The following is a 115,089-nucleotide window of genomic DNA, read 5'->3' as shown; positions in this document are numbered from 1 at the left end:
CGACCCGGCTCATGTCGCCCAGATTGGTGGTGCCCTGGTCGCCGGTCCTCGTGTAGATGCGCGTCAGATTGACCATGCCGCCAATCTAGACCGTCCCCGGGCATCCGCTCCGTTCCCTTCGTCACGGTCCGCGGACGGCCGGGCCGGCGGCCCCCGGCAGGGGACCGACGCCTGCTCAGGACGGGGCCAATCGGCGTGAATCGGACAGGATTTGACGACGTGACCGGCGTCTCACGCCGTGAGACGTGAGACGCGTTACTAACCGGTCACGCAGTGCCTCACGAGCGCTAATCTCCGGCCGAGAGGCAGATGGACGGGCGACCGGGGCGGCTGCGCCGGATGGTTGACGCCGGTGACATCGGGCGCGTGAGCGGGCAGGGCTCTACAGGCACCAGAACCGCACAGGTCCCAGAAGCCTCACCCTTGCGGGTGAATTGGGTATCGGTTCGCTCACAGACGGCAACCTCTGACCGCTTCTCGCAGTCAGAGCATGCAACACCGGACACCACACCGCGGAGCACGAGACGCACGCTTAGGGGAGCGCTATGCACATCAAGGGCGACCACGTCGAGCTGGTCGTCGGGGGCCGCCTCGACGTCCGCAGCGCGGCGGACGCCCGTACGGCCCTGCACACGGCAGTCGACGACGGAGTCGGCGACCTGGTGCTCGACCTGTCCGGACTCGACTCGTGGGACGCCACCGGACTCGGCGTCATCATGGGCGTGCACCGACGGGCCGGCCGCTGCGGCCGGCGGCTGGTGCTGCGCGGCGTGCCGCCGCAGATGCAACGCCTGCTGGTGGCCACCCGGCTGCACCGGATCCTCGCGATCGAGGGCGGCATCGGAGTGGAGTCCCTGCCCCGCGTGTGACGCGCAAGGGGGTGTGGCCTGCGGCGGGAAGCGTGGGACGGGCGCGACGGGTGCTTGCGGCCGGGTGCAATCCTCACGAGACCGTGACGCTTCGGGCGGCCCGGCACCCCGGGCTGTCGTAGATACTGTGCGAAGGTTTACGGTTCGACTGCCCGCCGCCCGCAGCCCTCGAGCGGGCACCGGACCATAAGCGACAGCCCAGTGTGCGGCAAGGCCGGGAGGGGCTACCGCCACACGACGCTTTTGGGGGGCTTGACCCATGGACCCGAACACCCCGGGACCCGAGGAGCACGGCCACGACGAGGGAGACGCCTCCCGGTCGAGCGCCTTCGACTCCGGGCCCGGCCAGACCTCGCGCCCGCGCCCGTCCCGGGACCCCCTCACGCCCGACTTCGGTCAGCCCGCCCCGGCCCTGGCCCGCACGGTGCGGCTGGTCGCCGGCGACCATCTGCTCACCGTCAACCCCGTCGACGGCAGCGAGATCGAGCTGTGCCCGCCCGGGGGAGAGCGGGCCGAGCGGCCCGCCAGGCGCACGCCCGAGCGGCGCGCCGAGGCCGAGCGCGCCGCCCGCCCGGCCGCGCCCGCCGGCAACGCCCCGCCCGTACGGCCGCTCCTGGGCCGCCAGGACGAACGCGAACAGCTGGTCCGGCTCCTCGCCCGCGGTCGCTCCGTCCGTCTCACCGGCGCCCCCGGCTCCGGCCGCACCAGCCTCCTCGACCTGGTCGCCGAGGACTGCGAGGACCTCGCCCCCGACGGCGTCGTCCGCCTCAGCGGCCGGCTGCGCACCGCTGCCGACCTGCTGCACGATCTCTTCCACGCCGTCTTCGACGCCCCGCAGCACCGCCCCGACGAGGACGAGCTGCGCGACCTGGTCCGCGAGGTCGGCGCCGTCGTGGTGGTCGACGACCTCGAGCTCGGCGGCGCCGCCCTCGACGACCTGCTGGACGCGACGCCCGAGTGCGCCTTCCTGCTCGGCGCGACGCCGGACACCCCGCTGCCCACCGCGGACTCCGCCGTCGAGGAGGTCGTCCTCACCGGTCTCGACCGCGCGGGCGGCGTCGAGGTCATCGAGCGCGCCGTCGGCCGCGTCCTCACCGAGGAGGAGGGCAACTGGGCCGGCGACCTCTGGTTCGAGTCCGAGGGCCTGCCGCTGCGGTTCGTGCAGGCCGGCGCCCTGCTCGCGCAACGCGACCGGCTGCGGGCCAGCGCCGACGCGGTCGACGCGTTCGGCGTCTTCGAGGACGCCCGGCCGCTCCCCGGCCCCGTCGACGCCGTCGCCGGCGCCGGGGAGGCCGAGGAGATATCCCTGCCCTCCCTCGGCGAGGCCGCCGCCCCAGCCCCGCTGCTCGCCGCCCGCCTCAGCGCCTCCGCCCGCGCGGCCCTGCGGTTCGCCGTCGCCCTCGGCGGCGAGGTCCCGCACCAGGCCCATCTGCCCGCCCTGGTGGGCGACACCCACGCCGACGCGGCCCTCGGCGAGCTGATGGGCTGCGGGCTCGTCTCCCCGGTCGGCAACCGCTACCGCCTCGCAGCCGGAGTCCAGGCCCAGCTCGAGGCCGCCGGATACGCCGACGACGTCGAGACCCGCGCCCACGCCGCCGCCCAGCACTACGCCTGGTGGACCGGGCACCCCTCGGTCACCCCGGACCGGGTCTGCGCGGAGGCCGACGCCGTCCTCGCCGCCCTCGCAGCCGTCGTCCCGGACACGACCCGGCCCGAGGAGGGCGAGGAGGCCACCGCCGTCCGGCTCGCCCGCACGGCGGCGCCCGCGTTCGCCGCAGGGCTGCAGTGGAGCGTCTGGTCGAGTGCTCTGCACGAAGGCGCGGAGGCCGCCCGGCTCGCGGCGCAGTCCGCGGACCGCGCCTACTTCCACCACGAGCTCGGCGTCCTCGCGCTGTGCACCGGGGACCTGGACCGGGCCCGTTCCGAGCTGGAGGCGTCGCTCGCCCTGCGCGGCACGATCGCCGACAAGCGCGGCACCGTCGCCGGCCGCCGTGCGCTGGCGCTGGTCGCCGACCGCTCCGGCGACGTGCCCGGCCTGCCCGCCGCGACGTTCGGCGACGAGGCGCCCGGCACCGTCCGCCACGAGGAGCAGCCGTCGCCGCCGCGCGGCATCCAGGCGGCGCTCCCGACCTTCCCGCCGGAGGCCGAGACCCTCGTCGCCCGCCGCGAACCGCCCGCCAAGCCGATCCGTCACAGCCGCGGCGGCCTGCGGAGCCTGGCCAGGCGCAACCTGGTCGGGGTCGGCGCCGGCGCGCTGCTCGTCGCCGTCCTCGGCACGGTGGTCACGCTCGGGGCGACCTCCCACAAGGACGCCGACAACCCCTCCGACCGGGTCGGCGTCAACCCGTCCGCCTCCGTCGGCGTCGACGACGGCGAGGTCGGCGCGGACACCCCGGGCGGCGACGGCTCCACCGACACGGGCGAGGCGACCAGCAAGCCGACCGACCCGGGCCCGGACGGGACCATGGGCACCTCGGACGACCCGACGCCCACGGGGACGGCACAACCGTCGGCGTCGGCGAGCGGTTCGCGGGATCCGGGGGACGGGAAGCCCTCCGGTACGCCGAGGCCGAGCGGTCGGCCGTCGTCCAGCCCGAGCCGGTCCGGGTCGCCTTCGCCCTCGGCCTCCGCGTCCTCCACCGGCGGGAGCGGCTCGCAGTCGCCGTCGCCGTCCGCTTCGGACACGACCGGCCCGTCCCCCAGCGGCGACACGTCGGCGTCGGGCGGCAACTCCATGTCCTCCGCGCCCGTCGGCGGCACGATGAGCTCCTCCGGGCTCTCCGGTCCCTCCGGCTCGGCGGCGACCTCGCCGGACGAGGTGATCTGAGCCGAAGGGGCACGGCCCCGGGCACACGACAGGGCCGGATTCCCCTTCGGGAACCCGGCCCTGTCGTCGTGCGGACGCCGTACAAAGACGCCGCGCGGACGGCGTGGTGGACGTCGTGGTGGACGTCAGAACAGCCGCAGCTTGTCGTCCTCGATGCCGCGCATGGCGTTGTAGTCGAGGACCGTGCAGCCGATGCCGCGGTCCGTGGCGAGGACGCGGGCCTGCGGCTTGATCTCCTGGGCGGCGAAGACGCCGCGGACCGGGGCGAGATGCGGGTCGCGGTTCAACAGCTCGAGGTAGCGGGTGAGTTGCTCGACCCCGTCGATCTCGCCGCGCCGCTTGATCTCCACCGCGACGGTCTGCCCTTCGGCGTCCCGGCACAGGATGTCGACCGGGCCGATGGCCGTCATGTACTCGCGGCGGATGAGGGTGTAGCCCTCGCCGAGGATCTCGATGCGGTCCGCGAGCAGTTCCTGCAGGTGTGCTTCCACGCCGTCCTTGATCAGGCCGGGATCGACGCCCAGTTCGTGCGACGAGTCGTGGAGGACCTCCTCCATCGTGATGATGAGCTTCTCACCGCCCTTGTTGACGACGGTCCAGACGCCCGGCACGCCGTCGGAGTCCCCCGCCTCCTCCTTCAGCGTGCAGGGCGGCGACATCCAGTTGAGGGGCTTGTAGGCCCGGTCGTCCGCGTGGATGGAGACGCTGCCGTCCGCCTTCACCAGGATCAGACGGGGGGCGGAGGGGAGGTGGGCGGTGAGCCGGCCGGCGTAGTCGACGGAGCACCGGGCGATGACGAGACGCATGGTCGGCAACGCTATCCGACGCCCCGTGGTGCCCGCGATCCGCCCGCCCCGTATCCCGGCCCCTCACGCAACGGGCGACCCTTGGGCCTCGCCCCTTTTGATCAGGAAAACCTCTGTTCGACGGTGGCCGATTGTGTGCCCAACAGGGGTTCCCTATGTGCTCATTCTCCTGGTGCGGTCACCGTCCGTTGCCTACCGTAGTGAACGGGAGGTCGCGATGCGTGTACTCAGCGTGTGCGGTATTTCGGCATGGCGGACTCCCTTTCCCTGTCCGTCAACCCTCGTCGTTCTCGGGGGTGCGAGAGGAGTACCCATGTCGCTCGACGTCTCACCGGCCCTACTCGATCAGGCCGAGCGAGGCGAGGTCGACGAAGCAGAATTCGTCGACTGCGTCCGGACCTCCCTGCCCTACGCATGGGAGATGGTCAGCTCCCTGGTGGCCCAGCTGAAGGTGGACGGCGGAGACTTCGCCGACAACCAGACGCCCCCGCCGGACGAGCAGGCACGCGGGCAGCTGCTGCGCGCGCTCGCGAGTGACGCCATACGCGGCGCGCTGCAGCGGCACTTCGGTGTGCGGCTCGCCTTCCAGAACTGCCACCGGGTGGCGGTGTTCCCGTTGGACTCGGCTGTCGACGAGAAGCTGAACCGCTTCACCTCGGTCCGCAGCCAGGTGCTCAACCAGTCCCCGGAATTCCGGGACTGCTGACGGCATGACGATGTCGCTTGCCGCTCCTGACGCGGGAGGCTTCCGTCTCCACGGGAGCATCACGGGAGCGGCAGGCTCAGCGGCCGGCTGGGCCGCTCACCGGAGGTGGGGGAGCACCTCCGAGCCCAGCCGCCGTACGTTCTCCTCGGTGGCCGCCAGGTCGCCCGAGCCCTCCACGAGCAGGGCGAAGCGCGAGATGCCCGTCCGCTCGCTGGTGGCCGCGAGGCGGTCGGCGCAGAGCCGCGGGGTGCCCACCGGGTGCAGTCCGCAGAGCAGTTCGGTGTATGCCACCGGGTCCCGCATGGAGCGGGGCCGGCCGTCCACCGTGACATGGGCGTCGAGTCCCTGCTTCAGCCAGCCCGGCATGGTTTTGACCAGGGTCTCCACGGCGTCCGTGCGCCGGTCCGCGATCTGGCAGACGCCCGCCGAGACATGTGCCGCGCCGCGGATCTCGCCCTCGGTCCGCCCCGCCGCGCGGGCGAACCGCCGCCACTGGGCGACCATCTCGGCCTTCTCCTCGTCCCCGACGTGCATGCCGAGCAGCATCGGCAGGCCGCGTTCGGCGGCCAGCCGCACGCTCGCCGGAGAGGTGCAGGCGACGACGACCTCCGGACCCGCAGCCTCCGTCAGGGCCTCCGACGGCCTGGGCACGACGGGGACTTCGCGGAAGCGGAAGCGCTCGCCGTCGGCTCCCACCGAGGGTTCACGCAGCCAGCGCACCAGCAGATCGAGTGATTCCGGGAACCCCTTCTCGTACGCCTCCAGGCCGGAGCCGAACACCTCGAGGTCGACCCACGGCCCGCCGCGGCCCACACCCAGCGAGAAGCGGCCGCCGCTGGTCAGATGCAGCAGCGCGGCCTGTTCGCCGAGCGCCACGGGATGGACGGTGGGCAGTACGCTGACCGCCGTGCCCACCCTGATGCGGCGAGTGCGGCCCAGCAGCAGAGCGGCGAGCGTGATCGCCGACGGGCAGGTGCCGTACGGCACGAAGTGGTGCTCGGCCAGCCAGACCGAGTCGAGCCCCGCCTCCTCGGCGACCTCGGCCGAGCGGACCGCGCGGTGCAGCGCCTCGCCCTGCCCCTGGCCCGGGAACTGGGCCCCCAGTACAAAACTTCCAACGCGCATGGACTTTCCTGCTTCCTTGGCTCCGACACGGAGCTCCCCCACCCGGCATAACCGTCCGACACGTGCCGAGGACACGGCCTGGCGGAGAGATTTGCGGATTGTCTGCCGAATGCGACGTCCGGGAAGGGGACCTGCGGGGTCCGCCGCCCCACGGGTGCCCGGGCTCGCGCCGCGTACGCTGGAGAACGGCCCTGCCCCCTGTATAGCCCCGTGAGGTGTCCTGTGTCGCCGCGTCGCAACCGACCCAAGGATGAGGGCTCGTCGGGCCGGAGCGCCGAGGACGACCGCACGAGCCGCTACGGCGGCTGGGAGTCGGCGCAGGACTGGCACGGCGAACAGTGGAGCGTACGGCACGTGGCCGGGGCGAGCGCCCAGGGCAAGACGTACCGGTGCCCCGGCTGCGACCAGTTGATCCCCGGCGGCGTCCCGCACGTGGTGGCCTGGCCGGAGCACGCGGGCGTCGACGACCGGCGGCACTGGCACAAGGCGTGCTGGAACGCACGGGACCGCCGCACCCCGGGGATGCAGCGGTCCCGTAACGCACCCAGGTTCTGAACCCGGTCCCTTCTCGGTTCTCGGCGCGGCGGGGCGTCGACCTACACGTCCCGCTGCTCCAGCAGCGCGAAGGCGGCGCCGAGCACGACGGTGGTCATGCCCAGCGCGATCCACAGCGGGTCCCAGCCGGTCGGGCCGCTCTCGCTGAGCGAGGTCGCGTAGAAGACGCCGAGCTGGCTGGGGATCGAGTACTCGAAGAGGGCCTGGCGCAGGCTCTCCAGCGAGGCCGAGAACATGAAGATCGCGATGACCAGCGGGGCCAGCAGCAGACCGATCATGATGGTGATGGCTCCCGCCGAGTGCCGGATGATCGAGCCGACGGCCAGCGAGACGAGCCCGAGCAGGGCCATGTAGAGGGACACGCCCACGGTGGCCTTGAGCCACTCCTCGCCGCTCGGCGAGCGGGCGTCGGAGAGCATCGCCACGTGCGCCATCGCCACGAGGCCCGTGGACACGAGCGTCACCGTGAAGGCGACGACGAAGAACACGATCGCCTTCGCCGCGAGGACCCGGCCGCGTGAGGGGCAGGCCACCATGGTCGTGCGGATCATGCCGGTGCCGTACTCGGAGGCGGTGGTCAGCACGCCGAGCGTGATGACGCACATGCTGCCCAGGAGCAGTCCGAAGAAGCCGAACGACAGCGCGGTGCTGCCCGAGAGGTCCTGCTCGGTGGCGTTCGCGGCGACGATCGCGCCGGCCAGCAGCCCGATGCCGACGATCAGCAGCACGTACACGCCGAGCGTCCACATCGTGGAACGCACGGACCGGATCTTGGTCCACTCCGAGGCGATGGCGTTCCCGAGGTGCGTGCGCACGACCGGGATCGGCGAGGTGTAGACGGGGCCGGCCGCGGTGTACGAGGCGCCGGGCGCCGTCTGCCAGGCGGGTGCGGCCTGCGGAGACGGGTGCTGCGGGGTGCTCATCGGGCGTCCTCGGACTCGGTCGGGGCGTCGGGGGCGGAGACGGGCGCGGGCGCCGGCGCGGCTTCGGGCGCCGGTGCCGCGGCCGGGGCGGCGGGCGCCTTGTCCAGCGAGGGAGCCGGCGCGGACGGCGCCGCGGGCGCGGGCTGCGCGCCCGGGGCCTGCGTGGGCGGCTGCGCATACGGGTTGGCGATGTTCGGGCCCGGAGCCGTGCCGGGCGTTCCCGGGGCGCCGTACGCCCCGTAGGGGGCCGCCGGGGGCGCCTGAGCCGGCTGTGCGGGCGCGTAGCCCTGCTGCGGGGGCGGCGGGGCGTACCAGCCCGGCTGGCCCTGGCCCGGGACCGGCATCGGCGGCTGCGCGCCGGGCGGCAGCTGCTGCTGGAGGCCGGCCTTCTGGTCGATGGTCGACCGGTAGTCCACGGCGCCCTGCGTCATCCGCATGTACGCCTCCTCCAGGGAGGCCTGGTGCGGCGACAGCTCCCACAGACGGACGTCGCTGTCGTGGGCGATGTCGCTGATCCTGGGCAACGGCAGTCCCGTCACCCGCAGTGCGCCGTCCTGCTCGGGCAGGACGTGGCCGCCCGCCTCGGTGAGCGCCGAGGCCAGCTTCTCGCGCAGCTGCGGGTCGGTGTGCGGGGTGCGCACGCGCGCGAAGTCGGCCGAGTTGGCCGAGATGAAGTCCTTCACGCTCATGTCGGCGAGCAGCTGGCCGCGCCCGATGACGATCAGGTGGTCGGCCGTCAGCGCCATCTCGCTCATCAGATGGGACGAGACGAACACCGTGCGGCCCTCGGCGGCCAGGGCCTTCATCAGGTTGCGCACCCAGAGGATGCCCTCGGGGTCGAGGCCGTTGACCGGCTCGTCGAAGAGCAGCACCTGGGGGTCGCCCAGCAGGGCGGCCGCGATGCCGAGCCGCTGGCCCATGCCCAGGGAGAAGCCCTTTGAGCGCTTGCGGGCCACGTCCTGGAGGCCGACCACGCCGAGCACCTCGTCGACCCGCCGGGCCGGGATGCCGGACAGCTGGGCCAGGCTCAGCAGGTGGTTGCGGGCGTGCCGGCCGCCGTGCACCGCCTTGGCGTCCAGCAGGGCGCCCACCTGGCGGGCGGCGTTGGGCAGCCGGCGGTACGGGTAGCCGCCGATGGTCACGGACCCGGCGGTCGGGTTGTCCAGGCCCAGGATCATCCGCATGGTCGTGGACTTGCCGGAGCCGTTGGGCCCGAGGAAGCCCGTGACGGCCCCGGGGCGCACCTGGAAGGAAAGGTTGTACACAGCGGTCTTGTCGCCGTAGCGCTTGGTCAGGCCGACTGCTTCGATCATGCTCCGCACCCATCGAAAGGTTCAGGACAGCAGGGCACACGCCCCCGTAAGGGTTAGGAGACTATCGGGGCGCTGACGGTTCCGCTCAAGTGAAAGCAAAGCCCAAAGCGTTACGCGTCGCGTTGCTTCAGCAGGAGGTAGCCGCCGGCGAGGGCCGCCGCCGTCCACAGCGCCATGATCGCGAACCCGCCCCAGGGCCCGTACGGGGTGTCGTCGTCGATCCGCGTGACCACCTGCATCACCCTGCTGCCCGCCTGGTCGGGCAGATACCGGCCGATCTTCTTCGTGGCGGAGACGTTGCCGAGGATGTTGGAGATCAGGAAGAAGAACGGCATCAGGATGCCGAGCGACAGCATCGGCGAGCGCAGCATCGTGGCCATGCCCATCGAGAAGACGGCGATGAGCGTCATGTACAGACCGCCGCCGATCACCGCCCGCAGGACGCCGCTGTCCTCGATCGACGCCCGGTGCGAGCCGAGCATGGCCTGTCCCAGGAAGAACGTGACGAAGCTGGTCACGAGCCCCACGGCCAGCGAGAGCCCGGTGGCCACCGCGATCTTGCTGAACAGGAAGGTGCCGCGCTGCGGCACGGCGGCCAGCGAGGTGCGGATCATGCCGGTGCTGTACTCGTTCGACACCACCAGCACCCCGAACACGATCATCGCGAGCTGACCCAGGGTCATCCCGGCGAAGCTGACGAAGGTGGGGTCGAAGGAGAGCCGGTCGCCTCGGCCCATGTTGTCGAACTCGTGGTTCGACAGCGCCGAGATCAGCACGCCGAGGGCGACGGTGACCACCACCGCGAGGGAGAGTGTCCACACCGTGGACGCAACCGACCGGATCTTGGTCCATTCGGACCGGATGACCTGGGTCGCCGCCATCGTCAGCTCCTCGTCCAGTCGTCGCCCCACTGCTGCCGGGGCTGTACGTCGGGCATGCCCGCCGGCACGTCCAGGGGCATGTCCATCGTGTCCATCGGCACGTCCGGGTGCGCGTGGTACTGCACCGACTCCGCGGTGAGCTGCATGAACGCCTCCTCCAGGGAGGCCCGCTGGGGGCTCAGCTCGTGCAGCACGATCTGGTGCTGCGCGGCCAGCTCGCCGATGTGCTCGGGCTTGCCGTCGTCGACCTCCAGCACCCCGCTGCCGGTCTCGACGACCACCGTCCCGGCGCCGTGCAGCACATCGAGCAGCCGCTCCCGCTGCGGGGTGCGGATACGGACGTAACTGCGCGAGTTCTGCGCGATGAAGTCGGCCATGGAGGTGTCGGCGAGCAGCCGGCCCTGCCCGATGACGACGAGATGATCCGCGGTGAGCGCCATCTCGCTCATCAGATGGGAGGAGACGAACACCGTCCGCCCCTGCGAGGCCAGCGATTTCATCAGGGTGCGGATCCAGTGGATGCCCTCGGGGTCGAGGCCGTTGACCGGCTCGTCGAACATCAGGATCCGGGGATCCCCGAGGAGCGCGCCGGCGATGCCCAGCCGCTGCCCCATGCCCAGCGAGAACCCCTTGGCCTTCTTCCGCGCCACGGAGGTGAGCCCGACGGTGTCCAGCACCTCGTGCACCCGGCTCCGCGGGATGCCGTTGCTCTGCGCGAGACACAGCAGATGGTTGAAGGCGCTGCGCCCGCCGTGCATGGCCTTGGCGTCGAGCAGGGCGCCGATGTAGGTGAGGGGATCCCTGAGCCGGTCGTAGTGCTGCCCGTCGATGAGGACGTCCCCCGCGGTCGGCCGGTCGAGACCGAGCATCATCCGCATGGTGGTGGACTTCCCGGCGCCGTTCGGACCGAGGAAGCCCGTGACGATGCCCGGTCTGACGGTGAAGCTGAGGTTGTTCACCGCCACCGTGTCGCCGTACCGCTTGGTCAGTCCCGACAGCTCGATCATGCGGCCACGCTAAAGCGCGGCAAAGCCCCCTGCCACCGGAGTGGCAGAGGGCTCGACAGCTCTCCGTTCCCCGTACCCCCGGACGTTACCGGGACTGCTGCGCCGGGACCCCGCGCGAGATCGGCTCGTCGTCCGTGGACGGCGCACCGGCCGCGGCCACCGCGGCGCCGGTCAGCGTGGCGAGCATCTCGCGGACGTTCGTCAGCTGGGCGTTGATGCTGTCGCGGCGGTTGGTGAGCGCCGCCAGCTCGCGCTCGGACTCGGAACGGATCCGGTCCGCCTTGGCGTTCGCGTCGGCCACGATGTCCTCGGCCTGGCGCTGCGCCGTCTCGACGGTCTGACGGGCACGACGCTCGGCGTCGGTGCGCAGCTTCTCCGCCTCCAGACGCAGCTGCTCCGCGCGGTGCTCGATCTCCGCGAGACGCTTCTCCGCCTTCTGCTGACGGGACGCCAGGTCGCGCTCCGACTGCTCGCGGCGCTTGGCGAGGTTGGTCTCGAAGTCGGCGGCGGCCTGCGCGGCCTTCGCACGGGTCTCCTCGAAGAGGGCGTCCGCCTCCTCACGCTTCGACTGCGCGTCCTTCTGCGCCTCGGAACGCAGCTGCGACGCGTCGCTCTTGGCCTTCTCGACGATCCGGACGCCCTCGTCCTCCGCCTTGGCCTTGCGCTCCGCAGCGAACGATTCTGCGTCGTTGCGCACCTGCTGGGCGGCCGACTCGGCGAGCTCCCGGTGCTGCTCGGCCGCGCGACGGGCCTCCTCGCGCAGGTCCTTGGCCTCTTCCTCGGCGAGGCGGAGGATCTTCTCGACACGCGCGCCGAGACCGGCGTACGACGGCTCCGCGTCGCTTACCTGGGCCTGGGCGTTCTGCGTCTCGAGGTGGAGCTCCTCGATGCGCTTTTCCAGAGCAGTGATACGAGCCAGAGCGCTGTCACGGTCGGAGACGAGCTTCGAGATGCGTTCGTCCACCTGAGCGCGGTCGTACCCACGCCGCACAAGCTCGAAGCCGTAGGGGGAAGTGTCGCTCATGGGGTTCCTGTCGAATGAGACCGGTGAGGTGATAGGTGGAATCCTAGGGGCCGGAGCGGTGTGTCATCGAGCGTATGCGTGTTTGATCTGGAGAATGACACCCCTTTTGGGTGGCTGAGCGGCACAGCCCTTGCCAAAGGTCCGGTCAAAGGCCTCAGACTTTAACCCAATCCACACATTCCGCTAGCCGTCCGAGGGCTTCCCACCCGATCGGGGCGCTCCGATGGCGGCGCCCGCCTTGACGCCCCCGTCCTTGCTCCCGGCCGGCGCCTCGAAGGACTCCAGCGCCTCCAGCACGTCCTGGACCCGGGAGATCTCCGCGTTGATGTCCTCGCGCCGGCGCACCAGGACCTCCAGCTCCCGCTTGCCCTCCTCGACCGTGCGCCGCGCCTCGCGGATCGCCTCGGCCTTGAGCTCCTCGGCCTCCCGCACCAGCGCCGACTTCTTCTGCTCGGCCTCCTTGAGGAGCCCCTCCGCCTTCTTCACGGCGGCGATACGCACCTTGCCGGCCTCGGAGTTGGCGTCCGACACCAGCTCCCGCGCCTTGGCCTGCGCCTTCGCGAGCTGCTCCTCGGACGCCTTGATGAGCGCGTCGCAGCGGTCGCCGGTCGACTTCATCGTCTCGGCGGCCTCACGGCGGGCCCGCTCGTGCAGCGACTCGATCTCGCTCGTGATGCGGTCGCGCAGCTCCTCGGCCCGCTCCCTTATGGCCGTCGCGTCACGCCGGGCGCCGATGAGCAGCTCGTCCGCGTCCGTACGGGCCCTCTCCACCCGGGAGTTGCCCTCCACCGTCGCCTCGGAGACCAGCCGGTCGGCCTCGCTGCGGGCCGCGCCGACCATCGAGTCGGCCTGCGCCTCCGCGTCCGCGGTGGTCTTCTGCGCCTGGGTCTGCGCCTCGGAGAGCAGCTTGTCCGCCTCGGCCGCGGTCTCCGTGATGAGGGTGTCGACCTGCTCGGCCGCCTCGGAGCGCCGCTTGTTGGCCTCCTTGCGGGCCTCGTCCAGCGTCGAGTCGGCCTCCTCGCGGGCCACGCTCATCAGACGGTCGGCCTCCGCGGCCGCCTCCGTCCGGACGCGCTCCGCCTCGGCCCGGACCCGCTCGGCGTGCTGCTGCGCGGACCCCACGGTCTCGGCGGCCTCGGCGCGCAGCCGCTCCGCGTCCCCCGACGCGTCCGAGATCAGCTTCTCCGCCTTGGCGACCGACTCGGCACGCAGCCGCTCGGCCTCCGCGATCGTCTCCGACTGCAGCCGCTCGGCCTCGGCGATGGTCTCCGTCTGGAGCCGCTCCGCCTCGCTTCGTGCCTCGGTGATGAGGGTGTCGGCCTGCGTCGCCGCGTCCGAGCGGATGCGGTTGGCGTCCTCGCGGGCGTCGGCGCGGGTGCGCGACGCGTCCTGCTCGGCCTGGGCGATGGTGTCCGACGACTCGGTGCGCACCCGCTGGGCGTGCGCGGACGCCTCCGAGCGCAGCCGCTCCGCCTCCGCGATCGCCTCGCCGACGGTCTGCTCGGCCAGCGCCTGCGCCGCCTGCGCCGCCTCGCTCGCCTCCCGCCGGACCCGGCCCGCGTCCTCCGCGGCCCGCTCCCGCTCGGCGTAGGCGTCGCCGCGGACCCGGTCCGCCTCCTCCTCGGCCTCGCGCCGGACGCGGTCCGCCGCGTGCTCGGCGGCCGAGCGCAGCCCGGTGATCTCGTCCTGCGCCTGCTCGTGCAGTCCGGCCACGGAATCCCGCACCTGCTGCGCGTGCTGCTCGGCCGCCGACACCATCTCGGTGGCCCGCCGGTCCGCCTCCTCGACCAGCCGGACGGCCTCGGTCTGCGCCTCCTCCACGCGCTTGCGCGCCGAGGCCAGCAGTTCCTCGCTCTGCTCGCGGGCCCGCTCACGCTCCTGGCCGGCCTCCTGGCGGGCGGAACCGAGCAGCTCCTCGGCCTCGCGCCGACGCCGGACGGCCTCCTCCTGGGCGGCGGCCAGCGTCTCGGACGCCTCGTCGGCCAGCCGCTCGGCCGCGGCCTGCGCCTCCGCGCGCACCCGGTCGGCGGTGTCCTGCGCCTCGGTCTTGAGGCGCTCCGCCTCCGCGGCGGCGTCGGACCGCAGCCGCACCGCGACGGCCTCGCCCTCGGCGCGCGAGGCGGACGCGTCGGCGGCGGCCTCGTTGCGCAGCCGGTCCGCCTCCGCGTCGGCCTGCTGCTGGAGGCTGCGGATCCGCTCGGCGGCCTCGGAGCGCAGCCGCTCGGTCTCCTCGACGGCCTCGCGGCGGATCCGCGCGGCCTCCTCGCGGGCGTCGGTGAGCGCCTGCTCGGCGGAGGCCAGCCGGCTCTCCGTCTCCGTCTGCAGCCGGGTCAGCTCCTCGGCTGCCTCCGCCTGCCGGACCTCTATGCCTCGCTCGGTCTCCTCACGCAGCTCGCGCGCGGCCTGCTCGGCGTTCGAGGTGATGGTCTCGGCGAGCTCCACCGCCTCCTCGCGGGAGCGCTCGGCCTCCGCTCGGGTGCGCTCCAGGGTCTCGGCGGCCTGCCGGCGCAGCGCGGTGGCGCGCTCGATGGCCTCGGTGCGCACCTTCTCGCTGTCCGCGGTGGCCTTCTGCCGCAGCTCGTCCGCGTCGGCCTTCGCCTTGGACAGCAGCTCCTCGGCGGTCCTGGCCGCCTCCTCGATCTGCTGGACGGCCTCCTTGCGGGCCTCCGCGCGGATCTTCTCGCCCTCGGCGACCGCGTCGGCGCGCAGCTGCTCGGCCTCGCCGCGCAGCCGGCGGGCCTCCTCCTGGAGCTCGACCGTCTTGGCGCGGTACTCCTTGGTGTCGTCCTTCGCCGAGCCCTTGAGCTGCTCGGCGATGTCGTGCGCCTCGGCGCGCAGCCGGTCCGCCTCGGTCTCCGCCTCGCGGCGGATCCGCTCGGCCTCCTCGCCGGCGGCCCTGGTGGTGCGCTGGGCGTCCTCCTGGGCCTTGATGAGGACGTCCTCGGCGGTCTTCGCCGCCTTCGACAGCTGGGTGGCGCTCTCCTCGGCGGTGAGCGTGCGGGCCTTCTCGGAGGCCTCCGCGACGATCTTCTCGGCCTCGGCGCGGGCGTCGGCGACGAGCTGCTCGGCGTCCGCCTTGGTGGTCTCGGCCTCCTTGGTGGCCTCGCTGACCAGCCGGGCGACCTGTTCCTTCGCGGTGCGGGTGCGCTGCTCGTTCGCCGACTCGGCGCCCGAGAGCGTCTTCGACGCGGTCTCCTTGGCCTCGGCGAGCACCTTGTCGGCCTCGGCCTGCGCCTTGCGCAGCGCCTCCTCGGCCTCGGACATGCGCTGCTCGGCGGCGCGGCTGAGCTCGCCGGCCTGCCGGCGGGCGGCGTCGGACTCGGTGACGGTGGAGGTGCGCAGCTGTTCCGCGTGGTCGCTGGCCTCCTGCGCCTGCGTGGACGCGGCGTTCAGCAGCCGCTCGGCGTCGGTGCGGGCCCGCAGCAGCAGTTGCTCGGCCTCGGCGCGGGCCGACTCGGCGTCGGCCTGGAGCCGCTGGCGGGCCTCCGTCGCCACCCGCTCGGCCTCGGCGCGGGCGGCGGTCAGGGCCTGCTCGGCCTCGGCCCGCGACTCGTCGAGCAGCCGGCGGGCCTGCGCCTCGGTGCGGGCGCGCAGCTGCTCGGCCCACGCCACGTTCTCGTTGACGTGCGACTCGACGTTCTGCCGGCGCTCGGCCAGCTCCTGATCGAGCTGCTGGCGACGGCTGACGGCCTCCTGGTGCAGCTCCGCCTGGAGGCGGGCCGCCTGCTCGGCGTGCTCCTGGAGGATCCGCTGCGTCTGCGCCCGGGCCTGGCTCAGCTCCCGTTCGGCGTCCTGCCGCAGCTGGTCGGCCTGCATCTGCGCGTTGCGCAGCAACTGCTCGGCCTGGTACCCGAGGTCGCCGCCGTCGAAGGCGGGCCGGGACATGATGGTGCGCCGCGCCTCGTGCAACTTGGCGCGCAGCACCTCGACCTGGTAGCCGAGGTCCTCGGCATGCTGGATCGCCTTTTCCCGCTCGGTCTTCAGCCGCTTCATCTCGGCTTCGAACCGAGTCAGGTGGTCGACGTCAGCCGCCGGCTCCCGCTCCTGGCTCTCATAGCCCCGCACTGCGCGGTCCCATCCGTCCCTGGTCGCAAGCTTCCCCAACGAGCTCCGTCCATCCGCCGGACGGGGCCCCCGGGGAATGGTGTCAGATCAACGACGGAGCATGGGCTGCTGCCCCGACGCTCGTCCCCCGAAACCCGGACCCCGGCTGCGTCCCGCCGCTGACGGCAGGACCGGGTCGCCCCGGTGTGAGCGGCGACCGAGCCCAACCCTACCGGCCCATATGTACGGGGGTCAGTGCTCAGGTGACTCAACAGGGGCCGATGTGACCAGTTCTGTCAGCACTCCGTGGCAATCCTTCGGGTGCAGGAAGGTGATTCGTGACCCCATGGAGCCGCGTCGGGGCTCCTCGTACAGAACGCGTACGCCCTTGGAGCGGATGTCGGCGGCCTCGCCGTCCACGTCCGACGTACCGAAAGCGATGTGGTGAACGCCCTCGCCGTTCTTGTCCAGCCACTTGGCGACGGTCGAGTCGGGGCGGGTCGGCTCCAGAAGCTGCAGGTAGGAGGCGCCGCCGTCGGAAGTGTCATTGATCTTGAGCATGGCCTCGCGCACGCCCTGCTCCTCGTTGACCTCGGAGTGGAACACCTCGAAGCCGTATGTGGAACGGTAGAACTCGACGGTCGCGTCGAGGTCGTGGCAGGCGATCCCGATGTGGTCGATTCGCGTCAGCATGGTGCTAGTGCAGCGCGGCTGAGGTGGTTACGCAACGTGCGCGCGATCACACTGACGGCCCGATGACGGCACGGAGTGCCACTCAGTACATTCGAAGTAAACCCTCGTTCACTCCTCGGCCTGTGCAGGCCGGTAAGGGGAATCGCAGCTCATGACTGACTCGACTGGCTCCAACGGCACGACCTCGGTGATCGTCGCGGGCGCGCGTACGCCCATGGGACGGCTGCTGGGCTCCCTCAAGTCCTTCTCCGGAGCCGATCTCGGCGGCTTCGCGATCAAGGCCGCCCTCGACCGCGCGGGCATCGGCGGCGACCAGGTGCAGTACGTGATCATGGGCCAGGTGCTGCAGGCCGGGGCGGGGCAGATCCCGGCCCGCCAGGCCGCGGTCAAGGCCGGCATCCCGATGAACGTGCCGGCGCTCACGATCAACAAGGTGTGTCTCTCGGGCCTGGACGCGATCGCGCTCGCGGACCAGCTGATCCGCGCGGGTGAGTTCGACGTCGTGGTGGCCGGCGGCCAGGAGTCCATGACCAACGCCCCGCACCTGCTGCCGAAGTCCCGCGAGGGCTTCAAGTACGGCGCGATCGAGATGCTCGACGCGATGGCGCACGACGGTCTGACCGACGCCTTCGAGAACGTCGCCATGGGCGAGTCCACCGAGAAGCACAACACCCGTCTCGGCATCGCCCGTCCGGAGCAGGACGAGATCGCCGCCCTGTCCCACCAGCGGGCGGCCGCCGCCCAGAAGAACGGCGTCTTCGAGGCCGAGATCACCCCGGTCGAGATCCCGCAGCGCAAGGGCGAGCCGGTCGTCTTCAGCAAGGACGAGGGCATCCGCGCCGACACGACCGCGGAGTCCCTCGGCAAGCTCCGCCCGGCGTTCGCCAAGGACGGCACGATCACCGCGGGCTCGTCCTCGCAGATCTCCGACGGCGCGGCGGCCGTGGTCGTGATGAGCAAGGCCAAGGCGCAGGAGCTCGGCCTGGAGTGGATCGCGGAGATCGGCGCCCACGGCAACGTGGCCGGGCCGGACAACTCGCTGCAGTCCCAGCCCTCCAACGCCATCGCGCACGCCCTGAAGAAGGAGGGCCTGCAGGTCTCCGACCTCGACCTGGTCGAGATCAACGAGGCCTTCGCCGCCGTCGCGGTCCAGTCAATGAAGGACCTCGGCGTGTCCACGGAAAAGGTGAACGTCAACGGTGGTGCCATCGCCCTCGGCCACCCGATCGGCATGTCCGGCGCCCGGCTGGTGCTGCACCTGGCCCTGGAGCTCAAGCGGCGCGGCGGCGGCGTCGGCGCGGCGGCGCTGTGCGGCGGCGGCGGGCAGGGCGACGCGCTGATCGTGCGGGTGCCCAAGGCCTGAGTAGCGTCGCGCGACGTCACTCGCTGAACGCAACTGAACGGATCTGAACGGAGCTGTGATGCAGGACGTCTCCTCGCTGGTCGCCCAGGCCAGGGAAGGCCGCCCCCGGGCCGTGGCCCGGCTGATCTCCCTCGTGGAGGGGGCGTCCCCGCAGCTCAGGGAGGTCATGGCGGCCCTGGCGCCGCTCACCGGCAACGCGTACGTGGTCGGGCTGACGGGGTCGCCGGGCGTGGGCAAGTCCACCTCGACGTCCGCGCTGGTCACCGCCTACCGCAGGCAGGGCAGGCGGGTCGGCGTGCTCGCCGTCGACCCGTCGTCCCCGTTCTCCGGGGGCGCGCTGCTCGGCGACCGGGTCCGGATGTCCGACCACGCCTCCGACCCCGGCGTCTACATCCGCTCCATGGCCACCCGCGGCCACCTCGGCGGCCTCGCCTGGTCGGCGCCGCAGGCGATCCGCGTGCTGGACGCGGCGGGCTGCGACGTGATCCTGGTCGAGACGGTCGGCGTGGGCCAGTCGGAGGTCGAGATCGCCTCCCAGGCGGACACCAGCGTCGTCCTGCTGGCCCCGGGAATGGGCGACGGCATCCAGGCGGCCAAGGCGGGCATCCTGGAGATCGGCGACGTCTACGTCGTCAACAAGGCCGACCGGGACGGCGCCGACGCCACCGCCCGCGAACTGAACCACATGCTCGGCCTCGGCGAGGCCCGCGGCGCCGGGGACTGGCGGCCGCCGATCGTGAAGACCGTGGCCGCGCGCTCCGAAGGCGTCGACGAGGTCGTCGAGGCGCTGGAGAAGCACCGGGCGTGGATGGAGGAGCACGGCGTCCTCGCCGAGCGCCGCCGCGCCCGCGCCGCCCGCGAGGTCGAGACGATCGCCGTCACGGCCCTGCGCGAACGCATCGGCGACCTCCACGGCGACCGCCGCCTGAGCAGCCTGGCGGACCGCATCGTCACCGGCGAACTCGACCCCTACCGGGCGGCCGACGAACTGGTGGCGGGGCTCACGGAGGGCTGAGCCGGGCCGGCGGCACGGCGGGAAAACGGCGTGCGGGACACGCAAGGGCGCTGGTACGTTCGTTCGCGTGTTTCTCCTCTTGGCATAGGGACCGCCCAGGTCCGTGATCGGTGAACGGCACCAGGCCGGACCGGTCGCGGCGATCAGGCGTCCCCTTTCCCGCCCTGCCTCGAGTCGAGGAACCGCCTCATGTCCGCTTCGTCCTCCGTGCGGCCTTCCTATGCCGCCGTCCTGCGGGTCCCGCACGCCCGCCGCACCTTCGCCGCCGCCCTGACCGGCCGGTCGTCCTACGCGATCGTCCCGCTGTCCGTGATGCTCGCCGTGACCCGGTCCTCGGGCTCGTACGCGGTCGCCGGCGCCGTGATGGCGCTGTTCGGGGCCACCGCCGTCTTCCTGTCGCCCGCGCGGGCGACCCTCGTCGACCGCCACGGGCCGCGCCGGGCGCTCGCGCCGATGACGGCCGGGCACATCATGCTGCTCGGTCTGCTGGCCACTGCGGTCTCCGGGCCGGACGCCGTCCCCGCACCGGCGCTCGGCGCCCTCGCCGCGGCCGCCGGGGCCTGTGTGCCACCGCTGGGGCCGACCATGCGGGCCGTCTGGACCCGGCTCGCCCCCGACCCGGCCCTGCTCCAGCGCGCCTACAGCCTCGACGGCGTCGCCGAGGAACTGCTGTTCGTGACCGGGCCGCTGCTGGTCGGCGTCCTCGTCGGCTTCGCACCGCCGGCCGCCGGGATCGTGGTCGGCGCGGCCCTGATGGCCGTGGGCACGGCCGGGTTCCTGTCGTCCCCGGCGCTGCGTGCGGCGCCCGCGGGCGCTGACGCCGTGCGGCGGGGCGGCGGCGGGCTGCGCGGGCTCGGGCGGCCCGTGGCCGCGATCGCCGGCGTCGGGCTGGCGCTGGGCGTGGTCGACCTGCTGGTCGTGGCGTTCGCGGAACGGCACGGACACGGCACCGGCGGGGCGGGCGTGGCCTGGGTGCTGGCGGCGCTGTCGGCCGGCAGCGCCGTCGGCGGCCTGCTCAACGGCGCCGTGCCCTGGCGGACGCCGCCCGCGGCCCGGCTGCCGCTGCTCACGGCGGGCCTCGGGCTGACACTGTGCGGCGCCGCCCTGGCGCCGGGGCTCGGCACCCTGGCGGCGGCCGTCGCGGTCGCCGGGTTCTTCGTGTCGCCGGCGCTCACCACGGCCTACCTCGTCGCCGACGAGGTCGCCGCGCCGCAGGCCCGGGTGCGGGCGGGGGCGTGGATCAACACGGCCGTCAACGCGGGCTGCACGGCGGGCACGGCGGTCGCCGGGGCGCTGGCCGGGCGGCTGCCGGTGGGGGCGTGCTTCGCGCTGACCGGGGCGGCGGTGCTCGCGACGGCGGCGCTCGTCGCGGGCGCGTCGGGGCGGGGCACGCCGGGGAAGGGAACGCCCGGGGAGGGCACGCCGAGGGACACGGGCGAACTCGTGCCCCTCGCCTGAGACGCCGACGCCCTGTCGTCGTCCGGGTCGCCCGGGTCGACCGGCTCACGGTCGGTGGGACGCCGGCAGGCGGAGCCCTGTTCGAGCTCCGCCTGCCGGCCGTCACCGCGTAAGGGGCGCTACGGCCTTCCCCGCCGCCCGCGGAGGTTCTCCGCGACGGGCTTCAGGGCCTTGGAGAGTTCCGTCAGGGCCTCGGGGGACAGGAGATCGATGAAGTGTCGTCGCACCGAGTCCACGTGGTGCGGCGCGACCTTCTGCATGGTCTCCAGGCCGTGGTCGGTCAGGACCGCGTACAGACCGCGGCGGTCGGACTCGCAGTTCTCCCGGCGCACCAGATCGGCGTTCTCCATGCGGGTGATCTGGTGCGAGAGCCGGCTCTTGGACTGGAGGGTGGCGGAGGCGAGGTCGCTCATGCGCATCCGGACGCCCTCCGACTCGGAGAGGTTCACCAGGATCTCGTAGTCGTTCATGGTCAGTCCGAACGGCTGAAGATCCTTCTCGAGCTGGTACGTCAACAGCCTGTTGACCTCCAGATGGGTGCGCCAGGCGCACTGCTCCGCTTGGGTCAGCCAGCGCGTGGCCGTTTCGGTCTCCATAAATGCAGTCTACCTAAAATGTTGAAAGGCGAACTAGTACGGGCGGTGTGACGGTGCGCACGCGTTCGATGTCACACTCCGCAGACTACCGCTCACAGCCCGAAGCGACGCTGGAGGTCCCCCAGCTGTCCGGGAAGGCGCGGTGCGCCGGACGGCGTACCGTGACCCCCTTGCCCACCTGGGACGCCGCCCGCGCCGGGCACTCCGGGCTCGTGCGGAACCGCCCCCGTGGCCTGCTCGGCCATCAGGGTCTCGGTCGACTGCAGCAGCACCGTCCCGGCGCCGACGAACTCGAACTGGTGCTCCTCCCCGGAGGCGCCGCCGAGGCCCGTCAGTGCACGTAGACCGCCCATCACGCCGGTCATGTAGCCGTGGTCGTAGTGATGGCACGGGGAGGGGCAGTCGGCCCAGCCGACGAGCGCCTGAGGGTCCACCCGGAGCGGGGGTTCCATGAACACCACCGGCCCGTTGGACGCGGCCACGAACTTTCCGGTTCCGATGAGGGTGAGGAATCCCGGCACGATCGACTGCTTGAGCGACAGACTTGGCTGAAAAGCGAGCAGATTGCCCGAGCGAATGGTCAGGTTGCCGTCTTCGAGGTCGTAGGAGTTCACGTCGAAGGCCCGGTCGGCGAGGAGCATCTTGCCCGAGCCCTCCGCCACGACCCAGTCGCTCGCGTGCAGAGGCGAATGGAAGGAAGTGCGCACCAGACGGTCCAGCCGGCCGTGTCCGACGCCGTTGAAGTCGATCGACCCGTAGTAGGCGATCATCTTCCCCTTCTGCAGGAACCACTGGCTCCCCTTGAGCTCCACGCAGAAGGTGTAGCTGTTCACGTTGTCGTCGACCGGCAGGGTCATGGGGTCGTGCACCGTCGGGCCGCCGCCCGGAGCCCCGTACATGCTCACAGCTTCTCCTCCGACGCCTGGACGAACACCGCACCGCTGCCGCTCAGCTCGAGCTGGAAGCCCTCGCCGGAGCCGCGGCCCACCATGTCCCGCCAGCCGAGCGCCGTCGACAGCTTGTTGCGGACGTCGCCGTGGTGGGCGACGTAGGCCTGGGGGTCGACGTGGACCGGGCGCTGCGGGGTGATCGGGACCTCGAAGACCCCGCCGTGGGCCATCACGGCGACGGCCCCGTGGCCCTTGAGGGTGGTGGTGAACAGCCCCTGTCCGCTGATCTGGCCGCGGACCATGCCCATGACGCCGCCCTGCGAGCCCAGGAACATCGTGCCCTGCTGGAGGGTGCCCTCGAACGCGAGCAGGCGGTCCGCCTCGACGCACAGCGTGTCGCCGCCGAGCCGGATGACCTGGACGTGGTGCCCGCCGTGCCCGAAGAGGACCGTGCCGTTGCCCTCGACGGTCATCAGCGGCGTGTCCTCATTGGCGAGCCGCCGCCCGATCATGGACATCACCCCGCCCTGCCCGCCCTGGACGTTGGGGGTGAAGGACACCTCGCCGCGGTAGGCCAGCATGGCCCCGCGCTGGCTGAAGAGCCGGGCGCCGGGGACGACGGTCGCCTCGATCATCTTGGAGTTGATCTCACGGAAGGTCATCTCACACGTCCCCCGCGATCGTGTTGCGCTCGCTCGGCTGGACGTACACCAGGCCGTCCCCCTCGAAGCGGATCTGGAAGGCCTCGCCGCCGCCCTCGCCCAGGAATGTGCGGAACGTCACCCCCGACTGGAAGGACTGCCGGACGTTGCCCTGGTGTGCGACATAGGCGCCGGGGTCGACGGTGAGCGGGTACTGCGGGCTGACGCGCAGCACCACGGCCGGCCCGTCCGACGTGATCGCCGCCTGGCCGGTGCCCTCGACGGTCGTCGTGAACAGCCCGTTGCCCTGGGTCGCGCCGCGCACCCCGGTGAAGCTGGTGCCCGTCCGCAGGCCGGCGTCCGTCGCGAGCAGGTTGCTCGACTCGACGAACAGCTTGTCGCCCCGGAGCTGCACCAGATTGATCTCGGAGGCGCGGTCGGCGAACCAGCAGGTGCCCTGCCCCCTCACCTCCATCACGGTCATCTGCTCGCCGGTGAGCCGCCGGGTCACCATGCCCCGGATGCCCTCACCGCCGCCGCTGAGCTTCTTGAAGGCCATCTGCCCGTCGTACGCGACCATCGAGCCGTTCTTCGCCTTCACGGCGTCGCCGGTCATGTCGACGGCGAGCACCTTGCTGCCTTGGAGTCGAAACATCGCCACGGGGCGAAGGTATCGGCCGGACGGGTGCGCCGAACAGCACCCGGAGGTGGAGCAAGACCCTGAACGCACCCTTAGGGGGACCGTTTGTCACAATGGACGAACGCTTGTGCGTCCATTCACAAACCGCCCTGCCCATCGCCGTACCCACCCGAAGGTGACCCGTGGACCTGAAGACCGCCTCCGCCCTCCGCCGCCTGCGCCTGGTCTCCGCCCCGGAGGCCGTGTCGTTCCTCCTGCTGCTGGTCTGCTCGGTGCTGAAGCGGACCACGGACTTCGACGCCGTGCCCGTGATGGGCTGGGTCCACGCCGTGCTGTTCCTGCTGTACCTGCTGTTCTGGGCCGACGCCTGGTACCGCACCAAGTGGTCCCGGAACACCGCGGCCCTGTACTTCGTCCTCGCGGTCCTGCCGACCGGCGGTTTCTTCGCCGAGCGCAGGCTGCGCCGCGAGTCGGTGGACGCCGTCATCGCCTCCCGCGCCCGCAAGGAAGGCGTCGTGAACGCATGATCGTCGCTTTCTCCATCACCCCGTTGGGTGTCGGCGAGGACGTCGGCGAGTACGTCGCCGACGCCGTTCGGGTGGTCCGCGAGTCCGGCCTGCCGAACCGCACCGACGCCATGTTCACCTCCGTCGAGGGCGAGTGGGACGAGGTGATGGACGTCGTCCGGCGGGCCGTCGCCGCCGTCGAGGCACGCGCCCCGCGCGTTTCCCTCGTCCTGAAGGCGGACATCCGCCCCGGCGTGACGGACGGCCTCACCTCGAAGGTGGCGACCGTGGAGCGGCATCTCGCGCCGTGACCGCCCCGGACGCCCGTCCGGTCAGTCCCCCGAAAGGGTGCGGATCGGCGGGGGTCCGGCCTGCGCCGCATGACTAGTGTCTCCCCGGTCGATCATGTTCCGCGCGTCGTCGCGGTGTCGAAGGGGAGTGTGCGGTGGCAGGGCGGCGCGGGCCGGACCAACCCGGCAGGGCGATCACGGCGTTCCTCCTGGCGGTGACACTGGCGGTGCTCTGCGTGGGCCAGGCGCCCCGGACGCCCGCCTGCTCGCTCGCTCGTGGCGAGCTCACCGTCGAGGACCTGCCCGCCGGCTCCTCGGTGCTCGACTGTCCCGCGGTCGGACGCGTGGTCACCCACGACGGCGCGGGCCTGGCGGTGCCCGGACCCGGCACGACGGTCAGCGTCGACGCCCTCACCGCGGACGGGTCGGCGCACGGCTTCACCCTGACGGTCGCCGCCGACGGCACCGTCTCCTACTCCTACGAGGCGGCCCGCACCGAGGCCGTCCGGGGCGGCCGCGCCGACGCCCCCGCCCCCTGCGCCGACACCGCCTACGCCACCGCGGGCCGCAAGGAGTACGGCACGTACGAGTGGTTCCTCGGCGACGGTCACCTGCCCGGCGGAATCTCCCGGGCCGAGGCCAGGCAGGCCTTCGAGGAGGCCGTCGCCACCATCACCGCCAGCCGCAACGACTGCGGTCTCGACGACCGGGTCGCAGCGAGGGCCCGCTATCTGTCGACCACCTCCAGCAAGGCCGACATCGACCGGGAGTCCCGCTGTATGCGCCCCGACGGCCTGAGCGTCTGGGACACGGGCGATCTCGGCGGCGACGCCGTCGCCACCACCTGTTCCTGGAGCCGCCCGGCGCCCGGCGGGGGGCCGGAGGAACTGCTCGAGGCCGACGTCCGCTTCAACACCCACGACTACGCGTTCACCGACGACCCGTCCGGCGCCTGCACGCGCGCGTACGACCTCCGCAGCGTCGCCACGCACGAGGCCGGGCACGTCTTCGGCCTCGCCCACTCCGGCCCGGGACACGAGAACCTCACCATGTTCGCGAGCTCGTTCGCCTGCTCCACGAGCGCCCGCACCCTCGGCAAGGGCGACGTCCTCGGCCTGCGCAGCCTCTACCGTTGATCTCGGCCAGTGCTCCCCCGTCTACGGGGGAGGTGAAGGCCATCTCAGAGGCCGCCGGAAGGCGCGGTCGCAGGGCGGGCAACACCGTCAAACCCGCCGCAGCGATGTAGGCAGGAATCCCCTTCCTGAGCTTGCGAAGGGAGGGGAGAACTTCAATGAGCGTCGCCCGACACCAGCGCGATGCCCAGCGGCGTCCGCTCGTACAGCACCTGGTGGCCGTAGCGGCGGGACACCAGCAGCCCCGCCTCGCGCAGCACGCCCAGGTGCGCGGAGACCGACGACGGGGCGAGCCCGAGGCGGTGCGCCAGGGCCGACGTGCTCGCCGGATCGTCGAGCGCGCCGAGCACGGCGGCCCGCCCCCGGCCGAGCAGCCGCACGAGCGCGTCGGGAAGACGCTGCGCACGGTCGGCGGGGTCGCTCCACAGACCCGCGATGCCCCGCGCCGGGTAGACCAGCGTGGGCTGCCAGGGCGGGTCGAAGCCGCTCACCACGTCCGGCCACGAGAACACGCTCGGCATCAGCACCAGCCCCTGGCCGCCGAGATGCCGCTCGTGCTCGCCGTTCGAGGCGACGGTCAGCGTGCCGGCCCGCCAGCCGCACCGGCGGTTGATCTCCGGCAGCAGCCCGCCCAGGCCCACCTCGGCGAGGCGGCGGGAGTGGAAGACGACGTCCGCCTCCAGCAGGGCGCGCAGCCGGGGCCAGTCCGGCGCGAGCAGGGTGCGCCAGATCTCCTCCAGCACGTCGGCGAGCTCCCGGATCATCCGTTCCGGATCCGCCAGCCAGGCCCGCCCCTGCGGCGAGGCCAGTGCGCCGGGGGTGTCCGCCAGCGAGCGGGCGGTGTCCTCCCGGGCGGCTCGCGGGTCCGCGGCCCGCACGGCGGCGATCTCCTCCTCGAACCCGGCCGCGGGTCCGAGCGGCGGCGGACACAGCCAGTCGGGGGAGTGACCCCGGCGCGGCATGACGAGCCACAGCCCCGTCAGGTCGAGCGCCGAGGCCGCCGTGCGGATCCGGCGCAGCCAGGGCGTGTGGTAGCCGTGCCGGTCGGGCCGCTTGAGCGTGCGCGCGACCTCCTGCGTCTCCCACAGCGGGGACACCGCGAAGCGGCAGCGCAGGAAGTCCTCCTCCCCGAAGTGCAGACGCGAGGACACGCACCCCTCCCCTCACCCGTCCGGCGGACATTCGGCCCTGGCCGAAACTCTAGGCCGTCCGCCCGCGCCCCAGCACGCTGCCCTGCATGTCAGACGTCACGACGGCCGCCGCCGAGGCCCCGCCCACCGGATATCTCCGGGTCTTCGCCGTCCGCGAGTTCCGGGCCGTCTTCGCCGCCCACCTGCTGTCCATGCTCGGCGTCATCGTCGCCGAGATCGCGCTCACCGTCCTCGTCTACGACCTGACGGGCTCACCCCTGCTGAGCGCCCTGGCCTGGGCCCTCGGTTTCCTGCCCTACGTCGTCGGCGGCACCCTGCTGGCCGGCGTCGCCGACCGGTTCCCGGCCCGGCGCGTCCTGGTCGGCTGCGACCTGGTGTGCGCGGCGTGCGTGCTCCCCATGACGGCCCCGGGCGCGCACCTCGCGGTCCTGCTCGCCCTGCGCTGTTGCCTCGCCGTGGTCTCGCCGGTCTTCGCGGGCACCCGCATGGCGACCCTCGCGGACATCCTGGGCGACGGCGACCTGTTCGTCCTCGGCCGCTCCCTGCTGCGCATCACCGCGCAGAGCGCCCTGCTCGTCGGCTTCGGGCTCGGCGGCGTGCTGCTCACGGTGGCCTCCCCGCGCCAGGCCCTCCTCCTGACCGTCGCCACCTTCCTCGCCTCCGCCGCGCTGCTGCGCCTCGGCACCCGCAGCCGCCCGGCCCGCGCGCGGACCGGCGGGGCGCTGGTCGCCGACTCCCTCGAAGGCGCCCGGCGGGTCCTCGCCGACCGGCGCACCCGGGCGCTGCTGCTGCTCTTCTGGGTGCCGCCGACGTTCGCCGTCGCCCCCGAGGCGCTGTCCGCGCCGTACGCCGACGACCTCGGCGTCGGCTCCGTCGGTCTGGGGCTGCTGATGTGCGCGCTGCCGGTCGGCACGGTCGCCGGCGAGCTGTACGCCGGAGCCCGGCTGCGGCCCGCCGCCCGCGAACGGATCGCCCTCCCGCTGGCCTGCGTCACCGTGCTGCCCTACCTCGGCTACGCCTTCCACCCCGGCCTCGCCGTCTCGCTGCTCCTGCTGGTAGCCGCCGGGGCCGGGTCGGCGTACACCCTCGGCCTCGACCAGTGGATCGTCCGGGACGTCCCCGAGGAGCTGCGCGGACGGGCCATGACGCTGCTCACCGCCGGACTGATGACCTTCCAGGGCGTCGGCATGGCGCTGGCGGGGGTCGCCGCCGAGGTGGCGGGGGTGGCATGGACCGTCGCGGGGGCGGGCGTGCTGGGGGTGCTGTGCTGCGTCCTGACGGCCCGGGAGGTCCGGAGGACCGAAACGCGAGACGGGGCTGACCACGATGTGACCGGCCGGTAAGGTCTGGAGGCGTGCCGAAACCGCTCAGCCTCGCCTTCGATCCCATCGCCCGCGCCGACGAGCTCTGGAAGCAGCGCTGGGGGAACGTGCCGTCCATGGCGGCGATCACCTCGATCATGCGCGCGCACCAGATCCTGCTCGCCGAGGTGGACGCGGTGGTCAAGCCCTACGGGCTGACGTTCGCACGCTACGAGGCGCTGGTGCTGCTCACCTTCTCCAAGGAGGGCGAGCTGACCATGTCCAAGATCGGCGAGCGGCTCCAGGTGCACCCCACCTCGGTGACGAACACCGTGGACCGGCTGGTGAGGTCGGGTCTGGTGGACAAGCGCCCCAACCCCAACGACGGCCGCGGCACGCTCGCCGTGATCACCGGCAAGGGCCGCGAGGTCGTCGAGGCGGCCACCCGCGACCTGATGGCGATGGACTTCGGGCTCGGGGTGTACGACGCGGAGGAGTGCGGGGAGATCTTCGCGATGCTGCGGCCCCTGCGGGTCGCCGCGCACGACTTCGACGAGGACTGAACCGCCGCCCCGGCGACGCCTTCGACCGGCACCGCACCGGACGCGCCGGGAGCGCCGACCCGGGGCAAGATCTCCCGGAACGGGTCGTTACGCTCGTCGGCATGAAGAAGAGCGTGCTGACCCGCTACCGCGTCCTGGCCTATGTCACCGGTGTGCTGCTGGTCCTGCTGTGTCTGGGCGTGATCGCCAAGTACATCCTGGACGTCGACGGGGCCGCGGACTTCACCCGCGTCGTCGGATTCGCGCACGGCTGGCTCTACGTCCTCTACCTCGTCTTCGCCTTCGACCTGGGCTCCAAGGCGAAGTGGCCGGTCGGCAAGCTGCTGTGGGTGCTGCTGGCCGGGACCGTCCCGACGGCCGCCTTCTTCGTGGAGCGCAGGATCAGCCGCGAGCTGGCCCCCGCGGCCGCGTTCGAGGACGCCGCGGTCATCAAGGCGTAGCCCCCGGCGCACGGCTCTCCGGCCGCACAGGTCTCTCTCCGCTCTCTCTCCGCGCGCGGGCGGGGCGAGGCCTGTGCGGCGGGCCGGGCCGCCCCGGGATCACCCGTCATCGGACGTCCCTGCCTGCAGCTGTCGACATTTACTTGGACGTCCTAGTAAATTCGAAGCATGGACGCTGACGTCATCGAGGAGGGCCGCCGTCGCTGGCAGGCCCGGTACGACGCTTCGCGCAAGCGTGAGGCCGACTTCACCACGCTCTCGGGAGACCCGGTGGAGCCGGTGTACGGGCCGCGGGCCGGTGACGCCTACGACGGCTTCGAGCGGATCGGCTGGCCGGGGGAGTACCCCTTCACGCGCGGCCTGTACCCCACCGGCTACCGCGGGCGCACCTGGACCATCCGGCAGTTCGCCGGGTTCGGCAACGCCGAGCAGACCAACGAGCGCTACAAGATGATCCTGGCCAACGGCGGGGGCGGTCTCTCCGTCGCCTTCGACATGCCGACCCTGATGGGCCGCGACTCCGACGACCGCCGCTCGCTGGGCGAGGTCGGCCACTGCGGCGTCGCCATCGACTCCGCCGCCGACATGGAGGTCCTGTTCAAGGACATCCCGCTCGGCGAGGTCACCACGTCGATGACGATCAGCGGGCCCGCCGTGCCCGTCTTCTGCATGTACCTGGTCGCCGCCGAACGCCAGGGCGTCGACCCCGGCGTCCTCAACGGCACGCTCCAGACGGACATCTTCAAGGAGTACATCGCCCAGAAGGAGTGGCTCTTCCCGCCCGAGCCGCACCTGCGCCTCATCGGCGACCTGATGGAGTACTGCGCGGCCGGCATCCCCGCCTACAAGCCGCTGTCCGTCTCCGGGTACCACATCCGTGAGGCCGGCGCGACGGCCGCGCAGGAGCTCGCCTACACGCTGGCGGACGGCTTCGGGTACGTGGAACTGGGGCTCAGCCGCGGGCTGGACGTCGACGTGTTCGCGCCCGGGCTGTCCTTCTTCTTCGACGCGCACGTCGACTTCTTCGAGGAGATCGCCAAGTTCCGCGCGGCGCGCAGGATCTGGGCGCGCTGGATGCGGGACGTCTACGGGGCCAGGAGCGAGAAGGCCCAGTGGCTGCGCTTCCACACCCAGACCGCCGGCGTCTCGCTGACCGCCCAGCAGCCGTACAACAACGTGGTGCGCACGGCCGTCGAGGCGCTAGCGGCGGTGCTCGGCGGCACCAACTCGCTGCACACCAACGCCCTCGACGAGACCCTCGCGCTGCCGAGCGAGCAGGCGGCCGAGATCGCGCTGCGCACCCAGCAGGTGCTCATGGAGGAGACCGGCGTCGCCAACGTGGCGGACCCGCTGGGCGGCTCGTGGTTCGTCGAGCAGCTGACGGACCGGATCGAGGCCGACGCGGAGAAGATCTTCGAGCAGATCAGAGAGCGCGGGCTGCGGGCGCACCCCGACGGACGGCACCCGATCGGTCCGATCACCTCCGGCATCCTGCGGGGCATCGAGGACGGCTGGTTCACCGGGGAGATCGCGGAGTCGGCCTTCCAGTACCAGCAGGCCCTGGAGAAGGGGGACAAGCGGGTCGTCGGCGTCAACGCGCACACCGGGTCGGTGACCGGGGACCTGGAGATCCTGCGGGTCAGCCACGAGGTGGAGCGGGAGCAGGTGCGGGCCCTCGGGGCACGCAGGGCCGCCCGGGACGAGCCGGCCGTGCGGAGCGCCCTCGCGGCGATGCTGACGGCCGCCCGTGACGGGGCCAACATGATCGGTCCCATGCTGGACGCGGTGCGCGCCGAGGCCACCCTGGGCGAGATCTGCGACGTGCTGCGGGACGAGTGGGGCGTGTACACGGAGCCGCCCGGCTTCTGAGCACCGAAGGCGCCGAAGGCACCGAAGACATCAAGGGCACCGAAGGCGCGCCGAAGGCACGAGCGGCAGCGGTGGCGGCGGGGCGGCGCGGGACCGGCTGACGGTCCGGCGCCGCCCCTCCTTCATGCCCGGGTCGGCAGACGCCGGCCGTGCTGCGGCGCGGGGGCCGGCTGCCGTCAGGTCCCGGCCTGCCCGGAGGCCGACGCCAGGCCCAGCAGCAGGACCCGGGTGAAGCCGTGCACCCATTCCTCGTCCGCGGGTTCCGCGCTGACCAGGGTGCGGTGCACCACCGCGCCGGCCACCACGTCGAAGATGAGGTCGACGGTGCGCGCGGCCTCGGCCGGGTCGGACTCCGGGGGGAGCTCACCGCGGACCTGGGCCCGGGAGCGGCCCTCCAGGACCAGATCCTTCTGCGGGTCGACGATGGAGGCGCGGATGCGCTCGCGCAGCGCGTCGTCGCGGGTGGACTCGGCGACGACCGCCATCAGGCCGCTCTTGGCCTCCGGCCGGGCCAGGATCGCCGCGAACTGCAGGACCACGCCCTCGATGTCGGCGGCGAGGCTGCCGCGGTCGGGGAGTTCGAGCTCGTCGAACAGTTCCGCGACCGCGTCGACGACCAGTTCGTTCTTGCCGGCCCAGCGGCGGTAGAGCGTCGTCTTGGCGACGCCGGCGCGTGTCGCCACGTCGCCCAGGGTCAGTTTCGACCAGCCCAGTTCGACCAGTGCCGCACGCGTCGCGGCCAGGATCGCGGCGTCCGCGGCGGCGCTGCGCGGACGGCCCGTGCGGGCGGCGGGCGGGCGGCTCTGCATTCTCCGACCATAACCGCAGGTTTTTCCGCTGCGTCCGTGAGGCAGATCACTGGGGGGCACTTGGTGCGAGGGCACTCGGTGCCATTACGCTACGACTCGTAGCGAAAGCTCGCGACGGACGTACGCGAGCCGGACCCGGCACGGCGCGGGGTGGGGACCCGAGCGCCCGTGCCCGGGATGTTCGGCAGTATTCGGATCGCTTTTCACGCAGGCGCGCGGACGGGGGAGGATAGACGCATGCAGCCACGGAACATGTCCATGAGCGGAGTCGTCGACCTCGCCGCGGTGAAGGCGGCCCAGGAGGCCAAGGCCAAGGCGGAGCAGACGCGCGCCGAAGCGGCACGGCAGGGCGGCGTCGGAGCCGTCTCCCCGGCCGACCTCGTGATCGACGTCGACGAGGCGGGTTTCGAGCAGGAGGTCCTGCAGCGGTCCGCCGAGGTGCCCGTCGTCATCGACTTCTGGGCCGAGTGGTGTCAGCCGTGCAAACAGCTGAGCCCGGTCCTGGAGCGGCTCGCCGTCGAGTACGCCGGCCGCTTCCTGCTCGCCAAGATCGACGTCGACGCCAACCAGATGCTGATGCAGCAGTTCGGGGTACAGGGCATTCCGGCCGTGTTCGCCGTCGTCGCCGGGCAGGCGCTGCCGCTCTTCCAGGGCGCCGCCGGCGAGGCGCAGATCCGCCAGACCCTCGACCAGCTGGTGCAGGTGGCAGAGGAGCGGTTCGGGCTGACCGGCCTGACCGTCGACCCCGACGCCGAGCCGGGCGACGTCCGAGCGGCCCCGGCCGAGGCCGTCGGACCGTACGACGCCCTCCTCGAAGCCGCCGTACAGGCCCTGGACGCGGGCGACTTCGGCGGCGCGGTACAGGCCTACAAGAACGTGCTGGCCGACGACCCCGGTAATCCCGAAGCCCAACTCGGTCTGGCTCAGGCCGAGTTGCTCCAGCGTGTCGGCGGCATGGATCCGCAGCAGGTGCGCAAGGACGCGGCCGAACGTCCCACGGACGTGACGGCCCAGATCGCCGCGGCCGACCTGGACCTGGTGGGCGGTCATGTCGAGGACGCCTTCGGCAGGCTCATCGACACCGTGCGTCGCACGGCCGGCGACGACCGGGACGCCGCGCGGGTGCGGTTGCTCGAACTGTTCGACGTGGTCGGCTCCGAGGACCCGCGGGTGGCGGCGGCGCGGCGGGCGCTGGCGCGCGCGCTGTTCTGACCCGCCCGGCCCCGGTTCTGACCAGTCGCTAAACGTCAGGGCCGGTGGTGTCGGAGTGAAAATTCCGTCGAAGTGGTTCCCCAGCGGCCGCGCTTTACCAAATCTTGGTAATCGCGGCCGCTGTTACTAGGAGTAAGACCAGGCCGCCGGTCTGTCTGTTTCTGTCCATCGGTCAATAGTTTTGTCCTGGGCATGAAGGACACCCTGCGTTGCCGGTCGAGACCTATGGGTCGTTGTTCGGTTATCCGGCCGTTACTAGCCAGTAACGAACCCCCTTGTGCGGGCGGCGAGAATGCAACAGGATCGGCCACGCTCGGTCCAATCCCGTACCCCGACAGCCGGTTGGGCGAACGGGTTCTCCTGGGTCCCCACCGAGCAGGTCCGGCGACAGTGACGTCGGCCCTCGGACAGGGGGGTCTTCGCCGAGGCGGAGCCTGTCCGGCAAGGTTGTGCGTGATGCGTGTCAGGCGCGACCAGTGGTTGTCGCTCGGGGGTGATCGCCGGTGATCGGTGCGCGGTTCGCGCCTCCGACAACAGGCGCTCCCCTTCCCGAGGACGTAGCACTTCTCCCATCCCTGGCCGGCTGACTCGCCCTCATCGGAGGCGAGCCGGAGCCAGGAGATGTACGTCCGAGAAGGAGGAAATATGGAGTCCCAGGTGCGTGGCGGGACCAGATGGAAGCGCTTCGCTGTGGTCATGGTGCCCAGCGTCGCCGCTACGGCGTGTATAGGTGTCGCCCTCGCGCAGGGTGCACTGGCCGCGTCGTTCAGTGTTTCGGGGCAGTCGTTCAAGGTCACCGCCGACAAGCTCGTCGGTACCGGCTTCGCGCAGTACGGAGCCATCGACTCGGGGTACAACCTCGACGGCAGCAAGACTGCTCACGCGGTCGCGGTCTCGTCCTTCACCAAGGCCGAGATCACGAACATGTGCCAGTCCGTGGTCACGCCGAACATCCCGCTGCTCGGCTCGGTGAGCCTGACGCTGAAGGCGGGCGGCGGCGGCAAGCCGGTCGAGGCCGACAACCTCTACATCGACGTCGAGGACCTCAGCGCCGACGCGACGTTCGAGAACATCCGGATCGGCGTCGCCGGCAAGGACCTCAAGGGTCCCGGCATCAAGAGCGGTGACGCCGCCAACCCGTTCGGCTTCGGTCAGGACGCCGACAAGGCCACCCTGACCGACGTGAAGCAGACGGCGTGGGCCACCACCGCCGGAACCTTCAAGCTCAGCGGCCTGAAGATGTCGCTGTCGTCGGGCGTCAAGGAGTGCTACTAAGCACTCTCTGACGGGCGGGGGAGCCGGTGGCGCCCCCGCCCGTCCAGTCTGAAGCCCGGGGCTTCACCAGTCGTACGACTCACCACCACAGCAAAGCCGCACCAGGGAGCTGTTTTCCATGAGCGCCGAGACCCCTGACGCCCCCGGCCAGTTCACCCGCCGGAGGCAGCAGTTCCGCGCCTGGCGGGGGACCAGGCCGTTCTGGGCGGGCCTGTTCGTCCTTCTCGCCGGCTTCCCCATCGCCTACTTCCCCTACGCCCACCTCCAGGTGGGCCACCTGACTCTGGCGATGGCGACCACGGCGGGCGCGGGGTCGCTGATCATCGGCGTTCTGCTGGGCGTGCTGGGCATCAGTCTGTGGTTCCAGAAGCACGTTCAGGTCTTCGCGGGCGTCGCGGCGATCCTGCTCGGCCTGGTGTCCATCCCGGTGTCCAACCTCGGCGGCTTCCTCATCGGCTTCTTCTTCGCGCTGATCGGCGGGGCGATGGCCGTGTCGTGGGCGCCCGGCACGCCGCCCGCGCCCGCCGCGGGCCCGGGGGCGTCCGCGGACGCCGGAGGAGCTCCCGAAGGCGCGTTCCCCGAGGGCCCCGCGAAGACGGGCGACCTCACCGCGAACCCGTACAGCACGGGCCCGGACCGGACCGGCGGGCCGTCCTTCACGAAGGACGCCGACGGACCGGGCGAGCCGCACGATCTGCACGACCTGCACGATCTGTCAGGAACGAGCCCGGCGAACGGGGCGAACGGGAGGCACAGTGCCGGCTGACGAGGTTTCCACCGGGAGCGATGTGGACGCTGCCCGCGTGAGAAGCACCGGGCCGCGGCACGCGGCACCCAAGAAGCCGCTGATCACCAGGTTCCACATGCCGGCCGGCAAGGCGATAGCCCTGGCGGCCATGCCGACGGCGGTTCTGATGGGGATGGGCTTCACGCCCACCCTCGCCAACGCCGAGGGCCAGCCGGCGTCCAAGAGCCTCACGATCGACGAGTACAAGGACTGCGTGGCGGCCCTGGAGGAGACGGACGCCTCCGCGTCGGCCTCGCCCTCGCCGTCCGCCTCCGCGAGCGAGTCCGCCGACGACGCCGAGGGCGACGCGAAGGACGACTCCAAGGACGATTCCAAGGACGACTCCTCGGGCGGCTCCAAGGACGACTCGAAGGGCACGGCGGGCGACTCCGGCAAGGGCGGCTCCACTTCGTCGGGTTCAGGTTCCGACGACGCGGCGACCCCCTCCCCGTCGGCGTCCTCTTCCCCCGAGAAGTCCGCGACGTCCGCCGACACCACGACGACGACCCCGACGGACACCGAGACGGGCAAGAACGTCCTGGAGACCATCGGCGACGCCATCACGGGCCTGTTCGACGGCAAGGACTCCGACGCGACGACCGAGGCGGACCCCTCGCCGTCGGCGTCCGCCGCGGCCGGCGACTCGACGTCGGGCTCCGGCTCCAAGGACGCCTCCGGCTCGGGCTCGTCCGGCACGGACGCGTCGTCCGGCAAGACCTCCTCCGGGAAGACGTCCTCGGGCACGGCGAAGGACACCGCCGACACCGTCACCGACAAGGCGAAGGACACCGCCGGGGACACCGCCGACAAGGCGGCGAAGACGGCGAAGGACGCCAAGGACACCGCCGCCGACGCCACGGCCTCGCCGAGCGCCTCCAAGGACGCGACCGCGAAGGCCGACGACTGCCCCGTCGCCACCGACGACGAGGGCGGGGTCGACAACGGCAAGGTCGCGCTGCCCGACGACCCCTGGTACCTGAACGCGAGTTCGCTGCTGCTCAAGGGCGCCGACTACCAGGGCGTCGTGAAGGTGAGGACGGCCAACGGCACGGTCAAGGAAGTGCTGAAGTACGTCATCTCCGGCGGCACCGACATCGGCGACCTGCACCAGACGGTGAAGGACAAGCAGTCCGGCAAGACGTACCACGTGCAGGCCGGCAAGGGCACGACGTCCACCATCCGCGACGGCGACACGATCATGTACACGGAGAGCATCTCCGGGAACCTGTTCGGCCTGATACCGGTGACGTTCAGCCCGAAGAGCCCGCCGCCGCTGAACATCCCGCTGATCTACTTCACCAACGCGAAGGTCCAGCAGGCCGGCCAGTTCGGCGGCACGCTGACCGTGCCCGGACTGCACCAGTTCACGACCGCCGGCTGAGCCGAGCGCCGCGCGAGCCCACGAGCCCGTCCGGGAGCCGCACAACGCCTGAGGGCGCCCCCTGTGTGTCACAGGAGGCGCCCTCAGGCGCGTACAGGGCCCTTCACGGGCCGCCGCTCACTCAGTCGCGGGAGCCGCCGCCGAGGTGGTGCACCCGGAGCATGTTGGTGGTGCCGGGGACACCGGGGGGCGAGCCGGCGGTGATGATGACGACGTCGCCCGGGTTGAAGCGGTTGATCTTGGCGATCTGCTGGTCGACCATGTCCACCATCTCGTCCGTGGTGTTCACGAACGGCACGATGTGCGACTCGACGCCCCAGCTGAGCGTCAGCTGGTTGCGGGTGTCCTCGTCGGTGGTGAAGGCGATGATCGGCTGGGTCGCGCGGTAGCGCGAGAGCCGGCGGGCGGTGTCGCCGGACTGGGTGAACGCCACCAGGCCCCGGCCGCCGAGGAAGTCGGAGATCTCGCACGCGGCGCGCGCGATCGAACCGCCCTGCGTGCGCGGCTTCTTGCCCGGCACGAGAGGCTGCAGCCCCTTGCTGAGCAGCTCCTGCTCGGCCGCGGTGACGATCTTGGACATCGTCTTCACGGTCTCGATCGGATACGCGCCCACGCTCGACTCCGCCGACAGCATGACCGCGTCCGCGCCGTCCAGGATCGCGTTGGCCACGTCGGAGGCCTCGGCGCGGGTCGGACGGGAGTTGGTGATCATCGACTCCATCATCTGGGTCGCCACGATCACCGGCTTGGCGTTGCGCCGGCACAGCTCGATCAGGCGCTTCTGCACCATGGGGACCCGCTCCAGCGGGTACTCGACGGCGAGGTCGCCACGGGCGACCATCACACCGTCGAACGCCATCACGACGTCCTCCATGTTCTCCACCGCCTGCGGCTTCTCCACCTTGGCGATGACGGGGACCCGGCGGCCCTCCTCGTCCATGACCCGGTGGACGTCGGCGACGTCCTTGGCGTCCCGGACGAAGGACAGTGCGACCAGGTCCGCGCCCATGCGCAGCGCGAACCGCAGGTCCTCGATGTCCTTCTCGCTCAGCGCGGGCACGTTGACGGCCGTGCCGGGCAGGTTGATGCCCTTGTGGTCGGAGATGACCCCGCCCTCGATGACGATCGTCCGCACCCGCGGGCCCTCGACGTCGAGGACCTTGAGTTCGACGTTGCCGTCGTTGATGAGGACCTGGTCGCCGCGCGAGACGTCGCCGGGCAGGCCCTTGTAGGTCGTGCCGCAGATCGTCTTGTCGCCGGGGACGTCGTCGGTGGTGATGGTGAACTCGTCACCCCGCACCAGCTCGACGGGGCCCTCGGCGAAGGTCTCGAGGCGGATCTTGGGGCCCTGGAGGTCGGCGAGGACGCCGATGGCCCGGCCGGTCTCCTTGGCGGCGGCACGGACACGGTCGTACCGGCCCTGGTGCTCGGCGTGGGAGCCGTGGCTGAAGTTGAAACGGGCCACGTTCATGCCGGCCTCGATCAGCGACACGAGCATTTCGTGGGAGTCGACCGCGGGGCCGAGAGTACAGACGATTTTCGAACGGCGCATGGGGCGATCCTATCGGTTTGTTTCGCATCGGAATATTCCGTCTGGCGGAAGATACAAATGAGAAGGAGTGTGCTCAGTTGCTTTCCTGCTCAGTTGCCCCCGGCAGAGCCACAAATGATTACCGCTTCACCAGTGCGTAGGTCTGTGCCGCGATCTCCAGTTCCTCGTCCGTCGGCACCACGGCGACCGCCACCCGCGCGCCGGCGGGCGAGATCAGCCGCGGCTCGTCACCGCGTACCGCGTTCAGCTCGTCGTCCACCGCCAGGCCCAGGGAACCCAGGCCCGCGAGCGCCGCCTCCCGTACCGGCGCGGCGTTCTCCCCGACCCCGGCGGTGAACGCCACCGCGTCCACGTGCCCGAGCACGGCGTAATAGGCGCCGACGTACTTCTTCAGCCGGTGAATGTAGATGTCGAACGCGAGCTTCGCCCGCTCGTCGCCCTCGTCGACCCGCCGGCGGATCTCCCGCATGTCGTTGTCCCCGCACAGCCCGACGAGGCCGCTCTTCTTGTTGAGAAGAGCATCGATTTCGTCGATGGACATTCCACCGACACGAGCCAAATGGAAGATGACGGCCGGGTCGACGTCTCCCGAGCGGGTGCCCATGACGAGACCTTCCAGGGGAGTCAGCCCCATCGAGGTGTCCACGCAGCGGCCCCTCTCGACGGCCGACGCCGACGCCCCGTTGCCGAGGTGCAGCACGATGACGTTCACCTCCTCGGGGGACCTGCCCAGCAGCTTCGCCGTCGCCCGGGAGACGTACGCGTGCGACGTCCCGTGGAAGCCGTAACGCCGCACCCGGTGCGCGTCGGCGGTCTCGACGTCGATCGCGTAGCGGGCCGCCGATTCCGGCATCGTCGTGTGGAAGGCCGTGTCGAACACGGCGACCTGCGGCAGGTCCGGCCGCAGGGCCGTCGCCGTGAGGATGCCGGTCAGGTTCGCCGGGTTGTGCAGCGGAGCGACCGGGATCAGCCGTTCGATCTCGGCGAGCACGGCGTCGTCGACCACGGTCGGCCGGGTGAAGTGCCTTCCGCCGTGCACGACCCGGTGCCCGATCGCGGCGAGCTCGGGGGAGTCCAGCCCGAGGCCGTCCCTGGCCAGCTCCTCCGCGACGGCCTTCAGCGCCGCGTCGTGGTCGGCGAACGGCCCGCTCTGCTCACGGGGCCCGCCGCCGGCGGCGAGCGGGGAGTGCTTCAGCCGGGAGGTCCGCTCGCCGATGCGCTCGACGAGCCCGCTCGCCAAGCGGCTGCTGTCCCGCATGTCGAGCAGCTGGTACTTCACCGACGAGGAGCCGGAGTTGAGGACGAGGACGCGGGTCGCGCTCACAGGTCGGTCGCCTTCTCGCTGGAGGGCCGGGCGGACGTCCGGCCGGTCTGGGACGGGATCTGGGCCTGGATGGCCGTGATGGCGACGGTGTTGACGATGTCCTGGACGAGAGCGCCCCGGGACAGGTCGTTCACCGGCTTGCGCAGCCCCTGCAGCACCGGCCCCACCGCGATCGCGCCGGCCGAACGCTGGACCGCCTTGTAGGTGTTGTTGCCGGTGTTGAGGTCCGGGAAGATCAACACGCTGGCCTGGCCCGCGACTTCGGACCCCGGCAGCTTGGTGGCGGCGACCGTCGGCTCGACGGCGGCGTCGTACTGGATGGGGCCCTCGATCTTCAGGTCGGGACGCCGCTCGCGCACCAGCTCCGTCGCCTCCCGCACCTTGTCGACGTCCGCGCCCGAGCCGGAGGCGCCGGTGGAGTACGACAGCATCGCGATCCGCGGCTCCACCCCGAACTGCGCGGCGGTGGCGGCCGCCTGGACGGCGATGTCGGCGAGCTGCTCGGCGTCCGGGTCGGGGTTCACCGCGCAGTCGCCGTAGACCAGGACCTTGTCGGCGAGGCACATGAAGAACACCGACGACACGATGTCGGCGTCCGGCTTGGTCTTGATGATCTCGAACGCCGGCCGGATGGTGGCCGCCGTCGAGTGCACGGACCCGGAGACCATGCCGTCGGCGAGGCCCTCCTGCACCATGAGCGTGCCGAAGTAGTTCACGTCGGAGACGACGTCGTAGGCCAGCTCGACGGTGACGCCCCGATGGGCGCGCAGCGCCGCGTACTTCTCGGCGAAGGCGTCACGCAGTTCGCTGGTCGCCGGGTCGACGATCCGGCATTCGCCGAGGTCGATGCCCAGGTCGGCGGCCTTCTTGCGGATCTGGTCCACCGGCCCGAGCAGGGTGAGGTCGCACACGCCGCGGCGCAGCAGCACCTCGGCCGCGTGCAGCACCCGCTCCTCGGTCCCCTCCGGCAGCACGACCCGGCGCTTGTCGGAGCGGGCCTGTTCGAGGAGCTTGTGCTCGAACATCATCGGCGTGACGCGGTCGGTGCTGGGCGCGGAGACCCGCCGGAGCAGGTCACCCGTGTCCACGTGCCGCTCGAACAGTCCGAGCGCGGTCTCCGCCTTGCGCGGCGTGGCCGCGTTCAGCTTGCCCTCCAGGGAGAACAGCTGCTCGGCGGTGAGGAAGCTGTTGCCCGGCACCGAGACGACCGGAGTGCCGGGGGCGAGGCGGGCGGCGAGCGTCAGGATCTGCCCCGTCGGGACCTCGCCCAGGGTGAGCAGCAGACCGGCGATCGGAGGGGTGCCGGCGCTGTGCGCGGCCAGCGAGCCGATCACCAGGTCCGCCCGGTCGCCCGGGGTGACGACCAGACAGCCCGGGGTCAGCGCCTCGAGGAAGTTCGGCAGCATCGCCCCGCCGAAGACGAAGTCGAGAGCGTCGCGGGCCAGCCCGGAGTCGTCGCCGAGGAGCACCGTCGCGCCGAGGGCGTGACTGATCTGCGAGACGGTCGGCGCGGAGAGCGCGGGCTCGTCGGGCAGCACGTAACACGGCACGGGCACCCGGGTGGCGAGCAGGGAGGCGATCTCGTCCCGGTCCTCCCGGTCGACCCGGTTGGTCACCATGGCGAGGACGTCGCAACCGAGGCCCTGGTACGCCCGGTAGGCGTTGCGGGTCTCGGCGAGCACGGACTCCACCGTCTGTCTGCGGCCGCCGACGACCGGGATCACGGACGCGCCGAACTCGTTGGCCAGGCGCGCGTTGAGGGCGAGTTCGTCCGGGAACTGGGTGTCGGCGTAGTCGGTGCCCAGCACGAGGACGACGTCGTAGGCGCGCGCGACGCGGTGGAAGCGCTCCACGAGGGTGGAGACCAGTTCGTCGGCGCCCTGGTCCGCCTGGAGGGCGGACGCCTCGTGGTAGTCCATGCCGTAGACCGTGGCCGGATCCTGCGCCAGCCGGTAGCGCGCACGCAGCAGTTCGAAGAGCCGGTCGGGCCCGTCGTGGACGAGGGGACGGAACACGCCCACCCGGTCGACCTGCCGGGTCAGGAGCTCCATGACCCCCAGTTCGACGACCTGGCGGCCGTCTCCGCGGTCGATACCGGTCACGTACACGCTGCGGGTCACGCCAGCTCTCCGTTTCGTTCCGGGACACAAAAATCGCCCACCTAGGTGAGCAGATCCCTCTTGACAATACCCCCGCCCGTGGTTAAGGCGCCCGTCAAGAGACAGTGTGCTCGGCGGCGTGAAACAATCGGATCCGGCTCACCGGCAACGACAGCGAGCAGGAGACACAGCACGATGCGCATCGGAGTCCTCACGGCAGGCGGCGACTGCCCCGGCCTGAACGCAGTGATCCGGTCGGTCGTGCACCGCGCCGTCGACCATTACGGCGACGAGGTCATCGGCTTCGAGGACGGCTACGCCGGGCTCCTCGACGGCCGTTACCGGGCGCTCGACCTCAACGCGGTGAGCGGCATCCTGGCCCGCGGCGGCACCATCCTCGGCTCCTCCCGACTGGAGCGCGACCGGCTGCGCGAGGCCTGCGAGAGCGCCTCCGACATGATCCACGACTTCGGCATCGACGCGCTCATCCCGATCGGCGGCGAGGGCACGCTGACGGCGGCGCGGATGCTGTCGGACGCCGGCCTGCCGGTGGTGGGCGTGCCCAAGACGATCGACAACGACATCTCCTCCACCGACCGCACCTTCGGCTTCGACACGGCCGTCGGCGTCGCCACCGAGGCGATGGACCGTCTGAAGACGACCGCCGAGTCCCACCAGCGGGTCATGGTCGTCGAGGTCATGGGCCGCCACGCGGGCTGGATCGCGCTGGAGAGCGGCATGGCGGCGGGCGCGCACGGCATCTGTCTGCCCGAGCGCCCCTTCGATCCCGCCGACCTGGTGAAGATGGTCGAGGAGCGGTTCGCCCGCGGCAAGAAGTTCGCGGTGATCTGCGTCGCCGAGGGCGCGCACCCGGCCGACGGCACCATGGACTACAGCAAGGGCGCGATCGACCAGTTCGGCCACGAGCGCTTCCAGGGCATCGGCACCGCCCTGGCCTACGAGCTGGAACGACGGCTCGGCAAGGAGGCCCGCCCGGTCATCCTCGGCCACGTCCAGCGCGGCGGCGTGCCGACGGCGTACGACCGTGTCCTCGCGACCCGCTTCGGCTGGCACGCGGTGGAGGCCGCGCACCGCGGCCAGTTCGGGCGGATGACGGCGCTGCGCGGCACGGACGTGGTGATGGTGCCGCTGGCCGAGGCGGTCACCGAGCTGAAGACGGTCCCGAAGGACCGGATCACCGAGGCCGAGTCGGTCTTCTAGGACAGGCCCGCCCCGCCGGGCCCGCCGGGCCTGACAGCCCGATGGGCCGGACAGCCTCCGGGTTCGACAGCCTCCGGGCCGCCCGCTTCCTCAGGCGGTCCGGGGGGTTTCCCGTCGTCCGCGCCTCCTCAGGCGGTCCGGTTCGCGACGCACGTCCAGAAGCGGTCGACGATCCGGTCGAGGAAGTCCCGGCCGGCGTCGCTCGCCTCGCCGGCCGCGCCGCCTTCGCCCCAGCTGAGGGTCGCGACCATCTGGCCCTGGTAGTGCCCGTGCAGCTCCCGCAGCGCGGCCTCGAGGAGCCGCCGGTCCAGGGGCACGATCCGCTCCACCGGCTTCACATAGGCCTGCCAGCGTGTGCGGGCGGCGGAGCGCAGCAGGTCGGCGAGCGCGGCCTCGCGGCCGGTGACGGTCACGAAGTCGGGCAGTGAGAGGCCGAGCAGCTCGGCGAGCGCGGCGGACTGCCGGTCCGTGCCGTGCCACTGCCCGCTCTCCTCCATGCGCGTGTACGCCGGGAGTTCGTGCCCCACCGCCCGTGCGACGTCGTCGGCGGCCAGACGCCGCGCGACGCGGTGCTCGCGCAGGGTGCGCGGCGGGCCGATCAGCTCGGCCGGCGAGCACCACAGCACCCCGGACAGCGCGGTGAGCTCGGCGTACGCGGGGGTGAGCGTCCCGCGTTCCCAGGCGCTGACCAGCGCCCCGGTGGCGTGCGGGAGGTCGTAGGAGGCGCGCAGGCTGTGCGCGACGTGCTCGGGCGTCATGCCGAGCGCGGCGCGCAGCCTGCGGGCGGCGGGCGCGTCGAAGGGAGGACCTGGCTGACTGCGGTGGGCACGGGCCGGGGGTCTGGGCACGGGGACAAGCTAGGGCGTGGGACGGACGCTGACTACCGGGGGTTCGGACACAGTCACCGGTTGGCAGAAGCCACGACCGGCGCGCCCACCGGCCGTCGGACGACCCTCCCGTCGACCTCTCCCGCTCTCCCGAGGCCTTCCGACAACCTTCCCCCGCTCTCCCGCGGGCCCCTCGACGGCCTCGACGGCCTCGACGGCAGGCGTGCGGCAGGCCCGCGGGCCTCACCGGTCAGCGGCCCTTCGCGGCCCCCCTGACCCACCGGTAGACCAGCTCGGGGCGTCCCACCTGCCCGTACAGCGGCTTGCGCTCGGCCCGGCCCGACTCCACCAGATGCTCCAGATAGCGCCGGGCCGTGATCCGGGAGATGCCCACCGCCTCGGCCACCCCGGCCGCCGTCAGCCCCTGCTGCGTCTCCCGCATCGTCACCGTGACGCGCTCCAGGGTCGGGGCGCTCAGGCCCTTGGGGAGGGCGGCCGGGCCGGGGGCGCGCAGGGCGGCCAGCGCCCGGTCGACCTCGTCCTGACCGCTGGCCTCGCCCGCCGCGCCGCGGAACTCGGCGTACCGGACGAGCCGGTCCCGCAGGGTCGCGAAGGTGAACGGCTTCAGCACGTACTGGACGACGCCCAGTGAGACGCCCTCCCGGACCACGGTGAGGTCCCGCGCCGACGTCACCGCGATCACGTCCGCGTGGTACCCCGCCGCCCGCAGCGAGCGGGCCAGCTGCAGCCCGTGCGCGTCGGGGAGGTGCAGGTCCAGCAGGAGCAGGTCCACCGGCGTGCGGTCCAGCAGCCGCCGGGCCTCCGCCCCGGTGTGCGCCTTGCCCACGGCGACGAACCCCGGCACCCGTCCGACGTACATCACATGGGCGTCCGCGGCGACCGGGTCGTCCTCCACGACCAGCACTCTGATCGGTTCCTCGCTCATCCTCCGCCTCCCGGTCCAGGCACGGATCCGGCGGCACCGGATGCGGCCTTCCTACGCAACGGCAGGCGCACCGCGAACTCGGCCCCGCCGCCCGCCGCCTCCGCCACCGACAGCGTTCCCTCGTGCCGCTGCACGGCCTGCCGGGCCAGGGCCAGCCCGAGGCCCCGCCCGCCCGGCCCGGCCGGTTTCGTGGAGAAGCCGCGCTCGAAGACCTGGGAGGCGTGCGCCGGATCTACGCCCGCACCCGTGTCGGCGACCCGGAGCAGCAGCTCGGAGCCCTCCGTGGACGCCGTCACCGTCACCTTCGCCCGGACGCTGCCCTGGGCGGCGTCCACCGCGTTGTCGATGAGGTTGCCCAGGATCGTCACCAGATCCCGGGCGGGCAGGGTCTCCGGCAGCAGACCGTCGTCCAGGGTGCTCTCCTGCGAGACCACCAGCTCCACGCCCCGCTCGTTCGCCTGCGCCGTCTTGCCCAGCAGCAGGGCCGCCAGGACCGGCTCGCTGACGGCCGCGACCACCTGGTCCGTCAGGGCCTGCGCCAGTTCCAGTTCCGCCGTCGCGAAGTCCACGGCTTCCTCGGCGCGCCCCAGCTCGATCAGCGAGACGACCGTGTGGAGACGGTTGGCCGCCTCGTGGGCCTGCGAGCGCAGAGCCTGGGTGAAGCCGCGTTCGGAGTCCAACTCACCCATCAGGGACTGGAGTTCCGTGACGTCTCGCAGGGTTGCCACCGTCCCGCGCCGTTCGCCGCCGGACACCGGGGAGGTGTTCACCACCAGTACCCGGTCCGCCGTCAGGTGCACCTCGTCCACCCGGGGCTCCGAGGCGAGCAGCGCACCCGTCAGCGGGGCCGGCAGGCCGAGCTCCGCCACGGACGTGCCGACCACGTCTCCCGAGACGCCCAGCAGCTCGCGGCCCCCGTCGTTGATCAGGGCCACCTTGTACTGTCCGTCCAGCATCAGCAGCCCCTCACGGACGGCGTGCAGCGCGGCCTGGTGGTAGTCGTGCATCCGGCTCAGCTCGGTCGCGTTCATCCCGTGGGTGTGGCGGCGCAGGGACGCGTTGATGACGTACGTGCCGATCGCGCCGAGCGTGAGCGCGCCGACCGCCCACGCGAACAGGGCCGTCACCTGGTCCTGGACCCGCTCGCTGATCGCCTCGACCCGGATGCCGGCGCTGACCATGCCGATGATCCGCTGGTCGTCGTCCCTGATGGGGGTGACCGCGCGGACCGACGCGCCGAGGGTGCCGGTGTAGGTCTCGGTGAACGTGTGGCCCGCCAGCGCCTTCGCCGTGTTGCCGCGGAAGCGCTGGCCGATCTGCTCCTCGTCCGGGTGGGTCCAGCGGATGCCCGCGGTGTTCATGATCGTCACGAAGTCGACGTCCGTGTCGAGCATGACGCGGTGGGCGTACGGCTGGAGCTCGGCCGTGGGGTTCGCGGTGTGGATCGCCGCCCGGACCGAGGGGGAGTCGGCCACCGAGCGGGCCACCGCCGTGGCCTGGCGGCCCGCGGCCTCCTCGGCCTGCCGGCCGTCGCTGACGTACGTGAACAGCGCGTATCCCGCCACGACGACCGCTATCAGCACCGCCTGCATGGCGAACAGCTGGCCCGCCAGGCTGCGGGGGCGGGGGAGGACGGGGATGCGCATGCCGTCAGTGTGCCCCCGAGGTCGAGCGTGAACTAAATGAACGGAAGGGTGACCGCGCTCACAGCAGCACGGGATAGTCACGGCATCCCCCACAACTCCCCGGACGTGAGCCGCACGCCGGTGATGCCGACGAAGACGTCAAGGAGGGCAGCCGTGGCCGCCAGCAGCACCCCCGATACGGCACCTGCCGCACCCGCCGTGAAGCGGGACCGCACCCACTACCTGTACATCGCGGTGATCGTCGCGGTCGCCATCGGCATCGCCGTGGGTCTCGCCGCCCCCGACTTCGCCGTCGAGCTGAAGCCCATCGGCACCGGCTTCGTGAACCTGATCAAGATGATGATCTCGCCGATCATCTTCTGCACGATCGTTCTCGGCATCGGATCCGTACGGCAGGCCGCCAAGGTCGGCAAGGTCGGCGGTATCGCGCTCGGCTACTTCGTGGTCATGTCGCTCGTGGCGCTCACCATCGGCCTGGTCGTCGGCAACATCCTGGAGCCCGGCAGCGGCCTCCACATCACCGACGCCGTGAAGGAGACCGGCCAGGCGCAGGTCTCGGCCGAGGCCAAGGACACCACCGAGTTCCTGCTCGGCATCATCCCCACCACGATCCTCTCCGCGTTCACCCAGCCGGACGTCCTGCAGACCCTGCTCGTCGCGCTGCTCTGCGGCTTCGCCCTGCAGGGCATGGGCAAGGCCGGACGGCCGATCCTGCGCGGCGTCGAGCACATCCAGCGGCTCGTCTTCCGCATCCTCGCGATGGTCATGTGGGTCGCCCCGATCGGCGCGTTCGGCGCGATGGCCGCGGTCGTCGGCTCGGCGGGCGTGGACGCGCTCAAGAGCCTCGCGGTCCTGATGCTCGGCTTCTACACCACGTGCTTCCTGTTCGTCTTCATCGTGCTCGGCGCGCTGCTGAGGATCTTCACGGGCCTGAACATCCTGACGTTCTTCAAGTACCTCGCCCGTGAGTTCCTGCTGATCCTGTCCACCTCCTCCTCCGAGTCCGCGCTCCCGCGCCTCATCGCGAAGATGGAGCACCTGGGCGTCAGCAAGCCCGTCGTCGGCATCACCGTCCCGACCGGCTACTCCTTCAACCTCGACGGCACCATGATCTACATGACCATGGCGTCCCTGTTCATCGCCGACGCCATGGGCACCCCGATGTCGATCGGCGAGCAGATCCCGCTGCTGCTCTTCCTGTTCGTCGCCTCCAAGGGAGCGGCCGGCGTCACCGGCGCCGGCATGGCGACCCTGGCCGGCGGTCTGCAGTCGCACAAGCCCGCCCTGGTGGACGGCATGGGCCTCATCGTCGGCATCGACCGCTTCATGAGCGAGGCCCGCGCCCTCACCAACTTCGCCGGCAACGCCGTCGCCACGGTCCTCATCGGCACCTGGACCAAGGAGATCGACAAGGAGCGCGTCCAGCTGGTGCTGGCCGGCGGGCTGCCGTTCGACGAGAAGACCCTCCTCGACCACGACGACCAGGACGACGTCGTCGCGGCGGACCTGCCCGAGCAGCGCGAAGAGGGCGAGAAGGAACTCGCCAAGGCCTGACGGCCCCACGGACTCCGGATGTCCGGCCCCGCCTGAACCGGGGCCGGACATCCGGCCGACCCCCTCCCCGCCGTCACCGGGCCCCACCGTCTCCGGGCGGGGCCCCACCGTCTCCGGGCGGCCGAGCACTCCCCCGTGGCTCGGTCGCCCGGTCCTTTTTGTTCTCCCCGCCCCCGCCTCCGCCGCCCCCGGGCGGACCTCTTGCCCTGACGTCGGCGTCAAGGCTTACGGTCGTGGACATGCGCATCGGAGAGCTGGCCGCGCGGGCCGGGACGACGACCCGGACGCTGCGGTACTACGAGTCGCGCGGGCTGCTGCCCGCGCGGCGCGGCGACAACGGGTACCGGACGTACGACGAGGGCGATCTGCGGCTGCTGCGGCAGATCAGGACGCTCCAGGACTTCGGGTTCGACCTGGAGGAGACCCGGCCCTTCGTGGAGTGTCTGCGGGCCGGGCACCCGCAGGGCGACTCGTGTCCGGCGTCGCTCGTGGTCTACCGCCGCAAGCTCGACGAGCTGGACGCGCTCATCGGCGAGCTGGGGGCGGTCCGCGAGACGGTCGCCGGACAGCTCGCACGGGCCGAACGGGCGCGGGACGAGCTGGCGGCCGAGGCGCTGGTTCCGGGGGGTCCGGAGCCGGGGTGCGAACTGGGAGGGCGGGAACTGTGATCAAGGCGGACGGCGTGACCGAGGTGACGGACGACGATTTCGGGGCGGAGGTGCTGGCGGCGGAACTGCCGGTGCTCGTGCAGTTCACGGCCGAGTGGTGCGGACCCTGCCGGCAGCTGGGCCCGGTGCTGGGCAGCATCGCCGAGGAGGAGGGCGAGCGGCTGAAGGTCGTCCAGCTGGACGTGGACCGCAATCCGCGGACCGCGATCGCGTACCACGTGCTGTCGACGCCCACCCTCATGGTGTTCCGGGGCGGTGAGCCCGTGCGGTCGATGGTGGGGGCCCGGCCCAGGCGCCGGCTGATGGAGGAAATCGCCGACGTGCTCTGACCCGACCGGACAGGCGTCGCATACGAAGAAATCCCCCGGGCAATTGTGCCCGGGGGATTTCTCGGCGTATATTGAGTGATTCGCGACTTCATTTGAGTGAAGTCGTAATGCGGTTCACTGAAGGCATCATATCCGGGCGGGAGCTGAATTGTCAAACGCCGATTTTGAATTGCAGCGCGAGCAGGAATTCATCGACGATCTGTACGCGCGCGTGGACGCCTTGCGCGGCGACACCGAGGCCTCCGTCACGGACGCGCTCGCCCAGGGCGACACCCCCATGCAGGCCCGGCTCGAACGGGACATCCTCGTCGCCGAGCGCTCGGGTCTGCTCGCCGCGCTGAACGCGGTCGACGGCTCCCTGTGCTTCGGCCGCATCGACCTCGCCTCCGGAGTCCACCACCACATCGGCCGCATCGGCCTGCGCGCCGGCGACGCCGACCGCACCCCGGTCCTGATCGACTGGCGGGCCGAGGTCGCCCGCCCGTTCTACCTCGCCACCGGCCACACTCCGATGGGGCTGCGCAGGAGACGGCACCTGACCAGCGAGGGCCGCCGGGTCACCGCCCTGCACGACGAGATCCTCGACATCGGCGACACCACCCGCACCGGCCACGAGGACCCGACCGGTGACGCCGTCCTCCTCGCGGCACTCGACTCGGCGCGCACCGGCCGTATGCACGACATCGTGCAGACCATCCAGGCCGAGCAGGACGAGATCATCCGCGCCCCCCACCGAGGGGTGCTGGTGGTCGAGGGCGGTCCCGGCACCGGCAAGACGGCCGCCGCCCTGCACCGCGCCGCCTACCTCCTCTACGAGCACCGGCAGCTGCTCGCCAAACGGGCCGTCCTGATCGTCGGCCCCAACCCCGCCTTCCTCGGCTACATCGGCGAGGTGCTGCCCGCGCTCGGCGAGACGGGCGTGCTCCTCGCGACGGTCGGCGAGCTGTTCCCCGGCGTGCGGGCGGCGGCCGCCGACACCCGCGAGGCCGCCGCGGTCAAGGGCCGCGCCGACATGGCGGACGTCCTCGCCGACGTCGTACGCGACTGGCAGGCGCTGCCCGACCCGGTGATCGCGATCGAGCACGACCGCGAGATCCTCATGCTCGACGACGGTCTCGTGCAGGTGGCCCGCGAACGCACCCGGGCCGCCGGGCTGCCGCACAACGCGGCCCGCGAGCACTTCGAGGGCCACATCCTCAACACGCTCACCGACATGGTCGCCGAGCGCCTCGGCACCGACCCCTTCGACGGCGGCAACCTCCTCGACCCGAGCGACGTCACCCAGATCCGCGACGAACTCGCCGAGAACCCCGAGGTGTGGGCAGCCGTCGACCAGCTGTGGCCGCGACTGACCCCGCAGCGCCTGGTCGCGGACTTCCTCGCCGACCCGGTGGGCTACGTCTCCGACGACGACGCGGCCGTCATCCGCCGCCCGGTGACCCGCGCCTGGACGGTGGCCGACGTGCCGCTCCTCGACGAGGCCGCCGAACTCCTCGGCGAGGACGACCGGGTGACACGGGCCCGGGCGGAACGGGAACGCGAGACGCAGATCGCCTACGCGCAGGGCGTCCTGGACGTCTCGTACGCCTCCCGCACCTACGAGTTCGACGACAAGGAGGAGGACTCCGAGGTCCTGTCCGCGCACGACATCATCGACGCCGAGCGGTTCGCCGAGCGGCACGAGGAGGACGACCACCGCAGCGCCGCCGAACGCGCGGCGGCCGACCGCACCTGGGCGTTCGGCCACATCATCGTCGACGAGGCGCAGGAGCTGTCGCCGATGGCGTGGCGGCTGCTCATGCGGCGCTGCCCGACCCGCTCGATGACGCTGGTCGGCGACCCCGCGCAGACCGCCGAGGCGGCCGGCGTCGGATCGTGGGCGGACATCCTCGAGCCCTATGTGCAAGGCCGCTGGGAGCACACCCGCCTCGGCGTCAACTACCGCACCCCGGCCGAGATCATGGAGGTGGCGGCGTCGGTGGTGCGCGCCGAGCGCCCGGACTTCGCACCGCCGAGCTCGGTCCGGTCCACCGGCGTGCGGCCGTGGGCGCGCGCGACCGACGACCTGCCGGGCGCGGTGGCCGAGGCGGCCCGGGAGCTGACGCCGGCCGAGGGCCGGCTCGCGGTCATCGCCCCGCGCGGCCTGCACCGGCGGCTCGCGGCCCGGCTGGACGGCGTGACGGCGGGCGCGGAGCCCGACCTCACGCGGACCGTCGTCCTGCTGGACCCCCGCCAGTCCAAGGGGCTCGAGTTCGACTCCGTCCTCGTGGTGGAGCCGTCCCGGTACGGCACCAGCGACCTGTACGTGGCGCTGACCCGCGCGACGCAACGGCTCGGCGTAGTGCACAGCCGTCCCCTGCCGAAGGCGCTGGCCGAGGCGTTGGCAGCGCCCGGGACCGGCTCGGCGTGACACCCGGGCCCGGGTCGCTCCCGGGCCCCGGGCCGTCGCGGCCGGTGCGGTGGGCGTGCGGCGGGACGGCCGTCCGCACCCCGCCGCACCGGCCCGCGGGACGGAACGCGCGCGTGCCGGTTCAAGCGGGCCGCAGCCACACGGTCGCCAGCGGGGGAAGCGTCAGCCGGATGCTCGCCGGCCGGCCGTGCGAGCCCTGCGGCTCCGGCTTGACCGGGTCGGGGTGGCCGACGCCGCTGCCGCCGTACCGTTCGGCGTCGGTGTTGAGGGCCTCGTGCCAGGCCGGGACGTCGTCCGGGACGCCCAGCCGGTAGTCCTGGCGGACGACGGGGGACAGGTTGGACACGGACAGCAGCAAGGAGCCCTCGGCGTCGCGCCGCAGGAAGGCGAAGACGTTGTCCTCGGCCGCGTCCCCGGCCACCCACTCGAAGCCCGCCGGATCGGTGTCCCGCTGCCAGAGGGCGGGGACCGCCCGGTAGACGGCGTTGAGGTCGCGGACCAGGTCCCGCACACCCCGGTGGTCGGCCTCCGCCCCGTACGCCGGGTCCAGCAGCCACCAGTCCGGGCCGTGCGCCTCGGACCACTCCGCGCCCTGCGCGAACTCCTGCCCCATGAAGAGGAGTTGCTTGCCGGGATGGGCCCACATGTACGCCAGGTACGCCCGCAGGTCGGCGCGCTGCCGCCACCAGTCGCCCGGCATCTTCGACACCAGCGACCGCTTGCCGTGCACGACCTCGTCGTGGGAGATCGGCAGCACGTAGTTCTCGCTGTACGCGTACACCATCGAGAACGTCATCTCGTGGTGGTGATACCTGCGGTGCACCGGCTCATGGCTCATGTACGCGAGCGAGTCGTGCATCCAGCCCATGTTCCACTTCAGCCCGAAACCGAGCCCGCCGAAGCCGCTGGGGCCCGAGTGGTGCGTGGCGCGGGTCACGCCGTCCCAGGCGGTGGACTCCTCGGCGATGGTCACGACGCCCGGGTTGCGGCGGTACACCGTGGCGTTCATCTCCTGCAAAAAGGCCACCGCGTCCAGGTTCTCCCGGCCGCCGTGCTCGTTCGGCGTCCACTGGCCGGACTCGCGCGAGTAGTCCAGGTAGAGCATGGAGGCGACGGCGTCCACCCGCAGGCCGTCGATGTGGAACTCCTCGCACCAGTAACTGGCGTTCGCCACGAGGAAGTTGCGCACCTCACGCCGGCCGAAGTCGAACTCCAGCGTCCCCCAGTCGGGGTGGGCGGCGCGCAACGGGTCCGCGTGCTCGTACAGCGGCCGCCCGTCGAACTCGGCGAGGGCCCACTCGTCGCGCGGGAAGTGCGCCGGCACCCAGTCCATCAGGACCCCGATGCCGGCCCGGTGCAGGGCGTCCACCAGGTACCTGAAGTCGTCCGGGGTGCCGAGGCGGGCGGTCGGCGCGTAGAAGCCGGTGACCTGATAGCCCCAGGACCCGCCGAACGGGTGCTCCGCGACCGGCATCAGCTCGACGTGCGTGAAGCCGAGGTCCTTCACATAGGCGGGCAGCTGCTCAGCAAGCTGACGGTACGTCAAGCCTGGCCGCCAGGAAGCCAGATGAAGCTCGTACACGGAGAACGGAGCCTCGTGGACGGGTATCTCGGCGCGCCGGGCCAACCACTCGGCGTCGCCCCACTCGTACCGGGAGGCGTCCACGACCGACGAGGTGGCCGGCGGGACCTCCGTGCGCCGCGCCATCGGGTCGGCGCGCAGTGTGTGCGAGCCGTCGGGGCGGGTGATGTCGAACTTGTACAGCGCGCCCTCGCCGACCCCCGGCACGAACAGCTCCCACACCCCGGACGAGCCGAGGGACCGCATCGGACACCCGGTGCCGTCCCAGTAGTTGAACGTGCCCGCCAGCCGGACGCCGCGCGCGTTCGGGGCCCATACGGCGAAGCCCGTGCCGCTCACGCCCTGGTGGGTCCTCGGGTGAGCGCCGAGCACCGTCCACAGCTGCTCGTGCCGGCCCTCGCCGATCAGATGCAGGTCCAGCTCGCCCAGGGTGGGCCCGAAGCTGTAGGAGTCCTCCGTCTCCACGGTCGCGTCCTCGTACGTCACGAGGAGCCGGTAGTCCGGGGGCCGGGTGAGCGGCAGCAGACCGGAGAAGAAGCCGTCGCCGTCGTCGTGGAGCACGGCGCGCAGTTCGCCGGCGACCACCTCCACCGACCGCGCGTACGGGCGCAGCACCCGGAAAACCACCCCGCCCGGCGCGGGGTGCGCGCCCAGCACCGAGTGCGGGTCGTGATGCGTGCCCTCCAGCAGACGCGCACGGTCGGCGGCGTCCGGAGCACTCCGGAACTCCTCGACCGCCTCCGGCGAGGGGGCGGCGTCGGGGGCACTCCAGGACTCCGGGACCGCCCCGGACGAAGGGTCCGCCTCCGCCTGCAGATGCGCCTCCGGCAGGGGGACCACCTTCACTGCGGGGGCTGCCTCCGGCGGGGGGCCCGCCTGCCCTGACGAGGCTGCCTCTGGCAAGGGGTCTGCCTGCGTGGAGGGGAGTGCCTCCGGCAGGGGGTGCGCCTGCGGCAGTCGCTCTGCTGAGGGGGCTGCCTCCGGCAGGGGGTCTGCCGGTGCTGAGGGGGCTGCCTGCGGCAGGGGATCCGTCTGTGGTGAGGCGGTTGTCTCCGGTGGGCGGGCAGCCGGAGGGGAGCGGTGCGCCTCCGGGGCGGAGGGGGGCGTCGGTGGCGGGACGGGGGACCTGCTGTTCTGTGTGGCGGCCTTCTCGACCTTCTTCGGGGTCACGTGCGGAGCCTCCTCAAGGCAGGTCGGGGGGTTCGGCGAGGCGTCGTATCGCGGACAGGGGGACGGGAAGCCAGTCCGGCCGGTGCCGGGCCTCGTAGACGACCTCGTAGATCGCCTTGTCCGTCTCGTAGGCCCGCAGCAGCACGGGGTCGGTCCGCGGGTCGACGCCCGCCGCCTCGGCGTACCCCGAGCAGTAGGCCGCCCGGCAGGCGTGCGCCCAGCCCGGGGCCGGCGGGTCGGCGGAGTGGGCGGCGTAGTCGAAGGAGCGCAGCATGCCCGCCACGTCCCGCACCGCCGGCTGTGGCATCCGGCGCTCGCCCAGCGGTCTGGCCGGCTCGCCCTCGAAGTCGATCAGCGACCACTCGCCCGAGGCGGCGCGCAGACACTGTCCGAGGTGCAGGTCGCCGTGGACGCGCTGGGCGGTCCAGGTGCGGCCCTCCGCCGCGAGGTCCGCGAGCGCGGTGAAGGCGGTGCGCAGCGCAGGCGCGTACGGACGCAGCGCGGGCACCGCCTGCGCGGCCGCGTCGAGCCGCTCGGTCATGCCGTGCACTGTAGGCCCCATCTGCGCCTGCCCCAGTGTCGCCGTGGGCAGCGCCCGGGCCAGCGCCCCGTGCACCTCGGCCGTGGCCCGGCCCAGCGCCCGCGCCTCGGCGGCGAAGTCCTCGCCCTTGGCCAGTTCCCGCAGCGCCAGCTCCCAGCCGTCCGCCGCGCCCTGCACATACGGCTGGAGCACGGCCAGGACGTACGACTCGTCCCCGCTGCCGTCGCCGCCGAGGTCCGCGTGCATCCACGCGGTCGGCGCGGGCACCCGGGGGCAGCCCTCGCGGGCCAGCGCCAGCGGCAGCTCGAGGTCCGGGTTGACGCCGGGCACGACCCGGCGCAACAGCTTCAGGATGAACGTATCTCCATAGATCACGGACGAGTTCGACTGCTCGCCCGTCAGCCGGCGCGGGACCAGTCCCGACCGGATCTCCTGCTCCGGGTCGCGTTCGCAGCGCAGCGCGCCGATCCGCGTCCCGGTGCGCAGCGCCTCCAGCAGCAGCTCGGCCGGCCGGGTGTCGTACAGCGCGTCGAAGACGGTCCGCCCGGTCAGCGGCCCCTCGGTCACGTGCCCGATCAGCGCGGGGGCCAGCCGGGGCGGCAGGGTCGCGCGGACGCCGATCAGCAGTTGGTAGCAGTCGCCCGGCGCCGCGCCCTGCCGGGCGCGCACCAGCAGGTGGTACAGGCCGAGCCTGGCTCCGGCCGGCAGCAGTTCGGTGGCCGCCACCAGCGAGAACCCGGTGACCGGACGCCCCTTGCCGGCGAACCAGCGCTGCCGGGGCAGCCACTCGCGCAGCAGGGGGTCCAGGGACGCGAGGAGGCCGGCGCTCGTCTTGCCGGAGAGTGTGACAGTTTCCGCCATTGCGTCACATTCCTTTCCCCGGGGGGTCGGGGTGTTACTGATGCGTGCCCCGGGCGGGGCAGAGGAAACCGCCCCGCTGCGGGGTTCTAGACCGCTTCCGTCCGGAGCCGGAACCAGTAGAAGCCGTGGCCGGCGAGGGTGAGGAGGTAGGGGAGTTCGCCGACGGGTGGGAAGCGGACGCCGCCGAAGAGTTCGACGGGGTAGCGGCCGTGGAAGCGGCTGAGGTCGAGTTCGGTGGGTTGGGCGAAGCGGGAGAAGTTGTGGACGCACAGGACGAGGTCGTCCTCGTGTTCGCGCAGGAAGGCGAGGACGGCGGGGTTGGAGGAGGGGAGTTCGGTGTAGGTGCCGAGGCCGAAGGCGGGGTTCTGTTTGCGGATCTCGATCATGCGGCGGGTCCAGTGCAGGAGCGAGGAGGGCGACGACATGGACGCCTCGACGTTGGTGACCTGGTAGCCGTAGACGGGGTCCATGATGGTGGGCAGGGAGAGGCGGCCGGGGTCGCAGGAGGAGAATCCGGCGTTGCGGTCGGGGGTCCACTGCATGGGGGTGCGGACGGCGTCGCGGTCGCCGAGCCAGATGTTGTCGCCCATGCCGATCTCGTCGCCGTAGTAGAGGATCGGGGAGCCGGGGAGGGAGAGCAGGAGGGCGGTGAAGAGCTCGATCTGGTTGCGGTCGTTGTCGAGGAGGGGTGCGAGGCGGCGGCGGATGCCGATGTTGGCGCGCATACGCGGGTCTTTCGCGTATTCGGCGTACATGTAGTCGCGTTCTTCGTCGGTGACCATTTCGAGGGTGAGCTCGTCGTGGTTGCGCAGGAAGATGCCCCATTGGCAGCTGGCGGGGATGGCGGGGGTCTTGGCGAGGATCTCGGAGACGGGGTAGCGGGATTCCCGGCGGACGGCCATGAAGATGCGGGGCATGACGGGGAAGTGGAACGCCATGTGGCATTCGTCGCCGCCTGAGGCGTAGTCGCCGAAGTAGTCGACGACGTCCTCGGGCCATTGGTTGGCCTCGGCCAGGATCACCGTGTCCGGATAGTGCGCGTCGACCTCTTTGCGGACCCTCTTCAGGAACTCGTGCGTGGCCGGGAGGTTCTCGCAGTTCGTGCCCTCCTCGGCGTAGAGATAGGGCACGGCGTCGAGGCGGAACCCGTCGATGCCCAGGTCCAGCCAGAACCGCAGCGCGGAGATCATCTCCTCCTGGACGGCGGGGTTCTCGTAGTTGAGGTCGGGCTGGTGGGCGAAGAAGCGGTGGAAGAAATACTGCTTGCGGACGGGGTCGAAGGTCCAGTTGGAGACTTCGGTGTCGACGAAGATGATGCGGGCGTCGGCGTACTGTTTGTCGTCGTCGGCCCACATGTAGTAGTCGCCGTAGGGTCCGTCGGGGTTGTTCCTGGACTCCTGGAACCACGGGTGCTGGTCGCTGGTGTGGTTCATGACGAAGTCGATGATGACGCGCATGCCGCGTTGGTGGGCGGCGTCGACGAATTCGACGAAGTCGGCGAGGTCGCCGAATTCGGGGAGGACGGCGGTGTAGTCGGAGACGTCGTATCCGCCGTCGCGCAGGGGGGATTTGAAGAAGGGCGGGAGCCAGAGGCAGTCGACGCCGAGCCATTGCAGGTAGTCGAGTTTGGCGGTGATGCCTTTGAGGTCGCCGATGCCGTCGCCGTTGCTGTCCTGGAAGGAGCGGACGAGGACCTCGTAGAACACGGCGCGTTTGAACCACTCGGGATCGCGGTCCTTGGCGGGCGTGTCCTCGAAGGTGTCCGGAACGGGCTCGTTGACGATCATGATGTGGGTGACCCTCCGCTCTGCGGGTAGGACGGTCGCAGGACGGTGCATACGTGCGCGGGCCGGATGCCCGGTTCGAGGCGCACGTAGGTGGCCCTGCCCCAGTGGTAGGTCTCGCCGGTGAGCTCGTCGCGCACCGGCGCCGACTCGTGCCAGTCCAGGCCGAGTTGCGGCATGTCCAACGAGACCGTGGCCTCCTGGGTGTGGTGGGGGTCGAGGTTGACGACCACCAGAACCGTGTTCGATCCGCTGCTGTCCGAGCTCGTCTTCGAGTAGGCGATCACCGCTTCCTTGTCGGTGGGGTGGAAGTGCAGGTTGCGCAGTCGGTGCAGGGCGGGGTTGGCGCGTCGGATGTCGTTGAGGCGGGTGATGAGGGGGGCGATGGTGCGGCCCTCGCGTTCGGCGGTGTCCCAGTCGCGGGGGGTGAGCTGGTATTTCTCGGAGTCGAGGTATTCCTCGCCGCCCTCGCGCAGGGGGGTGTTCTCGCAGAGTTCGTAGCCGCTGTAGATGCCCCAGGTGGGCGAGAGGGTGGCGGCGAGGACGGCGCGGGCCTCGAAGGCGGCCCGGCCGCCGTGCTGGAGGTGGGCGGGCAGGATGTCGGGGGTGTTGGCGAAGAAGTTGGGCCGCATGTACGAGGCGGCCTGCCCGGACAGCTCGGTGAGGTAGTCGGTCAGCTCGTCCTTGGTGGTACGCCAGGTGAAGTAGGTGTAGGACTGCTGGAAGCCGATCTGGGCGAGGGTGTGCATCATCGCGGGCCGGGTGAACGCCTCGGCCAGGAAGATCACGTCGGGGTCGGTGCGGTTGACCTCGGCGATGACGCGTTCCCAGAACACCACGGGTTTGGTGTGGGGGTTGTCGACGCGGAAGATCCGCACGCCGTGGCCGGTCCAGTGCCGCAGCAGGCGCACGGTCTCGGCGATGAGGCCCTTCATGTCGGCGTCGAAGGCGACGGGGTAGATGTCCTGGTACTTCTTCGGCGGGTTCTCGGCGTGGGCGATGGTGCCGTCGGGGCGGTGGTGGAACCACTCGGGGTGTTTGTGGACCCAGGGGTGGTCGGGGGAGCACTGCAGGGCGAAGTCGAGGGCGATCTCCAGGCCGAGGGAGCGGGCCCGCTCCACGAACCAGGTGAAGTCCTCCAGGGTGCCCAGTGCGGGGTGGACGGCGTCGTGGCCGCCTTCGGGGGAGCCGATCGCCCAGGGCACGCCGACGTCGTCGGGCCGTGGGTCGAGGGTGTTGTTGCGGCCTTTGCGGAAGGTGGCGCCGATGGGGTGGATCGGGGGGAGGTAGACGACGTCGAAGCCCATCGCGGCGATCGCGGGGAGTCTGCGGGCGGCGGTGCGGAAGGTGCCGTGCGGCTGCTGCGGGGTGCCCTCGGAGCGGGGGAAGAACTCGTACCAGGAGCCGTACAGGGCCCGTTCGCGTTCCACCAGCAGGGGCAGCGCTTCCGATGCGGTCACCAGCTCCCGCAGCGGAAACCGCGCCAGCACGGCGTCCACCTCCGGCGTCAACGCCGCGGCCAGCCGGGACACGGGGGGACGGCTCCCGTCGCGCAGCGCGTCGACGGCGATCAGCACCGCCTTGCGCTCCGGGCCGCTCGGCACGCCGTCCGCAGCCCGCTCGTACAGACGGGCGCCCTCCTCCAGGACCGACTCCGTGTCCATCCCGGCGGGGATCTTCACGCCGGCGTGGTGCCGCCACGTGGCGACGGGGTCCCCCCACGCCTCCACGGTGTACGTCCAGCGGCCGGTCGCGTCCGGGGTGACGTCCGCGCCCCAGCGGTCGGTGCCCGGGGCGAGTTCGCGCATCGGCGTCCACGGCCCCGGCTCGCCGTCCGGATCCCTCAGTACGACGTTGGCCGCGACGGAGTCGTGCCCTTCGCGGAACACGGTCGCCGAGACCTCGAACGTCTCGCCGACGACCGCCTTGGCCGGCCGGCGTCCCTGCTGGACCAGCGGACGGACGTCGAGAACGGGAATGCGCCCGACGGCGGTGGCCGCTGCGTCCGCTGCGTCCGCGGTGGTCGTGGTTGTGGTCGTGGTCGGCGCGGCGGCCCCGGCGGCTTCACCGCGCCCGGTGGCATCGGTGTGCCCGGTGGACTGCACGGGCTCGGCGTTCTTCGCCGGCTTCGGGCTCTTGGCGCTCTTGGCGCTCTTCGCGCTCTTCGCGCTCTTCGGCTCCTTGGCGTCCTTGACGTCTTCGGAGTCCATGGCCTCTTGGGAACCCTTGGCGTCCTTGGAGGCCTTGACGTCCTTGGGGGTTTTCCTGGGGGGTGTCGAGGGGTGGTGCCTGGCCGGCATGACCGCTCCTGTCCGCATCAAGGGGGGTGGGCGGATGGATGTGGTGGGAGGGGGTCCTGCGAGGGAGTACCGGAGGAGCCTTCCACCCTGTACGGGTGAGCAATCCGGCCCGTTGTTAACTCCTCACGTCGATATCCGACTCGGTGCGCCGGCGTCGTCGGACGCACCACTGGCACCCTCTCGCGCGGGGCGAAGCCCCACAAGGTGGCCCAGGGGAGTGAAAGCGGGATTTTCGGCCCTTCGCCGCAGGGCTCCGGCCAGCCCCCGGCAAGGCCGGCGCCGACGCCGGTACCGTCGTAGCAGACGTGGACGCACACTGCCGTGCGCCCATCAAGCGAACGCGCAACGCCGAGGTGGAATGTGAAGGCGATCCGTCGACTCACCGTCCGACCCCTCCTCCCCGAACCTCTCCTGCCGCTCAGCGACCTGGCCCGCAACCTGCGCTGGTCCTGGCATGCGGAGACCCGCGACCTCTTCCGTTCCGTCGACCCCGAGCGCTGGGCCCGCTCGGACGGCGACCCGGTGAGACTGCTCGGCGGCGTGCCCCCGGCACGCCTCCTCGAACTCGCCGAGGACCGCCGCTTCCTGCGCCGGCTCGCCGCGGCCGCCGGAGACCTGCACGACTATGTGAGCGGCGACCGCTGGTACCAGGCGCAGCCCGCCTCCGCCGGACTCCCGGCCGCCGTCGCCTACTTCTCCCCCGAGTTCGGCATCACGGCCGCACTGCCCCAGTACTCCGGCGGCCTGGGCATCCTCGCCGGCGACCATCTGAAGGCGGCCAGCGACCTGGGGGTGCCGCTGATCGGAGTGGGCCTGCTCTACCGGCACGGCTACTTCCGGCAGACCCTCTCGCGGGACGGCTGGCAGCAGGAGCACTACCCCGTCCTGGACCCCAACGAGCTGCCGGTGACCCTCCTGAAGGAGGCGGACGGCACGCCGGCCCGGATCTCCCTCGCGCTCCCCGCGGGCAAGCAGCTGCACGCCCGCGTGTGGCTGGCGCAGGTCGGCCGGGTCCCGCTGCTCATGCTCGACTCCGACGTCGAGGACAACGACCTCGGCGAGCGCGGGGTGACCGACCGGCTCTACGGCGGCGGCAGCGAGCACCGGCTGCTGCAGGAGATGCTGCTCGGCATAGGAGGTGTCCGGGCGGTACGCACGTACTGCCGGCTGACCGGTCACGCCGAACCCGAGGTCTTCCACACCAACGAGGGGCACGCCGGCTTCCTCGGCCTGGAGCGCATCGCCGAACTCGGCGACGCGGGGCTGGACTTCGACGCGGCGCTGGAAGCCGTCCGGGCCGGGACGGTCTTCACCACGCACACGCCCGTCCCGGCCGGCATCGACCGCTTCGACCGGGATCTGGTCGCCCGGCACTTCGGCCCCGACGCCGAGCTGCCCCGAATGGACGTCGACCGCATCCTGCGGCTGGGCATGGAGACGTACCCCGGCGGCGAGCCGAACCTCTTCAACATGGCCGTCATGGGACTGCGACTGGCGCAGCGCGCGAACGGGGTGTCGCTGCTGCACGGTCAGGTCAGCCGCGGAATGTTCTCCGGGCTGTGGCCGGGCTTCGACCCGGAGGAGGTGCCGATCACCTCCGTGACCAACGGCGTGCACGCCCCGACCTGGGTCGCCCCCGAGGTGCTGCGCCTCGGCGCCCGGCAGATCGGCGCCGAACGCGCCGAGGACGCCCTCAGCGTCGGCGGCTCCGACCGCTGGGACTCCGTCGCCGACATCCCCGACCTGGACATCTGGGAGCTGCGCCGCGAGCTGCGCGAGCAACTGGTGCTGGAGGCGCGGCGGCGACTGCGCGCCTCCTGGCGTCAACGAGGGGCGGCGAGCGCCGAGTTGGGGTGGATCGACGGCGTCCTGGACCCCGACGTCCTGACCATCGGCTTCGCCCGCCGGGTCCCGTCGTACAAGCGTCTGACGCTGATGCTGCGCGACCGGGACCGGCTGATGGACCTGCTGCTGCACCCCGAGCGGCCGATCCAGATCGTCGTCGCGGGCAAGGCGCATCCGGCGGACGACGGCGGGAAACGCCTGGTGCAGGAACTCGTCCGGTTCACCGACGACCCGCGGGTCCGGCACCGCATCGTGTTCCTGCCCGACTACGGCATGGCCATGGCGCAGAAGCTGTACCCCGGCTGCGACATCTGGCTCAACAACCCGCTCCGCCCGCTGGAGGCCTGCGGCACGTCCGGAATGAAGGCCGCGCTCAACGGCTGCCTCAACCTGTCCGTCCTGGACGGCTGGTGGGACGAGTGGTTCCAGCCGGACTTCGGCTGGGCCATCCCCACCGCTGACGGCGCCGGAACCGACCCGGACCGCCGGGACGACATCGAGGCGACGGCCCTGTACGACCTCCTGGAACAGCGCATCACACCGCGCTTCTACGAGCGGGGCCGGGCGGGACTGCCCGACCGCTGGATCGAGATGGTCCGCCAGACCCTCACCCTGCTCGGCCCGAAGGTGCTGGCCGGACGCATGGTGCGCGAGTACGTGGAGCGGCTCTACACCCCGGCCGCCCACGCGCACCGGACGATGGTCCCCGGCACGGCGCGTGAGCTCGCCGGCTGGAAGCAGCGGGTGCGCTCGGCCTGGCACGCGGTGGCGGTCGACCACGTGGAGACGTCGGCGGCCACCGTCTCGGCCGAACTCGGCACGACCCTCGCCCTGCGGGTGCGGGTGCGCCTCGGCGACCTCACCCCCGACGACGTCGAGGTGCAGGCGGTCTCGGGCCGAGTCGACGAGGAGGACAGCATCACGGACGCGGCCACGGTCCCGCTGAAACCGGCGGGCGGCCCGGACCTGGAGGGCAGGTGGGTCTACGAGGGCCCGCTGTCGCTGGACCGCACCGGCCCCTTCGGGTACACGGTCCGCATCCTCCCGGCCCACCGCCTGCTGGCGTCCGGCGCCGAACTGGGTCTGCTGGAGGCGCCGTCCGAGGAGACGGTCGAAGGGGCGGGCGTCCTGCTGCGCTGACCCGGAAGGAGACCGAACGGCAGAGGCCGACCCGGAAGAGGCCTGCCCGGAGGAGCACGTGACCCGGCGGGGGCGCCGACCGTCGGGCCCCGCGCCGCCGTCCGCTCGCCGCACCCGGCGGGCGGACGGGGCGGGCGGCCACCCTCCGGTGCGCTCCGTCCGCCGGCCGTCCGCGCGCGGCCCCTCCGCCGTCCGTGCGCCCGCAGCCAGTTCGCCCCCGGTCCGTCCGTCGCCCCCGGTCCGTCCGGGGCGGCGAAAATCCCTGGCCGGACCGCGGGCGGGGCGTTACGCTCCCGGCGATGACTACTTCTTCTGACGACAGATCGGGGGACCCGTCCGCGCAAGGTGAGTGCTGATGACGACTCACCTCGTGAACGAGGATTCCCGGCTTTCCTTCTGGCCGCGCGTGCGCGAGTTCGCCGTGCCGGCCTCCATGATCGAGACCGCGACGGCTCGCCGCCGGGTCGGCGACTGGGCGGGTGCCTGCGCCGCGGCGGGCGTCGACGTCGATCTGGACCTGCGGACCCTGACGATCGGCCTCGGCCGGGAGTTCGCCTCCCGGCTCCGCTGCGACCTGCGGCATCTGGCTCCCGACCTGCTGCGCTGGCATCTGCCGAGAATCGCCCCCGACGGGCTGCTGCGGCCCGGCATGACCGTCGCCCTCGCGCGGTACGACGGCGCGGGGCGAGGCGGGCGGCCGGTGCATCTGGTGGTACGGACGCCGCCCTCCTGGGCGGACGCGGGCCAGCGGATCAGTCTGACGCTGTGGGAGGGCTTCCGCGCGGGCCGCGGCGCCGGCCCCGGCCATCCGCACCCCCACCCCCACCCCAGCCGGCGGTTCCGTCTAGACCTGCACCGGCATCTGTGGGACGCGCGCCGCACGGACGAGCTGCGGACGCGGTCCGGGGCGACGGCGGCGCGGACGCCGGGTGCACCGCAGGACGACGAGCGGACGCCGCGCCTCACATTGCCGCCGGGTGCGGTGCCCGACGGCCGTACCGGCGCCGTCGACCGATGGGCGGCCGAGGCGGACCTCCTGCTCCGGGCTGAGGGACGGCCCGGCGGCGCCGTCCTGGTGCGGCTCGGCGGACGGCACCGGCTGGTCCTGGAGAGGGAGGGGGACGACGGTGTCGGACCGCCCGCACCGCGCGTCGCGCCCGCCCGCGGAGGAGCCGGCGCCGTCCCGAGAACCGGTCCGGCGCTGCCCGTGCTGCCCGACGCCGCCACCTGGACGCCGCCCGACCTGGAACTGCTGCGCGCCGGCGCGATCGACGCCGACCGGCTGCACCCGCTGGTCGCGGCGGCTCTGGTCCCAGGCGGGCGGCCGAAGGACCGTCCTGAGGCCGCCGACCGGCCGGGGCAGCCGCGTTTCGTGGAGTGCCGGGGAGCCCGTCACCGGATCGGTCCGGTCGACGGGGTGCTCGTCCCGTTGGACCACGATCCGGCCGAACTCCGGCGGGAGGAACTCCTGGTCGCGTTGAGCGGAACCCCGTTGCCGTGTCTGCGGGCCGTCGACGAGGCCCATCGCCGCCCGGACTGTCTCACCGGCGTCCGCGAACGCCTCGTCCACGGCGACATCGCCGGCGCGCTGGCCGTCGTCGAAGGGCTGCTCGGCCCCGAGGCGCTGCTGCGCGACGGCGCGCTGCGGGAGGAACTCGAGGCGGCCGCCCGACGGCGGATCACCTACGGGCTGTACCGAGCCGGCCTGACCGGACCCGCGCCGGCCCGCGTTCCGCCGCGCGAGCCCCGTCCGGCCGGCATCCGCTCGCGTCCGCGTCACATGTCAGACCGCTGAACGCGATCCGCACGCATCCGGCTCGCCGTCACCCAATTTGACGTCCCTCCCCCAACGTCCCATCGCCTGCTGCCGCACGACCTCGCGGGACTTCGCCCGTCCGCGCCCGCCGCCGCCCGGCCTCATCCGTCCCCGCCCGTCGCCGCCCGGTCCATCCGTCCCCACTCCGCCTCGCACGACTGCGCAAGGCCTCCCCGCCGCTGACGATCCCGCACGGCCCCTCATGACCCGCCCTCGCGAACCCAAAGGTGATCACCATGCCCGCATGCGCCCCGCTCGCCCTCGTCGACGCCGCCGCCGACGCCCCGTCCCCACCGGACAGCGCCCCGCCGTCGGACGTCCTGACCCCGCCCGACGCCCCGGCCGCCCGACTCGACGTCGCCGCGGACCTCCTGGCCCTGCTGCGCGACGTCACCACCGAACCGCGCCCCGACACCCAGCTGGAGGCCCTGACCCTGGCCGTGGCGGCCGACCTGCCCGTGCTGCTGTGGGGCGAGCCGGGCATCGGCAAGACCGCCGCGCTGACCCAGCTGGCCGCCGCTCTCGACCTTCCGCTGACCACCGTGATCGCCAGCGTGCACGAGCCGTCCGACTTCTCGGGGCTGCCGGTCCTCGGCGACGACCCCGAGACGCAGGGCGTTCCGATGGCCCCGCCGGACTGGGCGGTACGACTGGTGCGGGCCGGCCGCGGACTGCTGTTCCTCGACGAACTGTCCACCGCGCCGCCCGCCGTGCAGGCCGCGCTGCTGCGGCTGGTGCTCGAGCGGCGGATCGGCGCCCTGCGGCTGCCGCCCGGCGTGCGGATCGTCGCCGCAGCCAACCCCCGGTCCTCGGCGGCCGACGGCTGGGAGCTGAGCCCGCCGCTGGCCAACCGGTTCGTCCATCTGCAGTGGACCCACGACCACGAGGTCGTCGTCCGCGGCCTCGGCGGGACCTGGCCCCGGGCGACCCTGCCGCGGCTCGACCCGGCGAAGCTGCCCGAGGCCGTCGACCTCGCGCGCCGCGCGGTGTGCGGCCTGCTGGCCGCCCGCCCCACGCTCGTCCACCGGCTGCCCAGCGGCGAGACCCGCCGCGGCGGCGCATGGCCGTCGCCGCGCAGCTGGGAGATGGCCCTGAGCCTGATCGCCTTCGCCACGGCGGCGGGCTCCTCCCGGGATGTGCTCTCGCTGCTGGTGCGGGGCGCGGTCGGCGACGGGCCGGGGCTCGAACTGCTCGCCGGCCTGGACCGGATGGACCTGCCGGACCCCGAGCACCTGCTCGCCGATCCGGCCGGCGCCGAGCTGCCCCAGCGGGGGGATCTGCGCCAGGCGGCGCTGGACGCGGTGGTGGCGGCGGTCCGGTCCCGCCCGGACCGGTCCCGCTGGGACGCGGCGTGGGCGCTGCTGGTGCGGGCGGTCGAGACCGGGGCCCCCGACCTGGTGGTGGTCCCGGCGACCACCCTCGCCGCGCTGCGCCAGGACGACTGGGACGTCCCCGCGTCCATCGAGGGCCTCGGCGGCGCGGTGGCCCTGTCCCGGCGCGCGGACCGGGCGGCGGCCCGCACGAAGGCACGTCACGCCGACACGACGAAGGCGACCCGATGAGCACGGCGGGTTCGGCGGGCCCGGGGCCCGGCGGGGGGTCGGCCGGCGCGGGGCCGGGTGTGCCGGCGGGGGTGCGGAGTCCGGCGGCCCTGGCGGCCGGCGTGCCGTTGTCCGCGCGGGTTGCGGCCGGCACTGCGGCCGGCACGCCGTTGGACATGGACAAGCTGCTCGCGGCCCGGCTGTACGCCGCCCGGGCCCGTCCCTACCTGGCGACGGCACTGTTCGCCCTGAACGTCGTGGAGTCACGGCGGGTGCCGACGATGGGCGTGGACCGGTACTGGCGGTGCTACGTCTCACCGGGGTTCGTCGACCGGATGCCGGTCGAGGATCTGGCGGGTGTGTGGGTGCACGAGGTGTCGCACCTGCTGCGCGACCATCACGGCCGCAGCGACCGGCTCGCGAGGGAACGCGGCCTGACCGGGCCGGGGGAGCGGCTGCGGATGAACATCGCCGCGGACTGCGAGATCAACGACGACGCGTACGGCGACGGGCTCGTCGAACCCGCCGGGGCCGTGACACCGGCCTCGCTGGGACTGCACCCGGGCGAGCTCATGGAGGACTACCTGCGGCAGTTCCGGCTCGGGCCGCGCACGCAGCGCCTGTCCTGGCTGGACTGCGGCAGCGGCGCGGACGGGCGGGAACGGGAGTGGGAACTGGGCCCCGACGGCGCGGACGGCCTCAGCGAGCAGCAACGCGACGCCGTCCGGTTCCGGGTGGCGCAGGGCATCAAGGGGAGGCCGGGGTCGGCGCCGAAACAGTGGAAGCGGTGGGCGGAGGAGGCCTTCCACCCGCCGCAGCCCTGGCGGGAACTGCTCGGCGCTGCGGTCCGCTCGGCGGCCTCCGGTCCGGGCGCGGGGGAGGACTACAGCTACGGCCGTCCCGCGCGCCGCTCGGCCTGCCTGCCCGGCGTCGTCCTGCCGAGCCTGCGACGCCGGCCGCCCCGGGTATGCGTCGTCATCGACACGTCCGGTTCGGTCAGCGACGCCGAACTGGGCAGCGCGCTCCTCGAGGTCGCGGCCATCTCCCGTGCCGTGGGCGGCCGCCGTGACCTGGTCTCCGTGATGCCGTGCGACGCGTCGGCCGGCACGGTGCACACCCTGTGCCGCGCCGAGGGCATCCCCCTGGTGGGCGGCGGCGGCACCGACCTGCGCACCGGCTTCGCCAAGGCCCTGCGGACCAGCCCCCGCCCCGACGCGATCGTCGTCCTCACCGACGGTCAGACCCCCTGGCCCGAAACCCGCCCGTCCTGCCGCACGGTGATCGGCCTGTTCCCCCGCGGCCGCACCGGCTACGACGAGACGAACCCCGACTACGTCCCCGACACCCCGCCCGCCTGGGCCCGGGTGGTGGAGATCGGGACGATGGGAGGCACGCCCTGGGTCGCATGACGACCCAGACGGAGCCGGTCACCGCGACGGCGTCGATAGCTACGTCGGCGAAGGACGGCACGGCGCCGACGTCGTACGAGTGGGACGCCGCAGGCAACCGTACGAAGGCGGGCGCGACGACGGCGACCTTCGATGCCCGCGACCGTCCGCTGACGGAAGGCTCGTGTTGAGGGATCTCCAGAAAGAAGACATGGCCGACGGATATGTCGCACACCCGGAGCCCGGGGGCCTGATTCCGTGGAGTGAGTCGCTGTCCGGCGACGTCTTCTACTGGCGCGTGACGGGGAGTGACCCCGAAAGCTGGCCCGTCGTCGTGAACAGTCGCAACCTGGAATGGTGGGAATGCGACGGTGGTGCGCTTTCGTTCCTCGTCGGGATCATTGACGGAAGCATCGAGCGGCGCGGTCTGCCGAGCGATGTGCCCGGATCCGATCCCAAGGTCCGCGCTTACCCGGGCTGACGGTGGGAAGCCGTGACGGGGCGCGTACGTCCTACCGTCGGCTCCCGTGTGCTCGAAGCCGACGGCTCGGGGCCTTCGGATGAGTGGCCCGTCCGCCCCGCCGCCCGGGAGGGCGGCTACGCGTCGTCCCCGCCCCCGGACAGCTCGCGCAAGACCTTGCCGCAGCGGCGGGCGTAGGCCTGTTGAAGGCCTCTGGTCGCCGGGCCGGCGGCAATGGTGTACCACTTCGCGGGGCGGCTGAATGCTGTCACCGTCAGCCAGACCGTGCCGTCTCCCGTGCGGTCGACGACGAAGGACTCCTCGCCGCGTTCGGGGTGGCCGGGCAGGGTGCCGTAGGCCCAGCCGGCGCGCCGGGGTTCGTCCACCGTCCAGACCACGCGGCAGGGAGCCTTGACGACGCCGGCCAGGGTGACGGTGACGTCGACGTCGGGGGCCGCGCGGTCTGCCGTGGCGTCGATGCCGACGCCCAGGGCGCGGTGCATCTCCCACGTCATGACGGCGTCCGCCGCGCGCCGGAAGACGTCGTGGCCCTCGCCGAGGCGTGCGCGGACGTGGAGCGGGTGGAAGCCGGCGGGGCAGGAGCCGGGGCGGTCGCGCGTGGCGCCGACGTCGTCGTACGTGAAGTCCTTCGAAGACATGGGAGCCAAGAGTAGGGCGGCACCCGGGACCGCCTTCGTCCCGGGTGCCGCCCCAGCGCGCTTACGGCAGGGTCAGCTGACGTTGACGGCCGACCAGGCAGCCGCGACCGCCTTGTACTCGGTGCTGGTCGAGCCGTACAGGGCGGAGGCCGCCGACAGGGTGCCGGTGCGGGCCGCCTTGTAGTTCGTCGTCGACGTGAAGTACGTCGTCAGCGCCTTGTACCAGATCTGCAGCGCCTTGTCGCGGCCGATGCCGGTGACCGTGGAGCCGTTGGACGTCGGCGAGTTGTAGGACACGCCGTTGATCGTCTTCGAACCACTGCCCTCGCTCAGGAGGTAGAAGAAGTGGTTCGCGACGCCGGACGAGTAGTGGACGTCCTTGCTGCCGACGGAGGAGGACCAGGAGTCCGCCGAGCCGCCGTCCTTGCTGGGCTTGTCCATGTAGCGCAGCGGGGTGCCGTCGCCGTTGATGTCGATCTTCTCGCCGATGAGGTAGTCGCCCTTGTCATTGGCGTTGTTGGCGTAGAACTCGACGCCGGTGCCGAAGATGTCCGAGGTGGCCTCGTTGAGGCCGCCGGACTCGCCGGAGTAGTTCAGTCCGGCCGTGTTCGAGGTGACGCCGTGGCTCATCTCGTGGCCGGCCACGTCCAGCGAGGTCAGCGGGTGGGTGTTGCCGTCGCCGTCGCCGTAGGTCATGCAGAAGCAGCTGTCGTCCCAGAACGCGTTGACGTACGCGTTGCCGTAGTGGACGCGGGAGTAGGCGGCGACGCCGTTGTTCTTGATGCCGCTGCGGCCGAACGTGGACTTGTAGAAGTCCCAGGTGACCTGAGCGCCGTAGGCGGCGTCCACGGCGGCGGTCTGGTCCGTGGTGGAGCTGGAGGCCGCGCCGGTGCCCCACGTGTCGTCCGCGTCGGTGAACAGGGTGCCCGCCGACGAGGACGTGCCGTGTGACTTGTTGTACGTCTTGTGGCCGCCGCGGGTGCCGTCCGTCAGGTTGTACGTCGTGCCCGACTTGGTCGTGCCGAGCGTGACGGTGCCCGAGTAGAGGCTCTTGCCGGTGCCGGTCTCGATGCCCTGGTACTCGTAGAGCTTCTTGCCGGTGGCCGCGTCGGTGATGACGTGCAGCTCGCTCGGGGTGCCGTCGTCCTGCAGCCCGCCGACGACCGTCTCGAAGGCGAGGACCGGGGTGCCGCCCGCGGCCCAGATCACCTTGCGGGGGGCCTGGTCGGCCGAGGTGGACTCGGAGCCCGCTGCCTTGGCGGCGGTCAGGGCCTGCGTCTCGGCCTTGGCGACGGCGACCTTGGGGGTCAGCGTGGCCACCTTGATGGTCGCCGCGTTGGCCTTGGTGACGCCCTTGGCGGTGCCGCTCGCGGACTCGTGCACGACCAGGTCGCCGCCGAGGACCGGCAGGCCCGCGTAGGTGCGCTCGTAGCGGGTGTGGACGGTGCCGTCGACGTCCTTGACGACGTCCTTGACGACCAGCTTCTCCTGGGCGCCGAGGCCTATGGACTTGGCGGTCGCGGACGCGTCGGACTGCTGCTGCTGGATCAGCGTGGTGCGGGCTGCGGAGGACAGCTGGACCGGGGCGCCCTGCAGGGCTGCCCGTGCGCCGGAGTCCGCCGAGGTCTGGGCGGCGGCGCTACCGGTGGTCAGGCCGGTGGTGACCAGGGCTCCGGCCGCGACAGCGGTGGCGATGGCCAGAGTGGTGCGCTTGTGACGCGCGTAGAGGGAGGTCACACAAGCTCCTTCATGTGGGGGGTCCGGGCGGCGTGGGGCGGCCGCCCGTGACGGGTGTGAAGTTGTGCGGCGGGTGAACGAAGACTGACATCCGGGCGCGTACATGTCAGGACCCCGAAGTGATGTTGGCCGAAAATCGACTGTCCGGTGAACATTGCAGGCACGTAAACCGAGTTGGGCTGTGGTAAAGCGCCAACAGGACGTGGGTAAGGGGAGGGCAAAAAGGGGACGCCGCCCCGGGGAGGTGGTGCCTCCGGGGCGGCGCCCTGTGCGGTGCCTGTCAGGCTGCTTCGCGTGGCCCGTGCGGGCCCCGCGGCCTACGGGAAGGTGAGCTTCCAGCTGTTGATGTAGCCGGTGTCCTGGGCCGCGTTGTCCTGGACCCTCAACTGCCAGACACCGTTGGCTACCTCGGACGAGGCGTCGACCGTGTACGTGGTGTTGAGGTTGTCCGTGCTGCCGCCGGTGCCGTACGCCTTCAGCGTGTAGGCGGTGCCGTCGGGGGCGATCAGCTGCACCCGGAGGTCGCCGATGTAGGTGTGCACGATGTCGACCGCCACCGCGAGGTTCGACGGCGCGTTGCCGGTGCGGCCGGAGACGGTGATCGACGAGTTGACCGCCGCTCCGTTGTCCGGAATCGATACGTCGGCCGTGTTCTCGAAGGAGGTGCCGCCACCCCCGCCGCCGCCCGAACGCGCGCCCACCGCGATGCCCGCCCACGCGTCCTGCACCGCCTTGTACTCGGCGGAGGTGGTGCCGTACAGCTCACCCGTCGCCGCGAGGGTGCCGGTGCGGGCGCCCGCGTAGGTCGTGTTGGAGGTGAACTTCGTCGTCAGTGCGCGGTACCAGATCTGCAGTGCCTTGTCGCGGCCTATGCCGGTGACCGGAAGCCCGTCCGCGGTGGGCGAGTTGTAGCTGACGCCGTTGATGACCTTGGCGCCGCTGCCCTCGCTCAGCAGGTAGAAGAAGTGGTTGGCGGGGCCGGACGAGTAGTGCGGGTCGAGGCCGCCCACGCTGGACGACCAGTTGTCCCGGGACGCGCCGTCCTTGCTGGGCTTGTCCATGTAGCGCAGCGGGGTGCCGTTGCCGTTGATGTTGATCTTCTCGCCGATGAGGTAGTCGCCCACGTCGGAGGAGTTGGCCGCGAAGAACTCCACCCCCGTGCCGAAGATGTCCGAGGTCCCCTCGTTGAGGCCGCCGGCCTCGTTGCTGTAGTTCAGCTTGGCGGTGACGGAGGTGACGCCGTGGCTCATCTCGTGCCCGGCGACGTCGAGGGAGGTCAGCGGATTGGCGTTGCCGGAGCCGTCGCCGTACGTCATGCAGAAGCAGTTGTCGTCCCAGAACGCGTTCACGTACGCGTTGCCGTAGTGCACCCGCGAGTACGCGCCCACGCCGTCGTTCTTGATGCCGCTGCGGCCGAAGGACGTCTTGTAGAAGTCCCAGGTGGCCGCGGCGCCGTAGTGCGCGTCGGCGCCCGCGGTGGCGGCGTTCGACGTGGTGCCGTTGCCCCAGGTGTCGCTGGTCTGCGAGAACAGCGTGCCGGTGCCGGACGAACCGCGGTTGAGGTTGTACGTCTTGTGGTTGCCGCGCGCGCCGTCGTTCAGCGTGAAGTTCGAACCCGACTGGGTCGTGCCGAGCGTGACCTGGCCGCTGTACTGGGTGTTGCCGACGCCCGTGCTGACACCCTGGTACTCGAAGAGCTTCGCGCCGGTGGCCGCGTCCGTGATGACGTGCAGCTGGTTCGGCGTGCCGTCGTCCTGGAAGCCGCCGACGACGGTCTCGTACGCCAGGGCGGGCTTGCCGCTCGCCGCCCAGATCACCTTGCGGGGCGCGGAGTCGGCCGTGGAGCTGGTGCTGCCGAGGGCCTTGGCGCGCTTGACCGCCTGCTGCTCGGCGGCCGCCGCGGTGACGCTCGGACTGAGCCCGGGGACCTTGATGGTGGCGTTCGTCGCCTTGATGACGCCCTTGGCGGCGCCGGACGCGGCGGTGTCGACGATCAGGTCGCCGCCGAGGACCGGGAGGCCCGCGTAGGTGCGCTCGTAGCGGGTGTGCAGGGTGCCGTCGGCGTCCTTGACGACGTCCTTGACGGCCAGCTTCTCCTGCGAGCCGAGGCCGAGGGCCGCTGCGGTCTGCGCCCGGGAGGCCTCCGCGGCGCGGATCAGCTCGGTGCGCTGGGACGGGGAGAGCGCGAGGGCCGTGTGGGCCGGGTCGGCCTTGCCCGCCGCCTGCGGTGCCTTCTCCGGGGCGGCGTTCGCGGCGCCGGACTGCACGGCGGCGGCTATGAGCGCGGAGACGCCGACGAGGGCGACGGCCGCGGCACGACGGGAGGGGCTGTGGGGGGTGCGTCTGCGAGAGGGACTGCTGCTCAACACTGACTCCTTCTGCGCGGCCGCGGATCACGCGGCCAGGGAGACCCGAACGGCGGGTGGGCCGGACGGGCACGACAAAGGCGGTACGCAGAACAAAGGCGGAACGTGGAGCGTGCGCGTAACTGTGGGGTTGCTGTGAACCAGCAGAGGGAAGAGTGGCAGTGGATTGCGCTGTCTGTCAGGAGCGCGTCAGAAATTTGGCCGGAAGAGGTCCGTTGTCCGGTATTCGGTGTTCGATATACGGAGTCGTCGCATCCGCCGCTCCGCCCTCACCCGTTTCCCGGGGCCGTGCGCGCTCACGGCCCTCCGTGCCAGGTCCGCCACAGCGCCGCGTACGCGCCGCCGTCCGCCACCAGCGCCTCGTGCGTGCCGAGTTCGGTGAGACGACCGTCCACCATCACGGCGACCCGGTCCGCGTCGTGGGCGGTGTGCAGCCGGTGGGCGATGGCGATGACCGTCCGCCCGCGGAGCACCGCCGCCAGAGCCCGCTCGGTGTGCCGGGCCGTCGTCGGGTCCAGCAGCGCGGTCGCCTCGTCCAGGATCAGCGTGTGCGGGTCCGCCAGCACCACCCGGGCCAGGGCGAGCTGCTGTGCCTGCGAGCCGTCCGTCGTGCGGCCACCGCCCCCGCCCCGGCCCAGCTCGGCGTCCAGACCGCCCGGCAGTTCCCGCACCCAGTCGGCGGCCCCGACCGTGGCCAGCGCCGCCCACAACCGCGCGTCGGCCGCCGTGGGTTCGGCGATCAGCAGGTTGTCGCGGACCGTGCCGATGAAGACGTGATGCTCCTGCGTGACCAGCACGACCTGCCGACGCAACGTCTCGGGCGCCAGCTCGGCGACCGGCGCCCCGCCCACCGTCACCGAGCCCGCGCTCGGCGCGTCCACGCCCGCCAGCAGCCTGCTGAGCGTGGTCTTGCCCGCGCCCGACGGACCCACGACCGCCAGCCGCTCCCCGGGCCGCACCGTCAGGTCGACCCCGCGCAGCACCTCGCCGCCGCGCTCGTAGGCGTACCGCACCCCCGTCACGTCGATCCGGTCGTCCACCGGGACCGGCGCCGTCCCGCCCTCGTGCTCCGACCGCGGCGCCCCGGCCAGGCCCTCCACCCGGGCGAACGAGGCCCCGCTGCTCTGCAGTTGCTCGACGCGCACCAGGATCTGGTCGAGCGGCTCGGTGAACTGCCGCAGATACAGCGTGGCCGCCACCACCGCGCCCAGACTCATCGCCCCGCGCGCGTGCAGCGCGCCACCCAGCAGCAGCACCCCCGCCACCGGCAGCGAGTACGACGTCTCGACCACCGGGAAGAACACCGTGCGCAGGTAGAGCGTGTGGAAGCGGGCGCGCCGGGAGATCTCCAGCGCGTCACGGTTCGCCGCCGTGCGCCGCCGCTCGAGCCGGAACGCCTCCACCGTCCGCGCCCCGGACGCCGTCGCCGCGACGATCTCGGCGACCTCGGAGTCCGCCGCGCCCTGCGCCAGATAGCCGGCCCGTGCCCGCCGCAGATACCAGCGCAGCGCGAACCAGATCGGCGTCAGCGCCAGCACCCCGACGACGCCCAGCAGCGGGTCGATCACGAACACCGCGCCGAGCGTGAACAGCGCCTGGACCGTGCACACCAGCAGCTCGGGCCCGGCGTCCCGCAGGGTCGTGCCCACGGCCGCCACGTCGGCGGTGCCGCGGGTGGTCAGATCGCCGGCGCCGGCCCGCTCCACGACCGACGCCGGCAGCGCGAGCGCCCGCCCGACGAACTCCTCCCGGACCCGAGCCAGCGTGCGCTCGCCGAACCGGTGCCCCGCGTACCGCGCCCAGCGCGCCAGCAGCAGCTGCGCCGCCGCGCACACCAGGATCGCCGCCGCCAGCCGGTCGACGGGCGCGACGCCGCGCCCGGCCCGCACCTCGTCGATGATCCGCCCCAGCAGCCATGGTCCGGCCAGGCCGGCCCCGGCGGCGAGCACGTTCAGGGCGAGCGCGCCGGCGAACGCCCGCCGGTCTGCCCGTACCAGCCGCAGCGCCGCACGCCGCACGTCGGCGCGGCCGGCGACGGGCAGCCGGCCCGCGGGGGCGCCGTCGTCGACTGCCGTGGTCGTCGTCATCGGGCTGCCGCCCTCTCGTTCCCGGTCACGGTCGTCATCGGACGGCCTCCTCCGCGTCGTCGGCGTCGCGGGTCACCAGTGCGCGGTAGCCCGGCTCCCGTTGCAGCAGGTCGCGGTGGCGGCCGGTCGCGGCGACCTTCCCGTCGACCAGGTAGTGGACCGTCTCCGCGCGGTCGAGGACCAGCGGCGAGGTGCTGGTGACGAGCGTGGTCCGGCCCGCACGGTACGCGTGCAGCCGCTCCGCGACCGACGCCTCCGTGTGCGCGTCCAGCGCCGACGTCGGCTCCACGGCCAGCAGCACCTCGGGGTCGGCGAGCAGGGCCCGCACCAGCCGTACCCGCTGCCGCTGACCGCCGGAGAGGCTGCGGCCCTGCGCGGTCACGGGCGAGTCGAGCCCCTCGGGCAGACCCTGCACGATGTCGTCGGCCGCGGCCGCCCGCACCGCCCGCGCGACCTCCGCCGCCGAGGGCGCACCCCGTCCGCCGACCGCCTCGCGCAGGGTTCCGGCGAACAGGTCGGCCTCGTGGTCGGCGACCAGGATGCGGGCCCTGACCTGCTCCAACGGCAGGTCGTCCAGCCGCCGTCCGCCCCAGGTGACGTCCGAGGGGCCGTACCGGCCGAGCCGGTCCACGACGGCCGTCACGTCCGAGTGGCGTCCCCCGGCCAGCGCGGTCAGCCGGCCCGGGACCACCCGCACACCCGAGTCGGGGTCGTGCAGCACCGACGGCTCGGCGGGTGCGTCGCCGGTCCCGGTGTCCGGCTCGGGCTCCGTGCGCAGCAGCCGTACGACGCGCCGGGCGGCCACCACGCCCCGGCTCAGCTGGTAGCCCATGTCGACGAGGAACGCCACCGGGCCGACCAGGACGGCGACATAGCCGTACACCGACACCAGCTCGCCCACGGTCAGCTCGCCCTGGGCGGCCAGCCGGGCCGCGAGCCAGGTCACGACGGCGAGGAACAGGGTGGGCAGGCCCACCCCGAGTGCCTGCATCCAGCTGGTGACCGCGCCGACCCGGTAGCCCTGCGCCCGCAGCCGCTGCGAGTCCCGGGCGAAGGAGTCCGCGAACAGCCCTTTGCCGCCCAGCCCGTTGAGCACCCTGAGCCCGCCCGCGAGGTCGCCGATCCGCGCGGTCAGCACCCCCTGGTGCTCCCGGTACTCCGCCTCCGTGCCCTGCAGCCGCGCCATCAGCGGCCCGACCAGCACCGCGATCACCGGCATCCCCAGCAGCACGACCGCCGCCAGCGTCGGCGACACGGACAGCAGGAGCCCGGCGACGAAGACGTACACCACGATCGAGCCCACGCCGGGCCCGACCACCGTCAGCGAACCCGCGATGGTGTGCACGTCGCCCACCCCGATGGTGACGACCTCCCCGGCCCCCACCCGGCGCGGCAGCGCGGCGCCCAGCCGGGCCGCGTGCCCGACGACGACCTTGGTGGTGCGGAAGTAGGCGTCCATGCGCACCCGGGTCATCGTGCGGTGCCGCATGATGCTCACCCACGCGTTGAGCGCGCCCACCGCGAGCAGCGCGGCCGTCCAGCCCGCGAGTGCGGCCGTGTCACCGGGTTCCAGCCCGTCGTCCACCGCCCGTGACAGCAGGTACGGCGCGATCGCCGCCAGCACCATCCAGAGGCTGGCCAGCAGCGCTCCGGCCGCCGACCGCCACGGCTGGCAGCGCACCAGCCAGGCCAGATACGCCCAGCCGCCGCGGCTGTCGGGCGTGCCGGGATCCTCGTACGCGTCGATCATCCACTCGTCCTTCCGGCCCTCGCCGCCCTCTGACCGGCCCCCGCCGCCCGCCGACCGCTCACGCCAGGCTGTCCCGCCAGGCCCGGTGCAGGTCCGCGAACCGGCCGGTGCCCGCGATGAGTTCGGCCGGTCCGCCGTCCTCGACGATCCGGCCGTGCTCCATGACGAGCACCCGGTCGGCGATCTCCACGGTGGACAGCCGGTGCGCGATCACCACCGCCGTACGGCCCTTCAGCACCGTCGCCATCGCCGCCTGCACGGCCCGCTCACCCGGGACGTCCAGCGAACTCGTCGCCTCGTCGAGGATCAGCACCGCGGGGTCGGCGAGCAACGCCCTTGCGAACGCGACGAGTTGGCGCTGGCCCGCGGAGATCCGGCCGCCGCGCTTGCGCACGTCGGTGTCGTACCCGTCGGGCAGGGCGCTGATGAACTCGTGCGCGCCGATCGCCTTCGCCGCCCGCTCGATCTCCTCCCGCGACGCGTCCGGCCGCCCGATGGCGATGTTCTCGGCGACCGTGCCGGAGAACAGGAACGCCTCCTGCGTCACCATCACCACACCGCGCCGCAGTTCGGGCACGGCCAGCTCGCGCAGGTCCACCCCGTCCAGCAGCACCCGGCCCTCGGAGGGGTCGTAGAAGCGGGCGAGCAGCTTGGCCAGCGTGGACTTGCCGGCGCCGGTCGAGCCGACCACGGCGACCGTCTGCCCGGCGGGAAGGGCCAGGTCGAAGCGGGGCAGGACCTCGCCGCCCGTGCGGTAGCCGAAGGAGACCCCGTCGAAGACGACCTCCCTGCCGGGGAGTTCGCCGCGCAGGGCGGGCAGCTCCCGCGGCGCCGACGGCTCCGGCACGGACGGCTTCTGCGCGAGCAGCCCCGCGATCTTCTCCAGGGACGCGGCCGCCGACTGGTAGGAGTTGAGGAACATGCCGAGCCGGTCGATCGGGTCGTACAGCCGCCGCAGGTACAGCACCGCCGCCGCCAGCACACCGAGCTCCAGCGAACCGTCCGCGACCCGCATGGCGCCCCACAGCACGATCGCAGCGACCGCCGTGTTGGCGACCAGCCGCGATCCGACGACGTACCGCGCCATCTCCAGCAGCGCGTCGCCGTTCCTGCGTTCGTGCCGCCGGTTGAGGACCCGGAAACCGGCCTCGTTGACGGCCTCACGCCGGAAGGCGCGCACCGGCCGGATGCCGTTCATCGTCTCCACGAACTTCACGATCACGGCCGCGATCGCGGTCGAGCGGGCCGTGAACACCCGGCCCGCGCGCCGCTGGTAGACCCGGACGAGGCCGTACAGCGGCACGAACGACGCGACCGCGACGGCGCCCAGGCCGAGGTCCAGCCAGAGCAGCATCGCGGAGATGAACAGGAAGGACAGCACGACCGTCACGAGTTCCTGCAGCCCCTCGTTGAGGAGCTCGCGCAGGGCCTCCACGTCGCTCGTGGAGCGGGAGATCAGACGGCCCGACGTGTAGCGCTCGTGGAAGTCGAGGCTCAGCGCCTGCGCGTGCCGGAAGATCCGGCCGCGCAGGTCGAGCAGCACGTCCTGGTTGACGCGGGCGGAGGCGAGCAGGAACGCGTACTGCAGGCCGCCGGACGCCACCGCGCACAGCAGGTAGCCGGCGCCCACCGCGACCAGCGGCCCGTGGTCGTCGGCCCGCAGCGCCGGCACGGCGCGGTCGATGGCGTACGCCACCAGCAGCGGACCCGCCTGCACGGCCGCCTGCTGGAGCAGCAGCAGAAGCGTGGTGAGGGCGACGCGCGCCCGCATCGGGGCCAGCAGGGAACGCAGCAGCGCGCCGGTGGCGCCGGGCACGGTGGGCAGGACGTCCTTGTCGAAGGGGTCCTGCGCGGCCCGCGGGCCCGAGTCCCGCGGTGTGTCGTCGTCGGTCGTGGGGGACGACGTCGTGGGGGCGCTCATCGGTCGTCCTCCTGGCGGCCGGTTCCTGACATGAGGTGGGCGTACTCGGGGTTGTCGCGCAGCAGTTCCTGGTGGGTGCCCACCGCGGCGATCCGGCCGTCGGACAGCAGCGCCACCCGGTCGGCGAGGAGCACGGTGGACGGGCGGTGGGCGACGATCAGCGCGGTGGTGTCGGCGAGGACCTGCCGCAGCGCGGCCTCCACGGCCGCCTCGGTGTGCACGTCCAGCGCGGAGAGCGGGTCGTCCAGGACGAGGAAGCGGGGCCGGCCGACGACGGCCCTGGCCAGTGCGAGCCGCTGCCGCTGTCCGCCGGAGAGGCTGAGCCCCTGCTCGCCGACCTGGGTGTCGACGCCCTGCGGCAGCGTGTGCACGAACCCGGCCTGCGCCACGTCCAGCGCCCGTGCCAGCTCGACGGCGCCCGCCCGGTCGTCCGCGCCCATGAGCACGTTCTCGCCGACGCTCGCGGAGAACAGGGTCGGTTCCTCGAAGGCCACGGCGACCCGCGCGCGCAGCTCCTCGCGGGGCATCGCGGTGACGTCCTCGCCGTCCAGGGTGATGCGCCCCGCCGTCACCTCGTGCAGCCGGGGGACGAGGGCGGTGAGGGTGGTCTTGCCGCTGCCGGTCGACCCGACCAGGGCCATGGACTCGCCGGGCCGGATGTGCAGGTCGACACCGTCGAGGGTGGGCCGGGAGCCGGGGGCGGCGTCCGGGTAGCGGAACGTCACGCCGTCGAAGCGGAGTCCGCCGTCGGCCGTCGCGTCCGACTCCGCGCCCGCGCGACCGGGTTCCGCCCGGACGACGGTGTCCCGCTCCGGCTCCTCGTCCATCACCTCGAAGTACCGCTGTGTGGCCGTCGCCGCCTCCTGGCTCATCGCCAGCAGGAACCCGATGGAGTCCACCGGCCAGCGCAGCGCGAGCGCGGTGGACAGGAAGGCGACCAGGGTGCCCGCGGACAGTTCGCCGTCCGCCACCTGCACCGCCCCCAGCACCAGCGCGGCCCCGATCGCCAGCTCGGGCAGCGTCACGATGACGGCCCAGATGGTGGCCAGCAGCCGGGCCTTGGCCAGTTCGGTGCCGCGCAGGGTCGACGACAGTTCGCGGAAGGCGCGCGCCTGGCTGCGGTGCCGGCCGAAGCCCTTCACGATCCGGATCCCGAGGACGCTCTCCTCGACGACGGTCGTCAGATCCCCGACCTGGTCCTGTGCCCGGCGCGCCACGACGGCGTACCGGTGCTCGAAGTACACGCACATCACGACGACGGGTATGGCCGGTCCGAGGATGACCAGCCCGAGCTGCCAGTCCTGGAGCAGCATGATGACGACGCCGAACACGATCGTGACCGAGTTGACCAGCAGGAACGTCAGGGGGAAGGCGAGGAACATCCGCACCATCCCCAGATCGGCCGTCGCCCGGGACAACAGCTGGCCCGACGCCCACCGGTCGTGGAACGCCACCGGCAGCCGCTGGAGCCGCCCGTACAACTCCGCCCGCATCTGCGCCTCGACGTGCGACAGCGGACGCGCCACCAGCCAGCGCCGCATCCCGAACAGCAGCGCCTCGGTGAACCCGAGGAGCAGCAGGCAGAGCGAGCCCAGCCAGACCCCGGCCGTGTCCCGGTCGGCCACCGGGCCGTCCACCATCCACTTGAGGACGAGGGGGATCACCAGCCCGGCACAGGAGGCGAGCACGGCGACGAAGGCGGCCGTGAACAGCCGCAGCCGCACGGGTCTGACGTACGGCCACAGGCGCAGCAGGGAGCGTACGGCGGAACGGTCGGGGGTGGTTGCACGTGTCTCGGCCATCACCGCGAGCCTACGGACCGGCACTGACAGAGCCCACCGAGTTTCGGTCCGTCCGGGCTCCGTCGCTGGTCCTACGACCTGCGTGTTCGAGGAGTCGTACGGCCGGGTCGACCGATCGGCCGATGTCCGTCCGAGCGAGTCGGCCGATGTGCCGGCCGGGCCCCGCCCGGGACGCTGGTGCCATGCCTGTCATCGAAGTCACCGACCTGCGCAAGACCTATGACGGCCGTGCGGTCGTCGACGGCGTCTCCTTCGCCGTGGAGGAGGGGGAGATCTTCGGCGTCCTCGGTCCGAACGGCGCCGGCAAGACCACCACCGTGGAGTGCGTCGAGGGCCTGCGGGTGCCCGACGGGGGCCGGGTCCGGGTGGCCGGCCTCGATCCCGTCGCCGACCACGAGAAGGTCGCCCGCATCCTCGGCGCCCAGCTCCAGCAGAGCGAGCTGCAGCCGAAGCTGACCGTCCGCGAGGCCCTGGAGCTGTACGCCTCCTTCCATCCGCGGCCGCTCGACTGGGGGCCGCTCGCGGAGCGCCTCGGCCTGGCCCCGAAGCTGACCACCCGGTTCGCGAAACTGTCCGGCGGCCAGAAGCAGCGCCTGTTCATCGCACTCGCGCTGATCGGCGACCCGAGGATCGTCGTCCTGGACGAGCTGACCACCGGCCTCGACCCGCGGGCCCGCCGGGACACCTGGCAGATCGTCGAGGACGTGCGCGCGAACGGCGTCACCGTGCTGCTGGTCACCCACTTCATGGAGGAGGCCCAGCGGCTGTGCGACCGGATCGCGGTGATCGACGGGGGCCGGGTGGCCGCCCTGGACACCCCGGCGAACCTCGTCCGGCGCTCGGCGGGGGCCACCGTCATCAGCTTCACCCCGTCCGCCCCGCTGGACGACCGTGACCTGAACGCCCTGCCCGAGCTCGCCTCCGTCCGGCACCGGGACGGCCGCCTCACGCTGTCCGGCACCGACGAGACCGTCAACGCCGTCATCACCCTCCTCGCCCGCCGGCGCGTCACCGCCCACCAGCTGCGCGTCCTGGACGCCACCCTCGACGACGCCTTCCTCGACCTGACGAAGAACGCCCCGCACGGCGCCCCGCACGACACCGCTCACGACGCCCCGCACGACGACACGAGCGGCGGCACGAAGGAGGCCGTGGCATGAGCACCGCCGTACTGCGCACCGAGGTCCGCCTCTTCCGCCGCGAACCGGGCGCCCTCTTCTGGATCCTGCTCTTCCCGGCCCTGCTGCTGGTGATCCTCGGGTCCGTCCCGTCCTTCCGGCATCCGAGCGACGACCTCGGCGGTCTGCGCACCGTCGACGTCTACGTCCCGGTGGCCGTGTTGCTCGGTCTGATCGTCGGCGGCCTGCAGTCGATGCCGCAGACCCTCACCGGATACCGGGAGCGCGGCATCCTGCGCCGGATGTCCGTGACACCGGTCCGCCCGGCCGTCCTGCTGTCCGCGCAGATGCTGGTCTACGGCGGGGCCTCCCTGGCGTCGGCGCTGCTGGTCCTGGCGGTCGGACGGCTCGGCTTCGACGTGCGCCTGCCCGAGCAGCCCCTCGGATACGCCGTCGCCCTGCTGCTGGCGGTCCTGGTCGCCCTCGCCCTCGGATCGGTGGTGTCCGCCCTGTCCCCCACGACGAAGATCGCCGGCGCGATCGGCTCGGCCGTGTTCTTCCCGTCGATGTTCTGCGCCGGGGTGTGGGTGCCGGTGCAGAACATGCCGGACGTCCTCGCCCGCGTCGTGGGCTGGACCCCCTTCGGGGCGGCCGCGCAGGCCCTGAACCAGGCGGCGGCCGGTCACTGGCCCGGCTGGGACCACCTGGGCGTGCTGGCGATGTGGATCCTGCTGCTGACGGGCGCCGCGGCCCGCTGGTTCCGTTGGGAGTAGGCGGGCGGGCGGCCGTGCAGACTGTGGGCATGACCACGGCGGACAGCCGGATCGACCGGCGCTGGGAGCAACTGCACACCTGGGGGCCCTACGGGCTGCTCGGCATCAGCGCCGTTCTCGCGATCGCCTCCGCCGACCCGCACGTCGCACCGGACACCTGGTACACCGCCTGGTCACTGCTCGGCGCCGCGGTCGTGCTCCAGCTGTGCCGGCACAGCACGCGCCGCCCCGGCCGGATGCGCACCCCGTCCCCGGGCGGCGCCGCCTACTACGTCGCCCGCTGGGGCCTCGCCTTCGCCCTCACCTGGCTCAACCCGTTCTTCGCGTTCTACGCCGCCGCCGGCTACATGGACGCCGACGAGACCCTCCCGGAGCGGTGGCAGCGGCTCGGACTGTTCATGAGCGCGGTCACCGTGGCCGGTGCGCAGGCCGGCGGGATGCCCTTCGACGGCCTGACGCAGTGGATCGTCTTCGCCGGGCTTCTGGTGGCCAACTCCGGCCTGCAGATGGTCGTCGCACACCTCACCGAGCAGGAGACGCGGCGCGCCCACGAGCGCACCGCGACCATCGCCGAACTCGAACGCACCAACGCCGCCCTGCAGCGGGCCCTCGACGAGAACGCCGCGCTGCACGCCCAACTCCTCGTCCAGGCCAGGGAGGCGGGGGTGGCCGACGAACGCCGCCGCCTCGCCGCCGAGATCCACGACACCCTCGCCCAGGGCCTGACCGGGATCATCGCCCAGCTTCAGGTGGTGACGAACACCCCCGACCCCGACGTCGCCCGCACCCATCTCCAGCGCGCCTTCGACCTGGCCCGGCACAGCCTCGGCGAGGCCCGCCGCTCCGTGCACAATCTGGCCCCGGTGGCGCTGGCGGACGCCGGGCTGCCCGAGGCCTTGAAGACGACGGTCGCCGAATGGGGCGAACGCACGGGTGTGCGAGCGGAGTTCACGCTCACCGGCACCGCGGAGCAGCTCCACGAGGAGGTCGCCGCCACCCTGCTGCGCATCGCGCAGGAGGCTCTGTCGAACGCCGCCCGCCACGCCTGGGCCTCGCGCCTCGGCGTCACCCTGTCGTTCCTGGGCGACGAGGTGATCCTCGACATCCGCGACGACGGCCTCGGTTTCGACCCGCTCGCCCTGCCGGCCCGCTCCGCGGCCGGGGGGTTCGGCCTCGACGGCATGCGGGCCCGCGCCGAACGCATCGCGGGCTCCTTCGCCGTGGAGTCCGAGCCGGGACACGGAAGCGCACTGTCGGCTCGCGTACCGTTGGTCCGCCATGACAGATGACCCGCGCGTCTCCTTGCTGATCGTCGACGACCATCCCGTGGTGCGGGACGGCCTGCGCGGCATGTTCGAGTCGGCCCCCGGCTTCACGGTCCTCGGCGAGGCGTCGAACGGCGTCGAGGCCGTCGCGAAGGCGGGCGAACTCGATCCCGACGTGATCCTGATGGACCTGCGGATGCCCGGCGGCGGGGGAGTGGACGCCATCCGCGAGCTGACCCGCGGCGGCGCCCGCGCCAGGGTCCTCGTCCTCACGACGTACGACACCGACTCCGACACGCTCCCCGCGATCGAGGCCGGCGCGACGGGCTACCTCCTCAAGGACGCCCCTCGAGACGAGCTGTTCACGGCGGTCCGCGCGGCGGCGCAGGGCCGTACGGTCCTGTCGCCCGCCGTGGCCACCCGGCTGGTCTCCGCGGTCCGCGCCCCCCGCGGCCCCGGCGAGGAGCCGCTCTCCGCGCGTGAGCGCGAGGTGCTGGCCCTGGTCGCCAGGGGCGCCTCCAACCGTGAGATCGCCCGCGACCTGTTCATCAGCGAGGCCACGGTCAAGACCCACCTCACCCACCTGTACGCCAAGCTGGGCGTCAACGACCGCGCGGCCGCGGTGGCGAGAGCGTACGAGCGGGGCATCCTCGGCTGACCCGCCGCCCACATGCCCGCCGCTCACCGGCCCGCCGCCCTCCGTCCGCGGGTGTTCGCCGCTCGCCTCCGCCGGACTCACTCCGCGACCCGCAGCAGCAGTACCGCCCGTGCCGGCACCGTCACGGTGGTGCCGGCCGGGAGGGCGACCCCGGGCGCCTCGTCCTGTTCCTCGCGGGACGTGTCGACGACCACCTCGTACCGTTGCGCCCACGGCGGACCCGGGAGGACGAAGTCCACCGGACGGTCCCCCGCGTGCAGGACGGCGAGGAAGCTGTCGTCGGCGATCGGGGCGCCCCGATCGTCGCGACCGGGGATGTCCCGCCCTGAGAGGTACATCCCCAGCGTCGCCGCGGGCGCGTACCAGTCCCCTTCCGTCATCTCCGTGCCCCGCTCCGTGAACCAGGCCAGGTCCCGCAGGCCGTCCGCCGAGTGCGCCCGGCCGGAGAAGAAGGCGCGGCGGCGGAGCACCGGGTGGCGGTGCCGCAGCGCGATCAGCCGGGCGGTGAGGTCGAACAGGGCCCGCCAGCCCGGCTCCTCCAGCAGCCCCCAGTCCACCCAGCTGATCTCGTTGTCCTGGCAGTAGGCGTTGTTGTTGCCCTGCTGGGTGCGTCCGAACTCGTCCCCCGCGACCAGCATCGGCACGCCCGTCGACAGCAGCAGCGTCGTCAGCAGGTTGCGCAGCTGCCGTCGCCGCAGTGCCTGGAGGTCCTCGTCGGTGGTCGCGCCCTCGACGCCGCCGTTCCAGGAGCGGTTGTCGTTCGTGCCGTCCCGGTTGCCCTCGCCGTTGGCCTCGTTGTGCTTGCGCTCGTACGACACCAGGTCGCGCAGGGTGAAGCCGTCGTGCGCGGTCACGAAGTTGACCGACGCGTACGGCCGCCGTCCGCCCCACGCGTACAGATCGCTCGAGCCCGACAGCCGGTAGCCCATCTCCCGCACGTCCGGCAGGGCGTGCCGCCAGAAGTCCCGGGCGGCGTCACGGTAGCGGTCGTTCCACTCCGTCCACAGCGGCGGGAAGGCGCCCACCTGGTAGCCGCCCGAGCCCACGTCCCAGGGTTCGGCGATGAGCTTCACCCGGCGCAGCACCGGGTCCTGCGCGATCACCGCCAGGAACGGGGAGAGCATGTCGACGTCGTGCATGGACCGGGCGAGCGCCGCCGCCAGGTCGAAGCGGAAGCCGTCGACGCCCATCTCCGTCACCCAGTAGCGCAGCGAGTCGGTGATCAGGCGCAGCACATGCGGCTGGACCACCTGCAGGGTGTTCCCGCAGCCCGTGTAGTCGGCGTAGCGCCGGGCGTCGGACTGCAGGCGGTAGTAGCCGCGGTTGTCGATGCCCTTCAACGACAGGGTCGGGCCCAGTTCGCCCGCCTCCGCCGTGTGGTTGTAGACGACGTCGAGGATCACCTCGATCCCGGCCGCGTGCAGGGCGCGCACCATCCGCTTGAACTCGCCGACCTGCTGACCCGTCGTCCCCGAGGCCGCGTACGCGGCGTGCGGGGCGAAGTAGCCGATCGAGTTGTAGCCCCAGTAGTTCTTCAGGCCGCGGCGCAGCAGATGGTCCTCGTGCGCGAACTGGTGGACCGGCAGCAGCTCCACCGCCGTCACGCCCAGCCGCACCAGATGCTCCACGGCCGCCGGGTGCGCCAGACCGGCGTAGGTGCCGCGCAGTTCCTCCGGGACGCCGGGGTGCCGTCGGGTGAAGCCCCGCACGTGCAGCTCGTAGATCACCGAGTCCGCCCACGGCGTCTTCGGACGGCGGTCGTCGGCCCAGTCGTCGTCGTCGTGCACGACGACGCCCTTCGGGACGTGCGGCGCGGAGTCGCGCTCGTCGCGCACGGTGTCGGCGACCTGCTGCTGGGGCCAGTCGCGGACGTGCCCGTACACCTCGGGCGGCAGCAGGAACTCGCCGTCCACAGCGCGGGCGTACGGGTCGAGGAGCAGCTTCGCCGGATTCCAGCGGCCGCCGGTCCACGGGTCCCAGCGGCCGTGCACCCGGTAGCCGTAGCGCTGGCCGGGCATGATCCCGGGCACGAAGCCGTGCCAGATCTCGTGCGTCAGCTCGGTGAGCCGGGCGCGCGTCTCCCGGCCGGCCTCGTCGAACAGGCACAGCTCGACCGCCTCCGCACCGCCCGCCCACAGCGCGAAGTTGGTGCCGGCGACCCCGTCCGGGCCGACCCGGAACCGGGCGCCCAGCGGTGTGGACGCGCCCGGCCACACGGGCGGGCCCGGCACCTTGCGCGAGACGCCGTTCACGACGGCCTCCGGCGTGGCGCGCTCGGCCGCCACCGCCTCCTGCTCGGCTGCGCTGGACACCGTCTAGCCCTCCCGCGGCTCGTGGGACGACGGGGGAGAGGAGCGCGCGGTGTCCCGTCCGCGGCTCCCTTTCGCGTCGTCCTCCCCCCATGTCTGCCCAGAGCGGCCCTCGCACTCACGTTTCCCCGGAGCGTGCCCGGTCGTTGGACACCCCGTGAGGCATGTACATGGGCGCGCACGGCGCGCGGGGATCGCACTGGCCGCCGTACTGACATGGGCAGGACTGCTGGCCGGGGCCGCCGGCTGTACCGGCGGAGGTGACAGCCGCAGCGGACTCGACCGGATGCTGGGCAAGCCCCCCGCCCCCGAGGACGTCATCCGCGTCACCCCTCAGGACGGCGCGCGGGGCGTGCGGCCCGGGACGGATCTGTCGGTGCGGGTGCCGGACGGACGGCTGGAGTCGGTGAAGGTCGTCAGATCGCAGGACGCGCGGGAGAGCGAGGTGAAGGGGCGGATCGCCGCGGACGGTCTGAGCTGGCGGCCGGCCGAGGCCCGGCTCGGGCTCGCCGCCCGCTACACGGTCGACGTGGTGGCGCTGGACGGGGAGGGCAACCGTTCGGCGCGGCACACCACGTTCACCACCTTCGTCCCCGAGAAGCGCTTCATCGGGTACGTCACGCCCGAGAACCGGGCCACCGTGGGCACCGGGATGATCGTCTCGCTGGAGTTCAACCGCGAGATCGGCGACCGCGCGGCCGTCGAACGCGCCGTCCGGGTCACGGCCGAGCCCGCCACCGAGATCCGGGCGCACTGGTTCGGCGACACCCGGCTCGACTTCCGCCCCGAGGAGTACTGGCGGCCGGGCACCGAGGTCACGGTCGACCTCGCGCTGCGGGACGTCGAGGGGGCGCCCGGCGTCTACGGCCTCCAGGACAAGTCGTTCTCCTTCACCGTCGGCCGCAGCCAGGTGTCCCTGGTGGACGCCGCGAAGCACACGATGCAGGTGCGGCGGGACGGCGAACTGCTGGCCACGGTGCCGATCACGGCCGGATCGCCCGAGAACACCACCTACAACGGCAAGATGGTGGTGAGCGAGATGCTGGAGCTGACCCGGATGAACGGCGCCACGGTCGGTTTCAAGAAGGCGAACGGCAAGGGCGAGTACGACATTCCGGATGTTCCGCACGCCATGCGGCTGACCGGTTCCGGCACCTTCCTGCACGGCAACTACTGGGCGCAGGACGTCTTCGGCAGGGCCAACGTCAGCCACGGCTGCGTGGGTCTGCGGGACGTGAAGGGCGGCGGCTCGGACACGCCCGCGGGCTGGTTCTTCGACCGTTCGCTCGTCGGCGACGTCGTCGAGGTGGTCCACAGCAAGGACAAGCAGGTCGCCCCGGACAACGGCCTCGGCGGCTGGAACATGACCTGGCGGGAGTGGACGGCGGGCAGCGCCCTGAACTGACCTTCCTCCCGGTGCAACCATCCCCGCCGTTGCGTGGTCCCAGTTGGGACGGAACGGTGACCTTGGCCTGACACGAAGCTCAAATTCGTACGGTTAATATGCGCCAGAGATCGCGCGGGAGCGCTGGGGTGGGGGCCTGACCAGGGCCTTGCGAGGGGAGAACGACTTGAACGTGCGACCGATATCGGGGGCGTCGGTTGGCGGGCGCTCACGGGGCCGCAACAGACGGCTGGCGCTGATCGTGGGCGGGATGCTGCTCGCCGTCACGGCGTGCGGCGGGGGCGGTGAGGGCTCGGGTTCCGGGTCCGACGCGAAGGCCGACGGCGACAAGGGGTCCACGGCCGCCGTGGAGAGCAAGCAGTCGGAGGCGGTCGTCACCATCGCCCCGAAGACCGGCGCGAAGGACGTGGACACCAGCGGCGCCCTCAAGGTCACCGCGGCCAAGGGCAAGCTGACCGAGGTCACCGTCAAGGACGCCAAGGGCAGGAAGATCGACGGCGCGATCTCGGCGGACGGCGCCGGCTGGACGCCCGCCACGCACCTGGCCGCGTCCACCGCGTACCAGGTGCACGCGGTCGCCAAGGACTCCGCCGGCCGCACGGCCGCCGAGGACTCCGCCTTCACCACGCTGAGCCCGCAGAACACCTTCATCGGCAACTTCACGCCCGAGGACGGCTCCACGGTCGGCGTCGGCATGCCGTTCTCGGTCCGTTTCACCCGGGGCATCACCAAGCCGGCGGACGTCGAGAAGGCCATCAGGATCACGACCGTGCCGGCGGTCGAGGTCGAGGGCCACTGGTTCGGCAACGACCGTCTGGACTTCCGCCCGGAGAAGTACTGGAAGGCCGGCACCAAGGTGACGGTCGAGCTGAACCTCGACGGCGTCGAGGGCCGCAAGGGCGTCTACGGCAAGCAGTCCAAGAAGCTGTCCTTCACCATCGGCCGCGACCAGGTGACCGTCGTGGACGCCAAGAAGCACACGATGAAGGTCATGCGGGAGGGCAAGGTCGTCAAGACCGTCCCGGTCACCACCGGCAAGCCCGGCTACGCCACCTGGAACGGCCAGATGGTCATCAGCGAGAAGTTCACCGTGACCCGCATGAACGGCGACACGGTCGGCTACGACGGCGAGTACGACATCAAGGACGTCCCGCACGCCATGCGGCTGACCAACTCCGGCACCTTCGTGCACGGCAACTACTGGGGCGGCGACGCTTTCGGCAACTACAACGCCAGCCACGGCTGCATCGGCCTGCGGGACGTGCGCGGCGGCTACGACGGCTCCGTGCCGGCCGCGTGGTTCTTCAACCAGTCGATGGTCGGCGACGTGGTCGTCGTGAAGAACTCCACCGACCCGACGGTCGACCCGTCCAACGGCCTCAACGGCTGGAACATCTCCTGGGCGGACTGGAAGAAGTAGGGTTCCCCCCGCCCGCGTTAGTGGTGGTTAACCTGCTGCCATGACCGTGAATCTCGAAGTCGCCGAAGGCGTCGGCACGATCCGCCTCGACCGCCCGCCCATGAACGCGCTGGACGTCGCCACACAGGACCGTCTCAAGGAGCTCGCCGAGGAGGCGACCCGGCGCGGCGACGTCCGCGCGGTCGTCCTGTACGGCGGCGAGAAGGTGTTCGCGGCGGGCGCGGACATCAAGGAGATGCAGGACATGGACCACACCGCGATGGTGCTGCGCTCCCGTGCCCTGCAGGAGTCCTTCACCGCGGTGGCCCGCATCCCCAAGCCGGTCGTGGCGGCCGTGACCGGGTACGCGCTGGGCGGTGGCTGTGAACTCGCGCTCTGCGCGGACTTCCGCATCGCCGGGGACAGCGCGAAGCTGGGCCAGCCGGAGATCCTGCTCGGGCTGATCCCCGGGGCCGGCGGCACTCAGCGTCTCTCCCGGCTGATCGGCCCCTCCAGGGCGAAGGACCTGATCTTCACGGGCCGGATGGTCAAGGCGGACGAGGCGCTGACCCTCGGCCTGGTGGACCGGGTGGTGCCGGCCGCCGACGTGTACACGGAGGCGCACGCCTGGGCGGCGAAGCTGGCGCAGGGACCGGCGCTCGCGCTGCGCGCCGCGAAGGAGGCGGTCGACACCGGTCTGGAGACGGACATCGAGACGGGCCTGGCGGTGGAACGCACCTGGTTCGCCGGTCTGTTCGCCACCGCCGACCGTGAGACGGGCATGCGCAGCTTCGTGGCGGAAGGGCCCGGCAAGGCCAAGTTCCTGTGAGTGAGGTCTCTTTCGGGGGCGTCGCCGGCACTTGCTCTTGACGGGGCGTCTCACCCGCGTCCCCCGATGGGGCGGTTTACGGGAACCTTGAGGCGACCTTGAGCCTGTTGTGTCGAGGGTCCCCGTCGCCTGCCTCGGGGCGGATGTCCGCAGCAGGTCAGGGAGGGTTTGTCGGCATCTGCGCTGCCGCTGGCATATGCCGAACGGGTCGATCGGAACGGGGGATTCCGGGGGGCGTATTCCACAGGAACGGCCCCGGAGGGGGCTCGGGGCGGCCATGATGGGGGCATGGCGGGGCTGGAGGGCATCGAACAGCCGCGGGGACACAGCCGTGCGGCCGCGGCACGCTGGTCGCCTGCGGTCGAGGACGAACGGGCGCTCAAAGCGCTGGAGTTGTTCGGCAACCCGACGGAGGGCGAGGTTCCGTTGCCCTCCCGTCCCGAGTCCGCCGCCGCGGCCCGCCGGCTGGCCCAGGTCGTGGTCCTGCGCCAGTGGGGGCTCGGCCCCAAGACGACCGAGGACGTGGTGCTGCTCGTCTCCGAACTCGTCGGCAACGCCGTGCGGCACACCGGCGCCCGCGTCTTCGGCCTGCGGATGCGGCGCCGGCGCGGCTGGATCCGCGTGGAGGTCCGCGATCCCTCCCGCGGGCTGCCCTGTCTGATGCCGGTTCAGGAGATGGACGTCAGCGGGCGGGGCCTCTTCCTCGTCGACAAGCTGTCCGACCGGTGGGGGGTCGACCTGCTGCCCCGCGGCAAGACGACCTGGTTCGAGATGCGGGTCGCCGACCGCTGACCGGTCCGTCCCGCGCCCGGCCGGCGGACGCGGCCGAGGCGTCAATGGCCGGAATCGCGACATATCACCCCTTAAATGGTGCGGGTGACCCCATCCGACCGCCGTTCCGCGCTGCGGGCGGGCGCCGGGCTCGTCGCCGGGGGTGCGTTCGCGGCCGGGTGCTCGCCCGCCGTGCCCTCCTCCGGCGCCGCCGTCCAGCCCGCCGCCGTCTCCCGGTCCCCCGTCTCCCGGCCCTCCGCCGCCCGGTCCCCGGCCGCCCCCGCTCCGCGCGCCTTCCCCGGTCAGCCCGCCCAGATCACGCACGGTCCCCGCGGCCGCCCCCAGGTCGCCCTCACCTTCCACGGACAGGGCGATCCCGCCGTCGCCCGGGCCCTGCTCGGCGAAGCCGAACGGCACGGCGCCCGGGTCACCGTCCTCGCCGTCGGGACCTGGCTCGACGAACACCCCGACGTCGCCCGCCGGGTCCTCGACGGCGGCCACGACCTCGGCAACCACACCCAGCGGCATCTGGACGTCAACGCGATGTCCGAGGCCGAGGCGACGGCCGAGATCACCGGGTGCGCACAGCGGCTGCGCCGGCTCACCGGATCCGTCGGCACCTGGTTCCGGCCCTCCCGCGCCTCCCGCGCCTCCCCGCTCGTCGCCGCGCTGGCCCGGCGGGCCGGCTACCCGCACGTCCTGTCCTACGACGTCGACTCCCTCGACTTCACCTCCCCCGGCGCCCCCGCCGTCGCCCGCAACGTCCTCGACAAGGTCCGCAACGGGTCCGTCGTGAGCCTGCACTTCGGGTACGCGGACACGGTCGCCGCACTCCCCGCCCTGCTGGACGAACTCGACCGCCGCGGACTGCGCGCGGTCACTGCCACGGAGCTGATCGGCTGATGCACCGCAACCTCGCCACAAGCGCCCTGCTCACCGGCGCCGCCCTCGCCGTCCTCGCCGCCTGCGGCACCGATACCCGCAGCGGCGCGGACGGGACGGGCCGGACCACCGAGCGGGCCGTGCCCGCGCCCGTGAAGCCCGCCAGACCGGTCGTCGACGGCCTGCCGGGCATGCCGCCCGTGCTCGACCCCAAGGACGTCTACGCGGCCGACCGCCCGAACCGGCTCTCCCCGGTGGTCAAGGGCTTCCCGCCCCGGGTTTACGTCCCCAACACCGAGTCCGACACCGTATCCGTCATCGATCCGAAGACGTACCGGGTGATCGAGACGATCCGCGTCGGACGCCAGCCCCAGCACGTCGTCCCCTCCTGGGACCTGAAGACCCTGTGGGTCAACAACGACCGTGGGAACACCCTCACCCCGATCGACCCCGCGACCGGGAAGGCGGGCAAGCCGGTCGAGGTGCACGACCCCTACAACCTCTACTTCACGCCCAACGGCAAGTACGCCGTCGTCATGGCCTCCCTCGACCGCGAGCTGGTCTTCCGGGACCCGCACACGATGAAGCGGATCAAGACCGAACCGGTCACCTGCTACGGCGTCAACCACGCCGACTTCTCGCTGGACGGGAAGTACTTCATCGTGTCCTGCGAGTTCAGCGGAGAACTGCTGAAGGTCGACACCGAGCGGATGAAGGTCGTCGCCCAGCAGAAACTGCCCCTCAAGGGCGCCATGCCGCAGGACGTGAAGGTCTCGCCGGACGGCAAGCTGTTCTACATCGCCGACATGATGGCCCACGGCATGTGGATCGTCGACGGCGCCACCTTCGACAAGCCGCGGTTCCTGCACACCGGCAAGGGCTGCCACGGGCTGTACGTCAGCCGCGACTCCCGCGAGATGTACGTCACCAACCGCGGTGAGGGCACCGTCTCCGTCTTCGACTTCACCAAGGGCGAGCTCACCAGGAAGTGGCGTCTCCCGGACGGCGGCAGCCCCGACATGGGCGGCGTCTCGGCGGACGGCAAGGTCCTGTGGCTGTCCGGGCGGTACAACTCCGAGGTGTACGCGATCGACACCGCCGACGGGCGCCAGATCGCCCGCATCAAGGTCGGCGGAGGCCCGCACGGCCTGGCCGTCTATCCGCAGCCCGGCCGCTACTCGCTCGGCCACACGGGCGTCTTCCGCTAGCGGGAGGTCCTGCGTCCGGCGTCCGGCGGGGCCGTTAATCTGGCCTGCGTCAGTTGGACAGCAGAACAGCACATGTGCCCGCAAGGCATGAAGAAGAGGGGCGGACCGGTGGCCGACATCGAAGAAGCGCGCAACCATTTCCAGCGGATCGACACGGACGGCGACGGCTTCATCACCGCGGCCGAGTTCAAGACCGCCCTGGCTCAGGAGGGCGACTGGAACGTCACGGAGTCGGTCGCCGAGGCCATCATCAAGTCCCGCGACCTGAACGGCGACAAGGTCCTCTCGTTCGACGAGTTCTGGGCCCACCTGAACAAGTGACGTGAACCGGCAGAGGGGGCGCCGCGAGGCGCCCCCTTCGTCGTGCCTCGGGGCCTCGTGCCGCAGGGCCTCGGGGCCGCAGTTCGTCGTGGGGGACCGGAATAGATCCCCGCCGGGCCGGGTTGACGTCAACCAGAAGCATGCGTGTGCATTGATTATTCGGTGTTCATCGACCAGCACGATTCCTGGAAGGCAAGGCCTGTCATGAAGATCGGCATCATCGGCGCGGGCAACATCGGCGGCAACCTCACCCGGCGCCTCGCCGCCCTCGGCCACGACGTCTCCGTCGCGAACTCCCGCGGCCCGCACACGCTCACGGAGCTCGCCGAGGAGACGGGGGCCACCCCCGTCGCCGTCGGGGAGGCGGCTCGCGGCGCCGAGATCGTGGTGATCACCGTCCCGCTGAAGGCCGTTCCGGACCTGCCGTCCGGCATCCTGGACGGCGCGGCCGACGGCCTGGTCGTCGTCGACACCAACAACTACTACCCGCGCCAACGCGACGGGCGGATCGCGGCCATCGAGGACGAGGGCCTCACCGAGAGCCGCTGGGTCGAGCGGCAGCTCGGGCACCCGGTCGTCAAGGCCTTCAACGGCACCTACGCCCAGGACCTCCTGGACCGTCCGCTGGCCGCCGGCCACCCCGACCGCATCGCGCTCCCGGTCGCCGGCGACGACGAGGCGGCCAAGGCGAAGGTGCGCGCCCTGATCGACGAGCTCGGCTTCGACACCGTCGACGCGGGCGGCATCGCCGACTCCTGGCGCCAGCAGCCCGACACCCCGGTCTACGGTCTGCAGGCCGGAGTCGAGGCCGTCGCCAAGGCCCTGGCCGACGCGAGCCCGGAACGCCCGGAGGCCTTCCGCGGCTAGGAGCCGCCCCCGGCTTTCGTCCGGCCCGACGAGGGTGGGGTCAGACGATCTCGAGGGGCACGTGCGGCCCGTCCGGCAGCTCGACCGTGATCGGGTCGCCGGGCCGCACGACGCCCCCGGTCAGCACGACGCTCATGATCCCGGCCCTGAAGGCCGGGCGGCCGTCCGCGGTCCGCCCGACGACCTGCTTCATCAGCCCCTTTCGGAACGCGTCGATCTGCGCGCAGGGATTGCGCAGTCCCGTCACCCGCACCACGGCCTCCGCACCGAGCCGCAGCCGCGTACCGACGGGCAGTCCGAGGAGATCGATCCCCCGGGTGGTCACGTTCTCCCCGAGCTGTCCGGCGGCCACCTCGAACCCTGCCGCGCGCACCTCCTCGAAGAGCTCCTCGTGGATGAGGTGCACCTGCCGCAGATTCGGCTGCGAGGGGTCCTTCTTCATCCGGAACCGATGCTTCACCGTGGCTCCGGCGTGCACGTCGCCCGCCACCCCGAGCCCGGCGACCAGCGTGATGCTCTCGCGGTTGGGCTTGGTGAAGGAGTACGTGCCGTTGCTGCTGACGGCGCCGACCGAGCCGCTCATCCTGGTCCCCCCGTTCGTCCTGCCGCCCGTTCCGGGCGGTTCAGCACTCGATGATGTTCACCGCGAGACCGCCCCGGGCCGTCTCCTTGTACTTGACGCTCATGTCCGCGCCGGTGTCCTTCATCGTCTTGATGACCTTGTCGAGGGACACCTTGTGCGAGCCGTCGCCGCGCATGGCCATCCGGGCCGCGGTGACCGCCTTGACCGCGGCCATGCCGTTGCGCTCGATGCACGGGATCTGGACCAGGCCGCCCACCGGGTCGCAGGTGAGGCCGAGGTTGTGCTCCATGCCGATCTCGGCCGCGTTCTCCACCTGTTCCGGGGAGCCACCGAGGACCTCGGCGAGCGCACCCGCCGCCATCGAGCAGGCCGAGCCGACCTCGCCCTGGCAGCCGACCTCGGCGCCGGAGATGGAGGCGTTCTCCTTGAAGAGCATGCCGATCGCGCCGGCCGCGAGAAGGAAGCGGACGACACCGTCCTCGTCGGCGCCCGGCACGAAGTTCATGTAGTAGTGCAGCACCGCCGGGATGATGCCGGCCGCGCCGTTCGTGGGAGCGGTGACCACCCTGCCGCCGGCCGCGTTCTCCTCGTTCACGGCCATCGCGTACAGCGTGATCCACTCCATGGAGTGGGCCAACGCATCGCCCTCCGCGCGGAGTTGACGGGCCGTCATGGCGGCGCGGCGGCGGACGCGCAGACCGCCCGGCAGGATGCCCTCACGGGACATGCCCCGCGAGACGCACCCCTGCATCACCTGCCACAGCTCCAGCAGGCCCGCCCGGATCTCGTCCTCCGTACGCCAGGTCCGCTCGTTCTCCAGCATCAGCGCGGAGATCGACAGGCCGGTCTCCTTGGTGAGACGCAGCAGCTCGTCGCCCGTGCGGAAGGGGTACTTCAGCACCGCGTCGTCGAGTTTGATGCGGTCCGCGCCGACCGCCTCCTCGTCCACGACGAACCCGCCGCCGACCGAGTAGTACGTCTTCGACAGCAGTTCGGCGCCCTGCGCGTCATGGGCCCATATGGTCATGCCGTTGGCGTGGTACGGGAGGGCCTTGCGACGGTGCAGGACGAGATCGTCGTCGAAGGAGAACGGGATCTCGTGCGAGCCCAGCAGGCGCAGCCGCCCGGAACCGCGGATCTCCACCACCCGCTCGTCGGCGGTCTCCACGTCCACCGTGCGCGGCGAGGAGCCCTCCAGGCCCAGCAGGACCGCCTTGGGCGTGCCGTGGCCGTGCCCGGTCGCGCCGAGCGAGCCGTACAGCTCGCAGCGGACCGAGGCGGCGGAGTCCAGCAGGGACTCGTTGCGCAGCCGCCGCGCGAACATGCGCGCCGCCCGCATCGGGCCGACCGTGTGGGAGCTGGACGGGCCGATGCCGATCGAGAACAGGTCGAAGACCGAGATGGCCACGGGAACTCCTCGGGAGAGGGCGGGGGCGCACGAAGTCGGGCGCCCCCACCGGGGAACTACTTGTTCAGGCCGGGGTACAGGGGGTGCTTGTGCGCGAGGGCGGTGACCCGGGCCTTGAGGGTGTGGGTGTCGTAGGTGGGTTTGAGGGTCTGGGCGATGACGTCGGCGACCTCGGCGAAGTCCTCGGCGGTGAAGCCGCGGGTGGCCAGGGCGGGGGTGCCGATGCGCAGGCCGGAGGTGACCATCGGCGGGCGCGGGTCGTCGGGGACGGCGTTGCGGTTGACGGTGATGCCGACCTCGTGGAGGCGGTCCTCGGCCTGCTGTCCGTCCAGTGCGGAGTTGCGCAGGTCGACGAGGATGAGGTGGACGTCGGTGCCGCCGGACAGGACGTTCACGCCGGCCTCGCGGGCGTCGGGTGCGGTGAGGCGTTCGGCGAGGATCTTGGCGCCTTCGACCGTGCGGCGCTGGCGTTCCCTGAAGTCGTCGCTCGCGGCGACCTTGAAGGAGACGGCCTTGGCGGCGATGACGTGTTCCAGGGGGCCGCCCTGGAAGCCGGGGAAGACGGAGGAGTTCAGCTTCTTCGCGAACTCCTTCTTCGCGAGGATGATGCCGCCGCGGGGTCCGCCCAGGGTCTTGTGGGTGGTGGAGGTGACGACGTCGGCGTAGGGAACCGGGTTGGGGTGCAGCCCGGCGGCGACGAGGCCGGCGAAGTGGGCCATGTCGACCCACAGGAAGGCCTCGACCTCGTCGGCGATGCGGCGGAACTCGGCGAAGTCGAGCTGTCGCGGGTATGCCGACCAGCCGGCGATGATCACCTTGGGGCGGTGTTCCTTCGCGAGGCGTTCGACCTCGGCCATGTCGACGAGTCCGGCGTCGTCGACGTGGTAGGCGACGACGTCGAACTGCTTGCCGGAGAAGTTCAGGCGCATGCCGTGGGTGAGGTGGCCGCCGTGGGCGAGGTCCAGGCCGAGGATGGTGTCGCCGGGCTGGGCCAGGGCGAACAGGGCCGCCTGGTTGGCGGAGGCGCCGGAGTGGGGCTGGACGTTGGCGTACTCGGCGCCGAAGAGGTCCTTGACCCGGTCGATGGCGATCTGCTCGGCGACGTCGACGTGTTCGCAGCCGCCGTAGTAGCGGCGGCCGGGGTAGCCCTCGGCGTACTTGTTGGTCAGGACCGAGCCCTGGGCCTCCATGACCGCGAGCGGCGCGAAGTTCTCCGAGGCGATCATCTCGAGCGTGGACTGCTGGCGGTGCAGCTCGGCGTCGACCGCGGCCGCGATCTCCGGATCGAGCTCGTGCAGGGACGTGTTCAGGACGGACATGCGACTACGACTCCTCAGCCGGCGGTGTAGGCGGTGTACTCGTCAGCGGAGAGCAGATCGTCCGGCTCGCCCGTGATGCGTACCTTGAACAGCCACCCGCCCTCGAAGGGAGCGGAGTTCACCAGCGCCGGGTCGTCGACGACGTCCTGGTTGACCTCGGTGATCTCACCGGAGACCGGGGCGTACAGCTCGCTGACCGACTTGGTCGACTCCAGTTCGCCGCAGGACTCGCCCGCGGCCACCGTGGCGCCGGCCTCCGGGAGCTGGACGAAGACCACGTCACCGAGCGCGTTAGCCGCGTGCTCCGTGATGCCGACCGTCGAGACGCCGTCCTCGGCGACCGACAGCCACTCGTGCTCCTTGCTGTAGCGCAGCTGCTGGGGGTTGCTCATGGCCTGAATTCTCCTGTACGCGGGGGAGTGGTGATGAAGGGGGACGGTCCAGGGCACGGGTGAGCAGCGGGAATGTGCGCAGTGTCACCCTCGGCCCGGGGCCCAGTGTCTACTTCTGGCGCTTGTAGAAGGGCAGCGCCACGACCTCGTACGGCTCGTGGCTGCCCCGGATGTCCACGCCCACGCCCGGAGCGCCGGGCGCGGCGTGCGCGGCGTCGACGTAGGCCATCGCGATCGGCTTGCCCAGGGTCGGGGACGGCGCTCCGGAGGTCACCTCGCCGATCACCTCGCCGCCCGCCACGACCGCGTACCCGGCGCGCGGGACGCGGCGGCCCTCGGCGACCAGGCCGACCAGGACGCGCGGCGGCTGCCGCTCGGCCAGTGCGGCCGCCGCGGCGAGCGCCTCGCGCCCGACGAAGTCGCCGTCCTTCTCGAACTTCACCACGCGCCCGAGGCCCGCGTCGAAGGGGGTGAGGGAGGTGCTCAGCTCGTGCCCGTACAGCGGCATGCCCGCCTCCAGGCGCAGCGTGTCGCGGCAGGACAGACCGCAGGGGACCAGCCCGGCGCCCTCGCCGGCCTTGGTCAGCGCCTGCCACAGCTCGACGGCGTGCTCCGGCTTCACGAACAGCTCGAAGCCGTCCTCGCCGGTGTAACCGGTGCGCGCGATGAGCGCGGGGACGCCGGCGACGGTGCCCGGCAGGCCCGCGTAGTACTTCAGGCCGTCGAGGTCGGCGTCGGTGACGGCCGCGAGGATGCCGGGCGACTCCGGTCCCTGGACGGCGATCAGGGCGTAGGCGTCGCGGTCGTCGCGGACCTCGACCTCGAACTCCTCGGCCAGGTTGCCCAGCTCGTTCAGGACGTTCTGGGCGTTGGAGGCGTTGGAGACGATCATGTACTCGGCGTCGGCCAGCCGGTAGACGATGAGGTCGTCGAGGATGCCGCCGTCCTCGGCGCAGATCATGGTGTAGCGGGCGCGGCCCACGCGCACGGCGGCGAGGTCGCCGACCAGGGCGAAGTTCAGGAACTCGGCCGCCTCCGGGCCGGTCACCGTGATCTCGCCCATGTGCGAGAGGTCGAAGAGCCCGGCCCGGGTGCGGACGGCGAGATGCTCGTCGCGTTCGGAGCCGTAGCGCAGGGGCATGTCCCAGCCGGCGAAGTCGGTCATCGTCGCGCCGAGCGAGCGATGCAGGGCATCGAGCGCGGTGTGACGGGGTGCGGTACTGCTCATCGGTCGTTCGTCTCCCAAGGCGACGGGGCCCCTCCCGCGCGAGTGAAACCGGACGCGGGGGGACGGCGAGGTCGTTCCTCCCCATCTGTCATCGGAACCTGAGAGGTTCGCCATGACCACCGCTGCGAGCGGGGGCGGGACATGGCTTGCACCGTGGGTGGGACCGCCGAAGACGGCGGCCCGCTTTTCAGATGTGCCTCGCCCGCGCGGTAACGGGGCCTGAGAGATTCAAGGGAGGGACTTGCTCCTTCGGCGCCCCAGCGGAACTGCTGCTGAGGACTCTCCCGCGCGGATTCAAACGGCCGGTATGCAGTTGGCGCGGCCATCATCGCACGGCCCGCCCCCGTCGCGGCAGGCCGGATCTGTAACCGGCTTGTGTCGCTACGCGCACGAAATCGCGAGGCACCGCGCATTACCTTCTCTTTACGCTCGATGGGGATGAGCACTACCTGGCCCCAGGGGAGGACGATCACGGTGAAGAGGACGACCTCGGCGAGGACCACGGCCTTCGCGGCCGGCTCGGGGATCGCGCTGCCCGCGCAGCCCGGCGCCCGGACCCGGGAGGCGTGCTCCCGGCAGCCCGCGCCCGTCGTCCGCGACCTGCGGGAGCGGGCCGGCCGCAGCCCGCACGGCCTGCTCTTCGGCCCGCGCGACCTCGTGGTGGTCACCGGTCTGCCCGGCAGCGGCAAGTCCACCCTGATGAAGCGCGCGGTGCACGGCGTGCGCATCGACTCCCAGGACACCCGCGACCGCTGGGACGCCCGGATGCCGCGCTTCCTGCCCTACGCCCTCTACCGGCCGGTGGTCCGCCTCGCCCACTACGCCGGGCTGCGCCGGGCCCTGCGCGGCGGCGGGGGCGTCGTGGTGCACGACTGCGGCGCCCAGGCCTGGGTCCGCGACTGGCTGGCCCGCGCGGCCCGCCGCCGCGGCGGCGCCCTGCACCTGCTCGTCCTCGACGTCGGCGCGGACACGGCCCTGCAGGGCCAGCGCGAGCGCGGCCGCGGCGTCTCGCGGTACGCGTTCCTGCGGCACCGCCGCGCCGCCGCCCGTCTTCTGCGGTCGGTGGAGAAGGGCCGGCTGCCCGAGGGATGCGGCTCCGCGGTCCTGCTCGACCGGCCCGCCGCCGACGTCCTGCGGCGGATCGGCTTCACGGGCTGAGGCCCGTCGGTCCCACGGGCAGCGGCGGTGCCGCCGGCACCCGCTAGCCTTTCAGTCACAGCAGAGTGAGCGGTTCTTAGCAGGCGGTAGGCAGATGGACTTCCCCACGGCGGACTTCCCCGCGGACTTCCCGGCGCAGGCGCACCCCCATTCGCACGGCGGATGGCCCGGCAACGAGCTGGAGGAGGTGCTCTCCGCCTCCCTCGGCGTGCCGGGAGCCGGCGGCCGGATCGTGGAGGTGCTCGGCCGCAGCTTCGTCTGGGTGCCGCTCCCCGGCGGCGGCGGCCCGCACAGCGGCCCCCTCGACCTGCCCACGATGGACCTCGACGGCCAGGTGTACGTGCCGGTCTTCAGCTCCGAGGAGCAGTTCCGTCAGGTCGTCGGCTCGCACATGTCGTTCACCGTCGCGCCGGCCGTGGAGTTCGCACGGGGGCTGCCGCCGCAGGCGGGCATCCTCGTCAACCCCGACGGCGTGGTCGGCGTCCCGTTGCCGCCGGCCGCCGTGGCCGAGCTGTGCCGGGCCGGCCGCACCCCGCTGGACGGGCCGGCGGCCGGCGGCCGGGTCCGCCTCTACGAGCCGGACTGGCAGGACGATCCGATGGACTTCCTCGCCGCCGCCTCGGCGGAGTTCGAGGCCGTCGGAGTGGTCCGCACCGCCCGCCGCTGCCTGGCCGCGATCGAGACGGCGGACCCGGTGATGTTCGTGGGCGTGGAGCTCTCCCAGTGGGAGGGCGACCTGCGCGCGCTCCCACTGGAGGCCCTCGGCAGGGCCCTGACGACGGCGGCGGCGCCCTGGCCGGTCAACCTGGTCCTCCTCGACGTCGCCCAGGATCCGGTGGGCGACTGGATGAGGGAGCGGGTCCGCCCCTTCTACTCGAGGCTTCACTAGACACCTGCTCGAGGCTTCACCGGCCGCCTGCTCCGGGCTTCACCCGTCACGGGGCCGGGGAGCGGGCCGCCCGACGGGGCGCGGGGCTCCCGCTCTCAACTGCTCGACCAGGCGGAGCGCCTAAGCTGGACTCCGATGCGGGGCAACTTCTCGAAGGGGCGATAAAAAGTGAGCGCTGGCACTGCCGCGACCGGCTCGGTCGAGCACATGCTGCGCCAGGTCACGCCCGGGCGCTACGACGCCTACGAGGCGCTCCTGCGCGCGCTCGCGACCCCCTCCTCGGGCCAGGTCTGGATGCTGCTGTGGCACGGGCAGGCCGGCTCCCCGGACGCCCAGTACGGAAACATGGAGGTCGAAGGGCACGGCTACGCGCCCTGTGTGACGTCCGCCCAGGAGCTCAGCGCGAGCGGCTGGAACCGGTCCTACGAGGTGGTCGACGGGCTGGACGTGGCCCGGACGCTCTACCCCGACCACTACGGCCTCTGGCTGAACCCGCACGCCCCCGGCGGCGGCGTCGGCATCCCGTGGCTGGATCTGCGCCGGATCGCCACCGGCCTGGAGCGCCAGCCCGCCGGGCCGCTCCGGCTGTCCGAGCCCGGCATCGAGATCCCGCAGTTCTACGCGCTGCTCGCGCAGAACGCCCACCGCGCCCAGGCGGTCCGCACGTTGCGCCGGGCCTGGGTGCAGCCGGCGCTGGGCGCGCCCTACCTGGCCATCGGGCTCGACGTGTACGACTCCTCCCCGCCGGCCGTGGACGCCGTGCGGGCGATGATGCAGCAGTCCATCGGCGCGGTGCCGGACGGGCTGCCGGTCTCCACGGTCGCGATGACCGACGACTACGACCCCGTCGTGATGTGGATGCGCGCCAACGCCCGCCCCTTCTACGACCGCGAGGCGCATGCCCCCGCCCCGGCCCAGGGGCCGGGCGGCGGCTACGGTTTCCCGGGCCCGCGTCCGTACTGACCCGCTCGCCCGACGGCCGGCCCGGTCGCGGACCGGCCCCCGGCCGCTGATCGCCCGTCAGACCCGCGCCCGCGCCGGGCGCGGGACCGCGCCTGCCGCCGACCCCGTGCGCTGCTCCGCGCCGACGGCCTGAAGGCTCATCTTCAGCGAGCTCCGGTCCGCCCCGCCGTCGGGCTACCGGATCTCGGGTGCGCGGATGGCCGCGGCCTGGGCCTGAAGTGTTCCGGTTCTTCCGTGATGTGACACCGGGCACACCTGACGAGCGTGCCACCCTCTCCGGATGTCGGCGCGTGGCGTTCGGGTAACGGAATGTGCAGGTCGGCATCACGGTTGCGCATACTTTCTCCGTCAGATCTGGCGTGTGATCGCGCCTGCATTGAAGACTCGCCTCTCAGACGCGAGGTCGTCGATCCTGTGAGCGAGTGCCCATCGGCAGCAATCCGGGGTCAACTGGACAGTTGGGCCGCACTCATCGGCGCCGGCCGCGTAGCAGGCAGTAAGTGGATCAAGCCGCCGACAGCGGCGGACAAAGGCCGGTCACCGCCGGCGAGAGGGGTCGGGTCACCGTGACCGCACCGATCGAGACCACCGGGTCGGCAACCGAGGTACAGCCCGAGGCTGTGCTCGCGGGTGTCGAGAAGGGGCAGATCGAGGGCCGTTCCCTGGGGCAGATCGCCTGGTCCCGTTTCAAGAAGGACAAGGTCGCCGTGGCCGGCGGGGTCGTCGTGATCCTGCTGATCGTGCTCGCGCTTCTCTCCCGTCCGATCCAGGCCCTGTTCGGTCTGGACCCCAACGCCTTCAACCAGGACCTCATCGACCCCAACACGTCGATCCCCCAGGGGGACTTCGGCGGCATGAGCTGGGAACACCCGCTCGGCGTGGACCCCAAGTTCGGGCGCGACATCGCCACCCGCATCCTCGAGGGCTCCTGGGTGTCGCTGGTCGTGGCCTTCGGGGCGACGATCCTGTCGAACACCATCGGCGCGGTCCTCGGCGTGGTCGCCGGCTACTACGGCGGTCGGGTCGACTCGATCATCAGCCGGCTGATGGACACCTTCCTCGCCTTCCCCCTCCTGCTCTTCGCCATCGCCATCTCCGCCACGCTGCAGGGCGGCGCGTTCGGCATGGAGGGACTGCCGCTCCACATCAGCGTGCTCATCTTCGTCATCGGCTTCTTCAACTGGCCTTATCTGGGACGCATCGTCCGGGGCCAGACGCTCGCCCTGCGGGAACGCGAGTTCGTGGACGCGTCGCGGGGGATGGGCGCCAAGGGGCCGTACATCCTGTTCCGGGAGCTGCTGCCCAACCTGGTCGGCCCGATCATCGTCTACTCGACGCTGCTCATCCCGACCAACATCCTCTTCGAGGCCAGCCTGAGCTTCCTGGGCGTCGGCATCCAGCCCCCGCAGGCGTCGTGGGGCGGCATGCTCAAGGAGGCGGTCACCTACTACCAGGTCGATCCGCAGTTCATGATCGTGCCCGGTCTCGCCATCTTCGTGACCGTGCTGGCGTTCAACCTGCTCGGCGACGGTCTCCGTGACGCTCTCGACCCGCGCAGCCGCTGACGTGCAGCCGCAGCGAGAGTCCGACAGATTTCCATCAACAAAGGGGAAGCAGACCATCATGCGAAGGTCAGGGCTGGCCGCGATTGCGGCCATCGGCAGTGTGAGCCTGTTGCTCGCCGGCTGCAGCAAGGCCGATGACAACACGGACAAGGACGGCGGCAAGTCCGCCGGGGCCGACGCGGCCACGAAGGGCGTCGTCAACGCGTCCACCCAGAAGGGTGGGACGGTCACGTACGAGTACTCCGACGTGCCGGACTCCTTCGACCCGGGCAACACGTACTACGCGTACATGTACAACCTCAGCCGCGTCTACGCGCGTCCGCTGATGACCTTCCAGCCCGGCGCGGGCGAGGAGGGCAACAAGCTGGTCCCCGACCTCGCGGCGAGCGCGGGCGTGCCGAGCGACGGCGGCAAGACCTGGACGTACAAGCTGCGCACGGGCCTGAAGTACCAGGACGGCACGGCGATCACGTCCAAGGACGTCAAGTACGCCGTCGAGCGCTCCAACTTCGCGCGTGACGTGCTGTCCCTCGGCCCGAACTACTTCCAGCAGCTCCTCGTGGGCGGCGAGGCGTACAAGGGTCCGTACAAGGACAAGAAGGGTCTCGCGTCCATCGAGACCCCGGACGACACCACGATCGTCTTCAAGCTGAAGTCGGCGTTCCAGGAGTTCGACTACCTGGTCGCGACGCCGCAGACCGCGCCGGTGCCCGAGGCCAAGGACAAGGGCATCGACTACGTCAAGAACATCGTGTCCTCGGGCTCGTACAAGTTCGAGAGCTACGACGAGGGCAAGCAGGTCACCCTCGTCCGCAACGAGAACTGGGACGCCAAGACCGACCCGCTGCGCAAGCAGTACCCGGACAAGATCGTCGTCAAGCTGAAGGTCAACGCCGAGACGATCGACCAGGACGTCCAGGCCGGCGACGCGATCGACCTCGGCGGCACCGGCGTTCAGGCCGCGACGCAGGCGAAGGTCATCAACGACGCCGCGCTGAAGGCCAACACCGACAACACCTACGGTGGCCGCCTCGTCTACATGGCGATCAACACCAAGGTCGCGCCGTTCGACAACGTCGCCTGCCGCAAGGCCGTGCAGTACGCCGTCGACAAGGTCTCGGTGCAGACCGCCGAGGGCGGCCCGATCCGCGGTGACATCGCCACCACCGTCCTCCCGCCGGACATCCCGGGCTACGCGAAGGCGGACGCCTACGCCACCGACGGCAACAAGGGCGACGTCACCAAGGCCAAGGAGCAGCTGAAGGCCTGCGGCAAGACGGCGATCACCACCAACATCACCGCGCGCAGCGACCGTCAGCCGGAGATCGACGCGGCCACCGCGATCATCGCCTCGCTGAAGAAGGTCGGCATCAACGCCAGCCTGAAGCAGTTCCCGTCGGGCAAGTACTTCACCGACTACGCGGGCGTCCCGGCGTTCAACAAGAAGAACAACGTCGGCCTGATGATGATGCAGTGGGGCGCCGACTGGCCGGGCGGCTACGGCTTCCTGCAGCAGATCCTGAACGGCGCCGCCATCGGCGCGTCCGGCAACACCAACCTGTCGGAGCTGAACGACCCCGAGGTCAACGCGAACCTCGCCAAGGCGATCGGCACGCAGGACGCGACCCAGCGCAACGCCATCTACACGCAGATCGACAAGAAGGTCATGGACGAGGCGGCCCTCGTGCCGCTGACCTACTTCAAGGTCCTGCTGTACCGCCCGGCGAACTACACCAACCTGGTGTCGACGGCGGCCTTCAGCGGTCAGTACGACTACCTCAACATCGGCACGACCAAGAAGTAGCCCCGGAAGGCAGGTGAAGGCATTGGTGCCCGCGGGCTTCCCGGCCCGCGGGCACCAGGCCGATCCCCGTGATCTCGTACATCCTCCGTCGGACGTTCGCGGCAGTGATCCTGCTGCTGGTCGTCACCGCGGTGACCTTCGCCATCTTCTTCCTGCTGCCACGGCTCGCCGGTCAGACCGCCGACCAGATGGCACAGCAGTACATCGGGAAGAGCCCGTCGGCGGCGGACATCGCTGCGGTCAAGCGCAACCTCGGTCTGGACGACCCGGTCTACCTCCAGTACTGGCACTTCATCAAGGGTGTCGTGACCGGTGCCACCTACGACCTGGGGCCCACCACCGCGCACTGTGACGCGCCGTGCTTCGGGTACTCCTTCAAGACCCACGAGGCGGTCTGGCCGCAGCTCACCTCCCGCCTGCCGGTGACGGGTTCGCTGGCCGTCGGCGCCGCCCTGATGTGGCTGGTCGGCGGTGTGGTCATCGGCGTGATCTCCGCCCTGAAGCCGCGCTCGATCTTCGACCGCACCTTCATGGGCATCGCGCTCGCCGGCGTGTCGCTCCCCATGTTCTTCACGGGCAGCCTGGCGATCCTGCTCTTCACCTACCAGATCCCGATCTTCGGCCGCACCTACGTGCCGTTCTCCGAGAACCCGGCGCAGTGGGCCAACACGCTGTTCCCGGCGTGGTGTTCGCTCGCCCTCCTCTACTCCGCCATCTACGCGCGGCTCACCCGCTCGGGCATGCTGGAGACGATGAACGAGGACTTCATCCGCACGGCCCGTGCCAAGGGTCTGCGCGAGCGCAACGTCGTCGCCCGGCACGGTCTGCGGGCCGCGCTGACGCCGATCATCACGGTGTTCGGCATGGACGTCGGTCTGCTGCTCGGCGGTGCCCTGATCACCGAGTCCGTCTTCTCGCTGCACGGCGTCGGCGAGTACGCGGTGAAGGCCATCACGGACAACGACCTGCCGCCGATCCTCGGCGTCACGCTGCTCGCCGCCTTCTTCGTCGTCATCGCAAATCTCCTGGTGGACCTGCTCTATGCGGCCGCCGACCCGCGGGTGAGGCTCTCGTGACCGAACTGTCCAAGACCGGCGCCGCCGTGGGCGAGCCGACCGGCCCGTCCTCGAACAACCCCGGCGCGTTCCTCGACGTACGCGACCTCAAGGTGCACTTCCCGACCGACGACGGCCTGGTCAAGTCCGTCGACGGGCTCAGCTTCCAGGTGGAGAAGGGCAAGACCCTCAGCATCGTGGGCGAGTCGGGCTCCGGTAAGTCGGTCACCTCGCTGGCGATCATGGGTCTGCACCGGCTCGGCGCGCGCGGCAAGAACGTGCAGATGTCCGGCGAGATCTGGCTCGACGGCAAGGAGCTGGTCTCCGCCGACCCGGACGAGGTGCGCCGGCTGCGCGGCCGCGAGATGGCGATGATCTTCCAGGACCCGCTGTCCGCGATGCACCCGTACTACACGATCGGCAACCAGATCGTGGAGGCGTACCGCGTCCACCACGACGTCAGCAAGAAGGCCGCCCGCGCGCGGGCGATCGAGATGCTCGACCGGGTCGGCATCCCGGAGCCGGCGAAGCGTGTGGACGGCTACCCGCACGAGTTCTCCGGCGGTATGCGCCAGCGCGCCATGATCGCGATGGCGCTGGTCAACAACCCCGAGCTGCTCATCGCCGACGAGCCGACCACCGCCCTTGACGTGACCGTCCAGGCCCAGATCCTGGACCTCATCCGCGATCTGCAGAAGGAGTTCGGCTCCGCGGTCGTCATCATCACCCACGACCTCGGCGTCGTCGCCGAGATCGCCGACGACGTCCTGGTGATGTACGGCGGCCGGTGCGTGGAGCGCGGCCCGGTCGACGAGATCTTCGAGAAGCCGCAGCACCCCTACACCTGGGGTCTGCTCGGCTCGATGCCGCGCATCGACCGTGAGACCTCCGAGCGGCTCATCCCGGTGAAGGGCCAGCCGCCGAGCCTCATCAACGTCCCCTCGGGCTGCGCCTTCAACCCCCGCTGCCCGTACGCGGACGTGCCCAAGGGTGATGTCACCCGCACCGTGCGTCCCGAGTTGCAGCAGGTCGGCGGCGGGCACTGGTCCGCCTGTCACCTCTCGTCGGAGGACCGTACGCGGATCTGGACCGAAGAGATTGCGCCGAAGCTGTGAGTGAGACGAAGAAGACGGACGCGGCCCCCTCGGTTCCGCCGCAGGCCTCCTCCTCCGAGAACCGCGAGGTGCTGCTCAAGGTCCAGGGCCTGCAGAAGCACTTCCCCATCCGCAAGGGCGTCCTGCAGCGTCAGGTCGGCGCGGTCAAGGCCGTCGACGGCATCGACTTCGAGGTGCGCAAGGGCGAGACCCTGGGCGTCGTCGGCGAGTCGGGCTGCGGCAAGTCGACCATGGGACGGGTCATCACCCGGCTCGCGGACCCGACCGGCGGCACGATCCACTTCGAGGGCCAGGACATCACCCGGCTGAAGCCGGCCGCGATGCGCCCGCTGCGGCGGGACATCCAGATGATCTTCCAGGACCCGTACGGTTCCCTGAACCCGCGGCACACCATCGGCGGGATCGTCTCGGCGCCCTTCCGCCTCCAGGGCGTGGAGCCCGAGGGCGGCGTGAAGAAGGAGGTCCAGCGGCTGCTGGAGCTCGTGGGTCTGAGCCCCGAGCACTACAACCGCTACCCGCACGAGTTCTCCGGCGGTCAGCGCCAGCGCATCGGCATCGCCCGTGCGCTCGCCCTGAAGCCGAAGCTCGTCGTGGCGGACGAGCCGGTCTCCGCGCTGGACGTGTCGATCCAGGCGCAGGTCGTCAACCTGATGGACGACCTCCAGCAGGAACTCGGCCTGACCTATGTGATCATCGCGCACGACCTGTCCGTCGTGCGGCACGTCTCGGACCGGATCGCGGTGATGTACCTCGGCAAGATCGTCGAGCTCGCCGACCGCACCTCGCTGTACCAGTCGCCGATGCACCCGTACACCAAGGCGCTCATGTCGGCGGTGCCGGTCCCGGACCCGAAGCGCCGGGGCGCCAAGAGCGAGCGCATCCTGCTCAGGGGCGACGTGCCCTCGCCGATCTCGCCGCCGAGCGGCTGCCGCTTCCACACCCGGTGCTGGAAGGCGACGCAGGTCTGCGCGACCAAGGAGCCCGTGCTCGTCGAGCTGCGGACGGGGCAGCAGGTCGCCTGCCACCACCCGGAGAACTTCGCGGACCAGGCCCCGCAGGACGTCGTCCTGCTGACCGCCGCGAAGGAGGCGGCGGAGCTGGTGGCCGACGAGGTGCTCGCCGAGTCGGCGGCGACCTCGGCGGCGGTGGCGGCGGAGATCACCGACAGCCCGGCGGCCGAGGCGTCCGAAGCGCCCGAGGCCCCGGGGACGACCGAGGTGACCGAGGTTTCCGAGGCCCCGGAGACGACCGAGGTTCCCGAGGCCGCGGAGGAGCCCGAGGTGAGCGAGGCTCCCGCCGTGACCGAGGCGGCCGAGGTGACCAAGGCGGCCGAGGCTCCCGAGACCTCCGACGGTGAGACGCCGGCCAAGGAGAAGTAAGCACCACCAGATACCAGCCCCCGCCTTGCAATGTAAGGTGGGGGCTGTGTGTTGGGTGACAATGTAAGGGTGCTCCAGCAGATCTTCAGTCCTTCCGTCCAGCACACCCTCGACCTGTTCGGCATCTTCGTGTTCGCCATCTCGGGGGCGCTGCTCGCCGTCCGCAAGAACTTCGACGTGTTCGGCATCGCCACGCTCGCCGAGGTCACCGCGCTCGGCGGCGGGCTGTTCCGGGACCTGGTCATCGGGGCCGTGCCGCCGGCCGCCTTCACCGACCTCGGGTACTTCCTCACGCCGCTGTTCGCCGCGCTGCTCGTCGTCTTCCTGCATCCGCAGGTGGAGCGGATCCAGACCGGCGTCAACGTGTTCGACGCGGCCGGCCTCGGCCTCTTCTGCGTCACCGGGACGACGAAGGCGTACGACTACGGCCTCGGCCTCACCGCGTCGGCCGCGCTGGGGCTCGCCACCGCGGTGGGCGGCGGCGTGCTGCGCGACGTGCTGGCCAACGAGGTGCCCTCGCTGCTGCGCTGGGACCGCGACCTGTACGCGGTCCCGGCGATCGTCGGCGCCGCCATGGTGGCGCTCTGCATCCGCTACGACGTGCTCACCCCGCTGGCCAGCGGGGTGGCCGCGGTCACCGCCTTCGTGCTGCGGCTTCTGGCGATGCGGTTCCACTGGCGAGCGCCTCGTGCCTGGAATCGTCGCTCGACGGTGCGCGAGGAGTAGGCCGGCCCGAGCCGCCGGCGAGGGGACTCTGCTCCATCTGCAGGGTCAGCCAGCGGAACGCCGGCACGACCTGCGGCCGCCACAGTGCCATGGAGTGGCCGCCCGCGCTCTTCGGGACGTACACGACGTGTACGGTCGTCGGCGCCTTCGCCTCCTTCCGCAGGGCCAGGGCCGCCTCGTAGCCGTCCTGCGGCTGACCGGAGAGGTACAGGGCGACGGCGGGCGGCACGACGGCCTTCCGCAGCAGCAGATAGGGGTTGTTGGCCCGGCGGAGGGACGGACTCCTGGCCGCGAGGGATTTGCGCTCGCCGAGCGGGTCGCTGTACCCGGACAGGCTCACGGCCGCCCGGAAGCGGTCGGGGTGGGCGACGGCGAGCTTGGCCGCGCAGTGGGCCCCCGCCGAATACCCGGCGACCGCCCAGCCCTTGGGCGCGGGCTGGGCCCGGAAGTTGTCCCGGACCATCTTCGGCACGTCGATGCTGAGCCAGCTGTCCGCGTTGACGATGTGCGGCACGTTGGCGCAGCCGGTGTCCACTCCCGGCAGCAGCGTGGTGCGCGGCGCGACCAGGATGAACGGCGCGACCTCGCCCGAGCGCATCAGCGGCTCCAGCTGCTCGTGCACACGCAGCGACCCGAACCAGGACTTGGGGGAGCCGGGGTAGCCCGGCAGCAGCTCCACCACCGGGAAGGAGCGGTGCGCGTAGGCGGGATCGTGGTACTGCGGGGGCAGCCAGACGTAGACCTCGGCGTTCACGCCGGAGACCTGGCCCTCGAGCTGGGTGACGCGCACCCCGCCGGCCGCGTGCATCCCCGTCCCGTCCGCCTGCGTGAAGTGCTGCTCGACCTTGGGCAGCCGGTCGAGCGCGATGCCGCCGGTGCCGTCGGCGCCCAGGTCGGCGGCCTGCTGCACATGGGTGCCGGTGCCCAGCAGGTCGCCCCAGGTGTCGTACAGGCTGTTGGCGTTGTTGACGAGAACGAAGACCAGGGCGACGGCGGTGCCCTGGGCGAACAGCAGCATCAGCATCCGGGCCGCGATGCGCAGCAGCCGCGGTCCGCGCATCCGCGACCACAGCAGCAGCGGCAGCGCGACGGCGAGCACGGACACGGCGATCAGGGTGTAGAGGAACGGAGTCCCGGTGAGGCTCATGTCCTTGCAGAGGGGAATCGGGGCGGCAAGGTTACGGACGAGTCGGGACACTTACCAAGAAATTTGCCTTCCCATGTCTCTTCTTCACCTTCCGTGACTGAAAAAGCTACCGCTTAGTAATGCCCTGCTGTACCGTTCAGGCATGCCTGAAGCAGCTATCGCGGCGGCCGAGCGGGCCTCCACCGTCCCCTTCGCGGCCTCGATCGGCGACAGCGAGTTCGACCGCGACACCGCGCTCACCCGACGCGCACCCGGTGTCTACGACATCGACCTCTCGGCCGGATGGACGATCATCAGCGCCGTCAACGGCGGCTACCTCCTCGCCGTTCTCGGCCGTGCCCTCGCGGACGCCCTGCCGCACGACGACCCGTTCACGATCTCGGCCCACTACCTCACCGCGTCGCAGCCCGGCCCCGCGACCGTCCGCACGGACGTCGTCCGCTCCGGCCGCACCCTGTCGACCGGACAGGCCTCGCTCTTCCAGTACGACGAGAACGGCGCCGAGGTCGAGCGGATCCGCGTCCTCGCCTCCTACGGCGACCTGGACGCGCTCCCGGACGACGTCCGTACGACGGCGAAGCCCCCGGCGATCCCGCCCCTCGAGCAGTGCTTCGGCCCCGAGGACGGGCCGGCCCCCGTGGACGGCAGCTCCGCCATCGCCGACCGGCTGATGCTCAAGCTCGACCCGTCGACCCTCGGCTGGGCGCTCGGACAGCCGTCCGGCAGGGGCGAGATGCGGGCCTGGTTCGGTCTGAAGGACGGGCGCGACCCCGACCCGCTCTCCCTCCTGCTGGCGGTGGACGCCCTGCCGCCGACCGCCTTCGAGATCGGTCTGCGCGGCTGGGTCCCCACGGTGGAGCTGACCGTCCACGTCCGCTGCCGTCCGGCTCCCGGACCGCTGCGCGTCTCCATCGTCACCCGCAACCTCGCCGGAGGCTTCCTCGAGGAGGACGCCGAGGTCTGGGACAGCGCGGACCGACTGGTCGCCCAGTCACGGCAGCTGGCGAGGGCCCGGCTCGGCTGAGCGGCTCCCGGACGGGCCGCCCGTGTCACGGAGCTGTACCAGCGCCTCCTCGGCCGCCGGGCGGGCCCGTCGGTCGACTCCCAGGTCGGGGACGTCTCTTGAGAGGCGCTTTACCCGCCTGACAGGCAGCGGACACAGAAGCCTCAAGAAAGCCCTAAGCGCCGTTGGTTGAGTGCCCGCCTCAGGTTCTCCTCACCCTCCCTGGAGCTGTCTGTCATGAAGCGTGCGCTGATGCCCGTCCGTCTCGTCCCCGCGGTGGCGCTGCTGGCGCTCTCGCCACTCGCTCTGGTGGCCTGCGGCTCGGGCGACTCCTCCTCCTCGAACTCGAACAGCGGCGGCTCCGGGCAGCAGTCCTGCCAGGCGCCGTCCGGCAACCCTTCCCGCATGCCGAGCGGTGCGCCGAGCGGTGCTCCCTCGGGTGCGCCGACCGGTGCGGCTTCGGGGCAGCCGACGGGGGCCCCGACCGGCGTCCCGTCGGGCGCCCCGAGCGGCGCTCCCAGCGGGGCCCCCGGCGGCGGTGGTCAGGGCGGCCCCGGCGGTGGTCAGGGTGGCGGGCAGAGTGGCGGCTGCGGCGGCCCGGGCGACGGCCAGGGGCAGCAGGCCCAGCAGCAGGGCTGACCGCCGACACGGCGCACAGGGGCGGCGCATCCGGGAACGGGTGCGCCGCCCCTGCGCGTCGCCGCCGGCGCTCAGTCCAGCCAGTGGTGGCGGCCGATGCTGATGAGCCGCATCTGACGGGTCGCCATCCTGCTGACCCGTTCCCGCTCCTCCGGCGAGGCCTCCAGGGACTCGAGGAACAGGGAGGCCGTGATGAGCATCTGGTCGACGTAGAGGTGCGAGAGCATCAGCAGGTCGTCGTCGCTCCAGCCCTCGGCCTCGGAGTCCTTGGCCAGTTCGGCCTTCACCTCTTCGGCGAACCGGCCCAGTTGCTCCCGGATGGCCTCCCGCACCGGCTGGACCCCGCCATGTCGCTCACGGGCGATGAAACGGACGTGAGCGGGGTACGCGGTCACGTGACCGGCTATCAACTCGACAGCGCGCGTGATGCGTTCGGCACTGGTGTCGGCCGTGGTCACGGTGGTGCGGATCATCGGGTGCAGACTGCCCAGCGCCTCCTCGACCAGGGCCACGCCCAAGTCCGCCGTGGAGCGGAAGTGCCGGTAGAAGGCCGTCGGGGCCACCCCGACGGCCCGGGTGACCTCGCGCAGGCCGAGGCTGCTCAGGCTCTGCTCCTCGAGCAGCAGCAAGGCGGCGTCCAGGAGCGACTGCCGGGTCTTCTGCTTCTGCGCCTGTCGGATGCCGAGGGTGTGACTCATGTCATCCAGTTAACAACTGTTCTCCGTAATTGGAAAGCCGGGAAGCACGCTAGACTCTGGAGTCAGTGAACAAGTGTAACCACAACTGTTCACCGAAACGTCACGAACGCGGTGCAACGCCGCCTCGAAGGGGGTTCGACCCATGCTGTTCCTCGTCGCCGCACTGCTGCTGTTCGGCGTCGTCCTGGGCACCGTCGCCCACGCGCCGTTCGCCTTCACACTCGTCGCCGGCGTGGTGATCGCCGCCTGGCTCGGCATCTTCGCGCTCCGCGAGCGCCACGGCCGCCGGCGCTCCTCGGCCCACTGACCGACCGCCAGCCCGTCCCCCGAACCGCCCGCACCACTGATCGACAGGAGCTGACCGACCATGCACCTCACCGCACCGGCCACACGTCGCACCGGCGTCCGGGACGCCGACGGCATGGCCGTCGCGTCCTTCATCCTGGGCCTGCTGGGCCTGCTCGTCCTCAATGTCTTCCTCGGCCCGATCGCCGTGATCCTCGCGGCGGCGGCCCTCTGGCGCGGCACCGCCCGCCGCGGTCGCGCCTACCTCGGCCTCGCGCTGGGCGTCGCCGACCTGCTCGTCCTGGTCGCTTTCATGCAGGCGGACTCGACGGTCTCCTGGAGCTTCTGACGCGGCAGCCGCACCTGCGAGCGAGGCGCGTCACCCGGTCCCCGTAGAATCGGGCCACCATGGCATACCTCGACCACGCCGCGACCACGCCCATGCTCCCCGAGGCGGTCGAGGCGCTCACCGCGCACCTGAGCATCACCGGTAACGCCTCCTCCCTCCACGCAGCCGGCCGGCAGGCCCGCCGCACGGTCGAGGAAGCCCGTGAGACCCTCGCGGAAGCGCTCGGCGCCCGCCCCAGCGAGGTCGTCCTCACCTCCGGCGGCACCGAGGCCGACAACCTCGCGGTCAAAGGCCTGTACTGGTCCCGCCGTGACGCCGACCCGGCCCGCACCCGTGTCCTGGCCAGCCCCGTCGAGCACCACGCCGTGCTCGACGCCGTGCACTGGCTCGGCGAGCACGAGGGCGCCACGGTCGAGTATCTGCCGGTCGACGCCGAGGGGCGGGTCCATCCCGAGGTCCTTCGCGACGCGATCGCACGCAATCCCCAGGACGTCGCCCTGGCCACCGTGATGTGGGCGAACAACGAGATCGGCACGATCCTGCCGGTCCGTGAACTGGCCGACGCGGCAGCCGAGTTCGACGTCCCGCTGCATGCCGACGCGGTGCAGGCCTTCGGCCAGGTCCCCGTCGACTTCGCCGCCTCCGGACTCGCCGCGATGACGGTCTCCGGTCACAAGATCGGCGGCCCCTACGGGATCGGCGCCCTGCTGCTGGGCCGCGAGCACACCCCCGTCCCCGTCCTGCACGGCGGCGGGCAGGAACGCCATGTCCGTTCCGGCACCCTCGACGTCCCCGCGATCGCCTCCTTCGCGGTCGCCGGACGCCTCGCCGCCGAGCAGCGCGAATGGTTCGCCCGTGAGGTCGGCGCCCTGCGCGACGCCCTGATCGACGCCGTGCGCACGGCCGTCCCGGACGCGATCCTCGGCGGTGACCCCGTGCACCGGCTGCCGGCCAACGCCCACTTCACCTTTCCGGGCTGCGAGGGCGACTCGCTGCTGCTGCTCCTGGACGCCCAGGGCATCGAGTGCTCCACCGGCTCCGCCTGCACCGCCGGCGTCGCCCAGCCCAGCCATGTGCTGCTGGCCACCGGCGTCGACCCCGACCTGGCCCGCGGCACCCTGCGCTTCTCCCTCGGCCACACCTCCACCGAGGCCGATGTCGAAGCGGTGGCCAAGGCCATCGGCCCGGCGGTCGAGCGGGCTCGCGCGGCGGGGCTGACGTGACGCCCGGCGGCTGACCCGGCCCTGCCGCCCAGGTGACCCGGGTGACCTCAGGCCCTCAATCCGGCGGCAGCATCCGCTTACCTGTGTGGCCTGCGTCATGCCAGGTGTCAGGCGGCTGCCGCGTGCGCCGCGGCGACGAGCTTCATGTACCGCTTCCAGTCCCAGTGCTCCCCGGGATCGGTGTGGTCCGTCCCCGGCACCTCCACGTGCCCGACGATGTGCTCCCGGTCCACGGGTATGTCGTAGCGGCGGCAGACCGCGGCGGTCAGCCGGGCGGACGCGGCGTACATCACGTCCGTGAAGTCCTGCGGCCGGTCGACGAACCCCTCGTGCTCGATGCCCACACTGCGCTCGTTGTAGGAGCGGTTGCCCGCGTGGTACGCCACGTCCAGCTCGCGGACCATCTGCGTGACGCGGCCGTCCTTGCCGACGATGTAGTGCGCCGCCGCCCGGTGCCCCGGGTCCTCGAACGCCTTCACCGCGCTCCCCAGATCTCCCTGTGTGACGTGGATGACGACCATGTCGATCCCGTAGTCGTCCGGCCGGTCCGCCCAGCGGAAGTTCGCCTCCGAGGCCGGCACCCACCGCGCGCCCCGGAAGTCGACCGCGCCCTCCACCCGCGCTCTGCGCACGCCGGGCAGCCGCCAGTACAGTCGTGCCAGTTCGTCACGTGCCAGCAAGGCCGTGCCGGCGGCGGCCGCCGCGCCGCCGATCAGCAGCGCGCGCCGCCCGATCCGCCGGTCGGAGTCACCTCGTGTCGCCCCCATGACCCGTCCTTCCTCGGACCCGGTCCGTCGGACAGGCCCGGCCCCTCTAGATCGTCAACGGATACTCGCGGGTACGGGTTCCCGGCGACCCGTACCCTGAAAGGGTTATGACTGAGACCTCGCAGCGCCCCCGCCCCCTTCGCGTACTCGCCGCCATGTCCGGCGGGGTC

Annotated in this window: 98 protein-coding genes and 2 riboswitches (2 of these 100 running past the window's edge); of the genes, 56 read left to right on the top strand and 42 right to left on the bottom strand. The window is 71.9% G+C overall.

From position 1 onward, the window contains the following. On the bottom strand, nt 1–76 hold the 5' end (the start) of the coding sequence (locus OHS82_RS14655) for a cob(I)yrinic acid a,c-diamide adenosyltransferase (protein ID WP_057584018.1). 497 nt of this gene lie to the left of the window's left edge; the window shows 76 of its 573 coding nt (coding positions 1–76); it begins with the start codon at nt 74–76; the stop codon falls past the left edge of the window. Nucleotides 77–545: 469 nt separating this feature from the next. Here OHS82_RS14655 and OHS82_RS14650 point away from each other — a divergent pair, with 469 nt between their 5' ends. Then, complete coding sequence (locus tag OHS82_RS14650) at nt 546–869, top strand: STAS domain-containing protein (RefSeq protein WP_057584016.1); 324 nt, start codon at nt 546–548, stop codon at nt 867–869. A 259-nt stretch (nt 870–1,128) separates the two neighbouring features. Continuing rightward, nucleotides 1,129–3,696, top strand: coding sequence for an ATP-binding protein (locus OHS82_RS14645; RefSeq protein WP_057584015.1), 2,568 nt, complete (start codon nt 1,129–1,131; stop codon nt 3,694–3,696). Nucleotides 3,697–3,821: 125 nt separating this feature from the next. Here the strand turns inward: OHS82_RS14645 and nucS are convergent, their stop codons facing one another. Further along, the gene (gene nucS, locus OHS82_RS14640; RefSeq protein WP_057584014.1) at nt 3,822–4,502 is read right to left on the bottom strand and encodes an endonuclease NucS; all 681 of its coding nucleotides are present in this window, start codon (nt 4,500–4,502) and stop codon (nt 3,822–3,824) included. Between the two features lie 313 nt (nt 4,503–4,815). Here nucS and OHS82_RS14635 point away from each other — a divergent pair, with 313 nt between their 5' ends. Then, a complete protein-coding gene (locus OHS82_RS14635; RefSeq protein WP_057584013.1) occupies nt 4,816–5,208 on the top strand; it encodes an SCO5389 family protein in 393 nt (130 codons plus the stop codon). Between the two features lie 96 nt (nt 5,209–5,304). Here OHS82_RS14635 and OHS82_RS14630 read toward each other — a convergent pair whose 3' ends face one another. Then, entirely contained in the window at nt 5,305–6,333 is a 1,029-nt protein-coding gene (locus OHS82_RS14630; protein WP_057584011.1) for an LLM class flavin-dependent oxidoreductase, read from the bottom strand. A gap of 222 nt (nt 6,334–6,555) precedes the next feature. Here OHS82_RS14630 and OHS82_RS14625 point away from each other — a divergent pair, with 222 nt between their 5' ends. Continuing rightward, entirely contained in the window at nt 6,556–6,888 is a 333-nt protein-coding gene (locus OHS82_RS14625) for a hypothetical protein (RefSeq protein WP_057584009.1), read from the top strand. 41 nt (nt 6,889–6,929) lie between these two features. Here OHS82_RS14625 and OHS82_RS14620 read toward each other — a convergent pair whose 3' ends face one another. The 7 genes from OHS82_RS14620 to mce form a co-directional block, all read right to left on the bottom strand. Next, the gene (locus tag OHS82_RS14620; RefSeq protein ID WP_057584008.1) at nt 6,930–7,811 is read right to left on the bottom strand and encodes an ABC transporter permease subunit; all 882 of its coding nucleotides are present in this window, start codon (nt 7,809–7,811) and stop codon (nt 6,930–6,932) included. After that, a complete protein-coding gene (locus OHS82_RS14615; protein WP_328433981.1) occupies nt 7,808–9,124 on the bottom strand; it encodes an ABC transporter ATP-binding protein in 1,317 nt (438 codons plus the stop codon). Before OHS82_RS14615 ends, OHS82_RS14620 begins: the two co-directional genes overlap by 4 nt. A 110-nt stretch (nt 9,125–9,234) precedes the next feature. Further along, nucleotides 9,235–10,005: an ABC transporter permease gene (locus tag OHS82_RS14610; protein ID WP_057584000.1), complete on the bottom strand. Its 771-nt coding sequence runs from the start codon at nt 10,003–10,005 to the stop codon at nt 9,235–9,237. 2 nt (nt 10,006–10,007) lie between these two features. After that, entirely contained in the window at nt 10,008–11,012 is a 1,005-nt protein-coding gene (locus OHS82_RS14605) for an ABC transporter ATP-binding protein (protein WP_057583995.1), read from the bottom strand. 85 nt (nt 11,013–11,097) lie between these two features. Then, complete coding sequence (locus tag OHS82_RS14600; protein WP_057583994.1) at nt 11,098–12,036, bottom strand: hypothetical protein; 939 nt, start codon at nt 12,034–12,036, stop codon at nt 11,098–11,100. A 183-nt stretch (nt 12,037–12,219) separates the two neighbouring features. Further along, nucleotides 12,220–16,101, bottom strand: coding sequence for a polarized growth protein Scy (gene scy / locus OHS82_RS14595; protein ID WP_057583991.1), 3,882 nt, complete (start codon nt 16,099–16,101; stop codon nt 12,220–12,222). A 231-nt stretch (nt 16,102–16,332) separates the two neighbouring features. Next, entirely contained in the window at nt 16,333–16,773 is a 441-nt protein-coding gene (gene mce, locus OHS82_RS14590) for a methylmalonyl-CoA epimerase (RefSeq protein ID WP_057583989.1), read from the bottom strand. 151 nt (nt 16,774–16,924) lie between these two features. Between mce and OHS82_RS14585 the strand changes: the two genes are divergently transcribed. The 3 genes from OHS82_RS14585 to OHS82_RS14575 all read left to right on the top strand — a co-directional run bounded on the left by OHS82_RS14585 (nt 16,925) and on the right by OHS82_RS14575 (nt 20,609). Next, entirely contained in the window at nt 16,925–18,136 is a 1,212-nt protein-coding gene (locus tag OHS82_RS14585; RefSeq protein ID WP_057583987.1) for an acetyl-CoA C-acetyltransferase, read from the top strand. A gap of 58 nt (nt 18,137–18,194) precedes the next feature. Then, nucleotides 18,195–19,151, top strand: a complete 957-nt coding sequence (gene meaB / locus OHS82_RS14580; protein WP_057583986.1) for a methylmalonyl Co-A mutase-associated GTPase MeaB — start codon at nt 18,195–18,197, stop codon at nt 19,149–19,151. A gap of 189 nt (nt 19,152–19,340) precedes the next feature. Further along, nucleotides 19,341–20,609: an MFS transporter gene (locus tag OHS82_RS14575; protein ID WP_328433980.1), complete on the top strand. Its 1,269-nt coding sequence runs from the start codon at nt 19,341–19,343 to the stop codon at nt 20,607–20,609. Between the two features lie 119 nt (nt 20,610–20,728). Here OHS82_RS14575 and OHS82_RS14570 read toward each other — a convergent pair whose 3' ends face one another. The 4 genes from OHS82_RS14570 to OHS82_RS14555 form a co-directional block, all read right to left on the bottom strand. Further along, nucleotides 20,729–21,205 (bottom strand): MarR family winged helix-turn-helix transcriptional regulator, encoded by a 477-nt coding sequence (locus OHS82_RS14570; protein ID WP_328433979.1) that lies wholly within the window; start codon nt 21,203–21,205, stop codon nt 20,729–20,731. Between the two features lie 92 nt (nt 21,206–21,297). Beyond that, on the bottom strand, nt 21,298–22,104 hold the full coding sequence (locus OHS82_RS14565; protein WP_199863995.1) for an AIM24 family protein: 807 nt from the start codon (nt 22,102–22,104) through the stop codon (nt 21,298–21,300). A 2-nt stretch (nt 22,105–22,106) separates the two neighbouring features. Beyond that, entirely contained in the window at nt 22,107–22,757 is a 651-nt protein-coding gene (locus tag OHS82_RS14560) for an AIM24 family protein (RefSeq protein ID WP_057583981.1), read from the bottom strand. Nucleotide 22,758: 1 nt separating this feature from the next. Next, complete coding sequence (locus tag OHS82_RS14555; protein ID WP_057584720.1) at nt 22,759–23,391, bottom strand: AIM24 family protein; 633 nt, start codon at nt 23,389–23,391, stop codon at nt 22,759–22,761. A 167-nt stretch (nt 23,392–23,558) separates the two neighbouring features. On the opposite strand from OHS82_RS14555, the gene OHS82_RS14550 reads away from it, so the two are divergent. From OHS82_RS14550 to OHS82_RS14540, 3 genes are all read left to right on the top strand, one after another. Next, nucleotides 23,559–23,903 (top strand): DUF3817 domain-containing protein, encoded by a 345-nt coding sequence (locus tag OHS82_RS14550; RefSeq protein ID WP_057583980.1) that lies wholly within the window; start codon nt 23,559–23,561, stop codon nt 23,901–23,903. Beyond that, complete coding sequence (locus OHS82_RS14545) at nt 23,900–24,193, top strand: MTH1187 family thiamine-binding protein (RefSeq protein ID WP_057583979.1); 294 nt, start codon at nt 23,900–23,902, stop codon at nt 24,191–24,193. The genes OHS82_RS14550 and OHS82_RS14545 overlap by 4 nt, the downstream gene beginning before the upstream one ends. Before the next feature lie 134 nt (nt 24,194–24,327). Continuing rightward, a complete protein-coding gene (locus tag OHS82_RS14540; protein WP_328433978.1) occupies nt 24,328–25,308 on the top strand; it encodes a matrixin family metalloprotease in 981 nt (326 codons plus the stop codon). Between the two features lie 152 nt (nt 25,309–25,460). Here OHS82_RS14540 and OHS82_RS14535 read toward each other — a convergent pair whose 3' ends face one another. Continuing rightward, complete coding sequence (locus tag OHS82_RS14535; protein WP_328433977.1) at nt 25,461–26,456, bottom strand: ArsR/SmtB family transcription factor; 996 nt, start codon at nt 26,454–26,456, stop codon at nt 25,461–25,463. Between the two features lie 86 nt (nt 26,457–26,542). On the opposite strand from OHS82_RS14535, the gene OHS82_RS14530 reads away from it, so the two are divergent. The 4 genes from OHS82_RS14530 to OHS82_RS14515 all read left to right on the top strand — a co-directional run bounded on the left by OHS82_RS14530 (nt 26,543) and on the right by OHS82_RS14515 (nt 30,629). Further along, nucleotides 26,543–27,799, top strand: a complete 1,257-nt coding sequence (locus OHS82_RS14530) for an MFS transporter (RefSeq protein ID WP_328433976.1) — start codon at nt 26,543–26,545, stop codon at nt 27,797–27,799. Nucleotides 27,800–27,810: 11 nt separating this feature from the next. Then, on the top strand, nt 27,811–28,320 hold the full coding sequence (locus OHS82_RS14525) for a MarR family winged helix-turn-helix transcriptional regulator (RefSeq protein WP_057583972.1): 510 nt from the start codon (nt 27,811–27,813) through the stop codon (nt 28,318–28,320). Nucleotides 28,321–28,421: 101 nt separating this feature from the next. Continuing rightward, nucleotides 28,422–28,760 (top strand): DUF3817 domain-containing protein, encoded by a 339-nt coding sequence (locus OHS82_RS14520; protein ID WP_057583971.1) that lies wholly within the window; start codon nt 28,422–28,424, stop codon nt 28,758–28,760. Between the two features lie 168 nt (nt 28,761–28,928). Then, nucleotides 28,929–30,629, top strand: coding sequence for an acyl-CoA mutase large subunit family protein (locus tag OHS82_RS14515; RefSeq protein ID WP_328433975.1), 1,701 nt, complete (start codon nt 28,929–28,931; stop codon nt 30,627–30,629). Between the two features lie 176 nt (nt 30,630–30,805). Here the strand turns inward: OHS82_RS14515 and OHS82_RS14510 are convergent, their stop codons facing one another. After that, nucleotides 30,806–31,438 carry a TetR/AcrR family transcriptional regulator gene (locus OHS82_RS14510; protein ID WP_328433974.1) on the bottom strand — a complete coding sequence of 211 codons (633 nt, stop codon included), beginning with the start codon at nt 31,436–31,438 and terminating at the stop codon, nt 30,806–30,808. A 237-nt stretch (nt 31,439–31,675) separates the two neighbouring features. Here OHS82_RS14510 and OHS82_RS14505 point away from each other — a divergent pair, with 237 nt between their 5' ends. The 4 genes from OHS82_RS14505 to OHS82_RS14490 all read left to right on the top strand — a co-directional run bounded on the left by OHS82_RS14505 (nt 31,676) and on the right by OHS82_RS14490 (nt 36,093). Further along, on the top strand, nt 31,676–32,650 hold the full coding sequence (locus OHS82_RS14505) for a tetratricopeptide repeat protein (RefSeq protein WP_057583964.1): 975 nt from the start codon (nt 31,676–31,678) through the stop codon (nt 32,648–32,650). Between the two features lie 645 nt (nt 32,651–33,295). Then, nucleotides 33,296–33,925 (top strand): DUF6230 family protein, encoded by a 630-nt coding sequence (locus OHS82_RS14500; protein WP_057583963.1) that lies wholly within the window; start codon nt 33,296–33,298, stop codon nt 33,923–33,925. A gap of 118 nt (nt 33,926–34,043) precedes the next feature. Next, nucleotides 34,044–34,691, top strand: a complete 648-nt coding sequence (locus OHS82_RS14495; RefSeq protein ID WP_328433973.1) for a DUF6114 domain-containing protein — start codon at nt 34,044–34,046, stop codon at nt 34,689–34,691. After that, nucleotides 34,681–36,093, top strand: coding sequence for a hypothetical protein (locus tag OHS82_RS14490; RefSeq protein WP_057583960.1), 1,413 nt, complete (start codon nt 34,681–34,683; stop codon nt 36,091–36,093). Before OHS82_RS14495 ends, OHS82_RS14490 begins: the two co-directional genes overlap by 11 nt. A gap of 121 nt (nt 36,094–36,214) precedes the next feature. Here OHS82_RS14490 and pyk read toward each other — a convergent pair whose 3' ends face one another. The 3 genes from pyk to pta form a co-directional block, all read right to left on the bottom strand. Beyond that, on the bottom strand, nt 36,215–37,645 hold the full coding sequence (gene pyk, locus OHS82_RS14485) for a pyruvate kinase (RefSeq protein ID WP_057583959.1): 1,431 nt from the start codon (nt 37,643–37,645) through the stop codon (nt 36,215–36,217). Nucleotides 37,646–37,763: 118 nt separating this feature from the next. Further along, nucleotides 37,764–38,969, bottom strand: coding sequence for an acetate kinase (locus OHS82_RS14480; protein ID WP_057583957.1), 1,206 nt, complete (start codon nt 38,967–38,969; stop codon nt 37,764–37,766). After that, complete coding sequence (pta, locus tag OHS82_RS14475; RefSeq protein WP_328433972.1) at nt 38,966–41,089, bottom strand: phosphate acetyltransferase; 2,124 nt, start codon at nt 41,087–41,089, stop codon at nt 38,966–38,968. The genes OHS82_RS14480 and pta overlap by 4 nt, the downstream gene beginning before the upstream one ends. A gap of 174 nt (nt 41,090–41,263) precedes the next feature. Here pta and OHS82_RS14470 point away from each other — a divergent pair, with 174 nt between their 5' ends. Next, the gene (locus OHS82_RS14470; RefSeq protein ID WP_057583953.1) at nt 41,264–42,289 is read left to right on the top strand and encodes an ATP-dependent 6-phosphofructokinase; all 1,026 of its coding nucleotides are present in this window, start codon (nt 41,264–41,266) and stop codon (nt 42,287–42,289) included. Between the two features lie 128 nt (nt 42,290–42,417). On the opposite strand, the gene OHS82_RS14465 is transcribed toward OHS82_RS14470, so the two are convergent. The 3 genes from OHS82_RS14465 to OHS82_RS14455 all read right to left on the bottom strand — a co-directional run bounded on the left by OHS82_RS14465 (nt 42,418) and on the right by OHS82_RS14455 (nt 45,708). Continuing rightward, nucleotides 42,418–43,137 (bottom strand): XRE family transcriptional regulator, encoded by a 720-nt coding sequence (locus OHS82_RS14465; RefSeq protein ID WP_328433971.1) that lies wholly within the window; start codon nt 43,135–43,137, stop codon nt 42,418–42,420. A gap of 229 nt (nt 43,138–43,366) precedes the next feature. Continuing rightward, a complete protein-coding gene (locus tag OHS82_RS14460) occupies nt 43,367–44,062 on the bottom strand; it encodes a response regulator (protein WP_328433970.1) in 696 nt (231 codons plus the stop codon). Next, a complete protein-coding gene (locus tag OHS82_RS14455; RefSeq protein ID WP_328433969.1) occupies nt 44,059–45,708 on the bottom strand; it encodes a sensor histidine kinase in 1,650 nt (549 codons plus the stop codon). Before OHS82_RS14455 ends, OHS82_RS14460 begins: the two co-directional genes overlap by 4 nt. Nucleotides 45,709–45,831: 123 nt before the next feature. On the opposite strand from OHS82_RS14455, the gene OHS82_RS14450 reads away from it, so the two are divergent. The 4 genes from OHS82_RS14450 to OHS82_RS14435 all read left to right on the top strand — a co-directional run bounded on the left by OHS82_RS14450 (nt 45,832) and on the right by OHS82_RS14435 (nt 50,669). Further along, the gene (locus OHS82_RS14450; RefSeq protein WP_057583941.1) at nt 45,832–47,262 is read left to right on the top strand and encodes a cation:dicarboxylate symporter family transporter; all 1,431 of its coding nucleotides are present in this window, start codon (nt 45,832–45,834) and stop codon (nt 47,260–47,262) included. 239 nt (nt 47,263–47,501) lie between these two features. After that, nucleotides 47,502–47,930: a MerR family transcriptional regulator gene (locus tag OHS82_RS14445; RefSeq protein ID WP_057583939.1), complete on the top strand. Its 429-nt coding sequence runs from the start codon at nt 47,502–47,504 to the stop codon at nt 47,928–47,930. Next, the gene (locus tag OHS82_RS14440) at nt 47,927–48,259 is read left to right on the top strand and encodes a thioredoxin family protein (protein ID WP_057583937.1); all 333 of its coding nucleotides are present in this window, start codon (nt 47,927–47,929) and stop codon (nt 48,257–48,259) included. Before OHS82_RS14445 ends, OHS82_RS14440 begins: the two co-directional genes overlap by 4 nt. A gap of 169 nt (nt 48,260–48,428) precedes the next feature. Beyond that, a complete protein-coding gene (locus OHS82_RS14435) occupies nt 48,429–50,669 on the top strand; it encodes a HelD family protein (RefSeq protein ID WP_328436061.1) in 2,241 nt (746 codons plus the stop codon). A gap of 121 nt (nt 50,670–50,790) precedes the next feature. Here the strand turns inward: OHS82_RS14435 and glgB are convergent, their stop codons facing one another. The 4 genes from glgB to OHS82_RS14415 all read right to left on the bottom strand — a co-directional run bounded on the left by glgB (nt 50,791) and on the right by OHS82_RS14415 (nt 58,907). Further along, entirely contained in the window at nt 50,791–53,097 is a 2,307-nt protein-coding gene (glgB, locus tag OHS82_RS14430) for a 1,4-alpha-glucan branching enzyme (protein ID WP_370444221.1), read from the bottom strand. A gap of 337 nt (nt 53,098–53,434) precedes the next feature. Further along, nucleotides 53,435–54,823: a maltokinase N-terminal cap-like domain-containing protein gene (locus OHS82_RS14425; RefSeq protein WP_328433968.1), complete on the bottom strand. Its 1,389-nt coding sequence runs from the start codon at nt 54,821–54,823 to the stop codon at nt 53,435–53,437. An 86-nt stretch (nt 54,824–54,909) separates the two neighbouring features. After that, complete coding sequence (gene treS, locus OHS82_RS14420; RefSeq protein ID WP_266728442.1) at nt 54,910–56,610, bottom strand: maltose alpha-D-glucosyltransferase; 1,701 nt, start codon at nt 56,608–56,610, stop codon at nt 54,910–54,912. Then, nucleotides 56,607–58,907, bottom strand: a complete 2,301-nt coding sequence (locus OHS82_RS14415; protein WP_328433967.1) for an alpha-1,4-glucan--maltose-1-phosphate maltosyltransferase — start codon at nt 58,905–58,907, stop codon at nt 56,607–56,609. The genes treS and OHS82_RS14415 overlap by 4 nt, the downstream gene beginning before the upstream one ends. A gap of 360 nt (nt 58,908–59,267) precedes the next feature. Between OHS82_RS14415 and OHS82_RS14410 the strand changes: the two genes are divergently transcribed. The 6 genes from OHS82_RS14410 (at nt 59,268) to OHS82_RS14385 (ending at nt 67,118) form a co-directional block, all read left to right on the top strand. Continuing rightward, a complete protein-coding gene (locus tag OHS82_RS14410) occupies nt 59,268–61,892 on the top strand; it encodes a glycosyltransferase family 1 protein (protein ID WP_057583512.1) in 2,625 nt (874 codons plus the stop codon). A gap of 355 nt (nt 61,893–62,247) precedes the next feature. After that, on the top strand, nt 62,248–63,687 hold the full coding sequence (locus OHS82_RS14405) for a hypothetical protein (RefSeq protein WP_328433966.1): 1,440 nt from the start codon (nt 62,248–62,250) through the stop codon (nt 63,685–63,687). A 257-nt stretch (nt 63,688–63,944) separates the two neighbouring features. Beyond that, a complete protein-coding gene (locus OHS82_RS14400; protein WP_328433965.1) occupies nt 63,945–65,270 on the top strand; it encodes an AAA family ATPase in 1,326 nt (441 codons plus the stop codon). 155 nt (nt 65,271–65,425) lie between these two features. Continuing rightward, the gene (locus OHS82_RS14395) at nt 65,426–66,658 is read left to right on the top strand and encodes a vWA domain-containing protein (protein WP_057583558.1); all 1,233 of its coding nucleotides are present in this window, start codon (nt 65,426–65,428) and stop codon (nt 66,656–66,658) included. Continuing rightward, nucleotides 66,655–66,828 carry a hypothetical protein gene (locus OHS82_RS14390; protein WP_157876458.1) on the top strand — a complete coding sequence of 58 codons (174 nt, stop codon included), beginning with the start codon at nt 66,655–66,657 and terminating at the stop codon, nt 66,826–66,828. The genes OHS82_RS14395 and OHS82_RS14390 overlap by 4 nt, the downstream gene beginning before the upstream one ends. Before the next feature lie 20 nt (nt 66,829–66,848). Next, a complete protein-coding gene (locus OHS82_RS14385) occupies nt 66,849–67,118 on the top strand; it encodes a hypothetical protein (protein ID WP_328433964.1) in 270 nt (89 codons plus the stop codon). 116 nt (nt 67,119–67,234) lie between these two features. Here OHS82_RS14385 and OHS82_RS14380 read toward each other — a convergent pair whose 3' ends face one another. From OHS82_RS14380 to OHS82_RS14350, 7 genes are all read right to left on the bottom strand, one after another. Next, a complete protein-coding gene (locus OHS82_RS14380; protein ID WP_057583516.1) occupies nt 67,235–67,756 on the bottom strand; it encodes a DUF1990 domain-containing protein in 522 nt (173 codons plus the stop codon). Nucleotides 67,757–67,828: 72 nt separating this feature from the next. After that, the gene (locus OHS82_RS14375; RefSeq protein WP_057583517.1) at nt 67,829–69,493 is read right to left on the bottom strand and encodes a M4 family metallopeptidase; all 1,665 of its coding nucleotides are present in this window, start codon (nt 69,491–69,493) and stop codon (nt 67,829–67,831) included. Between the two features lie 317 nt (nt 69,494–69,810). After that, entirely contained in the window at nt 69,811–71,859 is a 2,049-nt protein-coding gene (locus tag OHS82_RS14370; protein ID WP_057583519.1) for a M4 family metallopeptidase, read from the bottom strand. A gap of 296 nt (nt 71,860–72,155) precedes the next feature. Beyond that, nucleotides 72,156–73,946, bottom strand: a complete 1,791-nt coding sequence (locus OHS82_RS14365) for an ABC transporter ATP-binding protein (protein WP_328433963.1) — start codon at nt 73,944–73,946, stop codon at nt 72,156–72,158. 34 nt (nt 73,947–73,980) lie between these two features. After that, a complete protein-coding gene (locus OHS82_RS14360) occupies nt 73,981–75,696 on the bottom strand; it encodes an ABC transporter ATP-binding protein (RefSeq protein ID WP_057583523.1) in 1,716 nt (571 codons plus the stop codon). Between the two features lie 58 nt (nt 75,697–75,754). Further along, nucleotides 75,755–77,617, bottom strand: a complete 1,863-nt coding sequence (locus OHS82_RS14355) for an ABC transporter ATP-binding protein (protein ID WP_328433962.1) — start codon at nt 77,615–77,617, stop codon at nt 75,755–75,757. Next, nucleotides 77,614–79,419 (bottom strand): ABC transporter ATP-binding protein, encoded by a 1,806-nt coding sequence (locus tag OHS82_RS14350; RefSeq protein ID WP_328433961.1) that lies wholly within the window; start codon nt 79,417–79,419, stop codon nt 77,614–77,616. The genes OHS82_RS14355 and OHS82_RS14350 overlap by 4 nt, the downstream gene beginning before the upstream one ends. Nucleotides 79,420–79,601: 182 nt before the next feature. Between OHS82_RS14350 and OHS82_RS14345 the strand changes: the two genes are divergently transcribed. The 4 genes from OHS82_RS14345 to OHS82_RS14330 are packed head-to-tail and all read left to right on the top strand — an operon-like array spanning nt 79,602 to nt 83,233. Beyond that, entirely contained in the window at nt 79,602–80,579 is a 978-nt protein-coding gene (locus OHS82_RS14345) for an ABC transporter ATP-binding protein (protein WP_328433960.1), read from the top strand. Beyond that, a complete protein-coding gene (locus OHS82_RS14340; protein ID WP_328433959.1) occupies nt 80,576–81,310 on the top strand; it encodes an ABC transporter permease in 735 nt (244 codons plus the stop codon). Before OHS82_RS14345 ends, OHS82_RS14340 begins: the two co-directional genes overlap by 4 nt. A gap of 29 nt (nt 81,311–81,339) precedes the next feature. After that, nucleotides 81,340–82,599, top strand: coding sequence for a sensor histidine kinase (locus tag OHS82_RS14335; RefSeq protein WP_057583532.1), 1,260 nt, complete (start codon nt 81,340–81,342; stop codon nt 82,597–82,599). Next, entirely contained in the window at nt 82,589–83,233 is a 645-nt protein-coding gene (locus tag OHS82_RS14330; protein ID WP_057583534.1) for a response regulator, read from the top strand. The genes OHS82_RS14335 and OHS82_RS14330 overlap by 11 nt, the downstream gene beginning before the upstream one ends. Before the next feature lie 77 nt (nt 83,234–83,310). Here the strand turns inward: OHS82_RS14330 and glgX are convergent, their stop codons facing one another. Then, nucleotides 83,311–85,545, bottom strand: coding sequence for a glycogen debranching protein GlgX (glgX, locus tag OHS82_RS14325; protein WP_057583536.1), 2,235 nt, complete (start codon nt 85,543–85,545; stop codon nt 83,311–83,313). A 154-nt stretch (nt 85,546–85,699) separates the two neighbouring features. Between glgX and OHS82_RS14320 the strand changes: the two genes are divergently transcribed. The 8 genes from OHS82_RS14320 (at nt 85,700) to OHS82_RS14285 (ending at nt 93,224) form a co-directional block, all read left to right on the top strand. Continuing rightward, nucleotides 85,700–86,947 (top strand): L,D-transpeptidase, encoded by a 1,248-nt coding sequence (locus OHS82_RS14320; protein ID WP_057583538.1) that lies wholly within the window; start codon nt 85,700–85,702, stop codon nt 86,945–86,947. Between the two features lie 166 nt (nt 86,948–87,113). Then, nucleotides 87,114–88,367, top strand: coding sequence for a L,D-transpeptidase (locus OHS82_RS14315; protein WP_199863975.1), 1,254 nt, complete (start codon nt 87,114–87,116; stop codon nt 88,365–88,367). Nucleotides 88,368–88,407: 40 nt separating this feature from the next. Next, nucleotides 88,408–89,175 carry an enoyl-CoA hydratase/isomerase family protein gene (locus tag OHS82_RS14310; protein WP_057583542.1) on the top strand — a complete coding sequence of 256 codons (768 nt, stop codon included), beginning with the start codon at nt 88,408–88,410 and terminating at the stop codon, nt 89,173–89,175. 288 nt (nt 89,176–89,463) lie between these two features. Then, the gene (locus OHS82_RS14305; protein ID WP_057583544.1) at nt 89,464–89,967 is read left to right on the top strand and encodes an ATP-binding protein; all 504 of its coding nucleotides are present in this window, start codon (nt 89,464–89,466) and stop codon (nt 89,965–89,967) included. A 75-nt stretch (nt 89,968–90,042) separates the two neighbouring features. Next, a complete protein-coding gene (locus OHS82_RS14300) occupies nt 90,043–90,849 on the top strand; it encodes a polysaccharide deacetylase family protein (RefSeq protein WP_328433958.1) in 807 nt (268 codons plus the stop codon). Further along, nucleotides 90,849–92,036, top strand: a complete 1,188-nt coding sequence (locus tag OHS82_RS14295) for a YncE family protein (RefSeq protein WP_328433957.1) — start codon at nt 90,849–90,851, stop codon at nt 92,034–92,036. The genes OHS82_RS14300 and OHS82_RS14295 overlap by 1 nt, the downstream gene beginning before the upstream one ends. Nucleotides 92,037–92,144: 108 nt before the next feature. Beyond that, the gene (locus OHS82_RS14290) at nt 92,145–92,357 is read left to right on the top strand and encodes an EF-hand domain-containing protein (protein ID WP_266725829.1); all 213 of its coding nucleotides are present in this window, start codon (nt 92,145–92,147) and stop codon (nt 92,355–92,357) included. 204 nt (nt 92,358–92,561) lie between these two features. After that, complete coding sequence (locus OHS82_RS14285; protein WP_057583550.1) at nt 92,562–93,224, top strand: NADPH-dependent F420 reductase; 663 nt, start codon at nt 92,562–92,564, stop codon at nt 93,222–93,224. A 40-nt stretch (nt 93,225–93,264) separates the two neighbouring features. Here the strand turns inward: OHS82_RS14285 and OHS82_RS14280 are convergent, their stop codons facing one another. The 5 genes from OHS82_RS14280 to gcvT all read right to left on the bottom strand — a co-directional run bounded on the left by OHS82_RS14280 (nt 93,265) and on the right by gcvT (nt 98,154). After that, nucleotides 93,265–93,807 carry an MOSC domain-containing protein gene (locus tag OHS82_RS14280; RefSeq protein ID WP_328433956.1) on the bottom strand — a complete coding sequence of 181 codons (543 nt, stop codon included), beginning with the start codon at nt 93,805–93,807 and terminating at the stop codon, nt 93,265–93,267. Between the two features lie 40 nt (nt 93,808–93,847). Then, a complete protein-coding gene (locus OHS82_RS14275; RefSeq protein WP_328433955.1) occupies nt 93,848–95,215 on the bottom strand; it encodes an L-serine ammonia-lyase in 1,368 nt (455 codons plus the stop codon). A gap of 56 nt (nt 95,216–95,271) precedes the next feature. Next, nucleotides 95,272–96,534, bottom strand: coding sequence for a serine hydroxymethyltransferase (gene glyA / locus OHS82_RS14270; protein ID WP_328433954.1), 1,263 nt, complete (start codon nt 96,532–96,534; stop codon nt 95,272–95,274). Nucleotides 96,535–96,548: 14 nt separating this feature from the next. Beyond that, nucleotides 96,549–96,926 (bottom strand): glycine cleavage system protein GcvH, encoded by a 378-nt coding sequence (gene gcvH / locus OHS82_RS14265; RefSeq protein WP_057584871.1) that lies wholly within the window; start codon nt 96,924–96,926, stop codon nt 96,549–96,551. Nucleotides 96,927–97,035: 109 nt separating this feature from the next. Continuing rightward, nucleotides 97,036–98,154 carry a glycine cleavage system aminomethyltransferase GcvT gene (gene gcvT, locus OHS82_RS14260; protein ID WP_057584873.1) on the bottom strand — a complete coding sequence of 373 codons (1,119 nt, stop codon included), beginning with the start codon at nt 98,152–98,154 and terminating at the stop codon, nt 97,036–97,038. Between the two features lie 75 nt (nt 98,155–98,229). After that, nucleotides 98,230–98,351, bottom strand: a riboswitch (glycine riboswitch). Beyond that, nucleotides 98,352–98,451: riboswitch (glycine riboswitch) on the bottom strand. A gap of 141 nt (nt 98,452–98,592) precedes the next feature. Between gcvT and OHS82_RS14255 the strand changes: the two genes are divergently transcribed. The 9 genes from OHS82_RS14255 (at nt 98,593) to OHS82_RS14215 (ending at nt 108,808) form a co-directional block, all read left to right on the top strand. Next, entirely contained in the window at nt 98,593–99,312 is a 720-nt protein-coding gene (locus OHS82_RS14255) for an AAA family ATPase (protein ID WP_057584875.1), read from the top strand. A 94-nt stretch (nt 99,313–99,406) separates the two neighbouring features. Next, entirely contained in the window at nt 99,407–100,201 is a 795-nt protein-coding gene (locus OHS82_RS14250; RefSeq protein ID WP_057584877.1) for an enhanced serine sensitivity protein SseB, read from the top strand. 207 nt (nt 100,202–100,408) lie between these two features. Then, complete coding sequence (locus OHS82_RS14245) at nt 100,409–101,164, top strand: enhanced serine sensitivity protein SseB C-terminal domain-containing protein (protein ID WP_057584879.1); 756 nt, start codon at nt 100,409–100,411, stop codon at nt 101,162–101,164. A 566-nt stretch (nt 101,165–101,730) separates the two neighbouring features. Next, nucleotides 101,731–102,729: an ABC transporter permease gene (locus OHS82_RS14240; protein WP_328433953.1), complete on the top strand. Its 999-nt coding sequence runs from the start codon at nt 101,731–101,733 to the stop codon at nt 102,727–102,729. Between the two features lie 58 nt (nt 102,730–102,787). Beyond that, nucleotides 102,788–104,533 (top strand): ABC transporter substrate-binding protein, encoded by a 1,746-nt coding sequence (locus OHS82_RS14235; protein WP_057584883.1) that lies wholly within the window; start codon nt 102,788–102,790, stop codon nt 104,531–104,533. 68 nt (nt 104,534–104,601) lie between these two features. Beyond that, nucleotides 104,602–105,609, top strand: coding sequence for an ABC transporter permease (locus tag OHS82_RS14230; RefSeq protein WP_057584885.1), 1,008 nt, complete (start codon nt 104,602–104,604; stop codon nt 105,607–105,609). Continuing rightward, nucleotides 105,606–106,703 (top strand): ABC transporter ATP-binding protein, encoded by a 1,098-nt coding sequence (locus OHS82_RS14225; protein ID WP_057584887.1) that lies wholly within the window; start codon nt 105,606–105,608, stop codon nt 106,701–106,703. The genes OHS82_RS14230 and OHS82_RS14225 overlap by 4 nt, the downstream gene beginning before the upstream one ends. Further along, nucleotides 106,700–108,082, top strand: coding sequence for an ABC transporter ATP-binding protein (locus OHS82_RS14220; RefSeq protein ID WP_328433952.1), 1,383 nt, complete (start codon nt 106,700–106,702; stop codon nt 108,080–108,082). Before OHS82_RS14225 ends, OHS82_RS14220 begins: the two co-directional genes overlap by 4 nt. 69 nt (nt 108,083–108,151) lie before the next feature. Next, nucleotides 108,152–108,808, top strand: a complete 657-nt coding sequence (locus tag OHS82_RS14215; RefSeq protein ID WP_057584892.1) for a trimeric intracellular cation channel family protein — start codon at nt 108,152–108,154, stop codon at nt 108,806–108,808. Here the strand turns inward: OHS82_RS14215 and OHS82_RS14210 are convergent. Next, nucleotides 108,717–109,955 (bottom strand): alpha/beta hydrolase, encoded by a 1,239-nt coding sequence (locus OHS82_RS14210; protein WP_057584894.1) that lies wholly within the window; start codon nt 109,953–109,955, stop codon nt 108,717–108,719. The two genes, OHS82_RS14215 and OHS82_RS14210, sit on opposite strands and share 92 nt — an antisense overlap. A 142-nt stretch (nt 109,956–110,097) precedes the next feature. Between OHS82_RS14210 and OHS82_RS14205 the strand changes: the two genes are divergently transcribed. After that, a complete protein-coding gene (locus OHS82_RS14205) occupies nt 110,098–110,979 on the top strand; it encodes a thioesterase family protein (protein WP_057584896.1) in 882 nt (293 codons plus the stop codon). Nucleotides 110,980–111,195: 216 nt separating this feature from the next. Continuing rightward, nucleotides 111,196–111,597, top strand: a complete 402-nt coding sequence (locus OHS82_RS14200; protein ID WP_079041688.1) for a hypothetical protein — start codon at nt 111,196–111,198, stop codon at nt 111,595–111,597. Nucleotides 111,598–111,668: 71 nt separating this feature from the next. Here the strand turns inward: OHS82_RS14200 and OHS82_RS14195 are convergent, their stop codons facing one another. Further along, nucleotides 111,669–112,295, bottom strand: coding sequence for a TetR family transcriptional regulator (locus OHS82_RS14195; protein ID WP_057584900.1), 627 nt, complete (start codon nt 112,293–112,295; stop codon nt 111,669–111,671). A gap of 142 nt (nt 112,296–112,437) precedes the next feature. Here OHS82_RS14195 and OHS82_RS14190 point away from each other — a divergent pair, with 142 nt between their 5' ends. The 3 genes from OHS82_RS14190 to OHS82_RS14180 are packed head-to-tail and all read left to right on the top strand — an operon-like array spanning nt 112,438 to nt 114,152. Further along, entirely contained in the window at nt 112,438–112,602 is a 165-nt protein-coding gene (locus OHS82_RS14190; protein ID WP_199864011.1) for a hypothetical protein, read from the top strand. A 60-nt stretch (nt 112,603–112,662) separates the two neighbouring features. Beyond that, complete coding sequence (locus tag OHS82_RS14185) at nt 112,663–112,929, top strand: DUF4190 domain-containing protein (RefSeq protein ID WP_266725844.1); 267 nt, start codon at nt 112,663–112,665, stop codon at nt 112,927–112,929. 59 nt (nt 112,930–112,988) lie between these two features. After that, the gene (locus OHS82_RS14180) at nt 112,989–114,152 is read left to right on the top strand and encodes a cysteine desulfurase family protein (RefSeq protein ID WP_057584904.1); all 1,164 of its coding nucleotides are present in this window, start codon (nt 112,989–112,991) and stop codon (nt 114,150–114,152) included. A gap of 107 nt (nt 114,153–114,259) precedes the next feature. Here OHS82_RS14180 and OHS82_RS14175 read toward each other — a convergent pair whose 3' ends face one another. Further along, complete coding sequence (locus OHS82_RS14175; protein WP_057584906.1) at nt 114,260–114,919, bottom strand: N-acetylmuramoyl-L-alanine amidase; 660 nt, start codon at nt 114,917–114,919, stop codon at nt 114,260–114,262. Nucleotides 114,920–115,026: 107 nt separating this feature from the next. Between OHS82_RS14175 and mnmA the strand changes: the two genes are divergently transcribed. Continuing rightward, a protein-coding gene (gene mnmA, locus OHS82_RS14170) for a tRNA 2-thiouridine(34) synthase MnmA (RefSeq protein ID WP_057584908.1) crosses the window boundary here: on the top strand, nt 115,027–115,089 show its 5' portion. It continues 1,068 nt past the right edge of the window; 63 of the gene's 1,131 nt are visible here — the first part of the coding sequence; it begins with the start codon at nt 115,027–115,029; its stop codon lies off the right edge, out of view.

The organism is Streptomyces sp. NBC_00425 (assembly GCF_036030735.1).
Taxonomy (GTDB): domain Bacteria; phylum Actinomycetota; class Actinomycetes; order Streptomycetales; family Streptomycetaceae; genus Streptomyces.
Note: the sequence above shows the minus strand (reverse complement) of the source record. Positions and strands in the feature narration are given on the sequence as shown.

Coding starts and splice junctions, on each gene's coding strand:
- OHS82_RS14180 (WP_057584904.1), top strand. CDS start 112,989: ATGGCATACCTCGACCACGCCGCGACCACGCCCATGCTCCCCGAGGCG.
- treS (WP_266728442.1), bottom strand. CDS start 56,610: ATGATCGTCAACGAGCCCGTTCCGGACACCTTCGAGGACACGCCCGCC.
- OHS82_RS14500 (WP_057583963.1), top strand. CDS start 33,296: ATGGAGTCCCAGGTGCGTGGCGGGACCAGATGGAAGCGCTTCGCTGTG.
- OHS82_RS14650 (WP_057584016.1), top strand. CDS start 546: ATGCACATCAAGGGCGACCACGTCGAGCTGGTCGTCGGGGGCCGCCTC.
- OHS82_RS14235 (WP_057584883.1), top strand. CDS start 102,788: ATGCGAAGGTCAGGGCTGGCCGCGATTGCGGCCATCGGCAGTGTGAGC.
- OHS82_RS14630 (WP_057584011.1), bottom strand. CDS start 6,333: ATGCGCGTTGGAAGTTTTGTACTGGGGGCCCAGTTCCCGGGCCAGGGG.
- OHS82_RS14245 (WP_057584879.1), top strand. CDS start 100,409: ATGCTGCGCCAGGTCACGCCCGGGCGCTACGACGCCTACGAGGCGCTC.
- OHS82_RS14365 (WP_328433963.1), bottom strand. CDS start 73,946: ATGACGACGACCACGGCAGTCGACGACGGCGCCCCCGCGGGCCGGCTG.
- OHS82_RS14585 (WP_057583987.1), top strand. CDS start 16,925: ATGACTGACTCGACTGGCTCCAACGGCACGACCTCGGTGATCGTCGCG.
- OHS82_RS14560 (WP_057583981.1), bottom strand. CDS start 22,757: ATGACCTTCCGTGAGATCAACTCCAAGATGATCGAGGCGACCGTCGTC.
- OHS82_RS14200 (WP_079041688.1), top strand. CDS start 111,196: ATGAAGCGTGCGCTGATGCCCGTCCGTCTCGTCCCCGCGGTGGCGCTG.
- gcvT (WP_057584873.1), bottom strand. CDS start 98,154: ATGAGCAGTACCGCACCCCGTCACACCGCGCTCGATGCCCTGCATCGC.
- OHS82_RS14600 (WP_057583994.1), bottom strand. CDS start 12,036: ATGAGCGACACTTCCCCCTACGGCTTCGAGCTTGTGCGGCGTGGGTAC.
- OHS82_RS14505 (WP_057583964.1), top strand. CDS start 31,676: ATGCAGCCACGGAACATGTCCATGAGCGGAGTCGTCGACCTCGCCGCG.
- OHS82_RS14175 (WP_057584906.1), bottom strand. CDS start 114,919: ATGGGGGCGACACGAGGTGACTCCGACCGGCGGATCGGGCGGCGCGCG.
- OHS82_RS14190 (WP_199864011.1), top strand. CDS start 112,438: ATGCTGTTCCTCGTCGCCGCACTGCTGCTGTTCGGCGTCGTCCTGGGC.
- OHS82_RS14255 (WP_057584875.1), top strand. CDS start 98,593: ATGAGCACTACCTGGCCCCAGGGGAGGACGATCACGGTGAAGAGGACG.
- OHS82_RS14280 (WP_328433956.1), bottom strand. CDS start 93,807: ATGAGCGGCTCGGTCGGCGCCGTCAGCAGCAACGGCACGTACTCCTTC.
- OHS82_RS14205 (WP_057584896.1), top strand. CDS start 110,098: ATGCCTGAAGCAGCTATCGCGGCGGCCGAGCGGGCCTCCACCGTCCCC.
- OHS82_RS14305 (WP_057583544.1), top strand. CDS start 89,464: ATGGCGGGGCTGGAGGGCATCGAACAGCCGCGGGGACACAGCCGTGCG.
- OHS82_RS14250 (WP_057584877.1), top strand. CDS start 99,407: ATGGACTTCCCCACGGCGGACTTCCCCGCGGACTTCCCGGCGCAGGCG.
- OHS82_RS14400 (WP_328433965.1), top strand. CDS start 63,945: ATGCCCGCATGCGCCCCGCTCGCCCTCGTCGACGCCGCCGCCGACGCC.
- OHS82_RS14460 (WP_328433970.1), bottom strand. CDS start 44,062: ATGAGCGAGGAACCGATCAGAGTGCTGGTCGTGGAGGACGACCCGGTC.
- OHS82_RS14610 (WP_057584000.1), bottom strand. CDS start 10,005: ATGGCGGCGACCCAGGTCATCCGGTCCGAATGGACCAAGATCCGGTCG.
- OHS82_RS14390 (WP_157876458.1), top strand. CDS start 66,655: ATGACGACCCAGACGGAGCCGGTCACCGCGACGGCGTCGATAGCTACG.
- meaB (WP_057583986.1), top strand. CDS start 18,195: ATGCAGGACGTCTCCTCGCTGGTCGCCCAGGCCAGGGAAGGCCGCCCC.
- OHS82_RS14195 (WP_057584900.1), bottom strand. CDS start 112,295: ATGAGTCACACCCTCGGCATCCGACAGGCGCAGAAGCAGAAGACCCGG.
- OHS82_RS14470 (WP_057583953.1), top strand. CDS start 41,264: ATGCGCATCGGAGTCCTCACGGCAGGCGGCGACTGCCCCGGCCTGAAC.
- OHS82_RS14515 (WP_328433975.1), top strand. CDS start 28,929: ATGGACGCTGACGTCATCGAGGAGGGCCGCCGTCGCTGGCAGGCCCGG.
- OHS82_RS14395 (WP_057583558.1), top strand. CDS start 65,426: ATGGACAAGCTGCTCGCGGCCCGGCTGTACGCCGCCCGGGCCCGTCCC.
- OHS82_RS14615 (WP_328433981.1), bottom strand. CDS start 9,124: ATGATCGAAGCAGTCGGCCTGACCAAGCGCTACGGCGACAAGACCGCT.
- OHS82_RS14380 (WP_057583516.1), bottom strand. CDS start 67,756: ATGTCTTCGAAGGACTTCACGTACGACGACGTCGGCGCCACGCGCGAC.
- OHS82_RS14605 (WP_057583995.1), bottom strand. CDS start 11,012: ATGATCGAGCTGTCGGGACTGACCAAGCGGTACGGCGACACGGTGGCG.
- OHS82_RS14335 (WP_057583532.1), top strand. CDS start 81,340: ATGACCACGGCGGACAGCCGGATCGACCGGCGCTGGGAGCAACTGCAC.
- OHS82_RS14300 (WP_328433958.1), top strand. CDS start 90,043: ATGGTGCGGGTGACCCCATCCGACCGCCGTTCCGCGCTGCGGGCGGGC.
- OHS82_RS14455 (WP_328433969.1), bottom strand. CDS start 45,708: ATGCGCATCCCCGTCCTCCCCCGCCCCCGCAGCCTGGCGGGCCAGCTG.
- glyA (WP_328433954.1), bottom strand. CDS start 96,534: ATGTCCGTCCTGAACACGTCCCTGCACGAGCTCGATCCGGAGATCGCG.
- OHS82_RS14210 (WP_057584894.1), bottom strand. CDS start 109,955: ATGAGCCTCACCGGGACTCCGTTCCTCTACACCCTGATCGCCGTGTCC.
- OHS82_RS14530 (WP_328433976.1), top strand. CDS start 26,543: ATGTCAGACGTCACGACGGCCGCCGCCGAGGCCCCGCCCACCGGATAT.
- OHS82_RS14355 (WP_328433962.1), bottom strand. CDS start 77,617: ATGAGCGCCCCCACGACGTCGTCCCCCACGACCGACGACGACACACCG.
- OHS82_RS14620 (WP_057584008.1), bottom strand. CDS start 7,811: ATGAGCACCCCGCAGCACCCGTCTCCGCAGGCCGCACCCGCCTGGCAG.
- OHS82_RS14350 (WP_328433961.1), bottom strand. CDS start 79,419: ATGGCCGAGACACGTGCAACCACCCCCGACCGTTCCGCCGTACGCTCC.
- OHS82_RS14510 (WP_328433974.1), bottom strand. CDS start 31,438: ATGCAGAGCCGCCCGCCCGCCGCCCGCACGGGCCGTCCGCGCAGCGCC.
- OHS82_RS14310 (WP_057583542.1), top strand. CDS start 88,408: ATGACCGTGAATCTCGAAGTCGCCGAAGGCGTCGGCACGATCCGCCTC.
- pyk (WP_057583959.1), bottom strand. CDS start 37,645: ATGCGCCGTTCGAAAATCGTCTGTACTCTCGGCCCCGCGGTCGACTCC.
- OHS82_RS14635 (WP_057584013.1), top strand. CDS start 4,816: ATGTCGCTCGACGTCTCACCGGCCCTACTCGATCAGGCCGAGCGAGGC.
- OHS82_RS14575 (WP_328433980.1), top strand. CDS start 19,341: ATGTCCGCTTCGTCCTCCGTGCGGCCTTCCTATGCCGCCGTCCTGCGG.
- OHS82_RS14645 (WP_057584015.1), top strand. CDS start 1,129: ATGGACCCGAACACCCCGGGACCCGAGGAGCACGGCCACGACGAGGGA.
- gcvH (WP_057584871.1), bottom strand. CDS start 96,926: ATGAGCAACCCCCAGCAGCTGCGCTACAGCAAGGAGCACGAGTGGCTG.
- nucS (WP_057584014.1), bottom strand. CDS start 4,502: ATGCGTCTCGTCATCGCCCGGTGCTCCGTCGACTACGCCGGCCGGCTC.
- OHS82_RS14555 (WP_057584720.1), bottom strand. CDS start 23,391: ATGTTTCGACTCCAAGGCAGCAAGGTGCTCGCCGTCGACATGACCGGC.
- OHS82_RS14520 (WP_057583971.1), top strand. CDS start 28,422: ATGAAGAAGAGCGTGCTGACCCGCTACCGCGTCCTGGCCTATGTCACC.
- OHS82_RS14565 (WP_199863995.1), bottom strand. CDS start 22,104: ATGTACGGGGCTCCGGGCGGCGGCCCGACGGTGCACGACCCCATGACC.
- mce (WP_057583989.1), bottom strand. CDS start 16,773: ATGCTGACGCGAATCGACCACATCGGGATCGCCTGCCACGACCTCGAC.
- OHS82_RS14185 (WP_266725844.1), top strand. CDS start 112,663: ATGCACCTCACCGCACCGGCCACACGTCGCACCGGCGTCCGGGACGCC.
- OHS82_RS14415 (WP_328433967.1), bottom strand. CDS start 58,907: ATGCCGGCCAGGCACCACCCCTCGACACCCCCCAGGAAAACCCCCAAG.
- OHS82_RS14385 (WP_328433964.1), top strand. CDS start 66,849: ATGGCCGACGGATATGTCGCACACCCGGAGCCCGGGGGCCTGATTCCG.
- OHS82_RS14360 (WP_057583523.1), bottom strand. CDS start 75,696: ATGATCGACGCGTACGAGGATCCCGGCACGCCCGACAGCCGCGGCGGC.
- OHS82_RS14285 (WP_057583550.1), top strand. CDS start 92,562: ATGAAGATCGGCATCATCGGCGCGGGCAACATCGGCGGCAACCTCACC.
- OHS82_RS14345 (WP_328433960.1), top strand. CDS start 79,602: ATGCCTGTCATCGAAGTCACCGACCTGCGCAAGACCTATGACGGCCGT.
- OHS82_RS14545 (WP_057583979.1), top strand. CDS start 23,900: ATGATCGTCGCTTTCTCCATCACCCCGTTGGGTGTCGGCGAGGACGTC.
- OHS82_RS14495 (WP_328433973.1), top strand. CDS start 34,044: ATGAGCGCCGAGACCCCTGACGCCCCCGGCCAGTTCACCCGCCGGAGG.
- OHS82_RS14295 (WP_328433957.1), top strand. CDS start 90,849: ATGCACCGCAACCTCGCCACAAGCGCCCTGCTCACCGGCGCCGCCCTC.
- OHS82_RS14405 (WP_328433966.1), top strand. CDS start 62,248: ATGACGACTCACCTCGTGAACGAGGATTCCCGGCTTTCCTTCTGGCCG.
- OHS82_RS14425 (WP_328433968.1), bottom strand. CDS start 54,823: ATGGCGGAAACTGTCACACTCTCCGGCAAGACGAGCGCCGGCCTCCTC.
- OHS82_RS14445 (WP_057583939.1), top strand. CDS start 47,502: ATGCGCATCGGAGAGCTGGCCGCGCGGGCCGGGACGACGACCCGGACG.
- OHS82_RS14570 (WP_328433979.1), bottom strand. CDS start 21,205: ATGGAGACCGAAACGGCCACGCGCTGGCTGACCCAAGCGGAGCAGTGC.
- OHS82_RS14340 (WP_328433959.1), top strand. CDS start 80,576: ATGAGCACCGCCGTACTGCGCACCGAGGTCCGCCTCTTCCGCCGCGAA.
- OHS82_RS14450 (WP_057583941.1), top strand. CDS start 45,832: ATGCCGACGAAGACGTCAAGGAGGGCAGCCGTGGCCGCCAGCAGCACC.
- OHS82_RS14330 (WP_057583534.1), top strand. CDS start 82,589: ATGACAGATGACCCGCGCGTCTCCTTGCTGATCGTCGACGACCATCCC.